Source organism: Sphingomonas sp. SphC10 (assembly GCF_057004845.1).
Genome location: NZ_CM168044.1, coordinates 2,596,242 through 2,711,255 on the forward strand (window position 1 = coordinate 2,596,242; position 115,014 = coordinate 2,711,255).

General features: G+C 67.4%; 99 protein-coding genes and 1 tRNA gene (2 of these 100 running past the window's edge). 60 read left to right on the plus strand and 40 right to left on the minus strand.

Annotated elements, in window-relative coordinates; genetic code table 11:
- Nucleotides 1–2,254 carry the 3' portion of a glycoside hydrolase family 95 protein gene (locus ACWKSV_RS11820; protein WP_076713969.1) on the plus strand. Its footprint begins 227 nt before the window's first position, so the window shows 2,254 of its 2,481 coding nt (coding positions 228–2,481); its start codon lies off the left edge, out of view; it ends in the stop codon at nt 2,252–2,254.
- A gap of 10 nt (nt 2,255–2,264) precedes the next feature.
- On the opposite strand, the gene ACWKSV_RS11825 is transcribed toward ACWKSV_RS11820, so the two are convergent.
- From ACWKSV_RS11825 to ACWKSV_RS11840, 4 genes are all read right to left on the minus strand, one after another.
- Nucleotides 2,265–3,650, minus strand: coding sequence for a glycoside hydrolase family 43 protein (locus ACWKSV_RS11825; protein WP_076713970.1), 1,386 nt, complete (start codon nt 3,648–3,650; stop codon nt 2,265–2,267).
- A 60-nt stretch (nt 3,651–3,710) separates the two neighbouring features.
- Nucleotides 3,711–6,308, minus strand: a complete 2,598-nt coding sequence (locus ACWKSV_RS11830) for a carbohydrate-binding protein (RefSeq protein WP_076713972.1) — start codon at nt 6,306–6,308, stop codon at nt 3,711–3,713.
- A 23-nt stretch (nt 6,309–6,331) separates the two neighbouring features.
- Nucleotides 6,332–7,738, minus strand: coding sequence for an MFS transporter (locus tag ACWKSV_RS11835; protein WP_483666801.1), 1,407 nt, complete (start codon nt 7,736–7,738; stop codon nt 6,332–6,334).
- Nucleotides 7,739–7,804: 66 nt separating this feature from the next.
- A complete protein-coding gene (locus tag ACWKSV_RS11840; RefSeq protein WP_076713973.1) occupies nt 7,805–9,859 on the minus strand; it encodes a glycoside hydrolase family 31 protein in 2,055 nt (684 codons plus the stop codon).
- 169 nt (nt 9,860–10,028) lie between these two features.
- On the opposite strand from ACWKSV_RS11840, the gene ACWKSV_RS11845 reads away from it, so the two are divergent.
- On the plus strand, nt 10,029–11,054 hold the full coding sequence (locus ACWKSV_RS11845) for a substrate-binding domain-containing protein (RefSeq protein WP_083706505.1): 1,026 nt from the start codon (nt 10,029–10,031) through the stop codon (nt 11,052–11,054).
- Between the two features lie 19 nt (nt 11,055–11,073).
- Here the strand turns inward: ACWKSV_RS11845 and ACWKSV_RS11850 are convergent.
- Nucleotides 11,074–11,164: transfer RNA gene (locus ACWKSV_RS11850), tRNA-Ser, on the minus strand.
- Between the two features lie 96 nt (nt 11,165–11,260).
- On the opposite strand from ACWKSV_RS11850, the gene ACWKSV_RS11855 reads away from it, so the two are divergent.
- A complete protein-coding gene (locus ACWKSV_RS11855) occupies nt 11,261–12,127 on the plus strand; it encodes a peptidylprolyl isomerase (RefSeq protein ID WP_076717714.1) in 867 nt (288 codons plus the stop codon).
- A 149-nt stretch (nt 12,128–12,276) separates the two neighbouring features.
- On the opposite strand, the gene acs is transcribed toward ACWKSV_RS11855, so the two are convergent.
- Nucleotides 12,277–14,229, minus strand: a complete 1,953-nt coding sequence (gene acs / locus ACWKSV_RS11860; RefSeq protein WP_076713975.1) for an acetate--CoA ligase — start codon at nt 14,227–14,229, stop codon at nt 12,277–12,279.
- Between the two features lie 286 nt (nt 14,230–14,515).
- Here acs and ACWKSV_RS11865 point away from each other — a divergent pair, with 286 nt between their 5' ends.
- The 16 genes from ACWKSV_RS11865 (at nt 14,516) to ACWKSV_RS11940 (ending at nt 31,508) form a co-directional block, all read left to right on the plus strand.
- Nucleotides 14,516–17,047, plus strand: a complete 2,532-nt coding sequence (locus ACWKSV_RS11865; RefSeq protein ID WP_076713977.1) for a PAS domain-containing protein — start codon at nt 14,516–14,518, stop codon at nt 17,045–17,047.
- A gap of 169 nt (nt 17,048–17,216) precedes the next feature.
- The gene (locus tag ACWKSV_RS11870) at nt 17,217–18,869 is read left to right on the plus strand and encodes an MFS transporter (protein ID WP_056435614.1); all 1,653 of its coding nucleotides are present in this window, start codon (nt 17,217–17,219) and stop codon (nt 18,867–18,869) included.
- Complete coding sequence (locus ACWKSV_RS11875) at nt 18,866–20,038, plus strand: HlyD family secretion protein (RefSeq protein WP_056435617.1); 1,173 nt, start codon at nt 18,866–18,868, stop codon at nt 20,036–20,038. Before ACWKSV_RS11870 ends, ACWKSV_RS11875 begins: the two co-directional genes overlap by 4 nt.
- A complete protein-coding gene (locus tag ACWKSV_RS11880; RefSeq protein ID WP_076713979.1) occupies nt 20,035–21,423 on the plus strand; it encodes an efflux transporter outer membrane subunit in 1,389 nt (462 codons plus the stop codon). Before ACWKSV_RS11875 ends, ACWKSV_RS11880 begins: the two co-directional genes overlap by 4 nt.
- Before the next feature lie 84 nt (nt 21,424–21,507).
- Nucleotides 21,508–21,933 carry an organic hydroperoxide resistance protein gene (locus tag ACWKSV_RS11885; protein ID WP_076713981.1) on the plus strand — a complete coding sequence of 142 codons (426 nt, stop codon included), beginning with the start codon at nt 21,508–21,510 and terminating at the stop codon, nt 21,931–21,933.
- A gap of 73 nt (nt 21,934–22,006) precedes the next feature.
- On the plus strand, nt 22,007–22,525 hold the full coding sequence (gene gloA, locus ACWKSV_RS11890; protein ID WP_076713983.1) for a lactoylglutathione lyase: 519 nt from the start codon (nt 22,007–22,009) through the stop codon (nt 22,523–22,525).
- Between the two features lie 161 nt (nt 22,526–22,686).
- On the plus strand, nt 22,687–24,144 hold the full coding sequence (locus ACWKSV_RS11895; RefSeq protein WP_191864642.1) for a methyl-accepting chemotaxis protein: 1,458 nt from the start codon (nt 22,687–22,689) through the stop codon (nt 24,142–24,144).
- An 89-nt stretch (nt 24,145–24,233) separates the two neighbouring features.
- Entirely contained in the window at nt 24,234–24,539 is a 306-nt protein-coding gene (locus ACWKSV_RS11900) for an STAS domain-containing protein (protein ID WP_056435631.1), read from the plus strand.
- Between the two features lie 12 nt (nt 24,540–24,551).
- The gene (locus ACWKSV_RS11905) at nt 24,552–26,798 is read left to right on the plus strand and encodes a chemotaxis protein CheA (protein ID WP_076713987.1); all 2,247 of its coding nucleotides are present in this window, start codon (nt 24,552–24,554) and stop codon (nt 26,796–26,798) included.
- Nucleotides 26,795–27,664, plus strand: a complete 870-nt coding sequence (locus ACWKSV_RS11910; protein ID WP_172839597.1) for a CheR family methyltransferase — start codon at nt 26,795–26,797, stop codon at nt 27,662–27,664. Before ACWKSV_RS11905 ends, ACWKSV_RS11910 begins: the two co-directional genes overlap by 4 nt.
- Nucleotides 27,664–28,680, plus strand: coding sequence for a protein-glutamate methylesterase/protein-glutamine glutaminase (locus ACWKSV_RS11915; protein ID WP_042485438.1), 1,017 nt, complete (start codon nt 27,664–27,666; stop codon nt 28,678–28,680). Before ACWKSV_RS11910 ends, ACWKSV_RS11915 begins: the two co-directional genes overlap by 1 nt.
- 8 nt (nt 28,681–28,688) lie before the next feature.
- Nucleotides 28,689–29,297: a chemotaxis protein CheD gene (locus ACWKSV_RS11920; protein ID WP_237243461.1), complete on the plus strand. Its 609-nt coding sequence runs from the start codon at nt 28,689–28,691 to the stop codon at nt 29,295–29,297.
- Nucleotides 29,298–29,329: 32 nt separating this feature from the next.
- On the plus strand, nt 29,330–29,707 hold the full coding sequence (locus ACWKSV_RS11925; RefSeq protein WP_076717716.1) for a response regulator: 378 nt from the start codon (nt 29,330–29,332) through the stop codon (nt 29,705–29,707).
- A gap of 25 nt (nt 29,708–29,732) precedes the next feature.
- Entirely contained in the window at nt 29,733–30,176 is a 444-nt protein-coding gene (locus tag ACWKSV_RS11930; RefSeq protein WP_042485432.1) for a chemotaxis protein CheW, read from the plus strand.
- A gap of 49 nt (nt 30,177–30,225) precedes the next feature.
- Nucleotides 30,226–31,230, plus strand: a complete 1,005-nt coding sequence (locus tag ACWKSV_RS11935) for a chemotaxis protein CheB (RefSeq protein ID WP_076713989.1) — start codon at nt 30,226–30,228, stop codon at nt 31,228–31,230.
- An 11-nt stretch (nt 31,231–31,241) separates the two neighbouring features.
- Nucleotides 31,242–31,508, plus strand: coding sequence for a hypothetical protein (locus ACWKSV_RS11940; RefSeq protein WP_236697066.1), 267 nt, complete (start codon nt 31,242–31,244; stop codon nt 31,506–31,508).
- Between the two features lie 30 nt (nt 31,509–31,538).
- Here the strand turns inward: ACWKSV_RS11940 and ACWKSV_RS11945 are convergent, their stop codons facing one another.
- From ACWKSV_RS11945 to ACWKSV_RS11960, 4 genes are all read right to left on the minus strand, one after another.
- On the minus strand, nt 31,539–32,042 hold the full coding sequence (locus ACWKSV_RS11945; protein ID WP_156884142.1) for a helix-turn-helix domain-containing protein: 504 nt from the start codon (nt 32,040–32,042) through the stop codon (nt 31,539–31,541).
- Between the two features lie 207 nt (nt 32,043–32,249).
- On the minus strand, nt 32,250–35,093 hold the full coding sequence (locus ACWKSV_RS11950; RefSeq protein ID WP_076713992.1) for a TonB-dependent receptor domain-containing protein: 2,844 nt from the start codon (nt 35,091–35,093) through the stop codon (nt 32,250–32,252).
- Between the two features lie 282 nt (nt 35,094–35,375).
- Complete coding sequence (locus tag ACWKSV_RS11955; RefSeq protein WP_056435650.1) at nt 35,376–36,188, minus strand: ferredoxin--NADP reductase; 813 nt, start codon at nt 36,186–36,188, stop codon at nt 35,376–35,378.
- A gap of 85 nt (nt 36,189–36,273) precedes the next feature.
- Entirely contained in the window at nt 36,274–38,529 is a 2,256-nt protein-coding gene (locus tag ACWKSV_RS11960) for a TonB-dependent siderophore receptor (RefSeq protein WP_083706507.1), read from the minus strand.
- 139 nt (nt 38,530–38,668) lie between these two features.
- Here ACWKSV_RS11960 and ACWKSV_RS11965 point away from each other — a divergent pair, with 139 nt between their 5' ends.
- Genes ACWKSV_RS11965 through ACWKSV_RS11975 form a run of 3 tightly spaced genes read left to right on the plus strand, consistent with a single transcriptional unit; the run spans nt 38,669 to nt 40,858 of the window.
- The gene (locus tag ACWKSV_RS11965) at nt 38,669–38,935 is read left to right on the plus strand and encodes a hypothetical protein (RefSeq protein WP_076713996.1); all 267 of its coding nucleotides are present in this window, start codon (nt 38,669–38,671) and stop codon (nt 38,933–38,935) included.
- A complete protein-coding gene (locus tag ACWKSV_RS11970) occupies nt 38,932–40,491 on the plus strand; it encodes a PepSY domain-containing protein (protein WP_191864643.1) in 1,560 nt (519 codons plus the stop codon). The genes ACWKSV_RS11965 and ACWKSV_RS11970 overlap by 4 nt, the downstream gene beginning before the upstream one ends.
- A complete protein-coding gene (locus tag ACWKSV_RS11975; protein WP_191864644.1) occupies nt 40,484–40,858 on the plus strand; it encodes a DUF3325 family protein in 375 nt (124 codons plus the stop codon). The genes ACWKSV_RS11970 and ACWKSV_RS11975 overlap by 8 nt, the downstream gene beginning before the upstream one ends.
- Here the strand turns inward: ACWKSV_RS11975 and ACWKSV_RS11980 are convergent.
- The gene (locus tag ACWKSV_RS11980) at nt 40,764–41,699 is read right to left on the minus strand and encodes a glutaminase (RefSeq protein ID WP_076714000.1); all 936 of its coding nucleotides are present in this window, start codon (nt 41,697–41,699) and stop codon (nt 40,764–40,766) included. The genes ACWKSV_RS11975 and ACWKSV_RS11980 overlap by 95 nt on opposite strands.
- A 115-nt stretch (nt 41,700–41,814) precedes the next feature.
- Between ACWKSV_RS11980 and ACWKSV_RS11985 the strand changes: the two genes are divergently transcribed.
- The gene (locus ACWKSV_RS11985; RefSeq protein WP_076714002.1) at nt 41,815–43,107 is read left to right on the plus strand and encodes an MFS transporter; all 1,293 of its coding nucleotides are present in this window, start codon (nt 41,815–41,817) and stop codon (nt 43,105–43,107) included.
- Here ACWKSV_RS11985 and ACWKSV_RS11990 read toward each other — a convergent pair.
- Together ACWKSV_RS11990 and ACWKSV_RS11995 are read right to left on the minus strand one after the other, a co-directional pair.
- On the minus strand, nt 43,065–43,820 hold the full coding sequence (locus tag ACWKSV_RS11990; RefSeq protein WP_076714004.1) for a DeoR/GlpR family DNA-binding transcription regulator: 756 nt from the start codon (nt 43,818–43,820) through the stop codon (nt 43,065–43,067). The two genes, ACWKSV_RS11985 and ACWKSV_RS11990, sit on opposite strands and share 43 nt — an antisense overlap.
- 152 nt (nt 43,821–43,972) lie before the next feature.
- The gene (locus tag ACWKSV_RS11995; protein WP_076714006.1) at nt 43,973–46,768 is read right to left on the minus strand and encodes a TonB-dependent receptor; all 2,796 of its coding nucleotides are present in this window, start codon (nt 46,766–46,768) and stop codon (nt 43,973–43,975) included.
- 201 nt (nt 46,769–46,969) lie between these two features.
- On the opposite strand from ACWKSV_RS11995, the gene ACWKSV_RS12000 reads away from it, so the two are divergent.
- The 3 genes from ACWKSV_RS12000 (at nt 46,970) to ACWKSV_RS12010 (ending at nt 50,325) form a co-directional block, all read left to right on the plus strand.
- Complete coding sequence (locus ACWKSV_RS12000; RefSeq protein ID WP_076714008.1) at nt 46,970–48,193, plus strand: histidine-type phosphatase; 1,224 nt, start codon at nt 46,970–46,972, stop codon at nt 48,191–48,193.
- An 87-nt stretch (nt 48,194–48,280) separates the two neighbouring features.
- A complete protein-coding gene (locus ACWKSV_RS12005; protein ID WP_172839598.1) occupies nt 48,281–48,961 on the plus strand; it encodes a response regulator transcription factor in 681 nt (226 codons plus the stop codon).
- Complete coding sequence (locus ACWKSV_RS12010; protein WP_191864646.1) at nt 48,958–50,325, plus strand: ATP-binding protein; 1,368 nt, start codon at nt 48,958–48,960, stop codon at nt 50,323–50,325. Before ACWKSV_RS12005 ends, ACWKSV_RS12010 begins: the two co-directional genes overlap by 4 nt.
- Before the next feature lie 128 nt (nt 50,326–50,453).
- Here the strand turns inward: ACWKSV_RS12010 and ACWKSV_RS12015 are convergent, their stop codons facing one another.
- Together ACWKSV_RS12015 and ACWKSV_RS12020 are read right to left on the minus strand one after the other, a co-directional pair.
- A complete protein-coding gene (locus ACWKSV_RS12015; RefSeq protein ID WP_082442251.1) occupies nt 50,454–52,862 on the minus strand; it encodes a TonB-dependent receptor in 2,409 nt (802 codons plus the stop codon).
- Between the two features lie 109 nt (nt 52,863–52,971).
- Nucleotides 52,972–55,440, minus strand: a complete 2,469-nt coding sequence (locus ACWKSV_RS12020) for a DUF3772 domain-containing protein (RefSeq protein WP_335695357.1) — start codon at nt 55,438–55,440, stop codon at nt 52,972–52,974.
- 196 nt (nt 55,441–55,636) lie between these two features.
- Between ACWKSV_RS12020 and ACWKSV_RS12025 the strand changes: the two genes are divergently transcribed.
- From ACWKSV_RS12025 to ACWKSV_RS12055, 7 genes are all read left to right on the plus strand, one after another.
- Complete coding sequence (locus ACWKSV_RS12025) at nt 55,637–57,196, plus strand: sensor histidine kinase (protein WP_168371529.1); 1,560 nt, start codon at nt 55,637–55,639, stop codon at nt 57,194–57,196.
- The gene (locus ACWKSV_RS12030) at nt 57,193–57,576 is read left to right on the plus strand and encodes a response regulator (RefSeq protein ID WP_056435683.1); all 384 of its coding nucleotides are present in this window, start codon (nt 57,193–57,195) and stop codon (nt 57,574–57,576) included. The genes ACWKSV_RS12025 and ACWKSV_RS12030 overlap by 4 nt, the downstream gene beginning before the upstream one ends.
- Nucleotides 57,573–58,349 (plus strand): Crp/Fnr family transcriptional regulator, encoded by a 777-nt coding sequence (locus ACWKSV_RS12035; RefSeq protein ID WP_083706720.1) that lies wholly within the window; start codon nt 57,573–57,575, stop codon nt 58,347–58,349. Before ACWKSV_RS12030 ends, ACWKSV_RS12035 begins: the two co-directional genes overlap by 4 nt.
- Nucleotides 58,350–58,544: 195 nt before the next feature.
- Nucleotides 58,545–61,232 (plus strand): TonB-dependent receptor, encoded by a 2,688-nt coding sequence (locus ACWKSV_RS12040; RefSeq protein ID WP_483666802.1) that lies wholly within the window; start codon nt 58,545–58,547, stop codon nt 61,230–61,232.
- Nucleotides 61,232–62,326 carry a phosphatidylinositol-specific phospholipase C1-like protein gene (locus ACWKSV_RS12045; protein ID WP_237243464.1) on the plus strand — a complete coding sequence of 365 codons (1,095 nt, stop codon included), beginning with the start codon at nt 61,232–61,234 and terminating at the stop codon, nt 62,324–62,326. Before ACWKSV_RS12040 ends, ACWKSV_RS12045 begins: the two co-directional genes overlap by 1 nt.
- Before the next feature lie 258 nt (nt 62,327–62,584).
- Nucleotides 62,585–64,093, plus strand: a complete 1,509-nt coding sequence (locus ACWKSV_RS12050; protein WP_237243465.1) for a DUF1800 domain-containing protein — start codon at nt 62,585–62,587, stop codon at nt 64,091–64,093.
- 9 nt (nt 64,094–64,102) lie between these two features.
- A complete protein-coding gene (locus ACWKSV_RS12055) occupies nt 64,103–65,314 on the plus strand; it encodes a DUF1501 domain-containing protein (RefSeq protein ID WP_237243467.1) in 1,212 nt (403 codons plus the stop codon).
- Here the strand turns inward: ACWKSV_RS12055 and ACWKSV_RS12060 are convergent.
- The 3 genes from ACWKSV_RS12060 to ACWKSV_RS12070 form a co-directional block, all read right to left on the minus strand.
- Nucleotides 65,252–65,752 carry an Rrf2 family transcriptional regulator gene (locus ACWKSV_RS12060; protein WP_083706509.1) on the minus strand — a complete coding sequence of 167 codons (501 nt, stop codon included), beginning with the start codon at nt 65,750–65,752 and terminating at the stop codon, nt 65,252–65,254. The genes ACWKSV_RS12055 and ACWKSV_RS12060 overlap by 63 nt on opposite strands.
- Nucleotides 65,753–66,073: 321 nt before the next feature.
- On the minus strand, nt 66,074–66,868 hold the full coding sequence (locus ACWKSV_RS12065) for a glutaminyl-peptide cyclotransferase (RefSeq protein ID WP_237243468.1): 795 nt from the start codon (nt 66,866–66,868) through the stop codon (nt 66,074–66,076).
- Entirely contained in the window at nt 66,865–67,428 is a 564-nt protein-coding gene (locus ACWKSV_RS12070; RefSeq protein ID WP_056435693.1) for a helix-turn-helix domain-containing protein, read from the minus strand. Before ACWKSV_RS12070 ends, ACWKSV_RS12065 begins: the two co-directional genes overlap by 4 nt.
- 121 nt (nt 67,429–67,549) lie before the next feature.
- On the opposite strand from ACWKSV_RS12070, the gene dapF reads away from it, so the two are divergent.
- Both dapF and ACWKSV_RS12080 read left to right on the plus strand, forming a co-directional pair.
- Entirely contained in the window at nt 67,550–68,485 is a 936-nt protein-coding gene (gene dapF / locus ACWKSV_RS12075) for a diaminopimelate epimerase (protein WP_076714017.1), read from the plus strand.
- Nucleotides 68,486–68,674: 189 nt separating this feature from the next.
- Nucleotides 68,675–69,499 carry an oxygenase MpaB family protein gene (locus tag ACWKSV_RS12080; protein WP_076714018.1) on the plus strand — a complete coding sequence of 275 codons (825 nt, stop codon included), beginning with the start codon at nt 68,675–68,677 and terminating at the stop codon, nt 69,497–69,499.
- Between the two features lie 2 nt (nt 69,500–69,501).
- Here the strand turns inward: ACWKSV_RS12080 and ACWKSV_RS12085 are convergent, their stop codons facing one another.
- From ACWKSV_RS12085 to ACWKSV_RS12110, 6 genes are all read right to left on the minus strand, one after another.
- Nucleotides 69,502–70,422: a winged helix DNA-binding protein gene (locus ACWKSV_RS12085; RefSeq protein ID WP_076714020.1), complete on the minus strand. Its 921-nt coding sequence runs from the start codon at nt 70,420–70,422 to the stop codon at nt 69,502–69,504.
- A gap of 146 nt (nt 70,423–70,568) precedes the next feature.
- Nucleotides 70,569–72,107: an NAD(P)(+) transhydrogenase (Re/Si-specific) subunit beta gene (locus ACWKSV_RS12090; protein ID WP_076717726.1), complete on the minus strand. Its 1,539-nt coding sequence runs from the start codon at nt 72,105–72,107 to the stop codon at nt 70,569–70,571.
- A 20-nt stretch (nt 72,108–72,127) separates the two neighbouring features.
- Nucleotides 72,128–72,427 carry a proton-translocating transhydrogenase family protein gene (locus tag ACWKSV_RS12095; RefSeq protein WP_076714022.1) on the minus strand — a complete coding sequence of 100 codons (300 nt, stop codon included), beginning with the start codon at nt 72,425–72,427 and terminating at the stop codon, nt 72,128–72,130.
- A gap of 1 nt (nt 72,428) precedes the next feature.
- Nucleotides 72,429–72,761 (minus strand): endonuclease domain-containing protein, encoded by a 333-nt coding sequence (locus ACWKSV_RS12100; protein ID WP_237243580.1) that lies wholly within the window; start codon nt 72,759–72,761, stop codon nt 72,429–72,431.
- Between the two features lie 119 nt (nt 72,762–72,880).
- On the minus strand, nt 72,881–74,002 hold the full coding sequence (locus ACWKSV_RS12105; protein ID WP_076717728.1) for an NAD(P) transhydrogenase subunit alpha: 1,122 nt from the start codon (nt 74,000–74,002) through the stop codon (nt 72,881–72,883).
- A 10-nt stretch (nt 74,003–74,012) separates the two neighbouring features.
- On the minus strand, nt 74,013–74,159 hold the full coding sequence (locus ACWKSV_RS12110) for an aa3-type cytochrome c oxidase subunit IV (protein WP_042485366.1): 147 nt from the start codon (nt 74,157–74,159) through the stop codon (nt 74,013–74,015).
- A gap of 248 nt (nt 74,160–74,407) precedes the next feature.
- Here ACWKSV_RS12110 and ACWKSV_RS12115 point away from each other — a divergent pair, with 248 nt between their 5' ends.
- The gene (locus ACWKSV_RS12115) at nt 74,408–75,829 is read left to right on the plus strand and encodes a sigma-54-dependent transcriptional regulator (RefSeq protein WP_076714024.1); all 1,422 of its coding nucleotides are present in this window, start codon (nt 74,408–74,410) and stop codon (nt 75,827–75,829) included.
- 135 nt (nt 75,830–75,964) lie between these two features.
- Here ACWKSV_RS12115 and ACWKSV_RS12120 read toward each other — a convergent pair whose 3' ends face one another.
- A complete protein-coding gene (locus ACWKSV_RS12120) occupies nt 75,965–76,849 on the minus strand; it encodes a bestrophin family protein (RefSeq protein WP_056435713.1) in 885 nt (294 codons plus the stop codon).
- A 268-nt stretch (nt 76,850–77,117) separates the two neighbouring features.
- Here ACWKSV_RS12120 and thiD point away from each other — a divergent pair, with 268 nt between their 5' ends.
- The 8 genes from thiD to ACWKSV_RS12160 all read left to right on the plus strand — a co-directional run bounded on the left by thiD (nt 77,118) and on the right by ACWKSV_RS12160 (nt 85,294).
- Entirely contained in the window at nt 77,118–77,945 is an 828-nt protein-coding gene (gene thiD / locus ACWKSV_RS12125) for a bifunctional hydroxymethylpyrimidine kinase/phosphomethylpyrimidine kinase (protein WP_056436400.1), read from the plus strand.
- Nucleotides 77,946–78,118: 173 nt separating this feature from the next.
- Nucleotides 78,119–78,715, plus strand: a complete 597-nt coding sequence (gene rnhB / locus ACWKSV_RS12130; RefSeq protein WP_191864647.1) for a ribonuclease HII — start codon at nt 78,119–78,121, stop codon at nt 78,713–78,715.
- 338 nt (nt 78,716–79,053) lie between these two features.
- Entirely contained in the window at nt 79,054–80,193 is a 1,140-nt protein-coding gene (locus ACWKSV_RS12135) for a site-specific DNA-methyltransferase (RefSeq protein WP_056435719.1), read from the plus strand.
- A 150-nt stretch (nt 80,194–80,343) separates the two neighbouring features.
- Complete coding sequence (gene folP, locus ACWKSV_RS12140) at nt 80,344–81,399, plus strand: dihydropteroate synthase (protein ID WP_191864648.1); 1,056 nt, start codon at nt 80,344–80,346, stop codon at nt 81,397–81,399.
- Between the two features lie 39 nt (nt 81,400–81,438).
- Entirely contained in the window at nt 81,439–82,200 is a 762-nt protein-coding gene (locus ACWKSV_RS12145; protein WP_076714026.1) for an exonuclease domain-containing protein, read from the plus strand.
- A 78-nt stretch (nt 82,201–82,278) separates the two neighbouring features.
- A complete protein-coding gene (locus tag ACWKSV_RS12150) occupies nt 82,279–83,793 on the plus strand; it encodes a sensor histidine kinase (protein ID WP_076714028.1) in 1,515 nt (504 codons plus the stop codon).
- On the plus strand, nt 83,794–84,237 hold the full coding sequence (locus ACWKSV_RS12155; protein ID WP_076714029.1) for a response regulator: 444 nt from the start codon (nt 83,794–83,796) through the stop codon (nt 84,235–84,237). It begins immediately after the preceding gene.
- A gap of 10 nt (nt 84,238–84,247) precedes the next feature.
- Nucleotides 84,248–85,294, plus strand: coding sequence for a sensor histidine kinase (locus tag ACWKSV_RS12160; RefSeq protein ID WP_076714031.1), 1,047 nt, complete (start codon nt 84,248–84,250; stop codon nt 85,292–85,294).
- A 250-nt stretch (nt 85,295–85,544) separates the two neighbouring features.
- On the opposite strand, the gene ACWKSV_RS12165 is transcribed toward ACWKSV_RS12160, so the two are convergent.
- On the minus strand, nt 85,545–86,294 hold the full coding sequence (locus ACWKSV_RS12165; protein WP_076714033.1) for a class I SAM-dependent methyltransferase: 750 nt from the start codon (nt 86,292–86,294) through the stop codon (nt 85,545–85,547).
- Nucleotides 86,295–86,419: 125 nt separating this feature from the next.
- Entirely contained in the window at nt 86,420–88,912 is a 2,493-nt protein-coding gene (gene gyrB, locus ACWKSV_RS12170; protein WP_056435735.1) for a DNA topoisomerase (ATP-hydrolyzing) subunit B, read from the minus strand.
- Nucleotides 88,913–89,107: 195 nt separating this feature from the next.
- Between gyrB and ACWKSV_RS12175 the strand changes: the two genes are divergently transcribed.
- On the plus strand, nt 89,108–89,491 hold the full coding sequence (locus ACWKSV_RS12175) for a hypothetical protein (RefSeq protein ID WP_076714035.1): 384 nt from the start codon (nt 89,108–89,110) through the stop codon (nt 89,489–89,491).
- A gap of 236 nt (nt 89,492–89,727) precedes the next feature.
- Here ACWKSV_RS12175 and recF read toward each other — a convergent pair whose 3' ends face one another.
- The 3 genes from recF to ACWKSV_RS12190 form a co-directional block, all read right to left on the minus strand.
- Nucleotides 89,728–90,771, minus strand: coding sequence for a DNA replication/repair protein RecF (gene recF / locus ACWKSV_RS12180; protein WP_483666923.1), 1,044 nt, complete (start codon nt 90,769–90,771; stop codon nt 89,728–89,730).
- A 153-nt stretch (nt 90,772–90,924) separates the two neighbouring features.
- Nucleotides 90,925–92,040 (minus strand): DNA polymerase III subunit beta, encoded by a 1,116-nt coding sequence (gene dnaN, locus ACWKSV_RS12185; RefSeq protein WP_056435738.1) that lies wholly within the window; start codon nt 92,038–92,040, stop codon nt 90,925–90,927.
- 151 nt (nt 92,041–92,191) lie between these two features.
- Nucleotides 92,192–92,800, minus strand: a complete 609-nt coding sequence (locus ACWKSV_RS12190) for an outer membrane protein (RefSeq protein ID WP_076714037.1) — start codon at nt 92,798–92,800, stop codon at nt 92,192–92,194.
- Nucleotides 92,801–92,945: 145 nt separating this feature from the next.
- Between ACWKSV_RS12190 and ACWKSV_RS12195 the strand changes: the two genes are divergently transcribed.
- The 3 genes from ACWKSV_RS12195 (at nt 92,946) to rlmN (ending at nt 95,418) form a co-directional block, all read left to right on the plus strand.
- Nucleotides 92,946–93,590, plus strand: coding sequence for a histidine phosphatase family protein (locus tag ACWKSV_RS12195; protein WP_076714039.1), 645 nt, complete (start codon nt 92,946–92,948; stop codon nt 93,588–93,590).
- Nucleotides 93,587–94,051 (plus strand): hypothetical protein, encoded by a 465-nt coding sequence (locus ACWKSV_RS12200; protein ID WP_076714041.1) that lies wholly within the window; start codon nt 93,587–93,589, stop codon nt 94,049–94,051. Before ACWKSV_RS12195 ends, ACWKSV_RS12200 begins: the two co-directional genes overlap by 4 nt.
- Nucleotides 94,052–94,209: 158 nt before the next feature.
- The gene (gene rlmN / locus ACWKSV_RS12205; RefSeq protein ID WP_042485348.1) at nt 94,210–95,418 is read left to right on the plus strand and encodes a dual-specificity RNA methyltransferase RlmN; all 1,209 of its coding nucleotides are present in this window, start codon (nt 94,210–94,212) and stop codon (nt 95,416–95,418) included.
- A gap of 135 nt (nt 95,419–95,553) precedes the next feature.
- On the opposite strand, the gene ACWKSV_RS12210 is transcribed toward rlmN, so the two are convergent.
- From ACWKSV_RS12210 to ACWKSV_RS12220, 3 genes are read right to left on the minus strand one after another with little or no spacing between them, the layout of a single operon-like run.
- Nucleotides 95,554–96,780 carry an SAM-dependent methyltransferase gene (locus ACWKSV_RS12210; protein WP_076714043.1) on the minus strand — a complete coding sequence of 409 codons (1,227 nt, stop codon included), beginning with the start codon at nt 96,778–96,780 and terminating at the stop codon, nt 95,554–95,556.
- Between the two features lie 18 nt (nt 96,781–96,798).
- Nucleotides 96,799–97,554 carry a molybdopterin-dependent oxidoreductase gene (locus tag ACWKSV_RS12215; RefSeq protein ID WP_076714045.1) on the minus strand — a complete coding sequence of 252 codons (756 nt, stop codon included), beginning with the start codon at nt 97,552–97,554 and terminating at the stop codon, nt 96,799–96,801.
- The gene (locus ACWKSV_RS12220; protein ID WP_076714047.1) at nt 97,551–98,297 is read right to left on the minus strand and encodes a cytochrome b/b6 domain-containing protein; all 747 of its coding nucleotides are present in this window, start codon (nt 98,295–98,297) and stop codon (nt 97,551–97,553) included. Before ACWKSV_RS12220 ends, ACWKSV_RS12215 begins: the two co-directional genes overlap by 4 nt.
- A gap of 25 nt (nt 98,298–98,322) precedes the next feature.
- On the opposite strand from ACWKSV_RS12220, the gene ACWKSV_RS12225 reads away from it, so the two are divergent.
- The 4 genes from ACWKSV_RS12225 (at nt 98,323) to ACWKSV_RS12240 (ending at nt 100,700) form a co-directional block, all read left to right on the plus strand.
- Complete coding sequence (locus ACWKSV_RS12225) at nt 98,323–98,946, plus strand: flavin reductase family protein (protein ID WP_076714049.1); 624 nt, start codon at nt 98,323–98,325, stop codon at nt 98,944–98,946.
- 100 nt (nt 98,947–99,046) lie between these two features.
- A complete protein-coding gene (locus ACWKSV_RS12230; RefSeq protein WP_076714051.1) occupies nt 99,047–99,514 on the plus strand; it encodes a hypothetical protein in 468 nt (155 codons plus the stop codon).
- A gap of 77 nt (nt 99,515–99,591) precedes the next feature.
- Nucleotides 99,592–99,954: a DUF3617 domain-containing protein gene (locus tag ACWKSV_RS12235; RefSeq protein ID WP_172839599.1), complete on the plus strand. Its 363-nt coding sequence runs from the start codon at nt 99,592–99,594 to the stop codon at nt 99,952–99,954.
- A gap of 293 nt (nt 99,955–100,247) precedes the next feature.
- A complete protein-coding gene (locus ACWKSV_RS12240) occupies nt 100,248–100,700 on the plus strand; it encodes a hypothetical protein (RefSeq protein WP_191864649.1) in 453 nt (150 codons plus the stop codon).
- Here the strand turns inward: ACWKSV_RS12240 and ACWKSV_RS12245 are convergent.
- The 3 genes from ACWKSV_RS12245 to ACWKSV_RS12255 form a co-directional block, all read right to left on the minus strand.
- Nucleotides 100,682–101,440 (minus strand): sulfite exporter TauE/SafE family protein, encoded by a 759-nt coding sequence (locus ACWKSV_RS12245; protein WP_056435770.1) that lies wholly within the window; start codon nt 101,438–101,440, stop codon nt 100,682–100,684. The genes ACWKSV_RS12240 and ACWKSV_RS12245 overlap by 19 nt on opposite strands.
- A 145-nt stretch (nt 101,441–101,585) precedes the next feature.
- A complete protein-coding gene (locus tag ACWKSV_RS12250) occupies nt 101,586–101,990 on the minus strand; it encodes a hypothetical protein (RefSeq protein WP_083706511.1) in 405 nt (134 codons plus the stop codon).
- Nucleotides 101,987–102,418 (minus strand): protein tyrosine phosphatase family protein, encoded by a 432-nt coding sequence (locus ACWKSV_RS12255; RefSeq protein WP_076714055.1) that lies wholly within the window; start codon nt 102,416–102,418, stop codon nt 101,987–101,989. Before ACWKSV_RS12255 ends, ACWKSV_RS12250 begins: the two co-directional genes overlap by 4 nt.
- 157 nt (nt 102,419–102,575) lie before the next feature.
- On the opposite strand from ACWKSV_RS12255, the gene ACWKSV_RS12260 reads away from it, so the two are divergent.
- The 5 genes from ACWKSV_RS12260 to ACWKSV_RS12280 all read left to right on the plus strand — a co-directional run bounded on the left by ACWKSV_RS12260 (nt 102,576) and on the right by ACWKSV_RS12280 (nt 108,386).
- The gene (locus ACWKSV_RS12260) at nt 102,576–103,601 is read left to right on the plus strand and encodes a YncE family protein (protein ID WP_076714057.1); all 1,026 of its coding nucleotides are present in this window, start codon (nt 102,576–102,578) and stop codon (nt 103,599–103,601) included.
- Between the two features lie 48 nt (nt 103,602–103,649).
- Nucleotides 103,650–104,822 carry a lycopene beta-cyclase CrtY gene (gene crtY / locus ACWKSV_RS12265; RefSeq protein WP_076714059.1) on the plus strand — a complete coding sequence of 391 codons (1,173 nt, stop codon included), beginning with the start codon at nt 103,650–103,652 and terminating at the stop codon, nt 104,820–104,822.
- Nucleotides 104,819–106,294, plus strand: coding sequence for a phytoene desaturase (locus ACWKSV_RS12270; protein WP_056435782.1), 1,476 nt, complete (start codon nt 104,819–104,821; stop codon nt 106,292–106,294). Before crtY ends, ACWKSV_RS12270 begins: the two co-directional genes overlap by 4 nt.
- Before the next feature lie 152 nt (nt 106,295–106,446).
- A complete protein-coding gene (locus ACWKSV_RS12275) occupies nt 106,447–107,403 on the plus strand; it encodes an alpha/beta hydrolase (RefSeq protein ID WP_076714061.1) in 957 nt (318 codons plus the stop codon).
- Between the two features lie 74 nt (nt 107,404–107,477).
- On the plus strand, nt 107,478–108,386 hold the full coding sequence (locus ACWKSV_RS12280; protein ID WP_191864650.1) for a hypothetical protein: 909 nt from the start codon (nt 107,478–107,480) through the stop codon (nt 108,384–108,386).
- Between the two features lie 148 nt (nt 108,387–108,534).
- Here the strand turns inward: ACWKSV_RS12280 and ACWKSV_RS12285 are convergent, their stop codons facing one another.
- Nucleotides 108,535–110,361 carry an ABCB family ABC transporter ATP-binding protein/permease gene (locus ACWKSV_RS12285; protein ID WP_076714065.1) on the minus strand — a complete coding sequence of 609 codons (1,827 nt, stop codon included), beginning with the start codon at nt 110,359–110,361 and terminating at the stop codon, nt 108,535–108,537.
- 161 nt (nt 110,362–110,522) lie between these two features.
- On the opposite strand from ACWKSV_RS12285, the gene ACWKSV_RS12290 reads away from it, so the two are divergent.
- A complete protein-coding gene (locus ACWKSV_RS12290; protein ID WP_056435793.1) occupies nt 110,523–110,753 on the plus strand; it encodes a hypothetical protein in 231 nt (76 codons plus the stop codon).
- A gap of 43 nt (nt 110,754–110,796) precedes the next feature.
- Here ACWKSV_RS12290 and ACWKSV_RS12295 read toward each other — a convergent pair whose 3' ends face one another.
- The 3 genes from ACWKSV_RS12295 to ACWKSV_RS12305 all read right to left on the minus strand — a co-directional run bounded on the left by ACWKSV_RS12295 (nt 110,797) and on the right by ACWKSV_RS12305 (nt 112,739).
- On the minus strand, nt 110,797–111,747 hold the full coding sequence (locus ACWKSV_RS12295) for a phytoene/squalene synthase family protein (protein ID WP_076714067.1): 951 nt from the start codon (nt 111,745–111,747) through the stop codon (nt 110,797–110,799).
- Entirely contained in the window at nt 111,744–112,325 is a 582-nt protein-coding gene (locus tag ACWKSV_RS12300; protein WP_483666803.1) for an LOG family protein, read from the minus strand. Before ACWKSV_RS12300 ends, ACWKSV_RS12295 begins: the two co-directional genes overlap by 4 nt.
- A gap of 129 nt (nt 112,326–112,454) precedes the next feature.
- The gene (locus ACWKSV_RS12305; protein ID WP_056435802.1) at nt 112,455–112,739 is read right to left on the minus strand and encodes a CsbD family protein; all 285 of its coding nucleotides are present in this window, start codon (nt 112,737–112,739) and stop codon (nt 112,455–112,457) included.
- A 178-nt stretch (nt 112,740–112,917) separates the two neighbouring features.
- On the opposite strand from ACWKSV_RS12305, the gene recQ reads away from it, so the two are divergent.
- Nucleotides 112,918–114,687 (plus strand): DNA helicase RecQ, encoded by a 1,770-nt coding sequence (recQ, locus tag ACWKSV_RS12310; protein ID WP_076714071.1) that lies wholly within the window; start codon nt 112,918–112,920, stop codon nt 114,685–114,687.
- A gap of 10 nt (nt 114,688–114,697) precedes the next feature.
- A protein-coding gene (locus ACWKSV_RS12315; RefSeq protein ID WP_076714073.1) for a GNAT family N-acetyltransferase crosses the window boundary here: on the plus strand, nt 114,698–115,014 show its 5' portion. Its footprint extends 208 nt past the window's final position; the window shows 317 of its 525 coding nt (coding positions 1–317); its start codon is at nt 114,698–114,700; its stop codon lies off the right edge, out of view.

A 115,014-nucleotide genomic window follows, 5' to 3' on the forward strand; every position in this document is an offset into this window, starting at 1 on the left:
CGAGGATAGCCTGTGGTCCGGCTATCCGGGCAGCGATGCCAAGCCGGATGCGCAAGGATCGCTGGCGGAGGTGCGGCAGGCTGCGCTGGCGGGCGATTACCACGCCGCCGACACCCGCGCGAAAAAGCTGCAAGGCGCCTATTCCAACAGCTATGCGCCGATCGGCGATCTGGTCATCGAACTGCCCCATGACGGCGCGACGCACGACGCCTATCGCCGGGCGCTCGACCTGGACCAGGCGGTGGTCGACATAGCCTATACCGCGGGGCGGACGCGTTACCGGCGCGAGGTGTTCGTGTCGCACCCGGCGCAGCTGGTCGTGGTGCGGATGACGGCGGAAGGCGGGGCGATCGACGCCGACGTCTCGCTGGCCACGCTGCTGAAGGGATCGGTGCGGGCGGAGGGCAACCGGCTGATCCTGCACGGCAAGGCCCCCTCCTATGCCGCGCCCAATTATCATTCGGTCGCCGATCCGGTCCGTTATGACGATGCCGCCGGACGCGGCATGATGTTCGCCGCCGTGGCCGACGTCATGAACGAGGGCGGGCGGGCCACGGTGTTGGGCGACCGGATCGTGGTTCGCGGCGCCCGAAGCATCGAGATCCGCCTCAACGCCGCCACCGGCTTTCGCGGTTTCGACCAGTCGCCCGACCTGCCGATCGAGGCGATCGAGGCCAAGGCGGTGGCGGCGCTGTCGGCGGCGCGGGGGACCGACCATGCGACGTTGCGGGCGGCGCATGTCGCCGACCACCGGACACTCTATCGCCGGGCCGGATTGCAGCTGACGGGCGGCACGACGGGCACGACGGCGGAGCGCCGCGCGGGCAATGCGCGGGCCAGCGATCCGGGTCTGGCCGCGCTGCTGTTCCACTTCGGCCGCTATCTGCTGATCGCCAGCTCACGCGCCGGGACCCAGCCCGCCAATCTCCAGGGCATCTGGAATGCCGAGGTGCGGCCACCCTGGAGCAGCAACCACACCACCAACATCAATACCGAGATGAACTACTGGCCCGCCGAGGTCGCCAATCTCGCCGATTGCCATACCCCGCTGTTCGACTGGCTGGAGCGGGTGGCGGTGCGCGGGAGACGGGTCGCGCAAAGCTATTACGGGATGCCCGGCTGGTGTCTGCATCACAATAGCGACATCTGGGCGATGGCCAATCCGGTCGGCGAAGGCAGCGCCGCGCCGATCTGGGCCAATTGGCCGATGGGCGGGCCCTGGCTGATGCAGCATCTGTGGCAGCATTACACCTTCGGCGGCGACCGGGCGTTCCTGCGCGATCGGGCCTGGCCGCTGATGCGCGGCGCGGCCGAGTTCTGCGCGGCATGGCTGGTGGCGGACGGCACGGACGAGCGGCTGACCACCGCGCCCTCCATCTCGCCCGAGAACGAGTTCCTCGCCCCCGACGGCAAGCCCGCCTCGATCAGCACGGGCTGCACCATGGACCTGGCGCTGATCCGCGAGCTGTTCGCCAACTGCGTCGCCGCCAGCGCCCTGTTGAACACCGATGCAGCCTTCGCGACCAAGCTGCGCGGACTGGTCGAGCGGCTGGAGCCGTATCGGATCGGCAGCCACGGCCAGTTGCAGGAATGGTCGCGCGACTTTGCCGAGGCGGAGCCGGGCCATCGCCATATCTCGCACCTCTACCCCCTTTATCCCGGCGACGAATTCACGCCCCGCCGCACGCCCGCATGGGCCAGGGCGGCGGCGACATCGATGCAGCGGCGCGAGGACAATGGCGGGGCGCAGACCGGATGGAGCCGCGCCTGGGCGACCTGCATCTGGGCGCGGATGGGCGATGCCGCCCGATCCGGCCGTTCGATCGACGCCTTCTTCCAGGGCAGCACGCTCGACAATCTGTTCGACACGCATCCGTCCAACAAGGGGCCGATCTTCCAGATCGACGGCAATTTCGGGATCACCGCCGCCATCGCCGAGATGCTGCTGCAAAGCCATGACGGTGCGATCGCCCTGCTGCCTGCCCTGCCCCCGGCGTGGCGCGACGGCCGCGTCCACGGCCTGCGCGCACGCGGCGGCGTGACCGTCGATCAGCGCTGGGCGGCGGGGCAGCTGGAACAGGCCGAGCTGCTGTCGGCGCTGGGCGGCGAGCTGGTCGTTCGCCTGCCCGCCGGTCGCCGGGTCCGCGCGGCCATGCGTGGCGGCCGGGCCGTGGCGATCCGTACGACCAAGGACGGCATGCGCATCGCCACCCGCGCGGGGGACCGGATTGCATTGACCATCGGCGCCGCCTGAGCGCGGCCCCTTACTGGCGGCGGAACTGCCAGCGGTCGAAGTCGAACAGTCCGCCGCCATCGCCATGGAAGACCAGGAACAGGTCGTGCACGCCGTTCGCCCCGGTCACCGCCGTGGTTTGCGTCCCCCAATCCGGGCCGTCGCCGCCGGTCAGGGCCAGCGTCCCGATCTGCGGCCCGTCGACCCGGTCGAGATGCAGCGTGATCGTCGGACGACCGCGCACCCGCGCCACGCTGGCGGCGAAGCTGGCCGCACCGCGTCCGAAGTCGACGCCGCCGATCTTGATATAGCTGCGATCGGCGATGCGGGTGACGTGAACCCGCCCGTCCGCCGCGCTTGCGGTCGTGACGCCCGGTGCCCAGCGATAGGGCCGGTCGCGGTCGCGCCCGATGCGTGAGGTCCAGGCGATCGTCTCCGCCTCCACCCAGCGATAGGGATCGAGGGTTGCGATCTGCGCCACGCCCTCGTCGGTCCACCAGGGCAGGCGCGGAATGGTGCCGTCCGGATTGTAGCGGAACTCGCGCAACGTCACCGATCGGCGCTCGTGATGGATCGGCGTCAGGGCGAAGTTCAGCTCGTAGTGAAAGCCGAACAGATAGGAATGCCCCTTATAGTCGATGATGCCGGGGTGATTGCCGGTCGAGGCGGCATTGGGGTCCATGATCGGCCCCTTGTGGACCCAGGGGCCGGTCGCCCGGTCGCTCATCGCATAGCCGATCCCCTCGGGACAGCAGCTGGAGGCATAGGCCATGTAGTAATGCGGCCCGCGCTTGTAGAACCAGGGGCCCTCCTGATAATCGATCGGCTTGGCGACCTTGGTGATCTCTCCGGCATAGCTGGTCATGTCGCGGTTCAGCCTGACATACCACAGGTCGGGATTGCCCCAGTAGAGATAGGCCTGCCCGTCATCGTCGATCGCCACGGTCGGATCGATCGCCCCGCGCCGCGCGGCGATCAGCGGCTTGCCCAGCACGTCGCGAAACGGTCCCTCGGGCCGGTCGGCCACCGCCACCGCGATCGCCGTCTTCGGATCGCCCGCGACGCTGATCGGGGCGTAGAGATAGAATTTGCCGTCGCGCGCGATCACCTGCGGCGCCCAGGCGTCATTGTCCTGCCGCGCCCAGGGAAAGGTCTTGAGCGAGGCGGGCGAGCCCCGGTCGGTCCAGTTGACCATGTCGGTCGAACTGTAGAGCCGCCAGTCGAGCATCCAGAACCCTTCGGCATCGTCCTCGTCATGGCCGGTATAGAGATAGACGACGCCGTCATGGACGAGCGGCGCCGGGTCGGCGGTGAAGCGCGTCTGGATGATCGGATTGTCCGCCTGCGCGCCATCGGGCACGATCCCCGTCGCCATCACGGCCAGTGCCGCCAGTCCCGCACGCCATCCCTTTTTCATGTCACTCCCCTTTTCCAAACCCCTCTCCTCCCACGACGGCCCGTCATGGCAGGTCCGCCCTCAGGGCATCGGCGTAACAGCGACCCGGTCGATATTGGGCGCATAGGCCGAGCGGAGCTGGACACCCGGCCAGCTCTGTGAGGCATAAGTGCGGCCGTCCCAATTGGGCTGTTCCTCGCCCGCGATGCGGATGGTGTTGGCCCCCGCCTTCAGCGCCACCGGCACGGTCATCTCCCACCAGTTGTTGGCGTTGAAGCTGTGCGGCGCGCTGACCAGCATCGGCTTGCCGCCGTTCACCGAAATGCGCGCGATGCGGGCGAGCGGATCGGGATTATAGTGCGTCGCCTTGGCCTGTTCCTCGTTCGAGAAGCGTAGCGTCAGCGCATAGGTCCCTGCACGCGGCGCCATCACCCTGGGGAAGGTCAGCGTGTTGCCGTTGCCCGGCGCGCCGCCGATGGCGAACACCGCCCGGCCGCCACTGGCCCGCGAAGCCGCAGCGATCCGTGCGGTCCCGGCGACCTGCGCATCCTCCGCCTCGTAGAGATAGGGCGCGGGGCCGTTCTCCGGCGTCACCGACAGGCCACGAACAGCCGCCGATCCCGTGGTGGTCAGCACCACCTTATTGATCCCGCCGAGCAGGAAGGCGCGGCCCTTCGTCGCACGGCCGTTGACCGCCATACGCACAGCGCCGCCGCTGACCTCGGGGCTCAGGCGCGCCAGTCCGTCCTTCGCGGCATAGACCCAGAAGGTCGCGCCGTCGCCCTTCACCACGGCATCCGCCACGTCATAGCGCGTGGCGGTCACGGCGGGATCGGCGGCGGTCAGGGTGATGCGATCGACCATCGCATTGCCCTGCGTCCTACGCGTGCCGTCCAGACTGCGGGTGGCGAGCGTCAGGACATGGCGACCGCGCGTCAGGTTGACGACCGTATCGGCATGGTCGAGCACAGCGGGCTTGTAGCCCAGCGGCAGGAACAGCTCGGTCTCGCCTCCCGGCTTGCCGTCGATGCGCAGGAAGACGTTGGTTGCCCCCTGCGGCTCGACCAGCGGATCCTTGTTGAAGCTATTGGCGAGGACGCGCAGGTCGTAGCGGCCGTCGCGCGGCACATCGACCGCGAAGTCGAGCGCGGCGTCGGCCCCGGTCTTGAACCCCTCGACCAGATAGCCGTTCGAGACATGGAAGCGGTCGACATGATCGGGCGAACCCTCCGGCCCGCGCACGGTCAGGCCCTGCCCCTGCCGGGTCGCCTTTTCCGCTTCGTAATCCTGCCGCCAGCGGGGGGCGACGGCGGCGGGGCGTACGCCCTGTCCGGGGGACAGGACCAGTTCATAGGCCGCTTCCTCGCGCAAAGCGGGCCAGCCATCGCGGCCGAAGGTCAGGTCGATCTGTCCGTCCTTCACCGGCACCACGCGGTCGCCGACCACCACCGGCGGCGAAGCGTCGCCCAGCTGCCCGGTCCAGTCGATCTCGCGCACGCGGACGCGCACCGTCCCGCCGAAGCTGGCGGGCACATGCATCAGCGCGATGGTGGCGTCACCCGACTTGCCGCCGAACAGCAGGCGCATCTGGCGGCGCGCGGGATCGAGCGTCGCGACACCTTGCAAGGTATAGCTCTGGTCGGGATGCGGCGGGGTGACGGCCAAGGTGTGGCCGCTCATCGTCGCATAGGCGTTCAGCAGCCACCATTGCCCATTGCCGCGATTGGCCTGGACGGCGGAGTCGCTGAGATTGCCGTCGATATTCCAATAGGCGATATCGGCATCGACCTTGGAATCCTCGATCGCGGCGACCCACTGCACCATCTGGCCGGGGACCGAGGTGTGGTAGTTATAGGCATATTCGTTGATGTTCACCGGCAGATGGCGGCCCTGCCACTTCGTGCCCGCGAAAAGCCGGTCCTCCCATTCGCGATATTTGCGTACGCTGGTCCGCACCGCCGCCGGGTTGCTGAGTTCGTGCCAGGTCACGATGTCGGGCATGGTGTCGGCCGCGATGGCGTGGCGCAGGAAACCCTCGACCTCCGGATAGAGGATGCTGGTATTCGGCCCGGCAATCCGCGCGCCGGGCAGTTCCTGGCGGATCATCCGCACCGCCCGGTCCCAGGCGTCGTTGAACGCGGTCGGGTCCTTCTGCCAGCGCACATTGTTGCAGCTCTTGGGCCCTTCGGCGAACATGTTGCCGTCGGGCTCGTTGAAGGGGACGAAGACGATCCGGTCGCGGTAGCGCGGCGCCATGCCCTTTACCTGACGCACCTGCGCGCGCAGCTTTTCGATATAGTTGGTCACCGACTGGGCGCAGTCGCCGGTCTTCCAATCATAGGGGAATTCGCGGTTGATGTCGGTCATGTAGATATAGGTGTCGCCGCCCGACGCATCGGTGAGCAGCGTCGACACCTCCAGCGCATCGGCACCGGGATGCTGCGGCCCGTCCTGCGCCTTGGTCGAAACGGTCCGCAGCCCGATGCCCTCGACCAGATTGGGATGCGGCAGCCGCGCATCGTAGAGGCCGTACAGCGTGCCCGACGCGCCGCCGTGAAAGGCGCCGGTGTCGCTGGCCAGATCGACCGTCATCCGCTCCTGCGCCAGCGCGGGCATGGCCACCGAGCCGAGCAGCGCAGCGATCAGGACGGAGGCGGAACGGCGAAGCGGCTGGGTCATGAGGCGGGGCTCCGGAATAGGGGTCATACGGTACGCGCGGCGGTCATGCGGGCGATCGTGTCGCGGTTCAGGATCAGGCGGGAAATCGCAAAGGCCAGCGCCAGGTGCATCAGGCCGGGGATGATCGTCGACAACAGGCGGATGCCGGTCAGCGACAACGCCGTCTGGTTGCCCGCGCCCGCCTTGTACGACACGGCGACCAGCACCCCGCTGATCAACGCGCCCGCCACCGCCCAGGCCAGCTTCACGAAGAACTGGTTGAAGGCAAAGCTCATCCCCGAGGAGCGCATCCCCAGCTTCCACTCGCCATATTGGTCGGCCAACTGGATCAGGGTGAAGTGCAGCGGCAGGGTACAGCCCAGCACGACGCAGCACAGCCCGACCAGCACCAGCCACAGGGTCGGATACTCGCCCGGCACGAAGAAGGCGGCGAAGTGTCCGGCGACCAGGATCAGATTCACCCAGATATAGATGCTGCGCACGTCGTATCGCCGGGTGAAGGCCTGCACCACGATCGAACCCAGGAACCCGCCCGCCGTCGCTGTGCCGAAGAACAGCGCCTGATAGGTCGCATCGCCCTTCAGCACATAGGTGATGAAGTACAGCGCCGCGCCGCCCTTGGTATTGAAGATCGCGATCAGCAGCAGCGTCATCAGGAAGGTCCAGCGCAGCTGGTCGTTCTTCAGCGTGTTGGCGATCGCGACCTTGAGCGGCACGTCCGCGGTATCGGCTCCGACCACCCGTTCGCGCACGAACAGGAAGCAGATCAGGAACATGACGACCGCGGCGGCGCTCAGGATCGCGACCCCGTCGCGGTAACCGCGCGCGATGTCCGCGCCCCCTAGATGGCGCACCAGGATCGGCAACCCGACGGAGACGCAGAAGGACGCGATCGCTACCATCGCGAAGCGCACCGACTGGCACGACACACCCTCGCGCTCGCTGTCGGTCATCCGGGTGATCAGTGCGCAGTACGGCACGTTGTTGAGCGAATAGGACAGCGCGAGCAGGAAATAGGTGATCGCGGCATAGGCGACCTTGCCGTCATAGCTGAAGTCGGGGGCCTGAAAGGTCAGGAAGCAGCTGAGCCCCACCGGAATCGCGGTCCAGAGCAGATAGGGCCGGAACCGCCCCCAGCGGGTGGTGGTGCGGTCGGCCATGATCCCGATCAGGGGATCGGATACCGCGTCGAAGATGCGCAGCGACAGGAACAGGACGCCGACGATGCCCGGCGCCAGCCCGAAGACATCGGTATAGTAGAAGGTGAGGAAATTGGCGATCAGCCCGGTGACGATGGTGCCGCCCGCATCGCCGAAGCCGTAACAGATCTTCTCGACGAACGGGATGGAAGCAAGGGGGATCGGCGCGGGGGTGCCGTGTCGCTGCCCGCTATCCGCCGCCATGGCGTGATCCGCCATCGATGCCGCCATGCCCTATACCCTCCCGTTCTGGTCCGTCTTTTGACGGCTCCGATGAAATGACCGATGCTTGGCCGATCACTGTTTCTTGTCGAACGCCGCCATCACCTCCGCGCTGTCGCGGATGAAGACCGGAATCCGGTGCAGCGGTGCCGCGCAACAGATATGGCCGCCGCCCTCGACCCGCTCCTTGGTCCAGGCGTCCCGCCATATCCCGTCGGGCAGATAGACGCACCGCTCGCCGACGCCCGCCGCCGTCACCGGCGCGACGAGCAGGTCGGGGCCGAACATATACTGGTCGTCCACCGCCCAGCAGCGCGGATCGTCGGGATAGTGATAGAACATCGGCCGCATCAGCGGATCGCCCTGTTCATGGGCCGCCCGCATCAGTCCGGCGATATAGGGCCGCAAACGCTCGCGAAGTCCCGCATAGCAGCGCAGCACCTCATACACCCGCTCTCCGAAGCTCCACAGCTCATTGCCCGCGCCCGTGTCGCATTGCGCCACGCCGTCGCGGAACGGCTCGGGCGGCGGGGTCACGGGATCGCGGTGGCCGTGCATCCGCAGGACGGGCGTGAACACCGCCCATTGGAACCAGCGGATCATCAGTTCGTGAAAAGCCGGGTCGTCGACATGGCCGCCATGAAAGCCGCCGATATCGGTCGTCCACCACGGGATACCCGCCATCCCCATGTTCAGCCCGGCGCTCAGCTGGTTGCGCATCGCCTCGAACGAGGAATGGATATCGCCCGACCAGACGAGCGCGCCGTAACGCTGGCTGCCCGCCCAGGCGCAACGGATCAGGCTGACGATCTCGCGCTCGCCCTCGGCCGCCAGGCCATCGTAAAAGGCCTGCGCGTAATGGAGCGGATAGGCGTTGCCGACCTCCAGCACGCTGCCGCTGTGATAGCGATAATTGTCGAAGTCATAGGCGCTATATTCGGGCTCGGCCTCGTCCAGCCAGAACAGCGCCACACCCTTGTCGCGGTAATTGCGTTTCGCCCGGTCCCACAAAAAGGCACGCGCGCCGGGATGGGTGACGTCGATGAAGCGGGTATTGCCCAGAAACTCCTGCTGCACGTCCAGCCCGCGCGCGGAGCGTACCAGATAGCCCTTCTCGACCATCTCGGGATAATTTTCCGACCGATGATCCACCGTCGGCCAGATCGAGACGAGCAACTCGGTGCCCATCGCCTTCAGCTCGGCGGTCATCGCGGCGGGATCGGGCCATTCGCGCGGATCGAACCGCCAGTCGCCCTGCACCGGCCAGTGGAAGAAGTCGGCGACGATCACCGCCAGCGGAATCCCGCGTGCATGATAGTCGCGCGCCACCGCCAGCAACTCGTCCTGGGTGCGGTAGCGCAGCTTGCTCTGCCACAGCCCCAGCGCATAGTCGGGCATCATCGGCACCGTGCCCGTCACCTGGGCATAGTTGCGCACGATGTCGGCGGGCGTGTCGCCGGCAGTGATCCAGTAATCGATCTCGCGCGCGGCCTCGGCGGTCCAGGTCGCGCCATTGGCGGCGAAATGCACCGCGCCGACCGCAGGCATGTTCCACAACAGGCCATAGCCATGGCTCGACACCACGAAGGGCACGCTGGCCTGCGAATTGCGCTGCGCCAGTTCCAGCGTGCATCCGGCGAGATCCAGATTGGGCTGCTGGTACTGGCCCATGCCGTACAGTCGCTCGCCGCTCTTGGCCTCGAACCGGACGGTGATGCGCGCGGTGTCGCCAATTAGCGGCTTGAACTCACGCCCGGCCAGCCCCAGCGCGCTGATCGTGCGCACCTCTTCGGTGCCGACCGTCCAGAATTTGCTGATCGTGTCGCGCTGCCGCCACTTTTCCTCCAGCAGCAACTCGCCTTCCGCATTCAAGAAACGGACACGCCCCTGCAGGTCGACTTCGGCTGTGATCCGGCCTTGGGTGATCCGCGCGGTCGCGCCGTCCCGCGTGACGATCGGATCGGCACCCGCAGCGGCACCGTCATCGAGCAGCGCCCCGGCGCGTGCCCCGGAATCGGGAAAGGGCGATGCGCGCAGGCGCAGGCCGTGCGGCCCATGCGCCTCGATCCGCAACCACCCCCCATTATAGCTCCACGCGATCGCGCGAGCTTCCAGAACAAGCGTGTCCAAAGCGACCCGATCCTCTTGCCGCCATTCTTCGATGGCCGTAAACGTTTACGGGTATCCACACATTCCGTTCTCCTGTCAATGATCTGTTTGCAGCCCGCTCGACCCCGCCCCGCACGAGGAGCATTTGGAGGGCTTGTGCGAAACGAGGCGCGCCGCGATCAAAGGGCGCATGGATATACGCGAACTTGCCCGTCACCTGGGGCTATCGATCGGCACGGTGTCGCGGGCGCTGAACGATCGCAAGGACGTCAGCCCTGCGACCCGCCAGCGGGTGGTCGAGGCGGCGTCCAAGCATGGCTATATCCCAAACCAGTCGGGGCGGACATTGCGCAGCGGGCGCACCGGCACGGTCGGCTTCATGCTGACGCTGGAGCATGACAGCGCGATCCATGGCGACCCCTTCTTCATGGCGCTGCTCGAGGGGTTGCAGAACGGCCTGAGCGAGCATGACCTCGATCTCGTCGTGCTGCTGGCGCGCAAGGGCGAGGATGCGCTGACCTTCCTGCGCCGCCACGTCTCACGCGGGACGGTGGATGGCTGGGTGCTGTCGGGGACGCAGCATGACGATCCGCGCATCCCCTTCCTGCTCGACCGCAACATTCCCTTCATCGCGCTGGGCCGCACCGCGATCGCGCGCGACTATGCCTGGATCGACTTGGATTTCGAGGGCGTCATGGCCGACGCGATGACGCTGCTGACCAAGGCCGGGCATCGCCGTATCGGCCTGGTCGCGCCGCCAGCGACGATCAACAACAGCCATATCGTGGTCGAACGCTATCGCGATGCGCTGGCCCGCGCGGACATTCCCTTCGACCCTGCGCTCGTCCATCATGGCGAAACCGACGAAAGCGACGGCGAGGCGACGGCCAGCGAATTGATGGCCATGCCCGACCACCCGACCGCGCTGCTGCTGATGGGTGAGACCGCGCCCGTCGGAGCCTATCGCGCGCTGCGCCGCCTGGGCCTGGAGCCGGGGCGCGACGTCGCGGTGATCGGCCTGCGCGACAACCCTGCCTGCCGCGCGCTGACCCCCGACCTCACCTGCTTCTCGCTGGACCTGGGCGATCTGGGACTGGCGTTGGCGCGCGGACTGGTCGCGATGCTGCCCGGCCAGATGGAGGATGGGGGGCCTGCGGTCCAGGCCCTGTGGGGCATGACGCTACGCCTGGGGCAAAGCCACAAGGTCGAGCGCTGAGACGAAACTTCGGGGATAATGGCGGAGCGGGAGGGATTCGAACCCTCGATACGGTTTTGCCGTATACTCACTTTCCAGGCGAGCGCCTTCGACCACTCGGCCACCGCTCCGCATGAGTCCATGCCTGGAAGACGCGGCCCTAATGCGCTTCCTCGCGGCGCGCAAGCGATTGCGTGTATCGGTCGGCTGGGGCAGTCTATTGCTTGATGACGATCGCGCTTCTGCTCGCCGCGCTTCTGGCGCAGGCTTCGCCCTCCCCCGCCCCTGCCGCGCAGGCGGGCGATCCGCTGCCCGGCGATTGGATCGCGGTGCCCGATGACGAGCTGCTGGTCTTCACCCTGGCCAATGGGCGGACGGTGACGCTGCGGCTGGCACCTGCCCAGGCGCCGGTCCATGTCGCCAATATCAGGGCGCTGGCGCGGGCGCGTTGGTGGGACGCGGGGACGAGCGTCTACCGCGTGCAGGAGAATTACGTCGCGCAATGGGGCGACGCGACCGAGAAGAAGCCGTTGCCGACCGGCATCGTCGCCAATCCTCCGGCCGAATATATACGCTCCGGCAACAGCGCGGTGGCGCGGCTGAGCAAGCCCGATCCCTATGCCGCCTGGGCGGGCTATAGCCGTGACGGCTGGCCACTGGCGGGGGATGCGGCCAGCGAGTGGGTGCCGCATTGCTATGGCATGGTCGGCGTCGCCCGCGATCTGGCGCCCAGCACGGGGTCGGGAGCCGAACTCTACGCGATCATCGGCCACTCGCCGCGTGGGCTGGACCGCAACATCGCGGTGGTCGGCCGGGTGGTCGACGGGATGGATGCGCTTTCCACCCTGCCGCGCGGGACGGGGGATCTGGGCTTCTACAAGGATGAGGGGCAGCGGCTGGGAATCGTCTCGGCACGGCTGGCGAGCGACATCCCCGCTGCCGAGCGGCCGCATTTCCAGTATCGCGAAACCGTGTCGCCACGCTTCGCCGCGTGGATCAAGGGGCGCGAGAATCGGAAGAACGACTTCTTCACCGTGCCTGCGGGGGGTGTGGATATCTGTGCGGCCTTGCCACCGGTGCGCAAGGCGCCCTGAGGTTGGCGTTGGGGCGTAACCTTCGATTTCGCTCAGGCTGAACGGAGGTCTGTATGAGAGGCCTTATTCCCTCGCTCCGTTCAGCCTGAACGAAATCGAAGGCCAGGGGAATTGCGGGGCTGCTGGATAACCGGCAGCCCCGTCCCACATCACGCCGCCTTCTTGCCCGGTTCGATCCGGTTGGCGACCAGATGATCCACCACCGCCGGATCGGCCAGCGTGGAGGTGTCCCCCAGTGCATCGACCTGGTTCTCGGCGATCTTGCGCAGGATGCGGCGCATGATCTTGCCCGAGCGGGTCTTGGGCAGGCCGGGGGCGAATTGCAGCGCGTCCGGCGTGGCGATCGGGCCGATCTCGCGGCGCACCCACTGGACCAGCTCGGCGCGCAGTGCCTCGTCTTCCTCGACGCCCGCGTTCAGCGTGACGAAGGCATAGATGCCCTGCCCCTTCACGTCATGCGGCATGCCCACCACCGCCGCCTCGGCGACCTTGGCATGGGCGACCAGCGCGGATTCGACCTCGGCGGTGCCCATGCGGTGGCCGGAGACATTGATGACGTCGTCGACCCGGCCGGTGATCCAGTAATAGCCGTCCTCGTCGCGGCGGCATCCGTCGCCGGTGAAATATTTCCCCGGATAGGTGGTGAAATAGGTCTGGAAGAAACGGTCATGATCGCCCCAAACGGTGCGCATCTGCCCCGGCCAGCTGTCGGCGATGACGAGGTTGCCCTCGACCGCGCCGTCCAGCACCTTGCCTTCGGCATCGACGATCTGCGGCAGCACGCCGGGCAGCGGCAGGGTGGCCGAGCCGGGCTTGAGTGCCACGGCGCCGGGGATCGGCGCGATCATGTGGCCGCCGGTCTCGGTCTGCCACCAGGTGTCGACGATCGGGCAGCGGCCTTCGCCCACCACCTTGTGATACCATTCCCAGGCTTCCGGGTTGATCGGCTCGCCGACCGAGCCCAGCACGCGAAGCGACGAGCGGTCGGTCTTCTTCACCCATTCGTCACCCTCGCGCATCAGTGCGCGCAGCGCGGTCGGCGCGGCATAGAAGGTCGCGACCTGGTACTTGTCGACGATCTGCCAGAAGCGGCTGAAATCGGGATAGTTGGGCACGCCTTCGTACATCAGCGTCGTCGCGCCGTTGGCGAGCGCGCCATAGACGACATAGCTATGCCCCGTGACCCAGCCCACATCGGCGGCGCACCAGAAGATTTCGCCCTCGCGATAATCGAATACATGCTGGTGGGTGTAGGACGCCCAGAGCAGATAGCCGCCGCTGCTGTGCAGCACGCCCTTGGGCTTGCCGGTCGATCCGCTAGTATAGAGGATGAACAGCGGGTCCTCCGCCCCCATCGGCTCAGGCGTGCAGTCGGTGGAGGCCGCGTCGACCAGATCGCCATACCATTGGTCGCGGCCATCCTTCATGGTCACGTCCACGCCGCTGTGGCGGACGACGACGACATGATCGACCACGACACCGTCATGGTCCAGTGCGGCGTCGACATTGGCCTTGAGCGGCACCGCCTTGCCCCCGCGACAGCCGCCGTCCGCCGTGATCACGATGCGCGAATCGCAATCGACGATACGGTTGGCGAGGCTTTCGGGCGAGAAACCTCCGAATACGATCGAATGGATCGCGCCGATCCGCGCACAGGCCAGCATCGCAAAGGCGGCCTCGGGGATCATCGGCAGATAGATGGTGACGCGGTCGCCCTTGGCAACGCCCAGCCCCTTCAGCGCATTGGCGAGGCGACAGACCTGCTCGTGCAACTCGCGATAGGTGATGCGGCGATCGGTGCCGGGGGCATCGCCTTCCCACAGGATGGCGACCTGATCGGCGCGCGTTTCGAGATGCCGGTCGATGCAGTTGGCCGCGACGTTCAGCTGTCCGTCGGCGAACCAGTTGATGCGGAAATCCGCCTCGGCGAAGCTGGTGTCCTTCACGCTGGTGAAGGACGTGATCCAGTCCAGCCGCCCGGCCTGTTGGCGCCAATAGCCGTCGGGATCGGTCTTCGCCGCCTCATAGGCCCGGGCGTAACGTTCCGCATCCATGGACGCGCTATCGGCCCATTCGGGAACGGGGTGAACATGGGCGCTCATGCCTGTCTCTCCTTTGTCTTTGTCCGACCTTTAGCAGTCCAACATCACAATTGCCTATCGGCTCCGTGACAAAGTGCGTCCTGCGATCGGGTTCGGATGCCCGGCCAAAATGTCGCTACCATGACGACCGTTCATCATAATGTCGGAGAGTTTGCGGCAAGACCAAGGGCGGGCCGGGAACATTTGCATCCATCCAGAGCAAGATACCGCCCACCCCCTCTATTCCTCCCGTCAAAGCAACGCTACAGCGGCAGACATGCCAGGTTTCGAGGGGGACGGACCGAGGATGATCGCGACTGCCCACGACCCTGCCGACATCCCCGCCGGTTTTGCCGCTGTTCTGGCGCGCAGCGGCGAGATGGGTCGGCTGATCGCGGGGCATGACTGGGCCGCGACGCCGCTGGGGCCGATCGCCACCTGGCCGCAGAGCCGGTTGACGGCGATCGCCATCGCGCTCGCCTCCTCGATACCGATCGCCACCATCTGGGGCCCCGAAGGCATCCTGATCTACAATGCCGGCTATGCCGAATTTTCGGGTGACCGGCATCCGGCGATGCTGGGTGTTCCTCTGGTCGGGGTGTGGCCCGAGGCGGCGGCGTTCAATGCCCAGGTCATCGCCGAGGGGCTGGCCGGCCGCACGCTGGCCTATCGCGACCAGGCGATGATGCTCGATCGCAAGGGCGTGCCCGAACAGCATTGGCTCGACCTCGACTATACCCCCATCGCCGACGAAAGCGGCCGCCCGGCGGGCATTCTGGCGACCGTGATCGACAGCAGCGCCCGGATGCGCGACCGACAGGATCGCGAGATCGCACTGTCCGCCGCGCGCGAGAGCGAGGCGCGGTTCCGCAACGTCGCCGACCATGCGCCGATCGTCATATGGGTGACCGACACCGACGGCCATTGCACCTATATCAACAGTGCCTGGCAGGTGCAGACCGGGCAGGACGTCGCACAGGGCCTGCATTTCGGCTGGGCCGAGATGCTCCATCCCGACGACCGCCCATCGGCGGAGCGGGCGTTCCGCGAGGCGATGGTCGGGCCGCGCGCCTTCCAGACCGAATATCGGCTGGCGCAGGCGCAGGGCGGCTATCACTGGGTGATGGCGTCCGCCGTGCCGCGCTTCGACGATGACGGCGCCTTTCTGGGCATGATCGGAACGGTCGTGGATATCGACGAGCGCCGCCGGGCCGAGGCGACGCTGCGCGACGTCAATGCGGTGCTGGAGCGCCGGGTGATGGAGGCGCTGGCCGAGCGCAAGCTGTTCGCCGACATCATCGATTCCACCGGCACGCTGGTCCAGGTGCTGGGCTTCGACCATCGTTATCTGGCGATCAACCGCGCCGCCGCCGAGGATTTCGAGCGTATCTTCGGCACCCGCCCGCAGATCGGCCAGCACAAGGCCGAGGCGATGGCCGATCGGCCCGAGATCCTGACGGTGATGCGCGATTACTGGACACGCGCGCTGGCGGGGGAGGAGTTTTCGGTCATCCAGGCGCTCGACGATCTGACGGGCACGCGGCACCATTACGAACTACGCTTCAGCCCGCTGGTCTCGGCCGAGGGGACGCCGATCGGTGCCTATCAGTTCGCGACCGATGTTTCGGAACGGCTGGCGCAACAGGAACGACTGCACGACATGGAGGCGCAGCTGCGCCAAAGCCAGAAGATGGAGGCGGTCGGCCAGCTGACCGGCGGCATCGCGCACGACTTCAACAACCTGCTCCAGGTCGTGGTCGGCAATCTGGAGATGCTCGACCGGTTCCTGCCGGAGGGCGAGCATCCGCGCGCCAGACGGTCCGCGACCAATGCGATGACGGGCGCGCGGCGGGCCGCCACGCTGACCCAGCGACTGCTCGCCTTTTCGCGGCGGCAACCGCTGGCCCCGCAATCGGTCGATGCACGGCGGCTGGTCGACGGCCTGTCCGACCTGCTGACCCGGACACTGGGCGAGCAGGTGCGCCTGTCGGTCAAATCCGCGCCCGATCTGTGGGTCACGGAGGCCGACCCCAACCAGCTGGAAAGCGCGATCCTGAACCTGGCGGTCAATGCGCGCGACGCGATGCCGCATGGCGGCACCCTGTCGATCACGATGCGCAACGCCACGCTGGATGGACAGGCGACGATGGCGGCGGGGCCGGTGCCCTATCCCACCGATCCGGGCGATTATGTCGCCATCGACGTCAGCGACACCGGCACCGGCATGGACCGCGCGACGCTCGGCCGCGTGTTCGAACCGTTCTTCACCACCAAGGAGGTTGGCAAGGGCACCGGCCTGGGCCTGTCGATGGTCTATGGCTTTGCCAAGCAATCGGGCGGGCAGGTGCAGATCGAGTCGCGCCCCGGCGAGGGCACCTGCGTCACCCTGTTCCTGCCGCGCTTCCAGGGCGAGGTGACCGCACCGCTGGACCTGCCCCAGGTCGCCGCGCATCCCGTTCGCGGGTCGGAGACGATCCTGGTGGTCGAGGACGACGCCGATGTCCGCCGCTATTCGACCGAGGCGCTGCGCGAACTGGGCTATGACGTGATCGAGGCGGAGGACGGGGCATCGGCGCTCGCCCTGCTCGATGCGCCCGACGCGTCGCGGATCGCGCTGCTGTTTTCCGACGTGGTGCTGCCCGGCGGGATGACGGGAGCCGACCTGGCCTCGGCCGCGCGGTCGCTGCATCCCGAGCTGAAGGTGCTGTTCACCACCGGCTATGCCCGCGACGTGATCGTCCATGGCGGGCGGCTGGACGCCGGGGTGGCGCTGATCACCAAGCCGTTCGACTTTGCCGATCTGGCGGCGCGGATCAGGGCGATGCTGGACGGCCAATAAGCCAGGCCGGGGCATGAAGGCGGATGGCCGCCCGCCAAACCATCGGCGTCAAACGACCCGGCAACACCTTAGAAATCCCCCATTCTTTGGGGCCGATGACGGTGCGCTTTCCCGGACGCACCCGAGTCGGCGGGTTGCGCGTTCAGCGCGACGGGACGAAAGGACGGGGATGGCATCGCGGTTTCGGCAATTCTGGAGCGAGGAGGAATGGTCCTTCGCTCCCCATGAGCGGCCGACCATTCCCGGCTCGCCCGGCAATTTCGATCATCCCAACCGGCGGCGCATCGCATATGGCGTGATCGCGGTCCTGATCGGCCTGACCGGCGGGCTGGGCAATGCGCTGGTCCAGGTGAATACCATCCAGCTCCAGGGCGCACTGGGGCTCGATCCGACCGAAATCGCGTGGCTGCCCATCGCCTATGTGATGACCAACGCGTCGATCAACCTGCTGCTGATCAAGTTCCGCCAGCAATTCGGCCTGCGCCCCTTCGCGCTGCTGTTCTCGGGTCTCTACACGATCCTCGCCTTCGCCCATCTGTTCGTGCGCGATTTCGCCACCGCCATCGCGGTGCGCGGGGCCAGCGGCATGGCGGCGGCGGCGCTGTCGTCGCTGGGCCTCTATTACATGATGCAGGCGCTGCCGGCGAAGTGGCGATTGAAGGCGATCGTGCTGGGCATCGGCGTGCCGCAATGCGCGACGCCGCTCGCCCGGCTCTTCTCGCCAGAGCTGCTCGCCATGTCGCAGTGGCGCACGCTGTACCTGTTCGAGTTCGGGCTGGCGGCGATCAGCCTGGCCTCGATCATCGCGCTGCGCCTGCCGCCGACGCAGAAACTCAAGGCGTTCGAACCGCTCGATTTCCTGACCTTCGTGCTTTACGCGCCCGCCATCGGGCTGTTCTGCGCCGTGCTGGGCCAGGGGCGGCTGGTCTGGTGGACGCAGGCCGCATGGATCGGCTGGGCGCTGGTCATCGCCATCCCGCTCCTGGCGCTCGCCCTGTGGATCGAGCATCACCGGGCCAATCCGCTGCTCAACACACGCTGGCTGGGGTCGATCGACATCGTGCGCTTCGCCATCGTCACGCTGATGGCGCGCATCGTGTTTTCCGAACAGAATTTCGGCGCGGTCGGCCTGTTGACCGCGCTGGGCCAAAATAACGACCAGTTCGGCACGCTGTTCACCATCGCCTTCATCGCCTCGGTCGCGGGTGTCGTCATGAGCGCGGTGACGCTGAACCCGACCAAGCTGACCCACCCGATCATGTATGCGATCGGGCTGGTCGCCATCGCCGCCTATGCCGACAGCTTCTCAACCAATCTCACCCGTGCGCCCGAGCTGTACGCGACCCAGGCGGTGATCGCCTTTTCGACCACCTTCTTCCTCGGCCCGTCGCTATTGTTCGGCATGACCCGCGCGCTGCAACAGGGGGCCGGACATGTCATCAGCTTCATCGCGCTGTTCGGGATGCTCAATTCGGTCGGCAGTCTGGGCGGCACTGCCCTGCTCGGCACCTATCAGGTGGTCCGCGAAAAGGCGCACAGCGCCGCCATCGTCCAGAATATCGATCCCACCGACCCACAGGTGACGCAGCGTATCGCGGCGGGCGGCGCACGGGTGTCGGGCGTGGTCGGCGATCCGACGCTGGCCCGGGCGGAGGGCGCGGCGCTCCTGTCGCAGGCCGCCACGCGCGAGGCGAATATCCGCGCCTATAACGACGTCTTCCGACTGGTCGCCGCACTGGCGGCGGCCGTTACCCTTTTCCTCGCGCTGCTGACCTGGCGGCGTGCGCGCCGCGCCCGTGCGGCGGCCAAGGTGCAGTCATGACCGACACACGATCGCCCGTCTCCCCCACCCCGATGACCGAGCAAGCCGCCGCCGAAGCGGGGGTGCCCCCGCCCCCTCCGACGCCGGTGCCGCCGCCTGCTCCATCGTCGGGCTGGCGTCCGCCATCGGGCGGGTGGCGGTCGCGCGCGCTGATCGCGCTGCTCGTCATCGGCGGGATCGCCGCGGTGCTGGCGGCGTGGCGGCTGCCGCCCTTTTCCAGCGATCGCCAGTCGACCGACAATGCCTATGTCCGCGGCCGGACGACGGTGATCGCACCGCAGGTCAGCGGTTACGTCACCGCGGTGCTGGTCAAGGATTTCGAGACGGTTCGCGCCGGTCAGCCGCTGGTGCGGATCGACGACCGCATCTATCGCCAGCGCGTCGATCAGGCGACCGCACAGGTGGAGGCGCAGGCCGCCACGCTCGCCAACAGCCGCCAGGCCCAGGCGTCGCGCACCGCCAGCCTCGCAGCCCAGGACGCCGCCGTCGCCAATGCCGAGGCGCAGCTGATGCGCGCCCAGGCTGATATGGCGCGGGTCAATGACCTGGTCACCGACGGCTCGGTATCCTTGCGCGAACGCGACCAGACGCTTGCCGCGCTCCGCCAGGCCCAAGCGCAACTGCGTCAGGCCAAGGCGGCGCGGGAGATTGCCCAGCAGGATGTGCGCACCGTCCAGGTCGGACGCGGCGGGCAGCAGGCGGGCGTGTCGGGCGCGGAGGCCGCACGGCGGCTGGCGCAGATCGACCTCGCCAACACCGTCGTCCGCGCGCCCGAGGATGGCCGCCTGTCCGAAGTCGGCGTGCGGCTGGGCCAATATGTGACGGCGGGCTCGCAGCTGATGTTCCTGGTGCCGCCCGAAACCTGGGTCATCGCCAATTTCAAGGAAGCACAGACCGCGCGCATGGCGGTGGGACAGCCCGCCAGCTTCACCGTCGACGGCCTGAGCAACGCCCGGCTGAAGGGCCATGTCGAGCGGATATCGCCCGCCGCCGGGTCCGAATTCGCGGTGCTGAAGTCCGACAACGCCACCGGCAACTTCACCAAGGTGCCGCAGCGTATCGCGGTGCGGATTCGCGTCGATCCGGGCCAGCCCCTGGCCGCGCGCCTGCGCCCCGGCATGTCAGTGCAGGCGAGCGTCGACACGGCGGGCGGGCCGCAGGTCCGATGAAGCACGCCGCTTTCCCCATCGCCGCCGCGCTGCTCCTCGCCGGGTGCATCGGGCCGCGTCCCGCCGCCCCGACGGCCAGCGCCGTGGTGCCGCCGCCCGCCTGGCGCACCACGCTGGGGCCGGGCAGCCCGATCGCGGCCGATTGGTGGCAGGCGTTCGGCGATCCGCAACTGACCGCGCTTGTCACCCGCGCGCTGGCCGACAGCCCCGATCTGGGCAGCGCGGCGGCACGGATCGAGGAGGCGCGCGCCCAGGAACGGCTGGCCCGCGCGCAGCTGTCGCCGAACGTCACGGCGGGTCTGCCGCTGACCGAGGGGCGCACCGTCACCGCCTTCGGCACCGGACTCGACCAGTTCGGGTCGCAGCCTCTGGTCCAGGCCAGCTATGATTTCGACCTGTTCGGACGGTTGCGCAACGCCCGTGCCGCCGCACGGGCGCAGCTGCTGGCGACCGAGGCGGCGCGGGACACCGTGCGCCTGGCGCTCGCCGCCGGGGTGGCGAGCGGGTACGTTACATTGCGCGCGCTCGACCACCGGCTGCACATCGCCGAGGAAACGCTGGCGGCCCGCACGGATGCGCTGCGCATCGCGCGGCGGCGGGCGACGACGGGCTATACCTCCAACCTGGAACTGCGACAGGCGGAGGGCGAGTATCGCGCGACCGAGCAGCTGGTCGCCGCCGCCCGGCTGGCCGTCACGCGGCAGGAGAATGCCCTGAGCGTCCTGATCGGCGGCGCGCCCGGCCCGATCCCGCGCGGGCTGCCGATCGATCGGCTGGTCCGCCCCGCCATCCCCGATGGATTGCCGTCCGACCTGCTGCGCCGCCGCCCCGACCTGTTCCAGGCCGAACAGGCGCTGGTCGCCGCCGACCGCTCGCTCGACAGTGCGCGCGCGGCGATGCTGCCCAGCCTAGGGCTGACCGGCTCGGCGGGCGTCGTGCTGTCCAGCGCGCTCAAGAACCCGATCACCATCTTCTCGATCGGTGGCAGCGTGCTGGCCCCGATCTTCGACGCCGGGCGGTTGCGGGCGCAGGCCGATGCCAGCGCGGCACGGCGGGACCAGGCCGCCTTTGCCTATCGCCGCACCGCGCTGACCGCGTTTCGCGAGGTGGACGACAGCCTCGCCTCGGTCCGCCGCTCGGGCGAACAGGCGGTAGCGCTCGCCGGGCAGCGCGCGGCGCAGGCGGATGCGCTTCGCATCGCCTCCAACCGCTACCGCGCGGGCTATTCCTCCTATCTCGAACAACTGGATGCGCAGCGCGGTTTGCTGAACGCCGAACTGGCACTGGCCGAGGCGCAGGCCAATCAGCTCACCGCCTATATCACCTTGTATCAGGCGATGGGCGGCGGCTGGTCGCCCGATGCCATTCAGGCGACGGCGCGGTAATAGGGTCGCGATGGAACGCACCGGGCCTTGACGCGCTGACGCCATCGAACCGATTCTGGACCCGATGACCCACAGGAGAGCAACATGGGCGTGAATGTGATCTACAAGACCAAGGCGACGGCGACCGGCGGTCGCGACGGCGCGGCGCGGTCGGAAGACGGCTCGGTCGACGTCAAGCTGGTCGTGCCGAAGGAAATGGGCGGCCCCGGCGGCGAAGGCGCCAACCCGGAAAAGTTGTTCGCGGCGGGCTATTCGGCCTGTTTCCTGGGCGCGATGAAGGCGGTGTCGGGCAAGGAAGGCGTGAAGGTCCCGCAGGATGCGACCGTCACCGCCGAGGTCGGCTTCGGCCCGCGTGAGGAAGGCGGCTATGGCATCACCGTCGACCTGCTCGTGAACCTCCCCGGCGTCGACCGTGCCGAGGGCGAGAAGCTGATGCGTGCCGCGCATGAGGTCTGCCCCTATTCCAACGCGACTCGTAACAACGTGGATGTCGGCCTGACGCTCGCCTGAGCCGTCCCGCTTCGCGCACTCCGAGGCCCTTCGTCCCCAGCGGCGGAGGGCCTTGCCGTTTCACAAGGACCCCATGATGACGACCCGCCCCGCCGGAACCGAAAGCTTCGCGCTCAACCAGACGATGCTGCGCATCCGCGATCCCAAGCCATCGCTCGCCTTCTACCAGGACGTGCTGGGCATGACCCTGCTCCAGAAGCTAGACTTCGAGGAGATGCAGTTCTCGCTCTATTTCCTCGCCTATCTGGGCGAAGGCGAGACGATCCCGGAGGACCCCGCCGAGCGCGCCCGGTTCATCTTCAACCGGGAGACGACGCTCGAGCTCACCCATAATTGGGGCACCGAGTCGGACCCCGACTTCAAGGGCTATCACGACGGCAACAGCGATCCGCGCGGCTTTGGTCATATCGGGATCAGCGTCGACGATGTCACCGCCGCCTGCGAACGGTTCGAGTCGCTGGGCGTGACGTTCAAGAAGCGGCCCCAGGACGGCAAGATGAAGGACATCGCATTCATCACCGATCCCGATGGCTATTGGATCGAGATATTGTCGGCATACGGCATGACCGAGAATCTTAATGTGAATCAATAATCCATCGAAGTTCTTCCGGCGTCGTGACGCAGCTGAAACGGGATGTTTACCGTTTCTGCCCATTATGGTCACACGCCGGAGGCCTTGGTGACCGTCTGACCCCTCCGCTGCGCCCGGCGAGTGCATCTGCTCGCTCAAAGGTTTTTGGAGGTTACGCCGCTATGTTGTCCTGGTTTGCCAAGACGGCACCGATTCGTCTCAAATTCGACGTGTTGACCGGTCTTTACGGAACGCTCGCCGCGGTCGGACTGATGGCGACGATCCTTGCCCAAGGCGGCTTTTCGCTGTCGCTGCCGGTCGCCTTCGCCACCATCGCGCTGGTCGTGTCCCTGATTGCGATGCGGGTCGCGCGCAAGCTGATCTGCGACCCCTATGTCAGCAGCGTCGTGACCATGGAGCAGCTGGCTGCGGGCGACGTCCATCGCGAAATCCTCTATGACGACTATGGGGACTGTGTCGGCCGGATGGCCCGTGCGATGCACGTCTTCCGTCGCAATGCCGCCGAGGTGAAGAAGGCGGGCGAGGCGCAGAAGATCGTCGTCAACGAGCTCGGCAAGGGCCTAGGCGAACTGGCGGACGGCAACCTGACCGAAACCATCCTCACCCCCTTCCCGTCCGAATATGACAAGCTGCGCGTCGACTTCAACCGCGCGATGGAATCGATGGGCCGCGCCATGAGCGCCGTCACGGCCGCCACGCACGGCATCAATTCGGGGGCCAGCGACATCCGCCAGGCCTCGGACGACCTGTCGCAGCGCACCGAGCAGCAGGCCGCCAGCCTGGAGGAAACCGCCGCCGCGATGGACGAGATCACCTCGACCGTCCGCCAGACCGCCGAGGGCGCCAATCGCGCCAATCGCGCCGTCGCCGATGCGCGGATTGAGGCGCAGCAATCGGGGGAGATCGTCCGCCGCGCGGTCGATGCCATGGCCGGGATCGAACGCACGTCGAGCGAAATTTCTGAGATCATCAGCGTCATCGACGGCATCGCCTTCCAGACCAATCTGCTTGCCCTCAACGCGGGCGTCGAGGCGGCGCGTGCCGGTGACGCGGGCAAGGGCTTCGCGGTCGTCGCCTCCGAGGTCCGGGCGCTCGCGCAGCGTTCGGCCGACGCCGCCAAGGACGTGAAATCGCGAATCCTCGCCAGCTCCGAACAGGTCGAATCGGGCGTCAGCCTGGTCAGCGAAACCGGCAAGGCGCTGGAGCGAATCATCGGCCAGATCGCCGAGATCAGCACGCTGGTCGAAAATATCGCCAGCTCGGCCGAGAAGCAGGCGATCGGGCTGCAGGAGGTCAACACCGCCGTATCCGCGATGGACGGCGTGACTCAGCAGAACGCCGCGATGGTCGAACAGGCCACCGCCGCCGCACGCTCGCTGGCGGTCGAGGCCGATGGCCTGGCACGCGAGATCTCGCGCTTCCGCATCGAGAACCAGCCCGGCCATTTCCCCGCACCCGTCCAGCCGGTCCATCAGCTGCAGCAGCGCGTGGCCGCCGCCAGCCGCCGGATCGCGCAAGGCGGGCGTCCGACCGCCGCTCCGGCGCCGATTCAGGCCCCGCCCGCATCGATGGGCAATGCCGCGCTTGCGGTCAGCGACGACGACTGGACCGAATTCTGATCGGCTCGCCCCCGGCATGCGCAGGCGGCCCGGCCGGGGGCAAAGCGTAAAATTCGGTTAACCCACGCTTTCTTAACGACCTTCGCGCCATGCTGCCCCCCGAAACCCGCGACTGGAGTCTCGCCGTGACCGCTCTGTCCCTTGCCCCCGTGCTCGACACCGCCGCCGCCGTTCCGCTGCGTCAGGCGCTGCTCGACCTGATCGCGTCGGGCGACCCGATCACGCTCGACGGGTCGCAGGTGGCGCAGGCGGGCCAGGCCTGCCTCCAGGTGCTGGCCAGCGCCCAGGCGATGGCGGCGTCGATCCCGACCGATTTCGAACTGAACAGCCCATCCGAGCCGCTGGCTTCGATGATCGCGCTGGCGGGGCTCGACAGCCTCGTCGCCGCCGCCTGAAAGGCCTGACCGATGAACCTCGACGAGATTCAGCAGATTTTCTTCCAGGAATGCGAAGAAGGTCTCGGCGCGCTCGAAACCGCCTTTGCCGACCTGAAGCGTGACCGCCACGATGACGAGACGATCAACACGGTCTTCCGGTCGGTCCACTCGATCAAGGGCGGGGCGGGCGCCTTCGGACATGAGCGGCTCCAGCATTTCTCCCACCATTACGAAACCCTGCTGGACCTGATTCGCAACGGCACGCTGCCGCTGAGCGAACCGCTGATCGACCTGATCGTCGCGGCGTTCGACACGCTGGCCGACCATGTCGCCGCCGCACGCGGCGAGGGCGGCATGCCCGCCGACCAGGCGATGCTCGACCGGCTGGCCGCCGCCGCCCAGGGCGAGATCGGTGGCGCAGCGGCTGCCGTCGCCGAGCCGGAACCGGTCGCCGATATCGCTTTCGCCGCCCCGACCTCCGATGTCGCCGCCGCCGCGCTGGACGATTTCGACGCGCTGTTCGCGATGCTCGAGGACCCGGCCCCCGCCGCCGAACCCGCCGGCCCGGCCGAGTGGATCGTCTCGGTGTATCCCGGCCCGCGTGCCTTCGACCATGGTGCCGAGCCGATGCTGGCGTTGCGCGAATTGTCGCGCATGGGCGGTCGCACGCTGGCGGCCGACCTGTCCGAGCTGCCGCAGCTCGACGGGCTGGATGCCGAGCGTGCCTATATCGGCGTGACCATGGCGCTGCCGGGTATGCTGGACGAGGACGATATCCGCGCGGTCTTCGATTTTGCCGATCCGCAATGCCGTCTGACCGTCACCCGCGCCGATTCCGCAATGGCCTTCGCCGAGCCCGAGATCGTGGTCGAACCGGCCATTGCCGAGCCGATGGCCGATGTGATCCCGTTGCCGGTCGCGGCCCCGGCGCCCGTGGCGCCGCCGGTCGCCGCACCGACGCCCGCGCCCGTCATCGCCGCGCCTGCTCCGGCCGCGGCCCCCGCCCCCGCACCGGCTGCTCCGCCCGCACCGGTCGTGTCGGTGGTCGAGGCGGCGAGCAGCCCGCGTGTCGCCGCCGCCGCCGCCCAGACGATCCGGGTCGACCTCGACAAGCTGGATCGGCTGGTCAACCTGGTCGGCGAGCTGGTCATCACCCAGGCGATGCTGGCACAACGCCTGTCGGAAAACGAGATGGGCTCGATCCCCGAGCTGTCCGACCTCGACCACCTGACGCGTGAGCTTCAGGATTCGACCATGGCGATCCGTGCGCAGCCGATGAAGACCGTCTTCAGCCGCGTGCCGCGCATCATCCGCGAACTGGAGGTCGAGACCGGCAAGCGTGTCCGCCTGGAAGTCGAGGGCGAGATGACCGAGGTCGACAAGACCGTGGTCGAGCGCATCGGCGAGCCGCTGACCCATCTGATCCGCAATGCCGTCGACCATGGCCTGGAAACCCCCGCCGATCGCAAGGCGGCGGGCAAGGACGGCGAGGGCGTCGTGACCCTGTCGGCCGCGCACCAGTCGGGCCGGATCGTCATCACCGTGGCCGATGACGGACGCGGTATCGACCGCGCGCGCGTCAAGGCCAAGGCGATCGAGCGCGGCATCATCGCCCCCGATGCGCAGCTGTCCGAGGAAGAGATCGACAATCTGATCTTCGCCCCCGGTTTCTCGACCGCCGCCGTCGTCTCCAACATTTCGGGCCGCGGCGTCGGCATGGACGTGGTTCGCAAGAACATCCAGGCGCTGGGCGGCCGCATCGGCATCCAGTCCGAACTGGGCAAGGGATCGAGCTTCTCGCTCAGCCTGCCGCTGACGCTTGCCGTGCTCGACGGCATGATCGTCACCGTCGGCGACCAGACCTTCGTCATCCCGCTGACCCATATCGTCGAGAGCCTGCGTCCGGGCATCGACGAGGTGCATGTCGTGGGCGGCCAGTCGCCGCTGCTCGACGTGCGCGGCACCTATGTCCCCGTCCACCGCGTCGGCGAGCAACTGGGCGTGACCGGCGCGATCGCCAAGCCCGAAAACGCGGTGCTGATCGTGGTCGAAAGCGACCAGGGTCAGGCGGTGCTGATGGTCGACTCGATCCAGGACCAGCGTCAGGTGGTCGTGAAGAGCCTGGAGGCGAACTACCGCGCCATTCACGGGCTGGCCGGTGCGACCATCCTGGGCGACGGCCGGGTCGCGCTCATTCTCGATGTCGATGCGCTGATCGGCCGCTGGCGCCGCGACGGGCGCGGGCCGAGCGCCTTCCTCGAGGACATGGCCGCGTGAACGCACTCGCCGCCCTGGCGTCGCGCGAACCGCAGCGGGAGATGGAGTTCGCCTTTTCGGCGTCCGACCACCGCGCGATCGCCGACATCATCTACGCCGAATCGGGCATCCTGCTGCCCGAGAGCAAGGCGAAGCTGATCTATGGGCGGCTGGCCCGGCGCCTGCGCGCCTGTGGGCTGAGCAACTTCCCCGATTATCTCGCGCTGATCGCCAGCGATCCGGCCGAGCGGGCGCGAGCGGTCGACTCGCTGACCACCAACCACACCTCCTTCTTCCGCGAAAATCATCATTTCGAACATTTCCGCGACCAGCTCTGGCCCGGTTTCTCGCAGCGTCTGGCGAGCGGCGGGCGGGTGCGGGTCTGGTCCGCCGCCTGTTCCAGCGGCGAGGAACCCTATTCGCTGATGATGACGATCGCGGGCCAGGATGTCCGCGCCGCTGAGAAGCTGGCGACCCAGGATTTCCGCGTGCTGGCGACCGACCTGTCGCCCAGCGTGATCGCGACCGCACGCGCGGGCCGCTATCCGCTGGACACCACCCGCGCCATGCCCGCCGCGATGCGATCGACCTGGTGTCGCCGCGTCGGCGATACGGACGAACTGCTCCCCGCGCTGCGCAACCCGATTGCGTTTCGTGAACTCAACCTGCTTCGCAACTGGCCAATGCGGCGGCCCTTCGATGTGATCTTCTGCCGCAACGTCATGATCTACTTCGACGACCCGACCAAAGCCCAATTGCTCGCCCGCTTCGCCGACCAGCTGGTCGACGGCGGCACCCTTTATATTGGTCATGCCGAGCGCATCCCGCCGGAAGTATCGGCGCGCTTTCACTGCATCGGTCGCACCGCTTTCCAGAAAGTATCCTGATGGCCGTACGTACCCTGATTGTCGACGATTCCCCCACCATGCGAGCGCTGATCGCGGGCATGCTGAGTCGCGACCCCGATATCGAAGTGGTCGGCGCCGCCAACGGCCCGCACCAGGCACGTGAGATGATCAAGGCGCTCGATCCCGATGTCATCACGCTGGACGTCGAGATGCCCGACATGAACGGCCTCGACTTCCTCGAGCGTGTGATGCGGCTGCGTCCGATGCCGGTCGTCATGCTCTCCACCCTGACCCAGGCGGGTGCGGACACCACGATCCGCGCGCTGGAGCTGGGCGCGGTCGAATGCTGCGCCAAGCCCGCGACCAACTGCATCGACCCGCGCATCGCCGAAAGCGTGAAGGCCGCCGCCAGCAGCCGCCGGATCCGCGTGCGCGACATGGCGCCCGCTGCGCCCACGCCGATGGCCGATTTCAAGCCGATCCCCGGCTCGCTGATCGCGATCGGCGCGTCGACCGGCGGCGTCGAGGCGCTGATCCAGGTGCTGAGCGGCTTTCCGGCCAACTGCCCGCCGACCGTCATCTGCCAGCATATGCCCGCCACCTTCACGACCAGCTTCGCCGCCCGGCTCGACCGGCTGTCCAAGCCGACCGTGACCGAGGCGCGTCATGGCCAGCCGCTGGTGGCGGGCCATGTCTATCTGGCACCCGGCGGCACGCATCACATGGAGGTGGGCGGCGTCGACGGCCAGTATCGCGCGCGCCTGATCCCCGACGATCCGGTCAGCGGCCATCGTCCCTCGGTCGACCGGCTGTTCCACAGCGTCGCCAAGACGGTCGGGGCCAAGGCGGTGGGCGCCATCCTGACCGGCATGGGCCGGGACGGAGCCGACGGCCTGCTCGCCATGCGCGGCAAGGGATGCATGACCATCGGCCAGGATCGCGACAGCTGCGTCGTCTATGGCATGCCCGGCGTCGCCCAGGATATCGGCGCGGTGACCAGGCAGCTGACGCTGACCCGGATCGCGCCCGCACTGATCGACCGGTGCCGGGCGTGATCCAGGCCATGCCCCATCAGCCGCCGCCCTTCGCCCCGCCGCCGCAGCCTTCCCCGCTGACCCGGCTGGCGAACCGCGACGGGCTTCGCCGAATCAACGTCATCCAGGGCGAGACGCGAGTCAGCCAGGACAAGGACGTGGTGCTGACGACCGTGCTCGGCAGCTGCATTTCGGCGTGCCTGTACGATCCGATTGCCGGAATCGGCGGATTGAATCACTTTTTGCTCGCCGAACCGGGCGTCGCGGAAACCGATCCTAAATCCATGCAGCGCTATGGTGTGTATGCGATGGAAGTTCTGATCAACGCGATGATGGCGCTCGGCGCACAGCGGCACAGCCTGAAGGCCAGGCTGTTCGGTGGCGCGATGATGCGTGACGGCTTTCGCGACATCGGCACCGCCAATGCGCAGTTCGCCCGCCGCTTCCTGGCGGACGAGCGGATCGCGCTGGTCGGTGAGGATGTCGGCGGCGTCAGCGCCCGCCGCGTCGAGTTCCGCCCCGCACTCGGCCTGGCCCGGTGCCGCCACGTGACCGACACGGCCATGCCGCCGCCGCGCGCCGCGCGACCCGTTCCGCCACCCCCACCCGCCGCGACCGGCGATGTGGAATTCTTCTAATGTCTCTCGATCCTCACCGGAAAGGCCAGTTCGTGTCCCAACTCATCATGACCGTGGACGATTCGCCCAGCATGAGAATGCTTCTGCGCGCCGCGCTCACCGATATGGGATATCGGGTGCTCGAGGCCGAGGACGGCGTCCATGCGCTCGACACGCTGGACGCGGTGACGGCCGACACCGCGCCCGACCTGGTCATCACCGACATCAACATGCCCCGCATGGATGGTTTCGGCCTGATCGAGGCGCTGCGCCGCCAGCCCGGCCACCGCAACCTGCCCATCCTGGTGCTGACCACCGAAAGCTCGGACGAGAAGAAAGCGCGTGCGCGCGAAGCGGGCGCCACCGGCTGGATCGTCAAGCCGTTCAATCCCGAAAAGCTCGCCGCGGCCATCCGCCGCGTGCTGCACTGATCCCCTTTTCCTGAGGAACCCGACCATGTCGCGTCAGCTCATCACGTTCCAGCTCGGCGACCAGATCCTGGGCGTCGACATCATGGCCATCCGCGAGATCCGCGCCTGGTCGCCCGCGACCCCGCTGCCCAACGTCCCTGCCCATGTGCGCGGCGTGGTGAATCTGCGCGGCGTGGTCCTGCCGGTGCTCGACCTGCGCCACCGGCTGGGCTGGGGCGTGACCGATCCCAGCGCGCGCCATGTCATCATCGTGGTGCGGATCGGCGAGCAGCTTCAGGGCCTGATCGTCGATGCGGTGAACGACATCGTGACCATCCCGCCCGAGGCGATGCAGCCGCTGCCCGACATGGGCGACGCGACGGCCGCGCATTATCTGGAAGGGCTGGCCACGATCGAACAGCGGCTGATCCTGATCCTGGCGCTTGATCGCCTGACCGACAGCGTGACATTGACGGCCGAAGCCGCGTAATCCCGGTTTTTCAAGACGTAACGGCGTTTCCGTTGGAAGGTATTGAGTAATGGCGGACGTTAAGGTTCTGGTCGTGGACGACTCGCTGACGATGCGGGTCCTCATCTCGGGCGCGCTCGAACGCATCAAGGGCGTGCAGGTGGTGGGGGCCGCCGACGGTGCGGCCGAAGCGCGCAAGATGGTCGACCAGTATCGCCCCGAGGTGATGACGCTGGACGTCGAGATGCCCGGCATGAGCGGCCTGGAATATCTCGCCGAGATCATGGAGGAGCGGCCGATGCCGGTCATCATGTTCTCGACCCGGACTGCCGCGGGCGCCACGGAATCGGTCGAGGCGCTGCGCCTCGGCGCGATCGACTGTTTCCCCAAACCCAAGGTCGCGGTGCAGGCCGAACTGGACGCGATCATCGGCAAGCTGGGCAAGCGCATCAAGTCGGCGCGCAATGCCGATCTGAAGCGCGGCAAGGCCGCCAAGAGCCGCAAGGGCCCCGTCGCCGACATCAACTGGAACGGCCGCCTGCTGGCGATCGGCGCGGATGCCGCCAATACCCAGGCGCTGTTCGACCTGTTCCAGAACTTCCCCGCCAACTGCCCGCCGACCCTGGTCGTGCAGCAGATGTCGCCGGGCCTGCTGACCCCGATGATCGAGCAGCTGCGTGAGCAGATCGCGCCCAAGGTCGTCGAGGCGACCGACGGGATGAAGGTGGAACAGGGCACCATCTATTTCGCGCCGCAGGGCGATACGCATATGGTCGTCGATACCTGGCCGAACGGCACATTGCGCCTGTTGGCCCGCGAGCCGGTGGCGGGCGAGCGTCCGTCCATCTCGCTGCTCTTCGCCTCGGTCGCCAAGGCGGCGGGCGGCAACGGCCTGGGCGTGCTGCTGGCGCTGGACGACGAGGACGGCTCGGCGGGTCTGCGCGCGATGCTGGCGGGGGGCGCCTATGCCATCGGCCGCAACGGCACCGACTTCACGCTGAACAAGGGCGCGGTGTCGCAGCCGGTGGCGGGCGATGCGATCTTCGCCAACATCGTGAAACTGTGCAGCAAATGACGGAGGGGGCCATGGAACCGGCCCTTGCCCGGGCGCTGGCGGACGAGCTGGTCGAACTGACCCGTTCGCTCGCCGACCTGGCCTATGAACTGGGCAGCGATCCCGACACGCTGCGCCGCCATATGGTCAGCATCCAGGCGGTCGACCGGATCACCCAGTCGCAACTGGCGATCGCCGATATCCTGCGGTCCGACGCGCCGGTCGCGGCGCGGATCGACGGGGTGACGCTGGAGACGCTGGCCGACCGGCTGCGCACGCGGATGGCCAAGGCGGCCTGACACCGCCGCCCCGGCCCTCGCTCTTATCCGTCAGGCGACCGGTTTGGCGGCCATCGCCGGGCGCATCGCGATCCGCTCGACCAGCGGGCGCAGACCCTCCAGCCATTGCCCGACCGAGGCGCGCGTCCCCTCGCTCAGGCTCAGCAGCGCCAGCCGACGATCGGTCGGATGCGGCGTGCTGTGGAACATCCCCATCGATACCAGCATGTTGATCCAGCGGACCGCCGTGGTGCGCGGCACCCCCGACGCGCGGTAACAGGCGCTGGTTTCCACGCTGCGTCCCGCTTCTTCCTCCAGGAAGACGAACAGCAGCATGTCGAAGGCCGGATCGGCGAACAGGTCCGGGTTAAAGAATCCCCCGATCCCTTCCCGCGCGGCGCGCAGGATCGAACCGATATCAGCCGAACTGATCCGCTTTTCATGATCCTGACGGACCATCGATTCCACGGCGGCGAGTTCGTCCCGAATCCGGCGAAGGCGATCGTCGATCGCATCCCCCAGATCGTCGACCTGCCCGTGATAGCGGTCACTCATGACCTCTCCGCCCCGATCCATGTACCCCCCGCTATCGACGCCGGCCGACATCACTTCATCGGATTTATTCCGTTTCCGTAGCAGCGCCGCAATTCCTAAGGGGGCGGGATGCCAGCGAAATTAGTCTAGGTTAACCAAAATCTTGCGCTAGCGATCCCAATTTGATCCCGTTTCGGATGTGCTTTTCCCGACAAAGGGCCTGATCTTTCAGAAGAAGAGCTTGCGGATCGACAATCGGACGGTTCGGCCCAGCGGATCGAGATAGCCCGGCTGATAGCCGATCGGCACGGTACCATTGGCATCGGTCACGCGCTGCCGCTGGTTGAACAGATTGTCGAAGGACAGGCTGACCCGCGTCCCGCGCAGCCAGGGATGCGCCTTCAACAGGTCCAGCCGCTGGCCCAGATCGGCGAACAGGCGCAGGTCGACCGTCGCCAGGCTGCCGAAATCGAGCGCCTGCGGATTGGCGGGGGTGCCGCCATTGACCCGCGTCGCGCTCTGCCAGTTGCCCGACAGGCGCACACCGATGCCGTTGTTGGAATAGCCCGCCTGCGCTTCCAGCTGATGCCGCGAGGTGCCGCCGCTCGACCCGATCGCATCGCCGCGCAGCAGATCGAGGACCGGGCCACCCTCTGCCACCGTCACCCGGTCGGCAAAGGTCCAGGTGTGATAGAGCGCGAACTGCACACGCCCGCCGCCACCGCCGCGTCCGCCACCAAAGCCGCCGCCCCGGAAACCGCCGCCGCCCGGCCCGCCACCGGGTCCGCCCGCGCCGGGACCACCCGGACCACTAGGCCCGCCCGCACCCGGACTATCGGGACCACCCTGCCCCTCGCGACGCGGACCTTCGCCGTCGCCACGACGGCCGGGAAAGTTCAGCCCGGCAAAGGGATTGGGGCCGGTGCCGGCGCGAAACGCCTCCAGCTCCTTCTGGATCTTCGACTTGATCGGCTTGGAGACGTTAAAGCCCCAGCGCAGCTGCGACCGCTCGGTGTTCGCAAAGTTGATCGGGCGCGAATCGACGCGCAGCAGGTTGCCCGCGGCATCGCGCGTGAAACGGTCGGGGAACGCCGCCTCGATCGCGGCGGTCGGCGTCGGGAAGGACGCGATCGGATCGTCGGTGTCGATCCGGTAATAATTGGCGGTCAGGTTGATGTCGCGGTCGCGCCACGGCTTCAGCGTCAGACCCAGCTTCATGACATGGCGATTGTCCGCGACCAGATTCGGATTGCCGCCCGTCACCGCCGTGATCGTCGCGGTCGTGCCGCGCACATAGTCGAACAGGCGGACATTGGGCGTGGTGATCGACGGGTTGCCGAGCTGCTGCGCGGTCGGGGCATCCTCCTGATCGGTCCAGGAGGCGATGACGCGAACGCCCTCCAGCGGCGACCAGTTGGCGCCATAGCCGACCGTGGTCAGCGTGCCGAAGTCCGACAGGTGATCCGCCCCGACATTCAGGTTCAGCGACAGGTCGCCGATCGCGCTCAGGATCTGGCGGTTACGATTGGCGATCGGCAGGTCCAGATTGGCCTGGCCGTTGACGATGTCGCGCGACACGTCACCCGATTGTGGCATGCCGAACCGGGTCGAGCTGCTGGAGAAATCGCTGGTCTGCCCGCCCACCTTCACGCTGGCCTGCACATCGCCCGCGGGCAGCGCGAAGACCCGGCCGTTGAGCAGCGCATCGACCTGCCCCGACGAAGACGTCGACCGCGCGAAATTGCGCGCCGCCAGACCCAGTCCGTCGAGCGGTCCATAAGGATTGGCGGTCGGATCGCCCGCGTTCAGCCTGGCCTGCAACCCCGCCACGTCCAGTCCGGTATCGGTGGCCACCCGGCTTTCGGCCCGGTCATAGGCGCCCGTCACCGACCAGCGCCACCGTCCCAGATCGCCGTTGAACACCGTGCCCAGATGGGCGGTCAGCCCGGTATTGTTCTGGACCAACGGACCATAGGCAGTGGTCAACCGGCTGACCGTCGCGGTCGTCCCGAACGGCGAATAGGGATTGCCCGCAGGCAGCACCAGATTGGCCGAGGGCAGGCCGTTCCAGCTGTTGCTCTGCGTCGTCTGCACCTCGGCATTGAATGAGGCGGACACCTTGTCGAAGATGTTGCGCGAATAGACGATGTTGGCGTCCCATTGCCGCTGCGCCGATTGCAGCGTGCGATAGGGGGTGACGTCGGTGCCGGTCGCCGGGCTGCCCGCGAGCTGCGCCAGCGACGGCGCGGCGGTCAGGCCGCCGGGCACGCCCACCACGCTGGGGCTGGTGCCGGTCAGCGCGGCGAGGCCAGGGTCGGCGGTGACGATGTTGCCGCCCAGCGACGCATTGGACGCGGGTGCGACGATGCCGCGCTCCGCCTCGGTCAGGCGCGAGGTTTCGGAATAATCGGTGTGGATGCTCAACCGCTTGTCGCGGCGGATCTGCAACCAGTCGAGCTTGCCCTGCCCCGTCGCCGAGCCGCCCTCGGTCGGCACCTTGCCCACCGCCTCGGCCGCCAGCGAGCGGAAGCGCGGGCGCAGGACGAAGTTCACCACCTTCTGGTCGGCGCGATAGCCGTATTTCAACGCGACTTCCTCGGGGAAGATATCGACGCGCTGGATGGCCTCGGTCGGCAGATCGCGGATTTCCTGGAAGCCCGCGATACGGCGACCGTTGAGCAGGATCACCGGCGATCCGCCGCGCCCGCTGGTCGTCTGCGGCGCGAGTTCGGTGAGCAGGTCGGAGACACTCGACACGCCATAGGAGCGGATATCGGCGGGGCTGAGTTGCTGGTCGGGCGGAATGTCGCCGATCACCTTGCCCGGTTCGCGTCGCGCGGTGACGACGACGTCGGGTTCGGCCTCCTCGCCTTCCTCCTCGGCCTCGGGCTGTGCCTGGGTATGGGGCAGGCTGGCCGTCTGCGCTTGCGGTGTCGCGGTCGCGGTTGCGGGGACGGCGGGGTTGGAAGCCGTCGAAGGGGCCGGGGCCTGCGGGGCAGGCTCGGTCGAGACCTGCGCCTGTGCGATCGCCGGCATCGCACTCGCCAGCATCAAACCCGCCCAAAGCCGCATGTCCGTCCCTTTTCCCTTGCCCAAGGCTTGGGCGTTAGGACGCAAATGTCGCACAAATGTGCCGCCCGCGATGACAAATGTCGCTGACTGAAAAACCAGATAAAACGATGTCGACCCCGGCGAAGGCCGGGGCCCAGCTTCGGCGCAGTCCGTGGCGCGCCAAACAACGCGGGGGAGGCATTGGCGATCGACTCGCCTTTGCCTCCCCTGACATGTTCCGCGCACTTTCAGCCTTTCGGAAACTGGGCCCCGGCCTTCGCCGGGGAACAGAAGCGGCGGGATTTACCCAGCGAACGCCTTTTCGATCACGTACGCGCCCGGCTGCGCGTTGGAGCCTTCGGGGAAGCCCATTTCCTCGAACTTGGCGCCCAGCGACTTGATCATCTCCATGCTGCCGCACATCATGATCCGGTCGGTTTCCGGGTTGAAGCCGTGCGCGCTGGGGAGTCCGGCGAACAACCGGCCATCCTCTATCAGGGCGTCGATGCGGCCGGTCGTGTGGAACGGTTCGCGCGTGACGGTCGGGATATAGTGGAACTTCTCCTGCGCGACGTCGCCGACCAGCGGATCCTCGGCCAGCTTGCCCGCCAGCTCGTCATGGAAGGCCAGGTCGCTGACCCGGCGCACCGAGTGGACGATGATGACCTCGTCGAACATGTCGTAGATATCCGGGTCGCGCGCCACCGACAGGAACGGCGCCAGGCCGGTGCCGGTCGACAGCATGAACAGCCGCTTGCCGGGCAGCAGCGCGTCGGCCACCAGGGTGCCGGTCGGCTTGCGGCCCAAATAGATGTTGTCGCCCGGCTGCACCTTTTGCAGCTTGCTGGTCAGCGGGCCGTCCTCGACCTTGATCGACAGGAAATCCAGCTTCTCGTCATAGGATGGGCTGGCGACAGAATAGGCACGGAGCAGCGGCTTGCCGTTGTCGCCCTGCAAGCCGATCATCACGAACTCGCCCGAACGGAAACGGAAGCTGTCGGGGCGCGACACCGAGAAGGAGAAGAGATGCTCGTTCCAGTGATGGACGCTCTGAACCGTCTCGACGCTCAGCGCCGTGGTCGGGGTCAGTTCGGGCAGGGCAGTATCGGTCGACAAACCTCAAAACTCCTTTGCGCCCCTTGCCCGCCGATCGGTCGGCGGGACGGGCGGATACGTCAAATGCGAATGAATCGGGTGCGCCTTACCAAGAATAGCGCAGGCTGCCTACAAAGGTCCGCGATGCCCCGTAATAGCAGCCATTGTTGAAGAAACAGCTGGTGATGTGGCGCTTGTCGAACAGGTTGGCGACATTGGCGGTCAGGCTCAGCCCCTCCATCGCAGGGCTGACCCGGCCGAGATCGTAACCCAGCATCAGGTCGGCGAGCCAGTAATCGGGCGACTGGAAACGGCGGACGACGGTGCGGCCTGCGGCGACGGTGGTCGCAGTGCCATCCGATTCGCCGACATAGCGCACCCCTGCCCCCAGGCTCAGGCCGCCCAGCGCGCTGCCGACACCCGCCTTGCCCAGATCATAGGACAGGAAGCTCGACGCGCTCCATTGCGGCACGCCCAGGGGCCGCGTGCCGGTGACGCCGCTCATCTGGTCGCCGGTGCCGACCACGGGCGTGCCCTGCCGGACATAGGGGTCGTTATAGGTGGCGGCGACGACCACGTCGAAGCCGGGGGCGACCGTGCCGCGCCCGTCCAGTTCGATCCCGCGCACCGAGACCTCGCCGATCTGCACCTGCGAATTGCTGGGGATATTGCCGGTGCCCGCACGCGGATCGGCGACCGGCACGTTGCGGCGGCGCAGGTCGAAGGCGGACAGGGTGAACAAGGCGGTCGTGCCGCGCGGCTGATATTTCAGCCCCGCCTCATATTGGCGGCCGGTGACGGGGATGAAGTTGCTGCCGTCCCAGGTGCTGCCCGCCTGAGGCTCGAAGCTTTCCGAATAGCTGACGAAGGGCGAGAGGCCGATCTTCGTTTCGTACAGCGCGCCCAGCCGGGTGGTGAACGCCGTCTGGTTCAGACGGGTGACGGCATTGGTGTTCAGATTCTGCGTCGTCTGGTTGTAGGTGTCCCAACGCCCGCTGGCGATCAGTTGCAGGCCCCCGATCGCGATCTGGTCCTGCAGATAGACGCCGACCTGATCGCGCTTGGTGTAATTGTGGGTCTGATTGATCGGGAAGCTGGGCAGCGGTACGCCATAGACTGGCGCGAACAGGCTGAGATTGGGGATGTTGAACACCGGGTTGGCGTTCTGCCCGGTGAAGAACGCCTGGTAATTCTCGCCGCGATTATGCTGCCAGTCGACGCCGCCCAATATGGTGTGCTTGACCGGGCCGGTGTCGAGCTTGCCGACCAGATGATTGTCGATCGTGAAGGTCTGGAACGCTTCATCAGATCCGCCGCCGCCGCGTTGCAGGGTCGAGAGATCGCTATTCCCGCCGCGCGTGACATAGCCCGAGCCATAGATTTGCCGGTAATGCAGCCCGATTGCGAGGTAACGCGCGTTGGTGGTCCAGCTCAGCCGATCGTTCAGGTCATGGCGGAACAGGATCGTCGCCGATTTCTGCGTCCGGTCGAACGCCTCGTAGGACGGCTCCGAGGTGTTGAAATCGACCGGCAGCACGCCGAACGGATTGGGCAGCGCCGAGCCATAGACGGGTACGCCGCTATACGACCCCGACTCGGGATCGCGCTGATAGTTGAGGATCAGCGTCACGCTGGTCGCCGGGTCGGGCGCGAAGGTCAGCATGGGGCGCGCATAATAGCGGCGATTGGCGGTGTTGCGGATGAAGCCGTCCGATTCCTCGGCACCTGCGATCATCCGGAACAGCCAGCGGTCATTCTCATCGAGCGGCTGGTTCACGTCGATGCTGGAGCGCAGCAGCGCATAATTGCCCGCCGCCAGCTCGATCCGCCCGCCGGCCCCCGCATAGGGCAGCTTGCTGGTCAGGTTGACGAGGCCGCCGGGCGTGCCCGAGCCATAGGTGACGCCCGCCGGGCCCTTCACCACATCGACCGACTCGACCAGATGGAAATCGATCTGCGGGCTGGCATAGACGCCGCCCATCAGCCGCATCCCGTCCATGAACACGCCGGGCGCGAAGCCGCGCAGGAACAACTGGTCGTAGCGGGTGGCGACATTGCCGCGCTGGTTGGGCGCGACACCCGCGACATAGCCAAGCGCCTGGTTGATCGACAGCGCGTTGCGCCGGGTCAGTTCCTCCTGGTCGATCACGGTGATGCTCTGCGCCGTCGCGATCAGCGGCACGTCGGTCTTGGTGCCCGAGGACGCGCTCTTCTTCTCGCGCTGCCCCTCGACCACGATGTCCTCGTTGCGCAGCCGCTGCTGATCGTCGTCGGGCAGCGTCATCGCATGAGCCGGGAGCGCGCTGCCCAGCATTCCCCCGGTGGCGCACGCTGCCAGCAACGCTCCGCGAAGTGCGCGCATAAATTTACTCCCTGCTATTGATAGTGACTCTCAAATGCTGCTAAAGCGATGCCATCGGGATGACAAGGGGAAAGCGCGGGTGGCATCGGGCCAAGCCATTGACGAACAAGGCGGAGGCCGTTGGCGGAGCGGTGTCGCCATGGCTTGGCGCTGGATCACGACGATTCTCGGTGGTTATGCCTTTGCCGTCGCCGCCGCGATGCTGACCGCGCGCCTGCTCCCCGCGCCCGATGCGACGGCGCGGGTCGAGGCGACCGGCTGGCCGATGATCCTGTCCTTCCTTGTCTATGCCGGGATCGGCCTCTGGGCGCTGCACGAGGTCCGGTTGGGCCGGGTCAGCGCGGTGATCTGGGGCGGGGCGATCGTGATGGCGGTGACGCTCAAGCTGCTGGGCGTGCGGCCGTGAGCGCTGCGGCGGCGCGGCGCGGGCTGCGACAGACCATGGCCTGGGCGCATGGCTGGCTGGGCCTGATCGCCGGGTGGATCCTGTTCACCATGTTCCTGACCGGCACCTCGGCCTATTTCCGGCCCGAGATCACCCGCTGGATGCAGCCCGAAATCCGTGCCGAGGCCGCCCCGCCGGCGCAGGCGGCGGACTCGGCGGTCCGTTACCTGTCGCGGGTCGGGCCGGACGATCGGCAATGGTATATCTACCTGCCCGACGCGCGCACGGTCGCGACGCGCATCTTCCGCATCCCCGCCAAGCCCGATCCCAAGATGCGCGGCGACGAACTGGACCTCGATCCGGTCAGCGGCGCCCCCCTGACCGCGCGCGAGACCAAGGGCGGCGAGCAATTCTATCGCTTCCATTTCCAGCTTCAGCTGCCGCACCCCTGGGGTCGCTGGCTGGCGGGGCTGTGCGCGATGGCGATGCTGGGCGCGATCATCTCGGGCGTCATCACGCATAAGCGCATCTTCGCCGACTTCTTCACGTTGCGCTGGAACAAGGGGCAGCGCAGCTGGCTCGACGCGCACAATGTCTCGGCGGTGCTCGGCCTGCCCTATCATGCGATGATCACCTATACCGGGCTGATCACGCTGGTGACGATGTACATGCCCTGGCCGGTGCTGATGAACTATGCCTCGCCCGCCCAGTTCATGCAGACCGCCTATGGCACCCCGGCCGACGTGCCCGCCAGCGGCGTACGGCGTCCGCTGGTCGCGATCGCACCGCTGGTGCGCGATGCCGAACAGCGGCTGGGCGGCCCCGCCACCCGCGTCATCGTCCAGAATCCCGGCGATGCGGCGGCGCGTATCACCATCGCCCAAGCCAAGCGCGGCGCGATCAATTCGCGTACCCCCATCGCCACCTATGACGGCGCGACCGGCCGGTTCCTCAGCCGCAGCGGCGATGCCGCCGTCGCGATCGATACGGCGGGCGTCATGCTGGGCCTGCACCTCGCCACCTTCGCCGGACCGGCACTGCGCTGGGCCTATTTCGTGATGGGGCTGACCGGCGCGGCGATGGTCGGCACCGGCCTGCTGCTGTGGACCGCCAAGCGACGCAAGCCGGGTACCGCGCCCTTCTTCGGCCTGAAGCTGGCCGAGCGGCTGAACATCACGGTGATCGCCGCCTTTCCGGCGGGCATGGCTGCCTATCTGCTCGCCAACCGGCTGATCCCGGCCACGCTGGAGGGTCGCGCGGACATGGAAGTGTCGGCGATGTTCTGGACCTGGGGCCTGCTGGCACTGGCGCAGCTCGGCCTGCCCGCACGCCGCGCCTGGACCGTGCTGTTCGCCATCGCCGCCGCTTTCTGGACCGCGATTCCCGTGGTCAACGCGCTGACCACCGCGCGCTGGCTGATCCCTTCGCTGCTCGACGGCGACCAGCTGTTCGTCGCCTTCGACCTGTCCTGTCTGGCCATCGGCATCGGCTTTGCCGCCGCCGCCCGGATCAGCGCCCGCCCCGCCCCCAAAACCCCCGGCCGGTCGCGCCGGACCATGGAGCCTGCCCATGCTTGATACGATCGCCCTTTGCTTCGTCGGCTTCTGGCTGCTCGCCGCCGGGTCCTATCGCCATGCCAAGGAGGCGGGGACGCTGCATGACGCACGGCTGCGCACCGGATTGAAGCTGCTCGGCGGCGCGGTGCTGCTGCTGGCGCTGTCGGGTTGCGGCACGGCGGTCACGGGCGAGCGGATCGTGCGCATCTTCGGCGCCGCCTCGATCGCCGGGATCGCGCTCAACCTGATCCTGTCGGTGCGCGCGCAGGCGGCCTTTGCGCCCCTGCGGGCGGTCAACCGGCTTGCGGGTCGAACACGGACCAGCCCGTCCGCTGCACCAGCCGTTCGAGCGCCAGCGTACCAAGCTGCGAATTCCCGCGCGCGTTGAGGCCGGGCGACCAGACGGCGATCGAGGCGCGGCCGGGCACGATCGCCAATATGCCGCCGCCCACCCCCGACTTGCCCGGCAGGCCGACGCGAAAGGCGAACTCGCCCGACCCGTCATAATGGCCGCAGCTCATCATCAGGGCATTGATGCGCCGCGCGCGCTGGGGTGACACGACCGAGCGCCCCGTCCCGGAATTGACGCCCCGCGCCATCAGGTAACGCCCCGCCAGCGCCAGCTGCCGACAGCTCATCGCCAGCGCGCAGAAGTGGAAATAGACGCCCAGCACGCGCTCGACGGGGTGATGCAGATTGCCGAAGGCGCGCATGTAATGGGCCAGCGCCTGGTTGCGGTGGCCGGTTTCCATCTCGGCTTGCGCCACGGCGGCATCGATGACGATGTCGTCCTCCCCCGCCAGCGCACGCACGAAGCGTAGCAACTCGCCGATCGCCTCGCGCGGTTCGTGGTTGCCCAGGATCACATCGGCGACGACGATCGCACCCGCATTGATGAACGGATTGCGCGGGATGCCGTGCTCGGTTTCCAGCTGCACGATCGAGTTGAACGCGGTCCCCGACGGTTCGCGCCCCACCCGCCGCCACAGCTGGTCGCCGACCGCGCCCAGCGCCAGGGTCAGCGCGAAGACCTTGGAGATGCTCTGGATCGAGAAGCTCTCCTCGGCATCGCCCGCCAGATGGCACTGGCCGTCCGCCTCGACGATGGCGATGCCGAAACGCTGCGGGTCGATGTCCGACAGCGCGGGGATATAATCGGCGGGCGTGCCCCGGTCGGGGGCTTCGGCCATTTCGGCGGCGATATCGGCGACGATCGCGGACAGGTCCATGGCCCCGTGGTGCCGTGCGCGGGCTGCTTTGTCGAGCGCCGCGAACCCGTCACATACCGACGCTAGGGAGCCGTCGCTTCCTCCCCAAGCCCCAAGACGGACCGACATCAGCATCATGCGCGAAAGGGACACCGCCCCGCCCGCCCCCGGTTTCTGGACGCTCGCCAGCGTCGAGGGATGGGAGCGTTGTGCGATTCAGGGGGCGAAGTCGCTACTGACCCTGTTCCTGGTCACCGACCTGCTGGTCCACGGCCAGGGGGTGATCGGACTGTCCGCCTTGCGCCACGGGATCGAGGGCGTGACCGGCGCGCATGGCGACATCGCCTTCGCCTCGCAGCTTTACGGCCTGTACGGCGCGCTTACCTATCTGGTCCTGCCGCTGGGCGGCTGGATCGCGGATCGCAGCGGGCAGCGGCGGTTCGCCATGTATGTCGGCGCGGCGCTGATGACGCTGGGACTGCTCGCGCTGGCCAGTCGCAGCTGGGCGCTGCCGGGACTGGCCCTGCTGATCGGCGGGATCGGACTGCTCAAGGGCAATCTGGCCGCCGAGGTTGGGGCGTTGCGAGGACGCGCGGCGGGCGAGCGGCTCTATGCGGCCTATCTCGCGTTCCTGAACGGCGGCGCGTTGTCGGGGCCGCTGATCGGCGGCTGGCTGGCACTGCGGTTCGGCTTTGCCGCCGCCTTTGTCGTGATGGCCGCCAGCATGGTCGCGGCGATGCTGACCCTGCGCACCGCCCCGCCGGTTCGCCTGATCGACGCGCGCGAGGCGGACCGCCACCGCACCGATTGGCCGCGCGTGATCCTCGCCATCATCGCCGTGACATTGTGCTTCTGCGCCTATGAGCAACTCAACAACATGATGCTGCTCTGGGCCGAACAGCGCGTCGACCTGACGCTCGGCACCTTGACGGTCCCGCCAAGCTGGCTGGCGGCGGCGGACGGGCTGTTCACCATCGCGCTGGCGCTGCTCGCCTATCGCCTCTGGCCGCGCCTGCCGCGTGAGCCGGGCCCGGCGATGAAGCTGGCCGCCGGAGGGATGGCGATGGCGATGGCCTATGTCCTGCTTGCCGGGCTGTCCGGGGGCGCAGCGCAGGTCGGGCTGATCGGGCCGGTCTGCGCCATCGCATTGCTGTCGGTCGGGGTGGTCCTGTCCTGGCCCTCGGCGCTGGCGATCGTCGCCGCCGCCGCGCCGCCGTCACGGCGCGGGCTGATGACCGGGCTGTTCTACCTCCACGGCTTCGTCGCGCATCTGGTGGTCGGGCAGTTGGGCACGCTCTATCCGCGCATGGACCTGCCGCATTTCTGGCTGATCCATGCCGGTTTCGGAATCGCGGGCGCTACGATCGCGCTGCTGATCCCGCGGGGTCAGGCGACGACCACCTCCACCCCGGCCAGCGCCTCGGCATAAGCGGGCGACAGGGGCGCGTCGGTCACCAGCATCGCCACCGCATCCAGCGCCGCCACCTGGATGGTGCCGGGCCGGTCGAACTTGCTCTGGTCGGCCGCGATCAGCGTGCGGCGCGAGCGGGCGATCATCATCCGGCACAAGGCCGCCTCGCCCGCATGATAATCGGCGAAACCATGATCGAGATTGACCGACTCGACGGACAAGATCGCCAGCGCGGGCGTGAACATGCTCAGGTACTCGCGCGCGGTGGCATCGAAACAGGCGCGATACTCGTAGTCCATCTCGCCGCCCGCCAGCATGATACGATTGTCGTTGCGCCCGCCCAGCTCGGCGGCGACTCCGACCGCATTGGTCACCACGGTCAGCCCCTGATGATCCCGAAGCGCCCGCGCGACATAATGGCCGGTGGTGCTGGCATCGATATAGATGGCCTGCCCGTCCGCGACGACCTCGGCGACGGCGGCGGCGATCCGCTGCTTGGCCTCGGCATGGCGTTGCAGGCGCGTGGCGAAGGAGCCCTCGGTTTCGACCTTGGCGATCCGCACCGCGCCATGCGCGCGTATGACCGCGCCCGATGCCTCGAGCACCCGCAGCTCGCGCCGCACCGTCTCCTCGGACACCGACAGCGCCTCGGCCAATTCGCCGATCCCGTGGAACCCGCCCTCGGCAAGATACGCCACGATCTCATGCTGGCGGCGTTGGCGTTTCATCATGTCTGGCAGGTCCTCTCTTCGGGATCATGCTAGCGTGTGACCATGTGGTCAGGAACCCCACACAAAATCGCCGACGGCACAAAGATGCGCCGTCGGCGTAGGTGCGCTCCGGCGCCCATGGGGGTGGGCACCGGATCGGGGAGAGGGTAGGATCAGAAGGCGTAGGTCAGGTTGAGCATGTAGATGCGCCCCGTCTCGACATAACCGCCCTTGCGGTCGTTCGAGAGGTACGCCTTGCGCTCGCTGGTCGTCGCCCAATAGCTGTGTTCGTCGAACAGGTTCTGCACCGACGCGCCGATCGTCAAGCCCGAGGGCAGGACATAGTTGACGATCAGGTTCGAGATGGTCGTCGGCTGGATATAGGTGTCCGGACGGCTGGAGCGCAGATCGTACAGGCGGTCGCCGGTATAATTGTAGTTCCACTCCGCCGACAGCGGGCCATGGGCATAGAACAGCGCGGCATTGTACATGATCTTCGGCGCCTGGGTCATGCGCTGGTCGCGCATCTGGCCGTTGACGAAGACCCGCGCCTGCGCGCGCTGCACCGTGACATTGGCCTGGAGACCCAGGCCGTCGAGCAGCCCCGGCAGACCCTTCAGCGAGTAACGGCCGAACAGTTCGACGCCGTAGATCTTGCCCGTGGCGTCGGTGGTCAGCTTCGACACCTCGACCCCGCCCTGCTGTTCCGACTGGGGGGCGCCCCAGATGTTGTAGTCGCCGCTGGCATTGGTGGTGCCGGTCGCGAACAGGACGTGGTTCAGATCCTTGTAGAAGGGGCTGATCGAGAAGAAGTCGGTGCCCTGGCCCTTATATTCGATCGAGGCGTCGTAGTTCCACGAGGTCTGCGCATCGAGGTTCGGATTGGGGATGAACACCCCCGTCACCTCGCCCAGGTCGTTGCGCGTCACCTGCGTCGGCCCGAGCAGCAGGTCGAAAGCGGGCCGCGAATAGCTCTTCCGGATCGAGGCACGGACGACCATCGCATCATTGGGGCGATAATTGGCGATGACGCTCGGCAGCCACTGATCGTAATGGCGGTCGGAGGTCACGAACGCGCCGCTATTGCCCTGCTCCTGGAAATAGGTGCCCTTGAAGCGGTTATATTCGTAGCGGACGCCCGGGACGACCTCCAGGTCGCCGAACCGCAGCGTCGTCATGACATAGCCCGACAGCCGGTTCTCGCGCCCGTCGAGGCGGTTTTCCTTCAGCTTCACCGGGTCCAGTCCGGCGATCTTCGGGCTGGAGAGCTGGCGGACCTGATTCTCGATATAGTCGGTGTCGATAAGGAAGATCGGCACCTGCGCGGCGTTGTTCATGAACCCGCCGAGCAGACGGCCGGGCAGCGAGGTCAGGACCGGGCCGGTCGCGGCATAGCGCGGCGAGTTGCTGCCGTCCGCATTGGGGAAGGTATATTGCAGCGCGCCGTCGTCACCCAGCGCATTGGCATAGCGCTTGGCGTCCTCGACCTTGGCGCCCGCCGAGATCGAGACGAGGCCCTGGTCGGCATGGTGCCAGGTCGTGTCGAACTGACCCTCCAGGCGGCGTTCCCAGGTATTCTCGAACTGCTGGGTGACGTACCACTGCCGCAGCTTGCTGAGGTCGGTCAGATACGCGCGCGCCGCGTCGGTCAGGACGACCTGCGGGAAGGTGCGCTGGCCGATCGAGGTGACCATGCGATAGGCCGCCGTGCCCGTGTTATCGGCGGTGCCGATATAGGGACGGCCCGCAAAGCCCGACTGGATACGCAGCGGATAGTCCTGCGACCCGCGCGAATAGGCGCCGTGATAGTCGAAGGTGAAGTCGCCCGAGCGGGTCTGGCCGCCCAGCTTCGACGTCACCAGCTCCTGGTTGCTGTGCTCGGTGCGGAAATAATGCGTCGCGGTCAGGCCGTAATCGGCGCGATAACCGGCGGCGTCGTACGAACCCTTGTTGGGGTTCGGGTTGATCTGGTCGGGCGCCAGGCTGGTCTGGCGCAGCGCGGTCTGGTCCATCCAGCTCTTGAGATTGTACCGGCCATAGGTGGAGTGCAGGTACAGGTCGGTGCCCTCGCCCTTCCAGTCGAGGTTCAGCGTGCCGCCCATCCGCTCGATACGGTTGCGGAACGACTGCCACTGGGCACCGCGCGCGAACAGATTGTCGAGATTGTCGCGGATCATGCCGGAGATGTTGTTGTTATACTTCTCCCAGTCATGCTGCACGGCCGTCGACTCGCCCAGCACATGCTTCAGGCCGTAATAGGCCGAGGCATAGACGCCGAAATCGCCGAAGCGCTGCGCGGTTTCGACCTGCGCGGTGCCGCCCCAGGGGTCCTGGCGACGCGCATCGGCACGGCCCGCCAGCTGGCCCTGGAGGCGGATCTGGGTGCGGTGGTTGGGCAGGTCGAAGGCGGTGATCGGCACCATGTCGATGATGCCCGCGATCGCGTCGCCGTCGTACTTGGCGGTCGGCGCCTTGTCGACGCGCACCGTCTGCAGCGAGAAGGGCGACAAAAGGTTCATCGAGATGGCGCGGGTGCGCGCATCGGTCTGCGCCAGGCGCACGCCGTCCAGCGAATAGGCGTTGTACGAGGTATCGAGACCGCGGATCGAGACATATTGCGCCTCGCCCGTCGCCGCCGCGTTGCGCGACTGGTCGACCGAGGAGCTGATGCCCGGCAGGCGGGTCAGCAGGTCGGCCAGGTTCTGCTGCGGCTGAAGGCGCAGTTCCTCGCCCGAGACGACGGTGGCCAGCGACTGGCTGCGCAGCTGTTCGTCCTGCGCATCGACCACCGCCTGGCGATGCCCCTTGACCACAACGTCCTCACCGACCTGCGGATCGGCGGCCGCGACCGCCGGCTCGTCCGGCGTTACGATCGGATCGGCGGCGAAAGCCGGTGCGGCAATCAGGAAGGTCGCGGCGGTGCCGCACAACAGGCGCACGACATGCGCCCGCTTGGCCGAAGCGGTCATGGAATTTCCCCTGGATCAATTTGATGGCGACGCCCCCCAGGACGCCTTCGACGGCCCCGCTAGGGATGGCATGTGACAGCGCGATGACTTATTGACCGACTTTTGATGACTTCTAAAAAATCTTGCCATGACGCTGGCCCAGCCTCGCGAAGTCGTGGTCAATGTCACAGTCCTGACCCGAAATCGGTCCAAAGCCGCGCGATGACCGTCCTTTCCCGCCGCCTGATCGCGCCGCTCGCCCTCTATGCCCTGTCCATGCTGGCCGCGCCGGTCGCAGCGCAGGATGTCCCTGCCTCGAAGGGGCTGACGCTCGACCGGGTGGTGGTGCTGATGCGGCATGGCGTCCGCGCGCCGCTGGACGGCGAGGTGCCGCACGGCACGCGCACCGCCAAGCCCTGGCCGGTCTGGACGACGCCCGAAAGCGAGCTGACCCCGCGCGGGGCCGAGGCGCTGGCCGCCGAGGCGCTGGCCGATCGCGCCGCCTGGGTCGCGCACGGCCTGTTGCCGCAGGGCTGCCCCGCGCCGGGCAGCATCCGCATCCGCACCAACAGCTCGTCCCGCACGATCGCCAGCGGGGAGGCCTATGCCAAGGCGCTGACCCCGGGTTGCGCGGTGCCCGTCGCGCATAGCCCGATGGGCCAGGTCGATCCCCTGTTCGAGCCGCTGCGCGCCCGTGCCACCCGTTTCGATGCCAACGCGGCGGTGGCGGATATCAACCGCTTCACCGGCGGCATGGACGCGTTGGCCGCGCGCCACCGTCCGGCACTTCGGCTGCTGGACCAGGTGCTGGGCTGCGGCGATGCCAAGGGCTGCGATCCGGCAGGCCCCGCACGGCTGACGCCTTCGGCCGACGGCCATGGCATCGACCTCACCGGGCCGATCCGCACCGCCTCGGGCACCGCGCAGGTGCTGCTGCTGCAATATGCCGAAGGGCTGTCGCCCTCGGTCGGCGGCGCGCCGGTCGACGGTAAGATGCTGGCACGGCTGGGCACGGTCCATGCCGCGCTGTTCGACGTCTATTCGCGCTCGCCCTATATGGCCGCGCACCAGTCGGCGGCGTTCGGGCGGCACATGATCGACGCGCTGACCGCGAAGGACGACGCAAAGCTGGACATGCTGATCGGGCACGACACCAATGTCACCGCGCTGGCCGCCCTGCTCGGCTTCGATCTGGTCGCGCCGGGCTATGCCGTGAACGATGCCGCGCCGGGCGGAGCGATCCTGATCGAGCGCTGGCATGATGCGAAGGACCGTGCCTTCGTCACCGTCCATTATCGCACCCAGTCGCCCGAAGCGATCCGCGCCCATGCCGCCGCCGTCTCGACACGGTCCGTGACGGTGCGCGGCTGCCCCACCCATGCGCCCTGCCCGCTCGACCGTTTCGTGCGGCTGTTCGGCGAGCGGCTGGCTCCGCTGGCCCAGTGAAATTGGTGGGCTAGGATCGGCAGGGCAGGACTTGCCACCGCGCTTTTGCCCGGTAGGGCGAAGGCGAAGACGGTTTGGAAAGTGACGATGAGCCTGCATTTGCTTCTGGTCGAGGACGACGCCACCTATGCCCATGGCCTCGCCGCCGACCTGATGGGGCTGGGGCACCGGGTCGAACATGTCATCGATGGCCGCTTCGCACTCGCCGTGATCGACCGCGAGCAATATGACGCGGTGATCCTAGACCGGATGATGCCGCGCCTCGACGGGCTGTCGGTGGTCGAGACGCTGCGCGCGCGCGGGATCACCCTGCCCGTCGTCATGCTGACCGCGCTGTCCATGGCGACGGACAAGGTCGACGGGCTGGAAGCGGGTGCGGACGATTATGTCGTCAAGCCGGTCGAGCCGCAGGAACTGGTCGCGCGCATCCAGGCGGTGATCCGAGGCCGCCGCTGGACGGTCAGCGAAACCGACACCATCCGCGCAGGGAACATCGTGGTCAGCCCGACCAGCTTTCGCGCCTGGCGCGGTGGGCAGCCGATCACGCTGGCCAATTTGGAGCTGAAGCTGCTGGCCGAACTGGCACGCCATGCGGGCGAGGTGCTGACCCGCGCCATGCTGATCGAGCGGGTCTGGGGTTATGATTTCGAGCCGGAGACGAATATCGTCGACGTCTATATCCGGCGCCTGCGCATCAAGCTGACCGAGAATGGCGGCGAGGATCCCATCGAAACGGTGCGCGGGATCGGCTATTCGCTGAAACCATGATCAAGCGCGCGATCCGTCGTCTGTCGCTGCGCGGGCTGACCATCGCCGTCCTGGCCCTGTTCCTGATCGCCACGGTCGCCACCGGCATCTCGATCCTGGCCGCCAACCGGGTGACGGTCGCACGCGCGGTCGATCGCCGGATCGAGGCGATCGCCGATCTGGTGCTGGAGCGGGACGCGGGCGAGACGCGGCTCCCCACCCCGCTGCTGCTCGCGCGGATCGCCACCTTGTCGGGGCAGCGCGATACCGGCGATATCGGCCTGTTGCTGCTGGGGGCGGACGGACGGCGGCTGGGCGGCAACATCGCCCCGCGCTCCACCCTGCCGATGGGCCGGTCGGACCTGCGCCAGCGCGACGGGATCATCGGCCTGTCGCATGGCCGGGCACTGGTTCGCGATGCGGGCGAAGGGCGGCGGCTGGCGGTGGTGGCGGAAACCGAACCGTTCGACAGCCACCGCGCGATGCGGACACGTATCTATCTGACCGGGTTCGGCTCGATCATCCTGATCGTGGTCGGCGGCGTCATCGCCTTTTCGATGCTGGTCGGCCGCCGCATCGCCGACCAGCGCGCCACGGTAGAGGCGATCATCGCAGGCAATATCCGTCACCGCGTGCCGGTGACCGGATCGGGCGACGAGTTCGACCGCCAGGCCGCCGCCTTCAACCGGATGCTCGATCGCATCGCCGAACTGATGGACGCGATGCGCAGCCAGTCGAACGACATCGCCCATGACCTGCGCACGCCCCTGTCCAGGCTGCGCGGCCAGTTGGCACGTATGGTCGAGGACGCCCGCGACCCCGCCCAGGCTGAGCGCGCCGGCGCCGCACTGGCCCAGTGCGACGCGCTGCTCGCCATGTTCGCCGCCCTGCTCCGCATCGCCGAGATCGAGGCGGGGCACCGTCAGGCGGGCTTCGCCCCCTTCGACCTGTCCGCGCTGGTCCGCGACACGGGTGCGATGATGATTCCCGTCGCCGAGGATGCGGGCCATTCCCTTAGCATCGCAGTCCATGCCGCGCTTCCGGATTTCGTCGGGGACCGGCAGTTGCTGACCCAGGCGCTGGTCAACCTGATCGGCAATGCGATCAAATATGGCGCGGCGGGCGGCACGATCCGGGTGTCGCTGGACGCGGGCGAGGAGGGCGTGACCCTGAGCATCGCCGATAACGGCCCCGGCATCGCGCCCGAGGATCGTGCCCATGCGCTGAGCCGCTTCGGACGGCTCGACACCGCGCGGGGGGCGGCGGGGGGCCATGGCCTGGGTCTTCCGCTGGTCGAAGCGATCGCACGACTGCATCGCGGGCGGCTGGAACTGGGCGATGCCGCGCCGGGGCTGGTGGTGTCGCTGATCCTGCCCGGTCGATAATATGAAACGAATAAGATCAATTCACCCCTCCCCGGAAGGGGAGGGGCTCGCAGTGAGCCCATGCAGGGGCAACAACAAAAAAGGGCCACCCCGAAGGGCGGCCCTGAAGTCGGGTATCCGGGTCGGGATCAGAAGCGAACCGTGCCCTCCAGGCCGATGGTGCGCGGCGGGTTGAAGTTGCCATAGTCGCCCAGCGTCGCGGCATTGGCGGCCGAGCGGCGATAGACGAAGCTGTTGTTGAGCAGATTGCGGCTCCACAGCGACAGGGTCATCTTCGTGCCGCCCTCGGTCAGCGGCAGGTCGGCCAGTGCGATGCGGCCGTTCATCACGAAGGTCTTGTCGGTGCGCGTCGTCTCGTTCTGGAAGCTATAGGCCGGGTCGGCATAGTTGGCGTCCAGGTGGAAACGGACCTTGGCCTCCGAACCCGCAAGCGGCACCTCGTAATCGGCATAGGCCGAGGCGGCGTTGCGCGGCGTATAGACCACGAACACCTGGGTCAGCGCGTTGCCCAGGAACGGGTTCGGCGTCAGCGGCACGTTGGTGTAGGTGTAGGCGTAGGATGCGCCGACCGTCATCCCCTCGATCGGGCTGGTCGTGATGTCGGCCTCGACCCCGCGAATCTTGGACGTGCCCGGCGCGTTGCGGGTTTCCTCGGTGTGCAGGTTGTAGGTCGGGCTGGCCGGGTTGGTGTCGACATTGTCGAAGTCGATCTGGGTGCCGGTGCGGTCCATGATATAGCCCGCCAGGTTCAGGCGGACGCGCTTGTCGAACAGGTCCATCTTCGACCCGATCTCATAGGACTTGACCGCTTCGGCACCGAACGACGCGAAGGTCTGCGACCGGTCATTGGCACCGCCCGCGCGGTAGCCGGTCGAATATTTCGCATAGAGATGGACCGTGTCGGTCGCGTCGAACGCCGCCGTCACCATCGGATCGAACCGGCTGTTGTCGAAGGTGAAGGGGAAGTTGGTCGACTTGCCCTGCACCAGGTACAGCGTGCCGTTGCGCTTGTCGTGGGTGTAGCGGCCGCCCAGCGTCAGGTGGAAGGCATCGAAGCCCGCCGGGGTATAGGTCGCCTGCGCGAAGGCCGCATAGCTATAGGCGCGGGCGAAGCTGCCGCGCTGGAAGAAGAACGAACCCGGCGCCCAGCCCTGGTTGCCCGAACCGATGGTGCCCAGCGCGGTCTGCGACAGGATGGTGTAGCCGGTGCCGTCCGCATTCCACTGGTTGGTCGACGGGGTCGCCGCCTGCTCGCGGGCGTTTTCGGTGAAGTAGAACAGGCCTGCCACGTAATCGAGCTGCGGCAGGCTGCCGACCGCCTGGAATTCCTGGCTGAACTGGTGCTGCTGCATGAAGGACAGGCTGTAGCGGCTGAACTTGCCGTTGGGCAGGAACACGGTGCGGTGCGCGCCGCCCGAATTGTCCCACTGGTCGGTCGACACGCCGCGCCATGCGGTGATCGAGCGCAGCTCCAGGCCCGGCGCCACGTCATAGTTCAGCTTGGCCGAGAAGCCGTGGGTACGGTCGACGCTGTACTGCTGCGGCACGCCGATATCGGCGGTCTTCATGCGATCGTCGCCCGACACGACGACCAGAGGCGACAGCGGCGCGATGGTGCCGGAGGGCAGCTTGCCGCCATTGGCGTTGATCTGCGCGATGGTCGCGACCGGCAGGCCGCGCGGGTTGTAGTTCAGCAACTGGCTGTAGAAGGGCGAGTTCTCGTCCTTGGCCTGATCATAGGACAGCTCGGCCGAGAAACCGTCGACCGGCTTCCACACGGCGGCGACATGGCCGCCCACGCGGTTGTACGCGCCCCAGCCCACGCTGCCCGGCAGCGGGTTCTTCACGAACGGGTTCTGGTGCTGGATCACGCCGTCCAGCTTGATCGAGATATTGTTGAACTCGGGCAGATTGACGTGCGCGGCGGTATTGTACGCACCATAATTGCCGAAGCCCGCGGTCAGCGAGCCGCCGAACTTGCCGGTCGGCCTGGCGGTGACGATCGACAGCGCGCCGCCCTCGGTGTTGCGGCCGAACAGCGTGCCCTGCGGCCCGCGCAGCACTTCGACGCGCTCGATGTCGAACAGCGCGGCGTTCAGGCCCTGCGAACGGCCCAGATACACGCCGTCGAAATAGACGCCGACGCCGGTGTCGCGCGCGGTCTGGTTCTGGTCGAACGGCACGATGCCGCGGATACCGACGGTCAGCGCCGACTGGCGCGCCTCGAAGGTGGCGACGCGGAGCGACGGCACGGTGCCGTCGGCCAGGTCGAGCAGGCTCTGGACGTGACGGTCCTTCAACACGGTCGGGTCGATGACCGAGATGGCGATCGGCGTCTTCTGAAGGCTGGTCTCGCGCTTGGTCGCGGTGACGACGATGTCCTTCAGCTCACCCGAATCGGTGGCGGGATCGGTCGCCGCGGCGGCGGGGGCCGGATCGGCGGCAGGCTTGGTGTCGGCGGCGAAAGCAGGCGTGGCGGCGAGTGCCAGAAGCGCGGAACCGCCCAGCAGCGCGGCGCGAACGAAATTGGTGTTCATGGTGGTTATTATCCCTATCCCCCGATCGACCTTCCGGTCGTCGCTGGCCGCGCGGATAGGGATGCTGCAAGAAGCTGGTGTTACCTTTCTATGACCAATGCCAACTTGTTCATTTCATCTTGGTTTCATCTTGGCCTGGCGGCGCAGGCGCAGCCGGGCTGGCCGTCCCGCCATGGCGCACCAGTTCCATCTTCTGCGGCAGGGTGCCGATCTCGATATCCTTGTCCCGGAGCGCCGCGAGCAACGCGAACAGCACCGCGCTGCGCGTGCCATAGGCCGCGCGCGGGCTTTCGACATGGGCGAAGCAGTTGAAATGAATGCGCCCGTCGACGATCGAGTCGATGAACGCCTTGGGCGCCGGATCGGCCAGCACCGCCTCCTCGGCGGTGAAACAGTCGAGCACGATGCCCCGGACCATATCCGCATCCGTCTCGATCGGGACCGAGAACTGGATCTGGACGCGCCCCAGCGGCCCGGCGAGCGTCTTGTTGAGCACCGATTTGGTGATTAGCTCGGAATTGGGGACGATCAGCGTCGAATGGTCGGCCAGTTCGATCTCGGTCGAGCGCACGCTGATCCGCTTGACGTCGCCCTCGTCGGTGCCGACCCGGATCAGGTCGCCGATCTTGATCGGCCGTTCGGCCAGCAGGATCAGGCCGGAGACGAAATTCTGGGTGATCGCCTGAAGGCCGAAGCCGATGCCGACCGACAAGGCGGACAGCAGAAGCGCGATCCGCTCCACCCCGATGCCCAGCGATGCCAGCGCCCAGATCACCGCCAGCGCGATGCCGATATAGCGCGCGACGAGGCTGACCGAGTTGCGCCCCGACCCGTCCAGATCGGTCGCGGGCAGATAGCGTTGCTCCAGCCAGCGCATGAACAGGCGCACCAGCCCCAGCCCGACAAACAGCACCACCAGCCCGCGCAGGATCGCACCGGGCGAGATCCAGACATTGCCGATCTTGACCCCGTCGGCGACGCTGGTGATCTGGTCGAACACCGCCCCCGGATCGCCGCTCGCCCCGAACGGCTGGAGCAGCACACCCAGGGTCAGCAGCACCAGCACCAGCCGGATCATGCCCGACAGGACCAGCCCGAACTGGTCGATCATGCTGCCGCGCACGCCCAGCGCGCGGGTCAGGGTCACGCCGACCTTGCTGTCGCGTACGAAGACCGAGGTCGCGATATCGTCGGCGGCCACCAGCATTAGATAGAGCGCCGAGCCGAGCAGCACCGTCCACCCGATCATCAGCGCGACGAACCAGCTGAACCAGATATAGCCGACCAGCAGCGCCAGCCCGGCCACGCCGACCGCGATCCAGGCGATGAGCGTCGCGACGCTCAGTCCCGCACTGACCCCGGCATGGGTCGCGGCATCCTCCTGCGCGACGCGGCGGGCACGCAACTGGCCCAGCACCACCAGGGTCGCGACGATCAGCAACAGGTGAAGCAGCGCCTCGACCGCCTGGCTGGCGATCACCGCGCTGCGGCTGCTGCCGATCGCGCCCTCGAACGACATCACCATCGTGGTAATGAAGGTCAGCAGGGTCAGGCCCCAGGACAAAGGCCGCAGCCGCTGCGCCGTTTCATTGTCGAGCGGCGCGATCCGCCACGAGGGCTGGCTGCGCATCAGGACCGCGCCGGTCACCGCCGCGGTGAATCCCGCCACGCCCGAGGCGAAGACGAAACCGTCGAGGAAACTCGTCCAGCGTTGCGGCAACAACCCCGCCCAGCGCAGCCCCTGGACGAAGACGAAGGCGGCGGCGAGCGGGCAGAGCGTGCCCACCGCCACCCGCCAGAAGGTATAGGCCGAGCGCCGCACCCGGCTGGGCGGCGCCTCGGCGATCAGGCGGCGCTGCGCCAGCCGGTGTCCGCCCAGCCGTACCGGGCCGATCAGGATGACCGCCAAGGCAAAGCCCAGCAGCGCCTGCCACGGGATGCCGCCGCGCCATTGCTGCGCGATCTGTTCGCCGCCTTGTTTCAGGAACAGCCCGACCCGCCGCCAGTCGCGCGGGGCCTGTTCCAGCACGATGGTCCAGAAGGCGGGGCTCAGCGGCGACGGCGCCTTGGACGACAATTTCTCGTTGAACTGCGCGGCCTTGCTCTGGTCGATCTCGTCGACCAGCTGCCCCGCCTCGACCCCCGCCAGCCGCCCGCGCTTGATCGCCGCGTCGATGGTCGAGCGCAGCAGCGACAGGGCCTTGCGCTGCGCGACCAGCTCGGGGGCCTCCGCCTCACCGGGCGTCGGCGTGCCCAGCCCGGTGATCCGCGCATTCACCAGCGCCAGCTGCTCGGTGAGGTCGGACACCGCCTGGTCGGTCGAGTCCTTGGCGCCCTGCGCCCGGTCGCGCAGTTCGCGCCGGTCGTCATCATCGACCTTGGAGTCGAGCGCCCGGTCGACCGCGCGCACCTCGGCCTCGGCCTCGGCGATACGGGTGGCGGAGGCCGCCGCCGGATTGCCCTGCGCCGACACCGGCATGCCCGTTCCGACCAGCCCGACCATGATGCAGGCCAGGACTAGGAAGCGCAGGACAGCGGAGGGCGCGGGACAGGACAGCGTAAAAGAGGACCGGGACATGGGGCATGCTCATAACCCCCCGCCGCCGGTCAGGCGAGAGGCTGACGGTTCCTCCATCCCATTCGGCCCATCCCGGACATTTGCCAGTTGATCCGAAATCGTGTGTATCGGGGAGCCCGCACCGGCCGGGATCGTTGACGCCGATCGGACCATTTCGCGCATGACTGAACTCGCCTCCCTTCATGGGCAAACGCCCTTGTCCGCTCCCCCCAGGGGGCCGCTGCCGCATGACTCGCATGTGCTGGCGGGGATCAACCGCATCCTGCAGGAAGCGCTGCGCGCCTCGACCGAAGAGGAGTTGGGCCAGCTGTGCCTGGCGGTGGCCGAGGACCTGACCGGCGCGGCGTTCAGCTTTTTCGGCGAGCGGCGGGACTCGCATGATCGGCTGGATCATATCGCGATCAGCGAGCGCGGCTGGGCCGCCTATGCGGGCGACGATCCCGACTTCAGCCAGCGCCAGTTGCCCAACGGCATGAAGATCCACGGCATTTTCGGCCAGGTGATCCTTCAGGATCGCAGCATGATCGTGAACGACCCCGCCAACCACCCCGACCGGGTGGGCACGCCGGAGGGTCATCCCATGTTGCGCAACTTCCTGGGCGTGCCACTGCGCCGCGATGGCGAGACCTTCGCGATGTTCGCCCTGGGCAACCATCCCACCGGCTTTACCGAGCGCGAACGCGCCATCGCCGAGGAACTGGCCCCCGCCATCGTCCAGGCCCTGTTGCGCAAGCGGGCCGAGGTGGCCTCGCGCGCCAGCCAGCGGCGGCTGCTGAGCCTGATCGAGGGTATCCCGCAACTGGTCTGGACGGCGACGCGCGACGGGCAATGGACCTGGGTCAGCCCGCAATGGGTCGCCATGACGGGGCTCAGCGTCGAGGAAAGCCTAGGCCATGGCTGGCTGGCCGCCGTCCACCCCGACGACCGCGATGCCGCGCGGCGTTTCTGGAACGGCGCGGGCGAGCATGGCGAGCTGGCGATGGAGGGGCGGCTGCGCCATGGCCAGACCGGCCGCTATCGCTGGTTCAAGACGCGCGCGACGCCGGTGCGCGACGATCACGGCACCATCGTCGAATGGTTCGGCACCTCGACCGATATCGACACGCTGCGCCGTCTTCGCGAGCGGCAGGAGACGCTGGTCGCCGAGTTGCAGCACCGGGTCCGCAACATCCTGACCATCGTCCGTTCGATCTTCACCCGCACCGTCGAGAGCGGCGGGCCGATCGACGAGATTTCGGATCATTTCCGCGGACGGCTCGACTCGCTGGCGCGTACCCAGGTGGTCGCAACGCAGACACGGTCGGGCCGGGTGGACCTGGAAAACCTGATCCGCGACGAGCTATTGGGTGTGGGCGCTATCGAGGACGACCGGCTGTCGATCGAAGGGCCGGACATCTCGCTGCCCGCGGATACGGCGGAAACCATGGGTCTGGCGATCCACGAACTGACCACCAATGCCCTGAAATATGGGGCGCTGCGCCATCCCGCCGGACGGTTGTCGATCGCGTGGGCGATCGAACTTAAATCAAATAGCGAATGCGAACTGATTGTAAAATGGGATGAAACGGGTGTACCAGCAATGCCGGTACCGCCTGTACGTCAGGGATTCGGGACCGAGTTGATCCGCGAGGCCTTGCCTTATGGGCTGGGCGCACGGACCAGACTGGAATTTCGCGGTGGCGGCGTCCTATGTGTGATAACGCTACCATGGGCTGCAGATGACGCCGACGCGTTGAACCGGAGCACCGAGGGATGAACCGCCGATCGCCGCTGGCCGACAAGCGTATCCTCGTGGTCGAGGACGAGTATTTCATTGCGCGCGACCTGGAGCGGGCGTTGCGCGCCGCCGACGCCATCGTGGTCGGCCCCGTCGCCACGCTGGAACAGGGGCTCGACCTTGCCGAGAACCAGCCGCTCGACGCGGCGGTGCTCGACGTCAATCTGGCGGGCGAACGTGCTTTCGAAATCGCGGACTGCCTGTCGGCGCGCGACGTGCCCTGGACCTTCCTGACCGGCTATGACGAATGGGCACTGCCCGCCCCCTATCGATCGGCCTCGATCGTCGCCAAGCCGTTCCAGCCCGACCGCATCATCCGCGCGATCGGCGCCCTGATACCCGACAAAGGATGCGCATGACCTCTTCCTCCGCCGCCCTGTCGTCCTCCCCGTCCTCGGCCGCCGCGTCCGAGGGGATTGCCGCCGCCGCGATCCGTCGGTTGACCGCGCTGACGCCGCTGGCCGACGCGGACCTCACGCTGCTCGACACCGCCGCCGACCGGGCGCTGACCTATCCGGTGCGCCACACCTTCCAGACGATCGGCCGCCCGGTGGCCGACCCGCTGCTGCTGTTGCAGGGCTGGGCCGCGCGGGTGCGGATCCTGCCCGACGGGCGGCGGCAGTTCATGAGCTTCTACCTGCCGGGCGACGTCATCGGTTCGACGCATCATGCGCACCCCATCGCCTCCGCGACGGTGGTGGCCATCACCGAATGCGTCGCCTGCCCCGCCCCCGCCGCCCCCGCCGGATCGGGACTGGCCCAGGCCTATGCCGTCGGCGAGGCGCTGGATGAGGCCTATCTGCTGGGCCATGTCGTCCAGCTCGGCCGACTGAACGCGCAGGAGCGGATCAGCGATTTCCTGCTCGAAATCTATGAGCGGCTGTCGTTCGCCGGGCTGACCGTGGGCGGCAGTTTCGAGATGCCGCTGACCCAGGAAATGCTGGCCGATGCGCTGGGCCTGACCCCGGTGCACGTCAACCGGATGATCCAGCAGGCGCGGCGCGACGGCGACCTGATGTGGAAATCGGGCCGCGTCCTGCTCCGCGATCCCGAACGCACCGCGCGCACCATCGGCCGGTTGAGCCCGCAGGTGACCGGCACCCAGACCATGCCGCAGGCGAGAGTGGACTGATGCGGAAAATTCCTCCCCTTGCCGGGGAGGAATCAAGCCGTTCGGATCATCACCCACCATTCCCGCATCATTCTGATGACTTTCTGACCCGTTCAGCCTGTTTCACACAGTCGTCATCAATTTTACGCCAAGCTGACACCGACCGATCCTAACGCCCCCGCCGAACCGGCAAGACAGCCGATGGGGGATCAAGACATGCTGACGTTTCGCGGCCTGCTGAAGGCATCGGTTTCGCTTATTCTGGTGACGGGCCCGCTCGCCGCCCATGCGCAGGACAGTGCAGGTGCAGGGGCAGGCGCCACCGCCGCCGCGCCGCAGGCCGCGCAGGCGACCGATGCCGACGCCATGGGCGAGGATATCGTCGTCAACGGCACCTATGCGCGCAGCCTGGCGGCAGGCATCGAGACCAAGCGCCGTGCCGCTTATGGTGTCGACTCGATCAGCTCGACCGATATCGGCAAGTTCCCGACCCAGAACGTCGCCGAAGCATTGCAGCTTGTCCCCGGCGTGGCGATCACCCGCCCGCGCGGCGAGGGCCTGTATGTCAGCGTCCGTGGCCTGGGGCCGCAGTTCCAGAACACGCTGATGAACGGCCGCACCGTCGCGCTGAACGACCTGATCGAGAATGGTGGTGCCGCCGGGCGTCAGTTCCGCTTCGAGATGCTGCCCGCCGAATTCACCTCGAGCATCGACGTGGTGAAGACGCCGACCGCCGACATGAGCGAAGGCGCGCTGGGCGGCAATATCGACGTCAAGACCTTCCGCCCGCTGGAGGTCGGCAACAAGACGACCGTCAACATTCGCGGCACCTATACGACCCAGACCAAGGATGTCCGCCCCAACGTCACCGTGCTGACCAGCGCGAAGAACGGCGACGGCACCTTCGGCATCCTGGCGGGCGCGCAGTACTGGGGCAAGACGGTCCGCAACGACCGCTTCATGAATTTCGGCTGGTTGACCGACCGCTACACGGCGGCCAACAAGGGCGGCATTCCCGCCGGTCTCTACTCGCCGACCCGCACCCGTCCGACCGTCGAGACCGAGGATCGCAAGCGCATCTCCGGCATCGTGTCGGCGCAGTGGCAGCCGACGCCCGACCTCCAGACGACGCTCGACGTGGTCGCGACGCGCCTCGACGTCGCCTATGACGAGTTCGGCCTCGACATCTATCCCTATGACGGCGGCACGGCGGGCGGCCCCCCGGCGCAGATCCAGCCGGGCTATACGGTCGTCGGCGATACGATCACCAAGGCGACGATCAACAATGTCCGCTTCATGGGCACGCGCGAATACAGCCTCAACCGCCACGACCTGCTGACCGTCGGGCTGAAGCAGACGTGGAACCCCGATCGCTGGCATGTCACCGCCAACGTCAACTGGTCGGCGGCGCACAGCTATCACCCCGATTACCGCACCGGCACGGTGCGCAGCCGCGCCTATTTCGTCGCGCCGCTGACCTATGACGCGAGCGCCGGTTACCAGTCGGTGCCGACCTTCACCACGCCGGTCGATGTCACCAACCCGGCCAATTACAAGCTGTTCCAGTTCAACATCGCACCGAAGGACAGCAAGGACTGGGACTTCTATTCGCGCCTCGATATCGGTCATGATTTCGACGGTTTCCTGTCGAAGCTGCAGGCGGGTGGCGAATATCACTGGCGCAAGCGCGACTATTTCCGCCGCGATTACCTGATCGACACCGCGACCAACCAGCCGCTGACCAACCTGGGCGCGGGCGCGTATCAGCAGCTTCCCTATGACGACTTCCTGTCCGGCGTGTCGGGCAACGGCTTCCGCAACTGGCTGGTGCCCGTCAGCCAGGCCTATGTCGGCAATTTCTTCACCCCCGCCATCCAGGCGCAGCCGATCACCAATGGCGACCGCCGTTCATCCTTCGTCGTGTCGGAAAAGATTGCGGCGGCCTATGTCCGCGCCGATTACCAGTTCGATGCGGGCGCGGTGCCCGTCACCGGCAATCTGGGCGTCCGCTATGTCCATACCGATCAGGTGGCGAGCGGCACCCTGACCAGCGGCAATCTCGCCACTCCGGTCAGCTACCCCAAGACGTTCAACAACGTCCTGCCCAGCTTCAACCTGCGCGCCGACCTGTCGCAGAAACTGGTCGGTCGCCTCGCCGCCAGCCGGGTGCTGACCCGTCCCAACGTCACCGACACCGCGCCGCGCATCACCGTGTCGACCGACGCGCCGACCGCCAGCGGCGGCAACCCGCAGCTGGTGCCGTTCCTCGCCACCCAGTTCGACGGGTCGCTGGAATGGTATTTCGCGCCCTCGGGCATGCTGTCGGGTGCGGTCTTCTACAAGGCGATGGACAATTACATCACCCAGTCGAATACCGAGATCAATATTCCGGGTCGCGGCACCGTCCGGCTGTCCAGCTCGGTCAATGGCGGCAATGCCAAGGTCTATGGCGCGGAAGCAGCCTATAGCCAGGTCTTCACCTTCCTGCCCGAACCGTTCGACGGCTTCGGCGTGCAGGGGTCCTACACCCACACGGAAGTGAAGGCCGATTACACGGCGGGGTCGCGCACCATCAAGGATCAGCTGATCGGCCTGTCGAAGAACAGCTTCAACCTGGTCGGCTTCTACGACAAGGGGCCGCTGTCGGCGCGCCTCTCCTATGTCTGGCGCGACAAATATCTGTCGAGCACGGGCAGCACGGTGCAGGCGCCCACTTACGTCGCCGCCTTCGGTTCGCTCGACGGCCAGCTGTCGGTGCGCGCCGCCGACAATCTGACGCTCAGCCTGGAGGCGATCAACATCGCGGGCGCGCATCAGGATACCTATAACGACAATGCTCTGCGCTTCGGCGAGATCAACTATTACGGCCGGACGATCCTGTTCGGCATCCGGGCGGAGTTCTGATGAAGGCTTTCCTCACCCTGGCGGCGGTCCTCGCGACCGCCGCCGCTCCGGCACCGCAAGCAGGCTTGCGGATGAACGACATCCAGGTCGTCGGATCGCACAACAGCTATAAGAAGCGGATCGCGTCTGCGGTCTTCGCCGAACTGGAGCGGCGTGACCCGAAGCTTGCCGCCGCGCTGGATTACGATCACCTGACGCTCGCACAGCAGCTCGACCGGGGCGTGCGCCAGCTGGAGATCGACATCTTCGCCGATCCCGAGGGCGGGCGCTTCGCCCATCCCAAGGGCGAGACGTTGGCCAAGGCGGCGGGCCAGCAGACCGGCTTCGACGAGGCCGCCATGCTGAAGCCCGGCTTTAAGGTCTTTCACATTCCCGAAGTCGACTACCGCTCCTGCGGCACGTTCAAGCAGTGCATCGGCCAGATCGACGCCTGGTCGCGCGCGCATCCGCGCCACGTGCCGATCATGGTGACGATCAACGCCGCCGACCGGCCGATCAACAAGCCCGGCGTCACCGATCCGCTGCCGCTGACCGCGCCGCTGCTCGACGCGCTGGATTCGGAAATCCGCGACGTGCTGAAGCCCGACCGGATCATCACGCCCGATGACGTGCGCGGCAATGCGAAGACCTTGCGTGAAGCCGTCACGACCAAGGGCTGGCCGACGCTGGAGCAGGCGCGCGGGAAAATCTACTTCGTCCTCGATACCCCCAGCGATGTGTCAGACCGTTACCGCGCCGGGCATCCTTCGCTCAAAGGCCGCCCGATCTTCGGCTGGTACGACACCGACCAGCCCGAGGCGTCGGTCGAGATCGCCGGTGACCCGCGCACCGACGGGGCCAAGATCAGGGAGTGGGTGAAACAGGGCTTTATCGTCCGCACCCGCAGCGACGCCGACACGGTCGAAGCCCGCGCCAACGATCATGCCCGCCAACAGGCCGCGATCGACAGCGGCGCGCAGGCGGTGTCGACCGACTATTATCCCGGCGCACCGACGCGGGCGTGGCAGCGGGGCTTCACGGTAACGCTGACGGGCGGGGTGATGGAGCGGTGCAACCCGGTGACGCAGCCGGTGGGTTGCAAGCTGCCGAAGTAAAATCCTCCCCGGCACGGGGAGGTGGCAGCGCGCAAGCGCTGACGGAGGGGGATTTCCTCATAGGACATCTCCTACGGCACTCCCCCCTCCACCAGCTTCGCTGGTCCCCCTCCCCGCCGAGCGGGGAGGATTGATGGAGGGCCGCTGACGTCCTTTTCATCTCCGGGCAAGCCGGGGTTCAGCCTCCCGACGACATAGTGATCTCCGAAGAAGCCTGCGCCCAACCCGTTGGCGGCAGGCGGAAATGGAGAGCGAGGCGTGGCGCGGATCGCTTCCTGGATCGGCATGATGGCGCTGATGGCCCCGGTTCCGGCCTATGCCGCCGACCCCGCGCGTGACGCGGCCTGGGCGGAACGGCTCGGCTGGGGGCCGTCGGCCGCGCCCGAAACCGGGCCTGCCCCGGGCAGCGATGCCTGGTTGCGGCGTCAGTTTGACGACCAGCCCGCCCCCCTGCCCCCCGCCGTCCAGGCGCAGATCGACGCGATGCGCATTTCCCGGGAGCGCGTCGCCGCGCTCGTCGTCGAGACCGACGCGATGCAACGCGATTTCAAGGCGATCGCCGACCCCGACCAGAAAAAAGCCGCCCGCGAAGCCTATCAGAAGGCGATGAACGGCCTGGCCGACGAAGCCCGGCAACGCTTCGTCCTGCGCGCGCTCTATGCGCCCGACCAGCTGCGCGAGCGGATGACCTGGTTCTGGTTCAACCATTTCAACGTGCAGGCGGCCAAGCGCGACATCCGCGCGATGGTCGGCGATTATGAGGAAACGATCCGCGCCCACGCGCTGGGCCGGTATCGCGACCTGCTGGAGGCGACGCTGCGCCACCCGGCGATGCTGCGCTATCTGGACAACGACCAGAACGCCAAAGGCAAGATCAACGAGAATTATGCGCGCGAGATCATGGAGCTGCACTCCATGGGCGTCGGGTCGGGATACAGCCAGCAGGATGTGCAGGAACTGGCGCGCATCCTGACCGGGGTCGGCATCGACCAGAAACCCGATGCGCCGAAACTGAAGCCCGAGCTTCAGCCGCTCTACATCCGCGCGGGCCTGTTCGAGTTCAATCCGGCCCGCCATGATTTCGGCACCAAGCATTTCCTGGGCCACACCATCACCGGGTCGGGCTTCGCCGAGGTCGAGCAAGCGCTGGACCTGATCGCCGAGAGTCCGGCGACCGCACATCATGTCAGCCTGAAACTGGCGACCTATTTCATGGGCGACAATCCACCGCCCGCTTTGGTCGACCGGATGGCGGCGAAATTCCGCCAGAGCCATGGCGACATCGCCGAGGTGCTGAAGACCATGATCCGGTCGCGCGAATTTTCGGGCTCGCTGGGCAAGGGCTTCAAGGACCCGGTCGGCTATACGCTGTCGGCGGTGCGGCTGGCTTATGGTGACCGGGCGATCACCAATGCGCAGCCGGTGGTCGGCTGGATCCGCCAGATGGGGGAAGGTCTGTACGATCACGAGACGCCCGATGGTTACGACCTGTCGAGCGCGGCTTGGGCAGCGCCGGGGCAGATGGCGACGCGGTTCGACATCGCGCGGCAACTGGGCAGTGGTGCGGCGCGGCTATTCCAGCCCGCCGATGCCGCGCCGGGCACCCCGCCCCCGCCTTCCCCGCCGCCGATGCTGAAGGATTCTCCCATCCTCGCCGCGCGGATGCCGATGCTGGGCAAGCCGACACTCGCGGCACTCGGCCAGGCGCGGTCCCCGGCGGAGTGGAACGCGCTCTATTTCTCCTCACCCGAATTCATGCACCGATAGGAGGATCGCATGATGTTCCCCCATCTTCATCGCCGTGACCTCTTGCGCGGAGCCGCCGCGCTCGCCCCCATGGTGATGGCGGGCCGTGCCTTTGCCGCGCCGCAGGCGGGCAGCCGGTTGCTGGTCGTGTTCCTGCGCGGCGCCTATGACGCGGTGAACATCGTCGTGCCCAGCACCAGCGACTTCTACCGCCAGTCGCGCCCGACCATCGCACTGCCCAAACCCGATCCGGCCAACCCGAACGCGCCGTTGCCGCTCGATGCCGACTGGGCGCTGCACCCGGCGCTCAAGGACTCGATCCTGCCGCTATGGCAGGCCAAGCAGATCGCTTTCATACCCTTTGCGGGCACCGACGATATGAGCCGCAGCCATTTCGAGACCCAGGACACGATCGAGCTGGGCCAGCCGGTCGGCGGCCACCGCGATTACGGCTCGGGCTTCATGGCGCGGCTGGCGGATATCCTGGGCACGGGCGAGCGGCCGATCGCCTTTACCGACCAGCTGCCGTTATGCTTTCGGGGCAGCGAGGACCCGATCCCCAATCTGGCACTCGCCAATGTCGGCAAGCCGATCGACCAGCGCCAGGCCGCTCTGATCCAGAGCATGTATGCCGGACACCCCGACCTCGCCCGCTCGGTCAGCGAAGGCTTCACCGTGCGCGACACCGTCTACAAGACGCTGGATCAGGAGATGAAGGCCGCCAGTCGCGGCGCGGTCTCCGCCAAGGGTTTTGCGCTGTCGGCGCAGCGGATCGGCACGCTGATGCGCGACCGGTTCAACCTGGCGTTCGTCGATGTCGGCGGCTGGGACACGCATGTGAACCAGGGCGGCGCGACCGGCTATCTCGCCGACCGGATGGGCGATCTGGGACGGGGCCTTGCCAGCTTCGCCCAGGCGATCGGGCCCGACGCATGGCGCACCACCACGGTCGTCGTCGTGTCGGAGTTCGGCCGCACCTTCCGCGAAAATGGCGATCGGGGCACCGATCACGGCCATGGCAGCATCTATTGGGTGCTGGGCGGCGGCGTGTCGGGCGGGCGCATGGCGGGCGAACAGGTCGCCCTGTCCGCCGCCACGCTCAACCAGGATCGCGATCTGCCGGTGCTGACCGATTACCGCGCGATGATCGGCGGGCTGGTCCAGCGGCAGTTCGGCCTGTCAGGCGACCGCCTCGCGACGTTGTTCCCCAACACTCGCCCGGCCGATTTGAATCTCGTCTGACCCTGCCCCATCGCTACCGGCCCTTGCACGGATATCGTCCAGCACGTCGTCGAGCGTCAGCCCGGCCAGCTTGTTCTCCAGGGCCTCTCGCACCGGGGTCAGGATCGATTCCAGGCTGGACGTGATATGCCGGTCGATCATCCCCTCGCCTTCGGGCGGCTGGCGATGAAAGGCGAAGAAGTTCCGGTCCTCCACCGCCTGATACACATCGACCAGCCTGATGTCGGACGACGGCTTGGCGAGCATCGCCCCGCCGCGATTGCCCAGTTGCGACCGGGTCAGCCCCGCCGCCGCCAGCCGCAGCAGCAGCGCGCGGACCACCGCCGCGTTGGAATTGACGCTGACCGCGATATCCTCGGAGCGCAGCGGCGTATCGCCATGCTCCGCCATCAGCGCGAGCATATGCAGCGAGACGACAAAACGAGTACTGGTCGGCAAGAAACTGCGCTCCCTTATCCACCTGCCCCGCGCATCACCCCGTGAACGAGGGGCATGGCGGGATTGCATGACGATCGGATCATGGCGGCCTTAAACGCTATAATCCATGTTATATTTATACCAATATACTACGGTAACGCTCCAGTCATCCGCCGTATCCAACACTTTATCCGTCGGATTGGGGGACACGCACATGTCATGGAGCCCGACGGGCTTCGTCGGACTTGCCACGATATCGCCCTTGGGCGTGACGACCCCGGGCTGCACGATCGTGCGGCCGATGGGCGGCTGGCCGGGCGGGGCGATACCGACTGACCGGGATCAGCGCGCCGCCTTGGGCAGGCGAATCTCGAACAGCTCGGGCCAGTTCTTGCCGGTCACGAAGATGCGATGCCTGGCCCGGTCATAGGCGATGCCGTTGGCCACCGAATCCCGATCGGTCAGCCCGACGCGCGCGACCAGATCGCTAAGGTCGACGACGCCCGCGACCACGCCCGTCGCCGGATCGATCCGCACGATATAGGGCGTCATCCAGACATTGGCCCAGACCTGCCCGTCGATATATTCCAGCTCGTTCAGATTGCGCAGCGGCCGTCCGTTCACCGTCACGTCCAGCGTGCGGACGACCTTCATCGTGGCGGGGTCCAGGAAGCGCAGGCGCGGCGTACCGTCCGACAGGATGATGTGATGCCCGTCATCGGTCATCGCCCAGCCTTCGCCGTCATAGCGCCACTCGCCCAGCTTCTTGAGCGCCGGGCGGCTCCAGCGGAAACCGCGTCCGCCATGCCAGGTGACGCTGCGCAGTTCCGCCCCCCAGGCGACGATGCCCTCGCCGAACAGGCCATCGGGCACGGTCGCGCGGCGCAGCGTCTTGCCGGTGGCCAGATCGACCTGGCGGATAAAGCTCTCCCCCTCACGCCCGGTGCTTTCGTACAGCGTGCCGTCGGCGATCAGCAGCCCTTCGGTGAAGGCTGTCGGATCGTGGGGGAAGGCATGGACCAGCACGGGCTTTTCGATCGGCGGCGGGGTCGGCGCGGCGGGGGCGGGCGTCGCCTGTTGCGGCACGGCGGCGGGCCCTGCCAGCGCAAGGACCAATGGCAGGATGGCGCGGATCACAGCGTGCGCACCAGCCGCGCCACGCGCGCGATCCAGGCGGGCGCGGACACCGTCACCCCCGCCGCCCCGGGCTCCAGCGGCAACAGGCGCAGCGCGTCAGGCATCACGCCCGCCAGCCGGGCAAAGACATAGCCACCGGCGGCGCGGGGCACGAGGATATCGCGATTCATGGCATCGGCGAACCTATCGGGGGCCAGCGGTTCGCACCAGAGCTCATCGCCCGCGCGGTAATCGCCGACCGCGCCGCTGACCGTCACCGCCAGCATCCCCGGCGTCGCACAGGGCGGCGAGACCGAGCGGGCGCTGCGCGGCGCCACGGCGCCACGCGGTCCCAGCAACGCCGCGACCGGCAGCGTCTCGCGGATCGGCAACGTCACCAGATCGGCGGGCGTGCAGCCCAGGGCGGCGGCGATCCGGTTCAGCCAAGGCAGCGAGACGGTGCGCGTGCCCATCTCCAGCCGCCCGATCGTCTGCGGCGTGGTGGGGGGCGAGCAGGCGCGGGCGACATCGTCCAGGGTCATGCCCTTGGCCCGGCGCACCTCGCGGATCGCGGTAATCATCCCCCTCTTCCCCTTCCGTTTTTCGACCCGACGGCCCGGCCCCATCCATATGGCCCGCCCATCTGGCGAACCCGGTCCGGCTGGGCTAAGCGCCACATCCTGTCCTGTCGGAGTTATCGCCATGCGGTTCGCGATCGTCAAATGCCATGGATCGGGCAATGATTTCCCGATGATCGACGCCCGCGACCTGTCGCTTTCCGAGGCCGAATGGGCGGGCGTCGCGCGTGCGCTGGCCGACCGGGCGGGGCCGGTGGGCGGCGACGGGCTGCTGCTGCTGGTCCCGGGTGACGAACGCGCGGCGTTCGGCATGGTGATGCGCAACAGCGATGGCAGCGAGGCGGAGACCTGCCTCAACGGCGTGCGTTGCGTCGCGCGCGCGGGGTTCGAGGCGCTGGGGATCGCGGCGGCCACCGTACGACTGAAGACATCGCACGCCGATGCGGTCCACGATGCCGACCTCGCACCCGGCGTCTATACGGTGCGCGAGACGGCGGGCCCTGCCGGACTGTCGACCGCCGCCTGGCCGATCCATGGTGCCCCCGAGCGACTGGTCGAGGCGGTGCTGCCCATGCTCGATGCGGACAAGTGCTTCACCGCCGTCACCATGCCCAACCCGCATCTCGTCCATTTCGTCGAGACGGTGGACGAAGCCGAACTCGTCCGCCTGGGCGAAATCTGCGAGGCGGCGCCCGACTGGCTGCCCAACCGCGCCAATGTGTCCTTCGTCGAGGTGCGCGGGGACTCGCTGTTCGTCCGTACCTTCGAGCGCGGTGTGGGCCTGACCGACAGCTGCGGCAGCGCGATGGCGGCGTCGACCTATGCCGCATGCCTGACCGGGCGGATCGCCTGGGACGCGCCGACCGTGGTGTTCAATCGCGGCGGCCTGGTCCGCGCCTTTGCGGGCGAGGACGGGATGGTCACGCTGTCGGGCAATGCGACCTATGAATGGGCGGGGTCGGTGACGGTCGACCTGGCCAGCGAAACGGCGCGTGACATGGTGGTGGAGCGACGCTTCCCCGAGGAGATCGCCGCCTGGGAGGCCGCCAAGCGGGGGTAAGCGGCGGATGGACGGCGAGCCACCCACTCGCCCCCCGCCCCGTTCAGCCTGAGCGAAGTCGAAGGCCACGGAATCGGCCTCGCCGCAAGCGCGGGGCGTGCACTTCGACTTCGCTCAGTGCGAACGGGCGTGGGGGCTAAGAACGTCCGCCCCCACGCAACGCCCCGCTACCCGGCGCGTTCTCCCCCCATGCTTCCTGTCCGCCGCCAGATCGCCGACCAGATACGCGACGTGGTCGGGAGCCGTCAGCTCGACCTGACCCGGCCGCCAGGAGATGACGGGCTGTTCGGCCCCGGCTCCGCGACCTGGGTCGTGCATGGCGACTTCACCGCGATGATGGCGGGCGGGATCGCCTCGCTGCTGGTCCAGATGCTGCACCCCGCCGCCCTTGCAGGCGTGTGGGACCATAGCGATTTCCGCCGCGACATGGCCGGGCGGCTGCGGCGGACGGCGGGGTTCATCTCGGTCACCACCTATGGCGCGACCGAGGCCGCCGAGCGGATGATCGCGCGCGTGCGGGCGGTGCATGACCGGGTTGGCGGCACCCTGCCCGACGGCACGCCCTATGCGGCGAACGATCCGCATCTGCTGACCTTCGTCCACGCCGCCGAAGTCGACAGCTTCCTACGTGCGCATCGCACCTATCGTGATCCCGATTTCTCCGATGCCGAGGCGGATCGCTATCTGGCGGAAATGGCGACGATCGCCCAGCGGCTGGGGGCCGAGCAGGTGCCCGAGACCCGGCAGCAGCTGGCGCGCTTCCTGGATTCGATCCGCCCCGAACTGCGCGTCGATGCGCGGACGCGGGCGGTGGCGCGCACCCTGCTCAACCAGCCAGCACCCACCCCCGCCCTCGCGCCGGTCAGCAATTGGCTGACCCAGGCGGGTATCGCGCTGCTCCCCGACTGGGCGGCGCGGTTGCATGGGCTGGACGGTTACGGCGCGGTCAGACCGGCGATCCGGGCGGGCACGCGCGGACTGGGCGGCGCGATCCGCTGGGCACTGGCGGGATAGACCTAGACACCGCCGATCCGGTTCAGCGCGTTCAGATAGCCCCGCATCCCCTCCTGCGCGCGATCGGTCAGCACCATGAAGGCGCGGCGGCGATCGGCGGGATCGGGCTGGCGCGCGAACAGCCCCGCCTCGGTCATCTTGCCGATCCAGCGCAGCGCGGTGGTCGGCGCGACGGCGGCGGCGATGCACAGGCTGGACACAGACACCCGCGTTCCCTCCAGATGCGCGGCATAGAGGTCGAGCAGCATGTCCCAGGCCGGTTCCTCGAACAGCCTGCCCTCGAAAAACCCGTCGCGCAGCCGCCGGGCGCGGATCATCCGGCGGACCCGTTCGGCATCGCCCGGCTGGGCGCGCGGCGGGGCGGCGTGGAAGCTCTGATGCCGGTCGCCGACGCCACCGCGCCGGTCCTCGTCCTCCTGCACCGACAGCCTGGTTAGTGCCTCGGCGATGCGTGCGACCTCGGCGTTCAACTTGCGCAGCCGTTCGGACTCGCCCTCGCGGACATAGGCGTGGAGCAGCGCCGCGCCGCCATGGCTGGCCCCCGCCACCGCCAGCGCGGCGACCAGTTCCAGCGGGCTGGCGTCGCACAGCATCGCCACGCGCGGGCCGATCAGCATCGCGGCGACCAGATCGATATCGCCCGTCGCCATGCTGACCACGATGGGCAGGTCCAGCGCGGTGGCGACCGCGTCGATGCGGGCGAGCGCGATCTCCATCGTCGCCACCTCCGCGCCGTGCGTGTCGACCAGCAGCAGCGGCCGCCCCGCCTGTTGCCCGATCTCCTCCGCCACCGCCGGCCAGGCGATATGGCGCAGCATCCGGCCGCCCGCCTGCCCGACCAGATCGCCCGCCGCCTGCGCCAGCGCGGGCACGCCGATCACCACGACCGCAAAGCCGGTGCCGTAAAGATCCTGTTCGTCCACGCTCGTCCCCCGCCGCCAGCCTTGCGGGCTGGTCCATCGTCATGGCCGCGATCAGCGCAACGGGCGCGGGGCCCCCGCCCCTTCGCCCATGCGCCGATGCAACCCCGACCGACGTCCGGGAGTCGACGTCAGTCCGAATCGGACACTCAGCCGAGTGCCTTGACGATCTCTTCGACCATCTTCTTGGCGTCCGCCAGAAGCATCATGGTGTTGTCGCGATAAAATAGCTCGTTATCGACGCCCGCATAACCGACGCCGCCCATCGAACGCTTGATGAACAGCACCGTCTTGGCCTTTTCCACGTCGAGCACCGGCATGCCGTAAATGGGCGACGACTTGTCGGTCTTGGCCGCCGGGTTGGTCACATCGTTCGCGCCGATGACGAAGGCGACATCGGTCTGCGCGAATTCGGCGTTGATGTCCTCCAGCTCGAACACCTCGTCATAGGGCACGTTCGCCTCGGCCAGCAGCACGTTCATATGGCCGGGCATCCGCCCCGCGACCGGGTGGATGGCGTATTTGACCCGTACGCCTTCCTTCTTGAGCAGGTCGCCCATCTCGCGCAGGACATGCTGCGCCTGAGCCACCGCCATGCCGTAACCAGGGACGATGACGACCTGTTCGGCCTGGCTCATCAGGAAGGCCGCGTCCTCGGCGCTGCCGCGCTTCCACGGGCGGTCGACCGCCGCCCCGCCGCCGGCGCTTCCCGCATCGGTGGCGCCGAAGCCGCCCGCGATCACGCTGATGAAGCTGCGGTTCATCGCCCGGCACATGATATAGGACAGGATCGCGCCCGAGCTGCCGACCAGCGCGCCGGTGATGATCATCGCGCTGTTGTGGAGCGTGAAGCCCATCGCGGCGGCGGCCCAGCCCGAATAGCTGTTCAGCATCGACACCACGACCGGCATGTCCGCGCCGCCGATGGGAATGATCAGCAGGAAGCCGATCACGAAGGACAGGATGGTGATCGTCCAGAAGATCCATGGCGACTGATCCCGCGTGAACATCGCCACCAGGATGACGATCGCGCCCAACAGCCCCGCGTTCAGCGCATGGCGGCCGGGCAGCAGGATCGGTTTGCCCCCCATATTGCCGTTGAGCTTCAGGAAGGCGATGACCGAGCCGGAAAAGGTGATCGCACCGATCGCCACGCCCAGCGCCATTTCGACCCGGCTGACGACATGGATGCTGGCAAAGGGCTGGCCGATCATCGGCACCACCATGTCGGCGATGTCGAAGGCGACCGGGTTCAGGAAGGCGGCACAGGCGACCGCGACGGCGGCGAGGCCGACCAGCGAGTGGAAGGCGGCGACCAGCTGCGGCATCGCGGTCATTGCGATGCGGCGGGCGGTGGTGATGCCGATTGCTGCGCCGAGGCCGATGGCGGCGAGAATTTCGAGAACGGCGACCCAATCAATCTGAGAACCAAAGGGGCAAATGGCCCCTCCAATTTCACATGCCGTCGTCCAACCGGAGCCTATCGATGGCACGTGCGTCACCAACGTCGTGACGACCGCGATCGCCATCCCGATCATGCCGAAGCGATTGCCCCGCTGGCTGGTCGTCGGGCTGGACAGCCCGCGCAGCGCCAGGATGAAGCATACCCCCGCTACCAGATAGGCGAGCGAAACGAAGGGGTTCGTGGCAACGGCCTCTACCGCAGGGGCAAGCGGCGCGGGTGGCAGCGCAGGTGACACTGGGGCGATCACGAGCGCTTCTCCTTCTTGCGGTACATGGCGAGCATGCGCTGCGTCACCGCAAAGCCACCGAAGATGTTGATGCTGGCCAGCACCACCGCCGCCAGCCCCAGCCATTTGGCCACGCCCGATCCCGTCGCGCCCAAAGAGGCGGCGGCGGCGATCAGCGCCCCGACGATGATGACCGAGGAGATGGCGTTGGTGACCGCCATCAACGGCGTATGCAACGCGGGCGTCACCGACCAGACGACATAATAGCCGACGAAACACGCCAGCACAAAGATCGACAGGATCGCTATGAAGTCCATGCTATTCCTCCCCGGCACGGGGAGGGGGACCGCTCGCCGCAGGCGAGTGGTGGAGGGGGGCCGCCGCCAGCGAGACGATCGAGGCGGCAACCGCCTCGGCATCGCGCAGGATATCGGCGGCTCCGATCCGCATGACCCTGTACCCGTTTTCGTTCAAATATCGGTCACGCGCCGTGTCGCGAATAGGCCGTGCCTCGACGCCATGTATGGCGCCGTCGACTTCGACGATCAGGCGCGCCTTGGCGCAAAAGAAGTCGGCTACATAGCAGCCTATGGGATGCTGTCGCCGGAACCGCATACCATCCGGCGAACCGCGCAAGTGTTGCCAGAGCATGACTTCGGGCAATGTCATCGTCCGTCGCAGCTTGCGTGCCAGCGCTACTTCGGGCCGAGGCATTTGCCGAATGCCCCCTCCACCGGCTTCGCCGGTCCCCCTCCCCGTGCCGGGGAGGATCATTGCGACAACCTCGGGTTCACCACCTGGCCGCCGCGGGTCAGCCGGATCGCGTCGCCGATCTCGGCGTCCAGCACGGGACGCCCGGCCTCCTTGTCCCAGAAGGCCGCCAGGAAATTGTGCAGGTTGCGCGCGAACAGCGCCGAGGCATCGGCCGCCAGGCGGCTGGGCATGTTGCGGTGGCCGATGATCCTGACGCCGTGTCGCTCGGCAACCTCGCCCGGCACCGCGCCCTCGACATTGCCGCCCGCCTCGACCGCCAGGTCGACGATGACGCTGCCGGGCCGCATCGTCGCGATCTGGGCGTCCGTCACCAGCTTGGGCGCGGGGCGGCCGGGGATCAGCGCGGTGGTGATGACGATATCCTGCTTTGCGATATGCCCGGCGACCAGTTCGGCTTGCGCACGGCGATAGTCCTCGCTCGTCTCGCCCGCATAGCCGCCGGTGCCCTCGCCCTCGATGCCCGCCACGCCCTCGACAAAGATCGGCTTGGCGCCGAGCGACTGGATCTGCTCCTTCGTGGCCGAGCGGACATCGGTGGCCGACACCTGCGCGCCCAATCGCCGGGCGGTCGCGATCGCCTGGAGCCCCGCCACGCCGACACCCATCACGAAGACGCGGGCTGCCGGGATCGTCCCCGCCGCCGTCATCATCATCGGAAAGGCGCGGCCATAGGCGCTCGCCGCCTCCAGCACCGCCTTGTAACCCGCCAGATTCGACTGGGACGACAGGATGTCCATCGACTGCGCACGGGTGATGCGCGGCATCCAGTCCATCGCCATCGCCTCCAGCCCCGCCGCCGCATAGGCCGCAACCATGTCACCGCGACGGAAGGGATCGAACGCCGCGATCACCCAGGCACCCGGCGCGGTCCCGTCCAGCGTCGCGGGTTCGGGCGCCTGCACCGCCAGGACGATCGCCGCCCCCGCCAGCACCCCGGCGCGTTCGCCGAGCTGCGCGCCCGCCTGCTCGTAATCGCTATCGGCGATGCCCGCCCCGAGCCCGGCGCCCCGCTCCACCGCCAGCGTCGCGCCCAGCGCGGTCAGCTTCTTGACGGTTTCCGGCGTGGCGGCGACGCGGGCCTCGTCGGCTGCGGTTTCGCGCAGCACCGCGATGCGCAGGGCCACCGGATCAGGCGATCAGCCAGAGGACGATCGCCACTAGGATGGCGGCGACCACCGCGCCCCATTTCAGCATGCCGATCATCAGGTCATAGGTGGCGACATGCGCCTTCATGCCGCCGGGGCCGTTGTTGATGCCGGTATCGTTGCCCGCCATGATCCTCACCTCCGCTATCGTCCTGCCGCCGTGACCCGCGCCGCATGAACCTGTCGGAGCTTATTCGACGGACCGCCGGGATCAACCCCGAAACGACCGGCGCGGATCCGTGCCGCTTTCGGCGTGATCCGCCAACCATCTCAAAAATGATCCGGGGCCAGCCTATGGCAAAAGGGATTGTCCCGAATTAACGCGGATTTTAACAAAGTTGCGCTATACAGTGGCGAATAGGGGTTACAGGACAAGCTATGACGCGCAACGGCCAACGTTTGCTGCTGCTGATCGATGACGAGCCGGCACAGCAACGCCTGATCGCGGCGCTGGCGCAGCGCGGCGGATGGCGCACGCTGTTCGCGACGGATGCGGACATGGCGGCCTCGGTCCTGGGTTCGGCACAGGGGCGCGAGCTGGACGCCGTGCTGATCGACCATTGGGCGCCGGGCACCGACGCCACCGCGCTGATCGCCGACTGCCACGCCCTTCGCCCCGAACTGCCCATCCTGATGCTGACCGCCAATGATTCGGTGGCGCAGGCGGTGGCGGCGATCCGCGCCGGTGCGACCGACTTCCTGGTCAAGCCGCTCGCCCCCGAACGGCTGCTCGCCGCGCTGGAGGCCTGTGTCGCGGGCCAGACCAGCGGTGAGCTTCGCCCGCTGACCGAGAAGATTCCCGCCCTTCTCGCCTTTGACGAGATCGTCGGCGACGCCCCCGACTTCCGCGCCGCGCTGGCCGTCGCCGCCAAGGCCGCGCGCACCCGTGCCCCCGTCCTGATCGAGGGCGAAGGCGGCGTCGGCAAGGAATCGCTCGCCATGGCGATCCACGCCGCCTCGCCCCGTGCCGAGCGGGCGATGATCGGCGTCAACTGCTCGACGATCGCGGCCAACCTACTCGACAGCGTGATTTTCGGCCATGAGGAAGGCGCCTTTGCGGGTGCGTTCGAACGGCGCATCGGCCAGATGGTCGAGGCGCATGGATCGACGCTGTTCCTCGACGAAGTGTCGGGAATGCCGCCCGAAACCCAGGCACGGCTGCTCGACACGCTCCAGACCGGCGCGATCCTGCCGCTGGGCGCCCGCCATGCGCGCGAGGTCGATGTGCGGATCATCGCGGCCAGCGACGTACGGCTGGTCGAGGCGGTCGAGGCCGGGCGTTTCCGCGAGGACCTGTATTACAAGCTGAACGTCACCCATGTCGCCGTGCCGCCGCTGCGCGAGCGCGCCGACGACATCGCCGCGCTGACCCGCCATCTGCTCGACCGCATCGCGCAGCAGCCGGGCCTACGCCAGCTCGACATCACCGAGGACGCGCTCGACCTGCTCCGCCGTTACGACTGGCCGGGCAATGTCCGTCAGTTGCAGAACGCGCTCTTCCGCGCCGCCGTGCTGTGCGAGGGCGATGCGCTGACCACCGCCGATTTCCCGCAGATCGCCTCGCTGGGGGATCGCCCCTCCGCCACGACAGGCGCGACGGCGGGAAGCCTCAATGGCGGGGTCAGCCTGTTCCGCCCCGACGGGCATCTCCGCCCGCTGGAAGATATCGAGGCCGACGTCATCCGCCTCGCCATCGGCCATTATCGCGGCCGCATGACCGAGGTCGCCCGGCGACTGGGGATCGGCCGCTCGACGCTTTATCGCAAGCTCGGCGAACTGGGCATCGACAACGCGGCTTGAGAGATAATTCCTCCCCTGCAAGGGGAGGGGGACCAGCGAAGCTGGTGGAGGGGTGTCGCCATCTCGATAGCGGGACACCCCTCCGTCAGCACTTCGCGCTGCCACCTCCCCTTGCAGGGGAGGAATAAGACAAGCTTACCACAACACCCCGTCGACCGGCTTCATCGGCTCGGGCGCGGGGTCGCCGATCGCCTGGAGCAGGTCGATCTCGATCGTCCGGCACATGGCGCTGAGCGGCAGGTCGTGGACCGTGTCGCTGAACGGATCGACCAGATCGTCACCGATCTGCAGCGCGGCCAGGAACATCAGCCCCGCGATCGACGAGCCGACCGGCGTCGCGAAACCCAGCGTCTCGACCAGGCCGATGGGCAGCAGCACGCAGAACAGCCGGGTGAAAAAGGCCGGGATGAAGCGATACTGGTTGGGCAGCGGCGTGTTCTTCAACCGCTCCATGCCGCCCTGCGAGTTGGCGATGTCGACCAGCACCGATTCCATCTGCGCCTGCTGGATGGTGTCGATCCAGCCCCGGCGCTGCGCATCGGCGATGCGGCGGCCGGTACCGTCGAGCAGGCCGTTGGCGGTGTTGGTCCGTGCCAGCGCGGGTTCGGCCTCGCCGTGCGACAGGAAACGCAGCACCTCGCCATCGACCGGCTGCTTACGCAACTGGCAGCGTAGCGCGTTCACATAAGCGATCTGGCGCAGCACGATCGACCGCTTCAGGTCATGCCCTTCAGGTTCGGGCAGGAAGTTGCGCGCACTGCGCGCGATGTTGCGCGAGGCGTTGATCATCAGGCCCCAGAGCTGCCGCCCCTCCCACCAGCGCTGATAGGCCGAATTGGTGCGGAACCCCAGGAACAGCGCCAGTGCGGTACCGAACAGCGTCAGCGGCAGCGAGGGCGCCTTGAAGGGCAGGACATAATAGGCGACCGTGACGATCACGTCCCAGATGAACAGCGCCAGCAGCGGACGCCAAACCTCGGCGATGATGATTCGAGTGCGGGGTACGGCATCGACGATCAACTCTGGTCTCCCTCATCATCCACGATGCGCAGCAACGCGAAAGCACGCCGATGGATGCGCGACCGAAATAATGACGCGGTGCAGCAGGAGAAGGGGCCGGAGGGGTCCGGAAATCAAACGTCACGAACAGGCCATATAGCCGCCGTCCATTCTCTGGCGACCAAGTGCTTCTTTCCGCGACCCTTTCTGCGCCATGTCGCTGATGGACACCGCCCCTGTCCGCGTGGTCGCGCTTGCCCGGCACCGGCCCGCCGGGCATGACAAAAATATGAGCGCCACGCCCCCGCCCCGCATCCTGATCGTCGCCGGTTCCGATTCAGGCGGAGGTGCGGGGATACAGGCGGATATCAAGACGGTCGCGATGCTGGGCGGCTATCCGATGACCGCGATCACCGCGATCACCGCGCAGAACACGCTGGGCGTACAGGCGGTCCACCCCGTCCCGACCGACATGGTGATGGCGCAGATCGACAGCGTGCTGGCGGATATCGGCGCGGATGCCGTCAAGATCGGCATGATCGGATCGGCCGAGACCGCCCACGCGCTGGCCGACCGGCTGGAGGCGCTGGACCTGCCCGTCGTGTTCGATCCGGTGATGATCGCAACCAGCGGGTCGGTGCTGGCCGATGCGGACGTGATTGCCGCCTTTCGGCGTTTCCTCGGGCTGGCCGCGCTGACCACGCCCAACCTTCCCGAACTGGCGGCGCTGGGCGGCGAGGCGGTGGTGCGGCACCAGACGCGCGCCCTGCTGGTCAAGGGCGGCCATGGCGAAGGTCCGGTGATCGAGGACCGGCTGGTCGAGTCCGGGGCCGAGCAACGCTGGCAGCATCCCCGTCGCGAGACGAGCTCGACCCATGGCACCGGCTGTACGCTGGCCAGCGCCATCGCGACCGGGCTGGGCCAGGGATTGCCGCTGGCCGACGCGGTCGACCGCGCCATCGCCTTCGTCCAGGCCGCGCTCGCCGCCGCCCCGGGACTCGGCCGGGGGCATGGGCCGATGGGGCATGGCCTGGGCATGGTGCCTTTTTACCATCTGCTCGCCGCGATCAGCCGCGAAGGCTGGGACGCCGCCGCCTTTGCCGCGCGCTGGGGGTGAGCCTTATCCTCCCCGGCACGGGGAGGTGGCAGGCCGCCAGGCCTGACGGAGGGGGGCTCCCACACAGGATGACCTTTGCGGCACACCCCCTCCACCAGCCTGCGGCTGGTCCCCCTCCCCGTGCCGGGGAGGATCATCTTCCCTTCCCCGCCACCCCGCGATAGAGCGCGCTCATGGTCGATCACAATTTTCCCGCCCCCCTGTGCGGCGTGGACGAGGCGGGTCGTGGACCGCTGGCGGGGCCGGTGGTCGCCGCCGCCGTCATCCTGCCCGAACGGGACTGCCCCCCCGGCATCAACGATTCCAAGAAGCTGACCGAAAAGACGCGCGCGCGCCTATGTGCCGAGATTCGTGGCTGCGCGGTCGTCGGGGTCGGGATCGTCCACCCCGAGGAGATCGACCGGCTCAACATCTATTGGGCGACGATGAAGGCGATGACGCTGGCGGTCGACGCGGTGGTCGAGGCACTGGGATGCCATCCCGCCCATGTGCTGGTCGACGGCAACAAGCTGCCCAAATGGGATTACAGCGCCACCGCGATCGTCGGGGGCGATGCCAAGTCGCTGGCGATCGGCGCCGCCTCGATCGTCGCCAAGCATGTCCGCGATGAGATGATGATCGCGGCGGCGGCGGAGTGGCCCGCTTATGGCTGGCACAGCAACAAGGGCTATGGCTCGGCCGTCCATCTGGCGGCGCTGCGCGAACATGGCCCGACGCCGCTCCACCGCCGCAGCTTCGCGCCCGTGGCGCAATGCTATCTGGATTTGTGACGCCCTAATTCCTCCCCATCGTCAGATGGGGAGGGGGACCGCGCCCGAAGGGCGTGGTGGAGGGGCGTGGCCGCTCCGTCAGCCCCTCCACCACCGCTGACGCGATGGTCCCCCTCCCCAAGCCGAGCTTGGGGAGGATTTTAGGTTAACCGCGAGTCGCAACGGCCACACCCCACTCCCTTGGGGGCGAAGTTATCCACAGCCCCAACATCTGCCACGAAATCGCAACACGTCACCGAATCTGGCGGAATCGCGCGAGTCGCGGACATGAATCGCCTCTTGACGTGCGACTCGTTCCGGGTGGATGCGAGGGTTCGAGGGTAGAAGGAACGGGTAGCATGGGGGTGATCCAGACGGTGGGAAAGCCGATCGGGACGCGGCCGGTATCGGCGCACCGCGAAAGCGACCTGCCGCTCGACCAGATCCTGATGGGCGATTGTATCGCGGCGCTCCGCTCGCTGCCCGATAAGTCGGTCGACATGGTCTTTGCCGATCCGCCCTATAACCTCCAGCTCGGCGGCGAGCTGTTCCGCCCCGATGGCAGCCATGTCGATGCCGTCACCGACGCCTGGGACAAGTTCGACACCTTCGCCGCCTATGACGCCTTCACCCGCACCTGGCTGGCGGAATGCTACCGCGTCCTGAAGGACAATGGCTCGCTCTGGGTCATCGGCAGCTATCACAACATCTTCCGCGTCGGGACCGCGGTGCAGGATCTGGGCTTCTGGATCCTCAACGACATCATCTGGCGCAAGTCGAACCCCATGCCCAATTTCAAGGGCACCCGCTTCACCAACGCGCATGAAACACTGATCTGGGCATCCAAGGGCGAGAAGGCGAAATACACCTTCAACTATCGCTCGATGAAGACGCTGAACGACGAGATCCAGATGCGCTCGGACTGGGAGTTCCCGATCTGCGGCGGTCAGGAGCGGCTGAAGAAGGATGGGCACAAGGTCCATCCGACCCAAAAGCCCGAGGCGCTGCTCTATCGCATCCTGCTCGCCTGCACCCGGCCCGGCGACGTGATCGCCGATCCGTTCTTCGGCACCGGCACGACCGGCGCGGTCGCCAAGCGGCTGGGTCGCCGCTGGATCGGGATCGAACGCGAGCCGACCTATTGCGCCGCCGCGATCGAGCGGATCGAGGCCGCCCTGCCGCTCGACGAAAGCGCGCTGGCGACGATGCAGAGCCCCAAGGCGCAGCCCAAGGTCGCGTTCGGGACGCTGGTCGAGAATGGCTATCTGCTGCCCGGCATGCCGTTGATGGATGCCAAGCGCAAATGGCGCGCGACGGTGCGCGCGGACGGATCGCTGCTGTCCGAATGCGGGCAGGCGGGGTCGATCCACCGGCTGGGTTCGGTATTGCAGAACCGGCCGACCTGCAATGGCTGGACCTTCTGGCATTATGAGCTGGAAGGCGCGCTGAAGCCGATCGACGCGATGCGCCAGACCTGGCTGTTGGCGACGCAGCCGTAAAATGCTCCTCCCCGGCACGGGGAGGGGGACCGCCGCGAAGCGGTGGTGGAGGGGGATCGCCGCAGGGGACGCCCCTTGTGGAAGCCCCCCTCCGTCAGGGCTTCGCCCTGCCACCTCCCCGCGCCGGGGAGGATTTTAGGAACCATCCCCATGCACCTGCGCCCCGTCCAATTCGTCGACACCCCCGTGGGACTGGAAGACGGCAGCGTCGCTCGGCTGGCGGGCGGGATGCAGTGGTTCGCCGCCTATGAGGTCCGCGAAGGCGCGCGCCGCCGCATCGTCCCCATCGCGCGCTTCGCGGAGGAACTCGGCGGCTCCCCCCGCGCCCGGGCGCTGCATGCCGCCTTCACGTCGCCCCGTGCGCCCTGGGTCATGGGTCCGCGCTCCCTGCGCTTCGACCAGCCGCAGGTCGCGGCCATCCTGAACGTCACCCCCGACAGCTTCTCGGACGGCGGCAAGCATATCGGCGACCCGGCTGCCGCCGCCGACAGCGGCATGGCGATGGCGGCGATGGGCGCGGCCGTCATCGACCTGGGCGGCGAGTCCACCCGCCCCGGTGCCGCGACCGTCTGGGAAGGCGACGAGGTCGCGCGCACCGCCCCCGTCGTCGAACGGCTGGCCAAGGGCGGCGCGCTGGTCTCGATCGACACGCGCAAGGCCGCCGTGATGGAGGCCGCGCTGGCGGCGGGCGCAGGGATCGTCAACGATGTCGCCGCGCTTCTCTGGGACGACCGCGCGCTGGAGGTGGTGGCCAAGGCGGGCTGCCCCGTCATCCTGATGCACTCCCCCGACCCCGACAAGGGCGGCCATGGCCGTGTCGGTTATGCCGATGTCCTGACCGAGGTGTTCGACTGGCTGGAGGCGCGGGTCGCGGCGGTCGAGGCGGCGGGGGTTCCCCGGTCGCGGATCATGGTCGATCCCGGCATCGGCTTCGGCAAGTCGCTGGCCGACAATCTGGCGCTCATCAACGGCTTGGCCATCTTCCACGGCCTGGGCTGCCCGATCATGCTGGGGGCCAGCCGCAAGCGGATGATCGGCGCCCTGTCGAACGAGGCCCCGGTCGATGCGCGGCTCGGCGGATCGCTGGCGCTGGCGATCAAGGGCGCGGAAGCGGGGGTCCAGCTGATCCGCGTGCATGACGTGGCGGAAACCGTACAGGCGCTGCATGTCTGGCGCGGCCTGCGCGACCGCGCGCTGATCGGATAAGCCCTCGCTTTTCGGGGCTCGAACGCCCACATAGGGGCGATGCAGCGTCCCCAGCCTCAGATCATCCGCGTCATCGACCTGGAGACCACCGGACAGGCCCCGCCCACGCACGGCGTGTGCGAGATCGGCTGGCAGGATGTCGCGCTGGGCAAGGACGGCCGCTGGGAGCTGGAGGGCGAAGGCGGCAGCATCCTGGTCAATCCCGGCCGCCCCATTCCGCCGATCACCCAGGCCATCCATCATATCCTGGACGAACAGGTCGCCGACGCTCCCTGGTGGCATGACGTCGCGCGCCGCGTGCTCGACCCCTGGCCGCGCCGCCTGGCGCTCGCGGCGCATCGCGCCGATTTCGAGCAGCAATATTGCACCCCGGCCATGACCCAGTCGGCCGACTGGATCTGCACCTGGAAATGCGCGCTGCGCCTGTGGCCCGACAGCCCCAGCTTCTCCAACCAGGTGTTGCGTTACTGGCGCAAGCCGCACGGACTGATCCATGAGCGCGGCCTGCCCATCCACCGCGCCTTCCCGGACGCCTATGTCACCGCGCATCACCTGCGCGACCAGCTGAACGAGGCGAGCCTGGCGCAGCTGCTGGAATGGTCGCGCAGTCCGGGGCTGTTGCCGCGTGTCCGCTACGGCCCCGATCGCGGCAAGGACTGGCGCGAGATCGACGAGGACTCGCTGATCGGCTTCCTCAGCGACCGCGATCCGGATGTCCGATTCACCGCCGAGACCGAGATGGCGCGGCGGCGTGGCGGCGGCCATGTCGGGCGGCCCAGCCCCCAGGAACTGCTGCTGTAATGCCATGTTTAATTGATACCGTAATGCTGACGTAACGGCTCTGGCGTCGCTGCTTTTCCTTCGATAAGGCATGGCGCCATGCAGGGGTCTCCCACGCTCGCACCGGCCGAAAATCCCATCGGCCGCATTCTGGTCGCCGCCATGGCGATCGGCTTTCTGGCGCTGCTCGTCGCGGCGGGCGCGGCCGGTTATGTCGTGCGCCAGACGAACCGGCACAGCGACTGGGTCATCCACACCTACCGCGTCGAAGGCGTCCTAATCGAAGTGCGCCGTCTGGCCGAGCAGCAGGAGACCGCCCGGCGCGGTTACATGCTGGCGGGCACCCCGGCCTTTCTGAACAGTTTCGAGCGCGCCCATGCCGAGCTGGCCCCGCAGGTCGACGAACTCCGCCGCCTGACCGCCGACAATCCGCGCCAGCGCGCGCCGATGGCGATGGTGGAGCAGCGCCTCGCCGATCTCGACGCCGCGCAGCGCCAGACCAACGCCCTGGTCCAGCAGGGGCGCGGCGCCGATGCCCTGCGCCAGTTCCGTGCCGACAGCGGTTTGCTGCGGATGCAGAAGCTGCGCCACGTGTTCGATGCGATGGCGCGCGAGGAACGCCGCCTGCTGGCCCTTCGCGATGCCGAGCAGGTCGCCAGCCGCCAGACCTTCTCCACCGTCATGGCGATCGCCGCGTTGCTGTTCCTGGCGGTCGTCGCCGTCTCCTTCCTGACGATCCGCCGCTACACCCGCGACCTCCACCGTTCGCGCAGCGCGCTGGCGGTGCTCAACGCCACGCTGGAGGATCAGGTCAAGGAGCGGACCGCCGACCTCGCCCTGGCGAACGAGGAGATTCAACGCTTCGCCTATATCGTCAGCCACGATCTGCGCTCGCCGCTGGTCAACGTCATGGGCTTCACCGCCGAGCTGTCGGCCGCGACCCAACCACTGGCGGAGCTGATCGACCGCGCCGAGTCGGAGGCACCGCAGATCGTGACCGAGGAAGCCCGACTGGCGGCGCGCGAAGACCTGCCCGAGGCGATCGGCTTCATCCGCACCTCGACCGCCAAGATGGACCGGCTGATCAACGCCATCCTGAAACTCAGTCGCGAAGGCCGCCGCGTGCTCGCGCCCGAGATGATCGCGCTGGACCAATTGGTCGAACAGATCACCGATGCGATCCGCCACGTCATCGACGATCGCGGCGTCACCGTGACGATCGAACGACCGATGCCGGTCGTCGTCAGCGACCGCATCGCGCTGGAACAGATTCTGTCCAACCTGATCGAGAATGCGACCAAATACCGCCACCCGTCGCGCCCCGCCGAGGTGCATGTCTCCGCGCAGGAGACGCCGGGTCGGGTGATCGTGGCGGTGCGCGACAATGGCCGGGGCATCGACCCGCGCGACCATCAGCGCATCTTCGATCTGTTCCGCCGTTCGGGCCAGCAGGACCAGCCGGGCGAGGGTATCGGCCTGGCCCATGTCCGCGCGCTCGCCTATCGCCTGGGCGGTACGATTTCCGTCGAATCTCAACTGGGTCAAGGCGCGACCTTCTTCCTGTCGCTACCCCCCGCCCTTTCCATCGCCCCTCCCCTCCAGGAAAGTGCCTGAATGAACGACCATCGCTCCGTGGGCATCGTCATGATCGAGGACGATGAGGGCCATGCCCGCCTGATCGAGAAGAATATCCGGCGCGCCGGTATCCTGAACGACATTCGTCACTTCACCGACGGCACCACCGCGCTGGAATATCTGTTCCATGCGCCCGACGGCCCGGCCAAGAGCGGCCCGGCGCTCGTCCTGCTCGACCTGAACCTGCCCGACATGAGCGGCACCGACATTCTCGCCAGGATCAAGGACGAGAACAGCCCGCTGCGCCGCGCGCCGGTCGTCGTGCTGACCACCACCGACGACAAGGTCGAGATCCAGCGCTGCTACGATCTGGGCTGCAACGTCTATATCACCAAGCCGGTGAACTATGAGAATTTTGCCCAGGCCATTCGCCAGCTGGGCCTGTTCCTGTCGGTGATCCAGGTGCCCGAGGTCGAGGGCTGAACGCCCCGTCATGACGACCGGCGCGGCCCCCCGCATCCTCTATATCGACGATGACGACGCGCTGCGGCGGCTGGTGTCGCGCGCGCTGGGGCGGCATGGCTATGACGTGGCGTCCGCCGCATCGGGGGCGGAGGGCGTCGCGATGGCTGGTGCGGGGACGGCGGAGGGCGGCTTCGATCTGGTCGCGGTCGATCATTATATGCCGGGGATGGACGGCCTGGAGACGCTCGCCGCGATCACCGCGCTGCCCGACCCTCCCCCCGTGGTCTATGTCACCGGATCGGACGAGGGGCGCATCGCCGTCGCCGCGCTGAAGGCCGGGGCGGCGGATTATGTGGTGAAGACGGTCGGTGAGGACTTCTTCGACCTGCTCTCCGCCAGCTTTGCACAGGTGCTCGACCGCGCCCGGCTGGAGCGGGCCAAGGCGGCGGCCGAAGCCGAGTTGCGCGCCACCAATGCCCGGCTGGAGGCGATGCTGAGCGAGGTGAACCACCGCGTCGCCAACTCGCTGCAACTCGTCTCGGCGATGATCGGGTTGCAGAAGGGCGTGCTGACCGACCCCCGCGCCCGCGACATGCTGGAGGACACCCAGCGTCGCATCCGCGCGATCGCGCAGGTGCACCGGCGGCTCTATACCGCCAATGACGTGGAACAGGTCGACCTGCGCGACTATTTGGGGTCGCTGATCGAGGAATTGGGGGAAAGCTGGTCGAGCGATGCCCTGCCCCGCACCCTGACCCTCTCGGCCGAGCCGATCCGGGTGAAGACCGACCGCGCGGTGTCGATCGGGGTGATCATCACCGAACTCGTCACCAATGCCTGCAAATATGCCTATCCCGATGGCGGAGGCGAGGTGCGGATTTTCGTGAATGAGGCCGATGGCCATTGCGTGCTGACCGTCGAGGATGACGGCTGCGGCATGGCGGCGGACCAGAAGCCGCAAGGCACGGGACTGGGCGCGAAGCTGATCCGGGTGATGGCGCAAAGCCTGCAGACGGCAGTGGAATATGACCCGGCGCATAGAGGGGTCCGGGCGGTGTTGCGGGTGCCGGTCTAGGTCTTGCGGTTTCGTCCGGTCCGTGGCCTTCGACTTCGCTCAGGCTGAACGGTTATCGTGGAAGAGCTGCTCCCTCGCTCCGTTCAGCCTGAGCGAAGTCGAAGGCCAAGTCCTGCCCTCTCCGCGCATCACGCCCCCCCCCGTTTACGAGAGGGGATGGGGGGAGGGAACGCCACAAGCAACCGACTTTACGAGGCACCCGCTCTCCCCAAACCCCTCCCGCCTGCGGGAGGGGCTTAAGTCTTCGACCTCAAGGCTTGCGGAACTTGTAGACGAACTGGTCCGTCCGCCCGCGAATGGCGGGATCGAACACATTCTTCGAATGATCGTCCGCCGGATTGCGCAGCACCTTGCTCTCGCCGGCGAAGCGGAAGCCGACCGACTGGACCTGCCGCTTCACCGCCTCGGGATCGATCCGGTGCGTCGTGTTGGTGTTGGCCAGCCCCTTGCCCACCGTATCGGCATGGTCGATGATGACATAGGTGCCGCCGGACTTCAGCAGCTTGAACACCGCCTGATCGAAGGCGCGCAGCGCCGGTTCGGCCGCATCCTTGTTGGCGACGTCATGGTAATTCTGGACGGTCCAGAACAGGTCGACCGGCTTGTCGGCGGCGGGCAGGTTGACCGCCTGCACCTGCGCGGTCGCATTGGGCAGGTTCCAGCCCTGGATCATGCCCAGCGACTTCTCCGCATATTTCTGCCCGGCGGCGGGCCAATAGGCATAGACATGGCCCTTCGGCCCGACGACGCCCGAGAAGATACGCGTCCAATAGCCCTTGCCCGGCAGGTAATCGATCACCGTGTCGCCGGGCTTCAAACCCGAAAAGGCGAGGACGGCAGCGGCCTGGCGCCGTTCGTCGTCCCCCGCCTGATCGGCGCGCGCGGGGTCGACCAGCGCAGCGGTGATATAAGCCGGGACCTTGGCCGGAGCGGCAGGCTTTTGCTGCGCCACCGCGACGGTGCCCGCCGCCAGCATCAGTCCCAGTGCGATCGCCTTCATGCCTGCTCTCTCCTGATTGACGGGTCATTCCCCCCGCTCCGTTCAGCCTGAGCGCAGTCGAAGGCCACCCGATTCCCTTAGGCTTCGACTTCGCTCAGCCCGAACGGAGGGCGGAATAATTTGGCTTACACGTCCAGATTCGCCACGTTCAGCGCATTGTCCTGAATGAACTCGCGACGCGGCTCGACCACTTCGCCCATCAACCGGCTGAACACCTCGTCCGCCGCCGCGACATCGTCGGAGGTCACGCGCAGCATCGAGCGGACCGCCGGGTCGAGCGTGGTTTCCCACAGCTGTTCGGCATTCATCTCGCCCAGACCCTTATAGCGCTGGATCGCCAGCCCCTTGCGGCCCGAGGTCAGGATCGCCTCCAGCAGCTGGCTCGGCCGTGCGACGCGGGTTTCGCCGCGTGCCAGCGTCGTGGCGTTGCCGTCCTCATCGGTCGGCACGACATCGGCCGACGGCTCGGTCGCGGCATGGCGCAGCGGCACCAGCTTGGCGGCATGGGCGAAGCTCTCCGCCTGTTCGGCGGCCAGCGTATGCAGCTTGCGCGCTTCGGCCGAGGCGATGAAGCTGGCCTCAACGATATGGTGGTCGGTCACGCCGCGCCACAGCCGCTCGAAATGCACACCGCCATCTTCCGTAAGACGCGCCGACCAGCGCGCCTCGTGATCGCCCGACTCCAGCCGCCGCGTGGTTTCGACCACCGTCGCCATGCGCTGCTCGCGGGTCAGCACGGGGTCGAGCGCGCCGGCTAGCGCCAGCACCTCGATGATCGAGGCATCGTAGCGGCGCGGCACGTACCGCATCAGGGTCCGCATCCGCCGCGCATGATCGACCAGCGTCTTCAGGTCGTTGCCCGACCGCGCGCCGCCCGCACCCTCCAGCACCATCGTGGAGACACCCGCCTCGACCAAATATTCGTCGAGCGCGGTGTCGTCCTTGAGGTAAACCTCCGACCGCCCCTTGGTCGCTTTGTAGAGCGGCGGCTGGGCGATGTAGAGGTGCCCGCGCTCGATCAGTTCGGGCATCTGGCGATAGAAGAAGGTCAGCAGCAGCGTGCGGATATGCGCGCCGTCGACGTCTGCGTCGGTCATGATGACGATCTTGTGGTAGCGCAGCTTGTCGGCGTTGAAATCGTCGCGGCCGATGCCGGTGCCCATCGCCTGGATCAGCGTGCCGATTTCCTTGGACGAGATCATGCGGTCGAACCGCGCGCGCTCGGTGTTCAGGATCTTGCCGCGCAAGGGGAGGATCGCCTGGAAATGGCGGTTGCGCCCCTGCTTGGCCGAACCACCGGCCGAGTCACCCTCGACCAGGAAGAGTTCGGACTTGGCGGGATCGCGCTCCTGGCAATCGGCCAGCTTGCCGGGCAGCGAGGCGATGTCCATCACGCCCTTGCGCCGGGTCAGCTCGCGGGCGCGCTTGGCCGCCTCACGCGCCGCCGCCGCGTCGATCACCTTGGCAATGATCGCACGGGCGTTCTGCGGGTTTTCCTCCAGCCAGTCGGCCAGCTTGTCGGCGATCAGCGATTCCAGCGGCTGGCGCACTTCGGAGGAAACCAGCTTGTCCTTGGTCTGGCTGCTGAACTTCGGATCGGGCAGCTTGACCGAGACGATCGCGGTCAGGCCTTCGCGCATGTCGTCGCCGGTCAGCGTGACCTTCTCCTTCTTCAGGAGGCCCGACTTGTCGGCATAATTGTTGAGCGTACGGGTCAACGCCGCGCGGAACGCCGCGATATGGGTGCCGCCGTCACGCTGCGGGATGTTGTTGGTGAACGCCAGGACGTTCTCATAGTAAGAATCATTCCACTCCAGCGCCACGTCCATGCCGATCGCATCGCGCTGGCCATGGATGGCGATGGGCTCGGGGAAGAGCGGCGACTTGGAGCGGTCCAGCCACTTCACGAACGCGGCGATCCCGCCCTCATAATATAATTCCACCGTCTTGGGCTCTTCGTGCCGCGCATCGGTCAGGAACAGGCGCACGCCCGAGTTGAGGAAGGCCAGCTCGCGATAGCGATGTTCGAGCTTGGCGAAGTCGAACTCGGTGATCTTGAACGTCGCGGGCGACGGCAGGAAAGTGACGCGGGTGCCCTTCTGCCCCGGCTCGGCCTTGCCGACGACCTTGAGCGGCGCGACCGCATCGCCATGGGCGAAGCGCATGTAATGCTCCTCGCCGTCGCGCCAGATGGTCAGGTCCAGGAACTCGGACAGCGCGTTCACCACCGACACGCCGACGCCGTGCAGACCGCCCGACACCTTGTAGGCGTTGTCGTCCGACGTGTTCTCGAACTTGCCGCCCGCGTGCAACTGGGTCATGATGACCTCGGCCGCCGACACGCCCTCTTCGGGGTGGATGCCGGTCGGGATGCCACGGCCGTTATCGGTCACGCTGACCGAGCCGTCGGCGTTCAGCTGGATGTCGATGCGGTCGCAATGCCCCGCCAGCGCTTCGTCGATCGCGTTGTCCGAAACCTCGAACACCATGTGGTGGAGGCCCGAGCCATCGTCGGTGTCGCCGATATACATGCCCGGCCGCTTGCGCACCGCGTCGAGGCCCTTCAGCACCTTGATCGAGGAGGCGCCATATTCGTTCGTCTGGGGGGTATCTGCCATAGCGAGTATATAGGAATTACAGGCCCTCAGGGAAAGCGAAATGGGAGGGGCGGCGGCCCTTTCGCCCACCCTTGCGCCGGGCGGCAAAACCCGGCGGTAACACGTCGTTCGTGACGCCGATTTCATGCCCCGATCGGGAGCCCGACGCCGCCTTTGCGCGTATCCCGATCCCGCTTCTTGGCATCGGAGACGGCGATGACCGGCAAGGCCTTACTCCTCCCCATCCTGCTGGCGACGCTCGCCGCCGCCCCGCTTTCGGCGCAGTCGTTGCGGCAGGACTATCCCAGTTGCGACCTGACGCAGCAGCGCGCTCTCAAGGGGCCGGTCGGCGGCACGATCCGCGATCCGCGCCAGGCGCATATCGCGATGCGCGCCAATATCCTTCAGGCGGATATCGGCACCGCACGAAAGGCCCGTCGCCTGTCGCAGAATGAGGCCCAATCCTTGTGGAATGCGGTTGCGCGGGTGCGGCACGATGCGACCCGTTTCGTGGCGAAACAGGGATTTTTGAGCGCGGGCGAGACGGCGAGCTATGACCGGGCACTGGACGGGGTGGCGATGCGGGTCTGTCGCGGGTGATGGTCTCTATGAGACCCCGAGCCCTCCCCCATCCCCTCCCGCCTGCGGGAGGGGTGCGTTACCGGGCGACGTTCAGCATACTGAGAAACGGCGTCCTACCATATCGCCGAGGCACGCCCCTCCCGCAGGCGACTTTCAGGTCAGTCATGCCCCCGGCATGACTTAAACGATGCTGGGCATCGTTTACCTGAAACTGGGATGGGGGAGGGTCCGGTGTCTCACCGAGCCCCGCCCCCTCAAAACTCCACCCGCGTCGCCTCCCCGGGCACATCGGTGAACAGCCCGGGCTCGGTCCCGGTCATCCACACCTGCCCCCGCCCGGCCAGCCGCTCGAACAGCGCGGCACGGCGCGAGGGATCGAGATGCGCTGCCACCTCGTCCAGCAGCAACACCGGGGGCAGCCCGCGTTGCTCGGTCACCAGATCGGCATGGGCGAAGACGATGCCCAGCAGCAGCGCCTTCTGCTCGCCCGTGGAGCACAGCGCCGCCGCCTGCCCCTTGGCCACATGCGTCACGGAAAGGTCGGCCCGGTGAGGCCCGACCAGCGTCCGCCCCGCCGCCGCATCGCGCCGGCGCCCCATGGCCAGCGCATGGGCGAATGCCGCCGGGTCGACCGCCTCCCCCTCCAGCGCCAACGCGGCCCGAGCGAACACGCTGTCGGGCGCCTCCTCCAGTCTTTGGTCGAGCGCCGCCACCGCCGCCACCCGCGCGGCATCGAGCGCCGCGCCATGCTCGACCATCCGTGCCTCCAGCGCGCTCAGCCAGTCGGGATCGACCGGACCGTCGCTTGCCAGCAGCCGGTTGCGCTCACGCATCGCGGCGTCATAGCGCGTCGCGTGCATCCCGTGCGCCGGGGCCAGCGCCAGCACCAGCCGGTCGAGGAACCGCCGCCGCTCGGACGCGGGCTCGACGAACAGCCGGTCCATCGTAGGGGTCAGCCACAGGACGGACAGCCAGTCGGCCAGCGCATTGGCGCTTGTGGCCGCCCCCTGCACCCTGACGACCCGCCTTTCGGGCGCGGAGGCCAGCGCGCCGGTTGCGATCTCGACATCGCCATCGAGCGTCGCCGCGACGCCGAATCCGCCCTTGCCCCCCTGCCGCGCCATCGCCGACAACGCGGCGCGGCGCAGCCCCCGGCCGGGCGCGAGCAGCGACACCGCCTCCAGCACGTTGGTTTTCCCCGCGCCGTTTTCGCCGGTCAGCACGACGAACCCCGCCGCCGGTGACAGCGCAAGGTCGGCATGATTGCGGAAATCGGTGAGGACCAGGCGGGTGAGCATCATGTCCGCCTTAAACGATCCTCCCCAGCATGGGGAGGTGGCAGGCCGAAGGCCTGACGGAGGGGGGCATCCACAAAGGACGCGCCGTGCGGCGATCCCCCTCCACCACCCTGCGGGTGGTCCCCCTCCCCGCAAGCAGGGAGGATTTGAGTTTTACACCCGCATCGGCATCAGCACGTACAGCGCCGGTGCCTTGTCATTCTCGCGGATCAGGGTCGGTGCGGCGGCATCGGCCAGGTGGACCTCGACCAGGTCGCTGTCGATCTGCGCCAGGATGTCGAGCAGATAGCGGCTGTTGAAGCCGATCTCGAAGCCCAGCGAGGTGTACTCGCCCGGCACCTCTTCCGAAGCGGTGCCGTTCTCGGGACTGGTCACCGACAGGGTGATCCGGTCGCGGTCCAGCGCCATCTTCACCGCGCGGGTCTTTTCGGTCGCGATGGTCGACACGCGGTCGACGCCCTGCATGAACGCCTTGGGGTCCAGCTTCAGGATCTTGTCGTTCGCGGTCGGGATGACGCGGCTGTAATCGGGGAAGGTGCCGTCGATCAGCTTCGAGGTCAGGATCGCCTGGCCCAGGTCGAAGCGGATCTTGGTGCCCGACAGCGACACGCCGACCGAGCCGTCCACTTCGTCGAGCAGCTTGCGCAGCTCGCCCACGCACTTACGCGGCACGATCACGTCGGGCATGCCCTCGGCGCCGTTCGGGCGCTCGATGGTGACGCGCGCCAGACGGTGCCCGTCGGTGGCGGCGGCCTTCAGCACGGGGGCACCGTTGTCCTCGGCGACGTGCAGGAAGATGCCGTTCAGATAATAGCGCGTCTCTTCGGTCGAGATGGCGAAGCGCGTCTTGTCGATGATCTGCTTGAGCAGTTCGACCGGCAGCTCGAACTGGGTCGGCAGCTCACCCTCGGCGATGACGGGGAAGTCGTCGCGCGGCAGCGTGCCGAGCGAGAAGCGGGCGCGGCCCGCCACGATGGTCATGCGGCCTTCGGCGGCGGTCAGCTGGACCTGCGCGCCCTCGGGCAGCTTGCGGGCGATGTCGAACAGCGTGTGAGCCGACACGGTGGTCGAACCCGGCTGGTCGACGGCGGCGGCGACGCTGTCGTTGATCTGCAGGTCCAGGTCGGTCGCCATCATGCGCAGCTGGCCCTCGGCCGTCGCCTCCAGCAGCACGTTGGAGAGAATCGGAATCGTGTTCCGCCGCTCCACCACCGACTGGACATGGCTCAACCCCTTGAGCAGCGTTGCGCGTTCGATCGTCGCCTTCATTTCCTGATCCCCCGCCGGAACGACCGCATGGTCCCCGAGTCCGAATGATAAATGGCCTTGGTTCCTACCCGCCAAGAAGGGGCCGAAGCAAGGCTCCGACCCCTCTTACACTGGGAGTAAAACCACCGTTAATGTGGAAAAGAATCCCAGCTTAGAAGCGCAGGCCCAGACCTGCCATCAGCTGGTGGCGGTTCGGATTGATGCCGACGCCGTCCAGTTCGTCATAATGCGAATAGCGATATTCGCCCTTTACGAAGGTGTTGGGGCTGATCGCATATTCCAGACCGGCGCCCAGGCGATAGCCGCCGACTTCCTGCGAATTGACGGTGGTGACGCCCGCCGTGGTGTAGCGCGCATCGAACTTGGCGTTGGTGTAACCGGCCTTCAGATAGCCCATCGCGACCGGCGAGATGACATAGCCGACGCGTGCACCGGCATAGAGGTCACGGCCCGCGCCCAGGCGGAACTCGTCACCGGGCACGCGGATGCCGCTGCTGCGCGTGTCCGAGCTGCTGCCCGAAATCTCGCCCTCGGCACCCAGGATCACGGGGCCTGCCGGAAGGTCGTAACCGATCGCGGCGCCATAGAGCAGGCCGTCGCTCGAACTCTTGTCCTGACCCTGACGATCGTTGAGGCTGTCATAGCCGATCAGGCCCTCGACGCGGAAACCCGTGAAGGGCTGTGCGGTCTGGGCGGCGGCGGGGGCCGCGGCGGCGATGGCTGCCGAGGTCGCCAGGGCGGCGAGCATGAGCTTACGCATACACTATACTCCATTACTGTACCGGCCGCCGTTACATTCGGCGGTTGCGGCACTAATGACGCGAAAGCCCAGGCGTTGCATGAACCTCAGCTAAACAGGAAAAAGCGTTGCATGGAGGCAACAGCCGGGACAGGGATGGCGGGTCATGACGCCCCTGCACGCACCGCCCGCCCGGAAAGGCCGCGACTATATAGCCCGACATGGCGAGACGGTGTTCAACCGGATCGGACGTATCCAGGGCGACCGGGTCGATCTGCACACCCCGCTGACCCGCAAGGGATTCGCGCAGGCCGAGGCGATCGGCGAAGCGTTACGCGAACGGCTGGGCGAATCCCCTGCCCTGACCCTCTGGTCCTCGCCCACGGGCCGCGCGCTGCAGACGCTGGCGGTGATCGCCGAGCATCTGGCGCTCGACTGGCATGAAACACGGCATGATGGGCGGCTCATCGAACTCGGTTTCGGCAGCTGGGGCGGGCAGGATTTCGCGGCGCTGAGTGCGATCCACGGCTCAATCGTCCATCCGCACGGCATGGCGGTCGGCGCGCCGGATGGCGAACGTTATGCGGCGATGGCGGCACGGCTGTCGGCGTGGCTGGCGGATACGGCCGAGCATGACGGCGACCGGCTGATCCTGATGCACGGCCTGTCGAGCCGGGTGCTGCGCGGGCTGATGCTAGGCTTGCCCGACGATTCGCATTGCGGCGTGCCGGTGGCGGAACGCCTGCCGCAGGGGTCGATCGTGATGATCGAGGGCGCCGCCGAAACGGTGATCCACCGGGCTTGCCCATGAAGCGGCTGGCGCTGTGCCTGGCACTGGTCGCCGCGCCGGTTGTCGCGCGCGAGACGATCGGCATCTACAAGGGCTGGGGCGCGTTTCGCGATCCCGACCGGTGCTACGCCATCGCCAGACCGGTGCTGGCGAACGGGCGGGTCGGCGGCTTTGCCAGCGTCGGCACCTGGCCCGCCAAGCGCCTGCGCGAATCCTTCCACGCGCATCTCAGCAGCCCCCGCGACCGCGCCGCCGCCGTCACGCTGGCGATCGGCGAGCGCCGCTTTCCGCTGGTCGGCACGACCCAGGACGTCTGGGCACCCGACGCGGCCACCGACCATGCGCTGGTCATGGCGATACGCTCCGGCCGCAGCATGAGCGTCTCCGCCGTCGACCCGCGCCACCGGCCCTTCGCCGATACCTATGCGCTGGCGGGCGCGGCAGCGGCGATCGATGCCGCGACCTTGGCGTGTGTGGGGTAAAAGTTTTCCTCCCCTGCAAGGAGAGGTGGCGCGCGTAGCGCGTCGGAGGGGTATCCCCCCTCTCGATAGCGGGACACCCCTCCGTCAGGCCTGCGGCCTGCCACCTCCCCTTGCAGGGGAGGATAGAAATCTCCGCAATTTTGCGCTATGGGCAGCGCATGCAGACAGTTTCGGCCGCCCTCATGCCCATTCCGGGGCACATCGATCCCGTGCCCGTGCCGCGCGGCGTGCAACCGCGTCCGGATGGTCGCGTCGACCTGATCGGCCTGACCAAGGACCAGCTGCGCGAGGCTTTGCTGTCGGGCGGCATGGAGCTGAAGCAGGCCAAGCTGCGCTCCAAGCAGATCTGGCACTGGCTCTACAATCGTGGCGCGACCCGTTTCGCCGACATGACCGACATCGCCAAGGCGCAGCATCCCTGGCTGGAGGAACGCTTCGTCATCGGCCGTCCCGAGGTGGTCGAGGCGCAGGTGTCGAACGACGGCACACGCAAATGGCTGCTCCGCTCGGCCGACGGGCAGGATTACGAGATGGTGTTCATCCCCGACGCCGATCGGGGGACTTTGTGCGTCTCGAGCCAGGTCGGCTGCACGTTGAACTGCCGTTTCTGCCACACCGGCACGATGCGCCTCGTCCGCAACCTGACGGCGGGCGAGATCGTCGGGCAGGTCATGCTCGCGCGCGACTCACTCGGCGAATGGCCCAGCCAGCCCGAGGGGCGGATGCTGACCAACATCGTCATGATGGGCATGGGCGAGCCGCTCTATAATTTCGATGCGGTGCGCGATGCGCTGAAGCTGGTGATGGACGGTGACGGCCTCGCGCTGTCGAAGCGTCGCATCACCCTGTCGACCAGCGGCGTGGTACCGATGATGGCCCGCGCGGGGGCGGAGATCGGCGTGAACCTGGCCGTGTCGCTCCACGCCGTGACCAAGGACGTGCGCGACGAACTGGTGCCGCTGAACAAGAAATACGGCATCGAAGAGCTGTTGCAGGCCTGCGCCGACTATCCGGGTGCCAACAATGCCCGACGCATCACCTTCGAATATGTGATGCTGAAGGACAAGAACGACTCGGACGCCGATGCGCACGAGCTGGTCCGGCTGCTGCGCCATTACGACCTGCCCGCCAAGGTGAACCTGATCCCGTTCAACCCCTGGCCCGGCGCCGATTACGAATGCTCGACGCCGGAGCGGATTCGGCGCTTCTCCGACATCGTGTTCGAGGGTGGCATCTCGGCGCCGGTGCGCACCCCGCGCGGGCGCGACATCGACGCGGCCTGCGGCCAGTTGAAGACCGCCGCCGAGAAGAAGAGCCGCGCGCAGCTCGACCGCGAGGCGGAGGAGAAGTTCGCAGCTTTGGGTTGAATCGCTCCTCCCCGGCACGGGGAGGTGGCAGGCCGCAGGCCTGACGGAGGGGGGCTTCCTCATAGGACATCCCTTGCAGAACGCCCCCTCCACCACCGCTTCGCGGCGGTCCCCCTCCCCGTGCCGGGGAGGATTTTAATCCCGCAGCGCGCGTTCGCCCTCGAACATGTAATCCCGCGTGACCGGCACCGAGAGCCGCCCACGCGTCAACTGCACCTGAAAGTTGCACAGGCCGCCATTGCGGAACGCCGCGCCCGCACCCGCCAGATAGAAGAGCCACATCCGATAGAAGCGCTCGTCATACAGCTCGACGATGCGGTCCTTCGCCGCCACGGTCCGGTCGTACCAGATGTCGAGCGTCCAGCCATAATGGCAGCGCAGCACCTCGACATCGGTCAGGAACATGCGCAGCCCCTCCTGCGCGCGGACGATCTCCGACAGGGCGGGATTGTAGCCGCCGGGGAAGATGTACTTGGTCGTCCAGTCGTCGGTGACGCCCGGCCCGTTCAGCCGCCCGATCGTGTGGAGCAGCATCACGCCGTCCTCGGTCAGCAGGTCGCGGCACTTGCGGAAGAAGGTCCGGTATTGCGGCGGGCCGACATGCTCGAACATGCCGACCGAGACGATGCGGTCGAACTGCCCTTCCACCCGGCGATAGTCGATCAGCTCGAACTTCACCTTGTCCGATACGCCCAGCGCCTCGGCACGCGCGCGCGCGACCTTCAACTGTTCCTCGGACAGGGTGACGCCCAGCACTTCGGCGCCGCATTTCTGGTGCAGGTAGAGCGCCATGCCACCCCAGCCGCAACCGATGTCGAGGACCTTCATCCCCGGCTCGATCGCCAGCTTGGCGGCGATATGCGCCTTCTTGTCGCGTTGCGCCCGCTCCAGATCGTTCTTCGGATCGGTGAAGTACGCGCAGCTATATTGCTTGTCGGTGTCGAGGAAGAGTTCGTACAGCGTGCCCGACAGGTCGTAGTGATGGGCGACGTTCTTCTTCGACCGGCGCTCCATGTTGATCCGGTCGATGCGGTGCTTGATCGCGCCGGCCGCCCGGACCAGCCGCGACGGGTTCAGGTTCGCGCGGCCCGCTTCCCATTTGTCATTGGCCGTCAGCAGTTCGACCAAGTCGCGGACATCGCCCTTCTCGACGACCAGGCGGCCGTCCATGAAGGACTCTCCCGCCGCCAGTGCAGGGTTGCGGACGATCTGCCCCGCGACCGACGAGTCGGTGAAGCGGATCGCGACATCGGGATAACCGGGTTCGGGCGAGCCGAACTCGCGGACCTTTCCATCATGATGGGTGAGGGTCAGGCGGCCCTTGCGGACCGCGCGCGACAGAAAGAGATCGATCAGCGCCATATGGCACCGCCTAGTGCCTTAAATTCCCGCATACCAGTCATAATCGACGTGATCTTCCCAGTATCCGCCCTTGCCCAAACCTATGTTATCCAAGCTTTCTACTGCATCGATCCGCATCAGATACTTGGCGTGCTTATATCCCAGCTGCCGCTCGACGCGCAGCCGCAAGGGCGCGCCATGGCCGATGTCGAGCATCCGCCCGTTCATGCCCCAGGCCAGGATCGTCTGGGGATGGAAGGCGTCGATCAGGTCGAGCGATTCGTAATAGGGCTGTCCGCCGTACAGGTCGGCACAGGTGAAGACGACATAGCGCGCCCGCGTGCTGATATCGGCGGCCTTCAGGATCGTGCCCAGCATCGGCCCCATCCACTCGCCGATCGCGCTCCATCCCTCGACACAGTCGTGGCGGGTGATCTGACGCCGCGCGGGGAACTCGCCGATCTGGCGCAGCGACAGCGACAGCGGCTTGGCCACCAGCCCGCCGACGGTCAGCCGCCAGTTCTCGAACCGGTTGGCGGCGAGTGCGGCATATTCGGGCGTGCCCGGGTTGCGCGTGCCGTTGGTGCGGAAGACGGGCGACATCTGGTCGCGGCGATATTCGGGGGCCAGCGCGCCCCGGTCCATCAGCGCGCGTTGCAGCCCCTTCTGCATATCCTCGCCCGCGAACAGGATTTTCCGCGCGGTCGGCTGCTGGATCACCTGGTCGCAGCCCGCCAGAAGCAGTCCGGCGCCGCCGGTCAGGATGGTACGACGCCCAATCAATCCGGCGGTCATTCGGGAACCCTCCAGCGGCCGGTGATCATAGACCGCATCTCGTTGAACGGCCCGGCCAGGATGACCAGCGCCAGATGTACGATGGTGAACAGCGCCAGCAGCGTCGCCGTGATGAAGTGGATCGACCGCGCCGATTGCCGCCCACCCAGCAGATCCAGCACCCAGGGCCAGGCCGCATTCATGCCCGGCGACAGCGCGATGCCGGTCAGGATGGCGAGCGGCAGGGCGACGAACAGCACCCCCGCATAACTCAGCTTCTGGAACAGGTTATAGGCCCGCGGATCACGCTCGTCGTGAAAGCGAAGGGCCAGATGCCGCCGAAAATCCGCCCAGATTGCACGCGGCCGAAGCTCCCAACCCCGGATACGCAGGTCGCGCTGGAAATGCCGCGTGACCAGGCCGCCGATCATATAGGCGAGCAGCCCGAACCCCAGCACCAGCGCGAAGAACAGATGCCAGCGCCGCGAGATTGCCAGGTTGTAGGGTGCCGGAATGGTCAGCCAGGCCGGAAAGTGCGGCAGGCTGGCCCAGGCGTGATCGAAATTCGCGCCGTAACGCCCCCAATAGAGCCGGGGATGCGCGTTGGAGATGCCCAGCCCAGATCCCAGCAGGATCAGCACCGCGACCGCATTGACCCAGTGCCAGATGCGCGTCACCCAACCGTGGCGACGGATGACGGCGCCCGGTGGCTCCAGGAGCGACTCCGGGGCTCTTTCCGGCTCGGTCGGCGTTCCGGCTTTCATCCACACTCCCTTTCGGTGACCATCCATGATCGACAACTGGCATTTCTACGAACCCGTCAACGGTCATGGACTGGCGCATGATCCCTTGAACGCGATCGTCGCGCCCCGCCCGATCGGCTGGATCGGCAGCCGATCGGTGCAGGGCGTCAACAATCTGGCACCCTACAGCTTTTTCAACGTCTTCAACTACCGTCCGCCGCTGATCGGCTTTTCGTCGCAGGGGTGGAAGGACTCGGTCGCCAACATCGCCGAGACCAAGGTCTTCACCTGGAACCTCGCCACCATGACGCTGGCGCAGGCGATGAACGCCAGTGCGGCGACCGTGCCTGCGGAGGTGGACGAGTTCGCGCTGTCGGGCGTGACGGCGCAGGACGGACAGTTGGTCGACGCCCCGCGCGTGGCGGAGAGCCCGGTATCGTTCGAATGCCGCCTGACCCAGCTGATCCGGCTGGAGACCCAGGAGGGCCGCGAGCTGGACCAGTGGCTGGTCATCGGCGAGGCGGTGGGCATCCATATCGCCGCCGACCTGATCGAGAACGGTATCTACCAGACCGCCCGCGCCCGCCCCATCCTGCGCGGCGGGGGACCGGTCGATTATTTCGAGGTGACGGAGGCGGCCCGCTTCGAAATGCGGCGCCCCGACGCCTGATCCAACCGTCCGAACGGGGCTGCAAAGGATTTCCGTAATCGTATACGGCTTTGTAACCCTCGGGCACGATAGGGGGGTCGATGTTTTCAGAAGGCCCACCATGCTGACCGAGCTTCGGGAGCATCACGCCGCGCTGGCCCGCTGGCTGGATGCCCATCGCAACCTGTGCGCCGCCGCGCCGATCGATTACCAGGCCCTCCGCCATGTCCGGTGGCAGATCGCGCTCGTCAGCCGGAAAAGGCTCGCCTTTCTGACGGACACGGTCTTTCCCTTGGCCGAAGCCCATGCCGCGCTGAAAGCGGCCGCCGGGCTACTGACCCTGCGCAACGAGACTCCGGCCTATGGCCGGGCCCTGTCGGCCTTCATTGCCCGCTGGCCGATGGAGGCGGTGATGGAAGCGCCGGCCGCCTATGCCCACGCGGCCGACGCCTGTCGCCGCGATGCCGACAAGCGGCTCTTCGCGGAGGAACGCCATCTGCGGCTGTTGCTGACCGAAGTCGAATGGCAGCCGGGAGGCGTGTTTCCCCCATCGGCGGATCAGATGGCGGCGGCCGCGACCGCCTTCTGACCGCAACCCGAAACCCATCCATGTGTTGGTGTGGCACAGGCGGAACGGCCATCGATATCCGCCGGGCAACATGGGAGGTGAAGACCCAGGTCAGCGACCTGAAGATGGCGAACATGCCCAAGGGCGTCAGCCCGACGCCGCCCGCCCAGACCAACAGCATCTGCCTGACCGCCGAACAGGCCGCCAAGGGCCCCGCCGAATTGCTGAAGCAGGCGCAATCGGACTGCGCCGTCAAAAGCGCGACCTTCGAGAGCGGCAAGGTCGAAAGCGAACTGACCTGCAGGATGCCCGGCGACATGACCATGCACAGCAAGGCGAAGGGCAGCTTCACCGCGACCCGCTTCACCACCGATCAGATGGAGATGACCGGCGCCCATCCGATGTCGCAAAAGGTCGATAGCGAGGGCCGCCATATCGGCGCCTGCGACGGCGCGGAGTGATCCTCAGCCAGGCCGGAATGGCGGTATTCGGCCCGGCGACCCGCTATCCCCCCATTAAACTTTGATTTAGATCAATATGCCACAATGCCGTCATTAGGAGGCATTGATGATCCGATAATATGACAATTTCCATCGTCACCGCGGAGGGCAACGATTCCGGGTTACGATGACCATCAAGAAAGGCCGGGGGGCCTATCCTGTTCATAATTTATGGGATCGCACGGACATCGCCGGGGTGGGCTGATGGAGGGCAACCGTCGCATGCGATCGCAACTATATCGAAGGCACGCCCCATGCTGACCGAATGGCTCGAATTGCGCGACGAACTGGTTCGCGTGATGACCGAACACCGCGCCCTGTGCAACGCGCCCAAGCCCGATGCCGTCGCGCTCAGCCGCAGCCGCTGGCTGCTTTCCAACGCCAGCCGTCAGCGGGCGAGTTGGCTGATGCGCAACGCGAACCCGACCGCACAACGATTGGCACACACGACCGGCGGTGCCGCCTGGCTCGCGGTACAGGCGACCATGCCTGCCTATCGCCAGCGTATATCCGGCTTTCTTTCGAGTTGGCCGCTCGAAGAGATCATCGCCGACTGGGACGGATATCGCCGTGGCTGCGCCGAGTTGCGCACCGATATCGCAGCATGGCTGCGCGACGAGGAATTCGGGATCCGGGCGCTGGCGGCGGAACTGGAAGCGGAGTCCCTGCCCCCGATCGCCATCGCGCGTCAGGCATATCCCCGATAGAAGAACACCGCCGTCGTCACCGTCGTCAGAAGGAGCGTCCAGCCCCGGATGAGCCCGGCGGGCAGCCTGCGCCCGATCAGCGCGCCGCTCCATCCGCCGACGATGCCACCCGCCAGCATGGGCAGGCACTGCGCCCAGGCGACCATGCCCGTCGCCACGAAGACCAGCGTCGCCGCCGCATTGGCGGTGGCCAGCATCAGCGTGCGCGGTGCGGCGAGCTGCGCCGGGTTGCGCCCCGAGAGCAGCCCCCAGGCGGCGGTCACCATCATGCCGATGCCGCCACCGAAATAACCACCATACACACCCAGCACCGCCTGCGCCCCCATCAGCGCGCGCGGCCCCGGCCGGGCGATCCGCGCCAGCCATTCCGAGGCATGCCGTCCCCCCGCGATCGCGATCGTCGCGGTCAGCAGCAGCCAGGGCACGATCAGGTCGAAGGCGCGTGGTGGCGTCAGGAACAACAGGATGCTGCCCAACAGCGCAAAGACGAAGGTCAGCGCCGCCATCCGCCGCATCGACACCCCCATCACGGGTTCCAGCCCATGACGATAGGCCCAGACGCTCGCCATGGCGGCAGGCTGGAGCGCGACATTGGAGGTGGCGTTGGCGATGGTCGATGGCAGACCCAGCGCGATCAGCGTCGGCATGGTCGAGAAACTGCCGCCCCCCGCCAGCGCATTCATCGCGCCCCCGACAAAGCCCCCGGCAGCGGCGAGCGCGAGAAAGGTCCAGTCGATCATGTCGGGGAATGCCCCTCCACCATCCTTCGGATGGTCCCCCTCCCCATCAAAGATGGGGAGGACTTATCTTCAATCCTCCCCAAGCTGTGCTTGGGGCGGGGAACCGCCCGGCGCAGCCGGGTGGTGGAGGGGCCAGCCCCCACCCTCAACGCGGGGCCAGACGCCGGATGTCGAGCACGTCCACCCCGGCCAGCATCACCGGCCCGAAACGCCCCTCAACCTCCGCGACGATGCCTTCGGCGCTCGAACGCACCCGCGTCCATGGAATCTCGCGCACCGCGATCCGGCGGCCATGCAGCTTGAGCGCCGCGACCCGGCCATCGGTCGCCACCACCAGCGCGCCCTGGCCATCGGCACCGACCACGGCTCCCGCGACGGTAAAGCCCGTCAGCGCCGCCTCGGCCGCCGCCGCGACATCCTCGGGCGAGCCGATCCGGCGATCGCGACGGCGCGAGCAGAGCCACGCGATTCCCGCCCCGCCCAGCGTCACGCCGACGCCCAGCCCGGCCAGCGCCCCGGTCGTCACCGTGCCGACGAGCGGCAGGATCATCCGGCGTTGCCTGCCAGCGCGTCCAGCGTCGGGCGCAGGCCGGACAGGTCATAGCCCGCCCCTTCGGCCTGCATCACGATCAGGGTCGGGTTGCGCCCGGCCTTGGCCGCCGCCAGCGCCCACAGATTGCAGCTGCGCGTGCCCGACCGGCAATAGGCCAGCACCGGGCCCTTGGCCTCAACCAGCGCCTGGGTCATCTGGTCGACCATCTCATGGCTGAACCCGCCGGGCGTCACGGGGATGGCGGTATAGGCCAGTCCGTGATCCTCGGCCGCGGCGCGAATCGAATCGCCGGTCGGCTGGCCGGGCTCTTCGCCGTCGGGACGGTTGTTGACGATGGCGGCATAGCCCGCCGCCTTGATCGCGGCGACGTCCTCGGGCCGGATCTGGGGAGCGACGGCGACGCTTTCGTTGATGGGGCGGATCATGCGGTTCACCTATTCAATGGGCCGTTTCACCGCAACCGGTGGCGGGCCTGCTTTGTCGGAAAAGACGCATCAGTTTCGCATCGGGTCCGACGTACGGCGGAACATACGGCCCCGCGCCACGTCTGGCTGTCATCCCCCTTTGTTCAGGAGCCGCCCCATGCCGCCGATCGATCGCCGTCAGGGCCTGTGGAGCCTGGCCGCGCTGGGCGTCGCCTCCGCCCTTCCCCTCGCCTGGGCACGGCGGGCGCAGGCGGCGGCTCCGCAGCGCGGCGTGCTGGCGGTCGTCGAAAAGGGCACGGGCGGCGTCGTCTCCTACCGCGTGCCCGATGGCGAGCGGCTGGGCCAGGTGCCGCTGGGCACGCAGCCGCACGAGATGGTCGCCGATGCGGGCGGCCGCTTCGCCTATGTCGGCGGGTACGGCGTGAAGGGCTGGCAGTTCGGCGGCGAGGGCGGGCATCAACTCTGGGTGATCGACCTGGAGGGACGCAAGCTGGCGCGCACCATCGACCTGTCGCCGCACCGCCGCTGGCACGGGATGCGGATGGACGCGAAGGGGCGCCTTTATGCCCTGTCCGAGACCGACAGCCTGCTCGCCCGCTTCGACACGCCCGCCAGTGCCGACAGCCCCGACCGAATGATCCCGGTCGGCGGCGCGCGCAGCCATTATTTCGTGGTGAAGGCCGACGGCAGCCGCGCCTATGTCGCCGACACGATGAGCGGCACCGTCATCATGGTCGACCCCGACGATGCCAGCTTCGCGCCCGTCAAACAGCATATCGGCAAGGCACCCGAGGGTCTGGCGCTCAGTCCGGACGAGCGGACGCTCTATGTCATCGACCGCCCGGCGGGCATGCTCCACGCGCTCGATGCAGTGACGCTGCGCCCGCGTGCCCGCACCACCCTGCGCGGCGAGGCGGTGCGGGTGGTCGTGCAGGCAGACGGCCGGTTGATCGTGTCGAACACCGCCGACAAGAGCCTGACCCGCCATTCCCCCGCCACCCTGGCCGAGGAAGCGCGGCTGCCGCTGCCCGCCGCCGCGCCGGGGCTGAACCTGCCCGCCGGGGGCTCGATCCTGTATGCCGCGCTGGAGAATAACCGGATCGCCATCATCGATCTGGCGGCGTGGAAGGTCACCGGCGGCTTTGCGACCGGCGACGCGCCCGACACCGCCGTCCTTCTGTAATGGCACCGACCCTTTGCCTTGGCCCCGCTTTCCGGTAGCGGTAGCGCGATGGCTGCCAAAATCTCCTGTGATGTTGCGATCATTGGCGCAGGCCTGGCCGGCGGGCTGATCGCGCTTGCACTCAAAGCCCGCCACCCCTCGCTCGACGTCCGGCTGATCGACGCGGGCGAGACGATCGGCGGCAACCACCTCTGGTCCTTTTTCGGTAGCGACGTGGCCAAGCGCGACCGCTGGATCGTCGAGCGCCTCGTCGCGCATGGCTGGCGCAGTTACGACGTCGCCTTTCCGGCGCATTCGCGCACCATCGACCAGACCTATTATTCGATCGAGAGCCACCGCCTCGACGCCGAGGTGCGCCGGGCGCTGCCGCCGCACGCGCTGATCCTGGGGCGCAAGGTGCTGGCGGTGTCGGCCACCGCCGCCGTCTTCGCCGATGGTGACCGGGTGGAGGCGACGGGCGTGATCGATGCGCGCGGCGCGGGCGACCTGTCTTCGCTGTCCTGCGGATGGCAGAAATTCGTCGGGCAGGAGCTGAAGCTGAGCCGCCCGCACGGGGTCGAACGGCCGGTCGTGATGGACGCCACCGTCAAGCAGCTGGACGGCTATCGCTTCGTCTACACCCTGCCCTTTGCCGAGGACCGCATCTTCGTCGAGGACACCTATTACTCCACCTCCGCCGAGTTGAACCGCCGCGCCATCGTCCAGCGGATCGAGCGCTATGCCGACAGCCGCGACTGGGTGGGGGCCGAGGTGGTACGCGAGGAGGCGGGCGTGCTGCCGGTCGCGATGGGCGGCGATTTCGACGGCTATTGGCGCAGTGGCGGGGCCAGGACGCCCAAGGCCGGGATGCGCGCCGGGCTGTTCCACCCGACCACCGGCTATTCGCTGCCCGATGCGATCCGCATGGCGGCGATGCTGGCCGAGCGGCGCGATTTCGCAGGGACCGACCTGCACGACGCGACCTATCGCATGGCGCGCGATGCCTGGGACGCGCGCGGCTTTTACCGTATGCTCGACACGATGTTGTTCAAGGCCGCGGAGCCGGATGAGCGATACCGCGTTCTCGAGCGTTTCTATCGACTTTCGCCCGACCTGATCGGGCGTTTCTATGCGGGGCAATCGACCATGGCCGACAAGGCACGAATTTTGACCGGACGGCCGCCGGTGCCGATCCTGCGCGCCATTGCCGCCCTGAGAGACAAGTCGGGGGGCCGGGCATGAAGAGCGCGGTCGTCATCGGATCGGGTTTCGGCGGGCTGGCGCTGGCCATCCGCCTGCAATCGGCGGGCGTGCAGACGACGATCGTCGAGGCACGCGACAAGCCGGGCGGTCGCGCCTATTATTGGGAGCGCGACGGCTTCACCTTCGACGCCGGGCCTACGGTCATCACCGATCCGGCCTGTCTGGAGGAATTGTGGGCGCTGACCGGTCGGTCGATGTCCGAGGACGTGACGCTCGATCCGGTCAGTCCCTTCTATAGGCTCAACTGGGTCGACGGCACCAATTTCGACTATAGCAACGACGACACGCAGCTCCGCTCGGAAATCGCGAAGCTGAACCCCGACGATATCGAAGGCTATGGCAAGTTCCTCGACTATGCCGAGGGCGTATACCGCGAAGGCTATGAGAAGCTCGGCCATGTCGCGTTTCTCGACTTCGCCTCGATGATCAAGGCCGCGCCCGCGCTGGCCAAGTACCAGGCATGGAACTCGGTCTATGCCATGGTGTCGAAATTCGTGAAGTCGGAGAAGCTGCGCGAGGCGCTGTCCTTCCACACGCTGCTCGTCGGCGGCAATCCGATGACGACCAGCGCCATCTATGCGCTGATCCACAAGCTGGAGCGCGACGGCGGCGTCTGGTTCGCGCGCGGCGGCACCAACCGGCTGGTGGCGGGCATGGTCGCGCAGTTCGAGCGGATCGGCGGCGTGATCCGCCTGGGCGATCCCGTAACGCGGATCGAGACGCTGGGCGACCGCGCGACCGGCGTCGTGACCAAGAGCGGCCTGACCATCCCGGCCGATGCGGTCGCGACCAATGCCGACATCATGCACAGCTACCGCGACCTGCTGTCCGACAATCGCTCGGCCCGGCGGACGGTCAACCGGCTGGAGCGCAAGCGCTACTCGCCGTCGCTGTTCGTCGTGCATTTCGGCATCAAGGGCGCATGGCCGGGCATCCCGCACCACATGATCCTGTTCGGCCCGCGCTATAAGGGCCTGCTGACCGACATTTACGACACCGGCGTGCTGTCGGAGGATTTCTCGCTTTATCTCCACCACCCGACCGTCACCGACCCGAGCCTCGCGCCAGAGGGTCATTCGACCTTTTATGCGCTGGCCCCGGTGCCGCACATGGGCAAGTTCCCGATGAACTGGGACGAGGTCGGGCCGATCCTGGAAAAGCGTATCCTGGACGAGGTTGGCCGCCGCCTGATCCCCGATATCCATGAGCGGATCGTGACCAAGTTCCACTATGCCCCGGCCGACTTCGCGACCGACCTGAACGCGCATATGGGGTCGGCCTTCTCGCTGGAGCCGATCCTGACCCAGAGCGCCTATTTCCGGGTTCACAACCGCGACGATTCGATCCCGAACCTGTATTTCGTCGGCGCGGGCACGCATCCGGGCGCGGGCATTCCGGGCGTGGTCGGCAGCGCCAAGGCGACCGCGGCCCTGATGTTGGAGCGTCAGTAAGGGCCCCCTCGCTGCTCCGTTCAGCCTGAGCGAAGTCGAAGGCCAAGGGAAAACCTGGCCTCACATCCCTGTGGTGAGGGTATCGCGTGGCCTTCGACTTCGCTCAGGCTGAACGGAGCGTGGCAATAAAGGTCATTGAAGAGGGGTAGGTCATGTCGCTCGTCACGCTGTTCGCCGCCATCATCGCCACCACCGCACCGATGGCCGACCGCGACATCGCCGCGCCGGGTCCGCAGGGCCCTTTGAAAGGCAGTTGGACCGGGCCGGAGGGCGCCAAGGTACCGGTCGTCCTGATGATCCCCGGATCGGGACCGACCGACCGTGACGGCAACAGCCCGGGCGGGCTAAAGGCTGCCCCGTTGCGCCTGCTCGCCGAAGGGTTGGCGGCGAAGGGCATCGCCAGCGTGCGGATCGACAAGCGCGGCATGTTCGCCAGCGCAGGCGCGATCCCCGACGCCAACAAGGTGACGATCGACGACTACGCCGCCGACACCCGGTCCTGGATCGCCGCTATCCGCGCGAAGACCGGTGTCCCGTGCGTCTGGGTCTTGGGACATAGCGAAGGCGGACTGGTCGCACTGGATACCGCCGCCGCCGGACCGACGGGGGTGTGCGGCGTCATTGCCGTCTCCACACCCGGACGGCGGCTGGGCACGGTGATGCGGGCACAGTTTCATGCCAACCCCGCCAACGCGCCGATCCTGGCCGATGCCGACCGCATGATCGACGCGCTGGAAGCGGGCCGCACCATCCCCGCCGCCAGCCTGACGCCGCCCCTGCCGATGATCTTCGCCGACGCGGTCCAGCCTTTTCTCATCAACAGCTTCGCCAAGGATCCCGCGAAGCTGGCGGCGGCGACCGTCAAGCCGCTGCTGATCGTGCAGGGCGAGGCCGATCTGCAGGTCACGGTCGAGGACGCACGAGACCTGAAGGCCGGGCAGCCCAAGGCGACCCTGGTCCTCCTCCCCAGGGTGAATCATGTGCTCAAGACGGTAGAGGGCGACAGTCGCGGCGCGAACGTCGCGACCTATGCCGACCCAAATCTCCCGATCGCGCCGCGTGTCGTGACTGCGGTGGCGGACTTCATCACAACCCATATGGCGCGATAAAAGCCCGTTTCGGCCACAAAGCCGACATGTTTGGATCGGATCGTTACCCGGTCGTCACGACTCCGGGAGACTCCATGATGCGCCGTTTCGCTCTGCCAGTGCTGGCTGTCCTGACGGCTGCGGCAACGCCGTCACCGCCTGAGCGGGTGATTGCGCCGGATGGGCGGGAGAGGGTCACGATCAACGGTGTCGCACGGAGCGTCCGGATTGATCCCGGCGCGCCCGCCATGCCCCTCATCACGAAGGAATTTGCTGAGGCTGCTGGCATCAAGCCGGGCATGTTCGGCTTCATGATGGTCTTCGGGCCCAAGGTGACGGTCACGGGCCGAACCGCCGTGGCGCATGTCGCGTTCGGTGGCGACACGCCCGCCAAACAGCGGATCGGCTTTAGCGAAAAGCCCTTTGCGGCCGGTGTAGCAGGCGTATTCGGACCCGGCAGCCTGCCCGATCCGGTCGTCCGGTTCCGCCTGCGCGATGCCGTCGCGGGTGAACGGACCACCTCATTTCCGATGGTCGATCAGGGCAATCTCTTCGGCAGGTGGGCCGAGCGTTTCGCGATCATCATGGTCGAGGGGCAACCGATGCGGGTCCGCTTCGACCCCCATCACCCGCGCACGCTGGCCAATGCGGGGGCGGCGGTACGACTTGCGCGCGCCTATGGCGGTAGTTTGTCGGGATCGACCAGCCCGGCCGAAATCGCTTTTGGCGTCGAACGACCGATTCGCACGATGACTCTGGCCACACCCCTCGCGGTCGGCCCGCTGACCATCGCGACGCTCGGCGTGCGCACGATCGATCATGGCAATACCGATACGATCGCGGACGCCGACCAGCATGTCGATCCCGATGAAGTGGTGGTGACCGGCAAGGGCAAGCACGACATCAAGCGCGACCGCCTGGCGATCGGCGCGGACCTGCTGAAGCGCTGTTCGTCGATCGTGTTCGACAAGCCTGCCAGGCAAATCCGGCTGAGCTGTCGCTGACCTTCCGGAAAGAAACTCTAGCCGCATAAGGTGGATTCTCTCCCCCCCCTTCAGGGGGGCCGGGGGTGGGGCGTATCCGCAAGCGCGGCGTTCGTGGAGAGGCCCCACCCCAACCCCTCCCCTGAAGGGGAGGGGCTCGCGTTACGTCTCACGCCAGCAGCGCATCCTCCTCGGCCTGCTCGACCTCGGCGGCCTGGCGCGCCCACATTTCGGCGTATAGCCCGCCCTTCGCCAGCAATTCGCCGTGCGTGCCGCGCTCGGCCACCTGGCCGCCGTCGAGCACGACGATCTGGTCGGCATGGACCACGGTCGACAGTCGGTGCGCGATGACGAGCGTGGTGCGCCCGCGCTCGATCGCCTGGAGCGTCGCGAGGATGTCCGCCTCGGTCCGGCTGTCGAGCGCGCTGGTCGCCTCGTCCAGGATCAGGATCGGCGGGTTCTTCAGCAGGGTGCGCGCGATCGCCACGCGCTGCTTCTCGCCGCCCGAAAGCTTCAGACCACGCTCGCCGACGCGGGTCGCATAGCCCTGGGGCTGGCGCTCGATGAAGTCGGCGATGGCCGCGCCCTTCGCGGCGCGCTCGACATCATCCTGGTCGGCGCCCTCGCGGCCATAGGCGATATTGTAGCCGATGGTTTCGTTGAACAGCACCGTATCCTGCGGCACAATCCCGATCGCAGCGCGCACGCTGTCCTGCGCCACTGCCGACACCGGCTGGCCGTCGATGGTGATCGTGCCGGAGTTCACGTCGTAGAAGCGGTAGAGCAACCGCGCGAGCGTCGACTTGCCCGCGCCCGACGGCCCCACCACCGCGCAGGTCGTGCCCGCAGGTATGTCGAGCGTCAGCCCCTTCAATATGGTCCGCTCGGGATCATAGCCGAACACGACATGGTCGAACCGGACATGGCCGCCGGTCACCTTCAGCGGCGGCGCGCCGGGCGTGTCGACCACTTCGGCGGGCGTGTCGATCAGGTCGAACATCGCGCCCATGTCGATCACCCCCTGGCGGATGGTGCGATAGACCATGCCGAGCAGGTCGAGCGGCCGGAACAGCTGCGACAACAAAGTCGACACCAGCACCACGTCACCCGCCGACGCCGCGCCCCGGCTCCATTCGCGCACGACCCAGGCCATGGCGAAGCCCAGCATCAGGCTGGTGATCGCGGCCTGCCCGACGTTCAGCCAGGCCAGCGAGTTTTCCGACTTGGTGGCCGCGCGCGCATAGGCCGCGACGCCGTTTTCGTACCGCCGCGCCTCGCGCTCCTCGGCGTTGAAATATTTCACCGTCTCGAAATTCAGCAGCGAGTCGACCGCATGCGCGACTGCGCCGGTGTCGAGGTCGTTCATCTGCGTGCGCAGCGCATTGCGCCAGTCGGTCACCTTGCGGGTGAAGACGATATAGAGGACGACCATCGCCATGGTGGTGACGACCAGGACGGGGCCGAAGCTGCGCCCGAAGATCGCCAGCACCAGCCCCAGTTCCAGCACGGTCGGCGCGATGTTGAAGAGCAGGAAGTACAGCATCGTGTCGATGCTCTTGGTGCCCCGCTCGACGACCTTGGTGACGGCGCCGGTCCGCCGCTCCAGATGGAAACGCAGCGACAGGCGGTGGAGATGGCGGAACACATCGGCGGACAGTCGCCGGGTCGCGTCCTGCCCGACCATTTCGAACACCGCATTGCGCAGATTGTCGAACAGCGTCGTCGCGAACCGCGCCCAGGCATAACCGACGACCAGCAGGATCACGAGCGTCACCGCGCTCCGATCGTTCGCCGCCATCCGGTCGACCGCATATTTGAACGTATAGGCCGCGCCCAGCACCTGGACGAGCTTGGACAGGATGACCAGCGCCATCGCCGCCACGATCCGCACGCGCAGGCCGGGCTCTCCGGCGGGCCAGAGATAGGGAAGGAAGCGGCGAAGCGTCGGGATCAGCGGCCGGTCGGCCGTCCCGGCGGTGGGATCGATGGGGGGCATGTCCACACCATGTCGGACGATCGGGCCTGGAGTTCAATGCCGACGGCATGGCCGACGCGGCGACACCCGGCGAAAAAGGCAATCTGTCCCACTGCCGGACAGCCGCAAATTCGGAACCTCCGGCCGCGCTGGCGTGTTTTTCTTCCCGAGTGGAGACGGTCATGCAGCCAGTTTTCTTCGTGATGGCAATCCTGGGTTGTGGCGACGGCAGCGTGGACTGCACGGAGGCGCGGATCATCCCCGCCCGCTACGAAACCATGGCGCAGTGCCGGGCCGATCTGGCCAACCGCATCGCCGCCAACACCGACGTCCCCTATCCGGTGATCGGTGCCGATTGCCGCCGCATGGGCGCGCAGATGGTCAAGACCGAGCGCAAGCCGACCAAGGGCTGAAGCCTTCCCTCCGTTCAGGCTGAACGGGGGTATGGGCGCAGGCTTAACGCGGTCGTGTCCACAGTTCCGGATCGCGTGGGGTAATCCGCATCTTGTCCCGTCGCGCCGCCTGGATGCTGGCGCGCGTCATGAAGCCCAGCTTCTCCAGCTTGCCGGTCCCGACCCGCACATCCCACGCCCGGCGCCCGCGCTTGGCCACCTTGCGCCCGATCGCGCCATAGATCGCCGCCGCCGACAACACCGCCCAGGCCGAGCGATAGGAGAGCGCAGGCGTCCCCATCCGCGCGCTCGCCTCGAACAAGGCGGCCCGGTCGGTCAGCCGCCGCGCCAAAGCGCTCAGGCCCGGCCGGTGCGAGGGGGCCATGATGGCGTCCGGCGCGATGCTCTTATAGGCCAGCCACTGGCGCGGCAGATAATGCCGCCCCGCGCCCGCATCCTCGGCGATGTCGCGCGCGATATTGGCCAGCTGGAACGCCATGCCCAGATCGCAAGCGCGGTCGAGCACGGCTTCATCGTCCGGCGCCACGCCCATCGTCACCGCCATCATGCAGCCGACGACGCCCGCGACATGATAGCAATAGCGGTAGAGATCATCCTCGGTCTCGGGCCGCCAGTCCTCGGCATCCAGCGCGAACCCGGCGATCAGGTCGCGGGGCCAGCGATGCGGCATTCCCGTCTCGGCGGCAACCACACGGAGCGCGTCGAAGGCCGGGTCGCCGACCACCCGGCCCGCCAGCGCCGCCTCGGTCTTCTCGGTCAGCTCGGCCAGCCGCGCGGGCGCATCGGCGACGCGGGTCATGCCATGGCCATGATCCTGCCCGTCGGCGATATCGTCGCAGCGGCGACACCAGGCATAGAGCAGCCAGGCCCGCGCGCGCGTCTCGGGATCGAACAACAGACTCGCCGCCGCAAAGCTCTTCGAGCCCTTGGCGATCGAGTCCCGCGCCGCCGCCACCAGCGCGTCGCGCTCGGTCGGGGCGGCGGCGTCGCTCACAGGTCGTCCGCGTTCCTGCGCACGATCGGCTGGGTCGGCACATGCGCGCCCATCCGGTCGAGCAGGCCGTCGAGCGTGGTATCGACGATCAGCAGCTCGCGATGCTGCGGCCGCAGGAACCCGACCTCGCCCATCTTCTCCCAGAAGGCGACGAGATGGTCATAATAGCCGCCGGTATTGAGCAGCCCGACCGGATCCGCGTGATAGCCCAGCTGCGCCCAGCTCAGCGCCTCCCACAACTCGTCCATGGTGCCGGTGCCGCCCGCGATAGTGATGAAGCCATCGGACAGGTCGGTGAATGCCTTCTTCCGCTCATGCATGCCGGGCACGACGTGCAGTTCGGTCAGGCCGCGATGCGCCACCTCGGCATCGACCAGCGCCTGCGGGATGATGCCGATCACCTCTCCGCCCGCCGCCAGCGCCGCATCCGCCACCGCGCCCATCAGGCCCAGCCGCCCGCCGCCATAGACGACGCCGATCCCCCGCTCCGCCAGCCCGCGCCCGACGTCCCGGGCGGTCTCGATATATTGGGGGTCGGAGGGGGTCGCCGACCCGCAGTAAATGGCCAATCGCTTCATGGGCCAAGCGCTAAGCCATGGGGCCGGGTGGGGCAAGCGGGGTTGCGGCCTGCCGAGCCAGATGGGCGCGAATAGCAAAAGGGGCGGCGCGGACCCGCCGCACCGCCCCCCGCCCGATTCTGATCGCGCTTACTTGCCGCGCAGCGTGTTCAGCAGCGCGAGGCCCACGACGCCGCCCAGTGCTGCAGAGGCAAAGGGGCGATCCTTCACGAATTGGCGTGCCTGGTCGAGCAGCGGGCGGACCGTCTGGTCGACGCTGGTCTTGGCATCGCCGAACGCCTTCTGCGTCTTGCCGCCGAGCTGTTCGCCCTTGCCCTCGGCTTCCATCGACTTGTCGCCCAGCATGGCGCCCATGCCCTGCTTGACCTTGCCGCCGAAGTCGGTGGCCGCACCATTCATCGTGTCGGTGTTCATGGGACATCTCCTCTTTGGCTTTGGGATTACGGAGGGTCAAAACCCCTGAACGCGAGGATGTTTCCTGATATCTTTGCACTATCGCGATGCCGAAATCATGCCCAAGCCCGCGCGACGACACGCCGGAAGGGGTTCCCCGCCCTTCCCCCGCCCCCATGGCGTCGCTACATGCACGGCGATGGTCGCCGACCCCCTTGCCAAGCTCCACGAAGTTTTCGGGTACAACCAGTTCCGGGGTGTGCAGGAACAGGTGGTCGACCGCGTGCTTGCGCGGCAGCGGACGCTGGCGGTCATGCCGACGGGCGCGGGCAAGTCGCTCTGCTACCAGTTGCCCGCCGTGATGATGGACGGGTGCTGCGTCGTGGTCAGCCCGCTGATTGCTTTGATGCACGACCAGCTGCGCGCCGCCGAGGCGGTCGGCATCCGCGCCGCCACGCTGACCAGCGTCGACCAGAACCGCGCCGAGACGGTCGCCCGTTTCCGCGACGGGCAGCTCGACCTGCTCTATGTCGCGCCCGAGCGTGCCTCATCGGGGCATTTTCGCGAGTTGCTCGGCTCCGCGCCGCTCAGCCTGTTCGCGATCGACGAGGCGCACTGCGTCAGCGAATGGGGGCATGACTTCCGCCCCGACTATCGCCTGCTCGAACCGCTGATGGACGCCTTTCCGGAGGTGCCCCGGCTCGCGCTGACCGCGACCGCCGATGCGCATACCCGCGCCGACATCGCCAAGCAGCTGGGCATCCCCACCGAGGGGATGATCGTCTCGGGCTTCGACCGGCCCAATATCCGCTATGCGATCAGCCCCAAGGCGAATGTGAACCTGCAGATCGCGCGGGTGGTCGCCGACACGCCCGGCCCCGGCATCGTCTATGCCCAGACGCGCGCGGCGACCGAGAAGCTGGCCGAGGCGCTGGCCCGGACCGGTCGCCCGGTGCGCGCCTATCATGCCGGGCTGGACCCCGCCGTGCGCGCGAAGAACCAGGCCGATTTCGTGGCCTCCGAAGACATGGTGATCTGCGCCACCGTCGCCTTCGGCATGGGGATCGACAAGCCGGACGTCCGCTTCGTCGCGCATGCAGGCCTGCCCAAGTCGATCGAGGCCTATTATCAGGAAACCGGCCGTGCGGGCCGCGACGGCGACCCCTCGGTCGCGCATCTCTTCTGGGGTGCCGACGATTTCGCCCGTGCGCGGCAACGCATGGCCGAGGTCGAGCCGGAGCGACAGGCGGGCGAGCGCGCACGGCTGTCGGCGCTGGGTGCGCTGGTCGAGACGGGGGGATGCCGCCGCCGCATCCTGCTGCGCCATTTCGGCGAGGAACTGGCCGAGGACTGCGGCAATTGCGACAATTGCCTGGGGTCGCCCGATGCGGTCGATGCGACGACCGTAGCCCAGAAATTCCTCTCGGCGGTGTTCCGCACCGGCCAGATGTTCGGCGCGGGCTATATCGAGCAGGTGCTGACCGGCCAGTCGACCGAGCGCAGCCTGATGAACGGGCATGAGGCGCTGTCGGTCTGGAACATCGTCTCGGGCGACGAGGTGGCGCTGCTGAAGCCCGTCCACCGGGCACTGCTGCTGCGCGATGCCTTGCGCACCAATCATCATGGCGGACTCGAGTTCGGCCCCGCCGCGCGCGCGCTGATCAAGGGCGAGGCGCGGCTGTCGCTGGTCGTGCCGCCCAAGCGCGAACGCAAGGGCCGTCGCGCCGCGCCGGTCGCCGCCAATCCGGCGGACAATCCGCTGTTCGAGGCGCTGCGCGCCAAGCGTCGCGAGCTGGCGCAGGAGGCGGGGGTGCCGCCTTACGTGATCTTCCACGACTCGGTGCTGCGCGACATGGCGGCGCAACGTCCGACCAGCCGGGCGGCGCTGTCGTTGCTGTCGGGGATCGGCGCGCGCAAGCTGGATGCTTATGGCGAAGCGTTTCTGGCGGTGATCCGCGAGGCGGACTAAGCTGTGGGGCATGAGCGCCCCGACCCTGACCCCAATCCTGACCACCGACCGACTGACGCTGCGCGGTCACCAGCCCGACGATCTCGATGCACTGGCGGCGATGTGGGCCGATCCGGCGGTCTATGGGATGATCGGCGGCCAGCCGCGCCCGCGCGAAGATGTCTGGATCCGGCTGTTGCGCTCGGTCGGGTGCTGGACGGTGTTCGGCTATGGCGCCTGGGTGGTGTGCGACCGGGCGACCGGGCAGGTGCTGGGCGATATGGGCCTTCTGGAATCGCGGCGCGCGATCGTGCCCGAACTGACCGTTCCAGAGGCGGGATGGACGCT

Coding starts and splice junctions, on each gene's coding strand:
- ACWKSV_RS11825 (WP_076713970.1), bottom strand. CDS start 3,650: ATGAAAAAGGGATGGCGTGCGGGACTGGCGGCACTGGCCGTGATGGCG.
- ACWKSV_RS12160 (WP_076714031.1), top strand. CDS start 84,248: ATGACGACCGGCGCGGCCCCCCGCATCCTCTATATCGACGATGACGAC.
- ACWKSV_RS11920 (WP_237243461.1), top strand. CDS start 28,689: ATGCCCCATCAGCCGCCGCCCTTCGCCCCGCCGCCGCAGCCTTCCCCG.
- rlmN (WP_042485348.1), top strand. CDS start 94,210: ATGCAGACAGTTTCGGCCGCCCTCATGCCCATTCCGGGGCACATCGAT.
- ACWKSV_RS12165 (WP_076714033.1), bottom strand. CDS start 86,294: ATGAAGGCGATCGCACTGGGACTGATGCTGGCGGCGGGCACCGTCGCG.
- ACWKSV_RS12210 (WP_076714043.1), bottom strand. CDS start 96,780: ATGGCGCTGATCGATCTCTTTCTGTCGCGCGCGGTCCGCAAGGGCCGC.
- ACWKSV_RS12095 (WP_076714022.1), bottom strand. CDS start 72,427: ATGGACTTCATAGCGATCCTGTCGATCTTTGTGCTGGCGTGTTTCGTC.
- ACWKSV_RS12070 (WP_056435693.1), bottom strand. CDS start 67,428: ATGATTACCGCGATCCGCGAGGTGCGCCGGGCCAAGGGCATGACCCTG.
- ACWKSV_RS12040 (WP_483666802.1), top strand. CDS start 58,545: ATGCTGACGTTTCGCGGCCTGCTGAAGGCATCGGTTTCGCTTATTCTG.
- ACWKSV_RS12280 (WP_191864650.1), top strand. CDS start 107,478: ATGATGCGCCGTTTCGCTCTGCCAGTGCTGGCTGTCCTGACGGCTGCG.
- ACWKSV_RS11855 (WP_076717714.1), top strand. CDS start 11,261: ATGACGATCGCGCTTCTGCTCGCCGCGCTTCTGGCGCAGGCTTCGCCC.
- ACWKSV_RS12285 (WP_076714065.1), bottom strand. CDS start 110,361: ATGCCCCCCATCGATCCCACCGCCGGGACGGCCGACCGGCCGCTGATC.
- ACWKSV_RS12270 (WP_056435782.1), top strand. CDS start 104,819: ATGAAGAGCGCGGTCGTCATCGGATCGGGTTTCGGCGGGCTGGCGCTG.
- ACWKSV_RS12115 (WP_076714024.1), top strand. CDS start 74,408: ATGACGCGCAACGGCCAACGTTTGCTGCTGCTGATCGATGACGAGCCG.
- ACWKSV_RS11980 (WP_076714000.1), bottom strand. CDS start 41,699: ATGGACCTGTCCGCGATCGTCGCCGATATCGCCGCCGAAATGGCCGAA.
- ACWKSV_RS12030 (WP_056435683.1), top strand. CDS start 57,193: ATGAACCGCCGATCGCCGCTGGCCGACAAGCGTATCCTCGTGGTCGAG.
- ACWKSV_RS12260 (WP_076714057.1), top strand. CDS start 102,576: ATGCCGCCGATCGATCGCCGTCAGGGCCTGTGGAGCCTGGCCGCGCTG.
- ACWKSV_RS11875 (WP_056435617.1), top strand. CDS start 18,866: ATGACCGACACACGATCGCCCGTCTCCCCCACCCCGATGACCGAGCAA.
- ACWKSV_RS12035 (WP_083706720.1), top strand. CDS start 57,573: ATGACCTCTTCCTCCGCCGCCCTGTCGTCCTCCCCGTCCTCGGCCGCC.
- ACWKSV_RS12290 (WP_056435793.1), top strand. CDS start 110,523: ATGCAGCCAGTTTTCTTCGTGATGGCAATCCTGGGTTGTGGCGACGGC.
- crtY (WP_076714059.1), top strand. CDS start 103,650: ATGGCTGCCAAAATCTCCTGTGATGTTGCGATCATTGGCGCAGGCCTG.
- ACWKSV_RS12045 (WP_237243464.1), top strand. CDS start 61,232: ATGAAGGCTTTCCTCACCCTGGCGGCGGTCCTCGCGACCGCCGCCGCT.
- ACWKSV_RS11935 (WP_076713989.1), top strand. CDS start 30,226: ATGGCGGACGTTAAGGTTCTGGTCGTGGACGACTCGCTGACGATGCGG.
- ACWKSV_RS11985 (WP_076714002.1), top strand. CDS start 41,815: ATGCGCGAAAGGGACACCGCCCCGCCCGCCCCCGGTTTCTGGACGCTC.
- ACWKSV_RS12190 (WP_076714037.1), bottom strand. CDS start 92,800: ATGCGTAAGCTCATGCTCGCCGCCCTGGCGACCTCGGCAGCCATCGCC.
- ACWKSV_RS11965 (WP_076713996.1), top strand. CDS start 38,669: ATGGCTTGGCGCTGGATCACGACGATTCTCGGTGGTTATGCCTTTGCC.
- ACWKSV_RS11995 (WP_076714006.1), bottom strand. CDS start 46,768: ATGACCGCTTCGGCCAAGCGGGCGCATGTCGTGCGCCTGTTGTGCGGC.
- ACWKSV_RS12010 (WP_191864646.1), top strand. CDS start 48,958: ATGATCAAGCGCGCGATCCGTCGTCTGTCGCTGCGCGGGCTGACCATC.
- ACWKSV_RS11880 (WP_076713979.1), top strand. CDS start 20,035: ATGAAGCACGCCGCTTTCCCCATCGCCGCCGCGCTGCTCCTCGCCGGG.
- dnaN (WP_056435738.1), bottom strand. CDS start 92,040: ATGAAGGCGACGATCGAACGCGCAACGCTGCTCAAGGGGTTGAGCCAT.
- ACWKSV_RS12135 (WP_056435719.1), top strand. CDS start 79,054: ATGGGGGTGATCCAGACGGTGGGAAAGCCGATCGGGACGCGGCCGGTA.
- gyrB (WP_056435735.1), bottom strand. CDS start 88,912: ATGGCAGATACCCCCCAGACGAACGAATATGGCGCCTCCTCGATCAAG.
- ACWKSV_RS12015 (WP_082442251.1), bottom strand. CDS start 52,862: ATGAACACCAATTTCGTTCGCGCCGCGCTGCTGGGCGGTTCCGCGCTT.
- ACWKSV_RS12005 (WP_172839598.1), top strand. CDS start 48,281: ATGAGCCTGCATTTGCTTCTGGTCGAGGACGACGCCACCTATGCCCAT.
- ACWKSV_RS11900 (WP_056435631.1), top strand. CDS start 24,234: ATGCTGCCCCCCGAAACCCGCGACTGGAGTCTCGCCGTGACCGCTCTG.
- ACWKSV_RS12230 (WP_076714051.1), top strand. CDS start 99,047: ATGCTGACCGAGCTTCGGGAGCATCACGCCGCGCTGGCCCGCTGGCTG.
- ACWKSV_RS11865 (WP_076713977.1), top strand. CDS start 14,516: ATGATCGCGACTGCCCACGACCCTGCCGACATCCCCGCCGGTTTTGCC.
- ACWKSV_RS11940 (WP_236697066.1), top strand. CDS start 31,242: ATGGAACCGGCCCTTGCCCGGGCGCTGGCGGACGAGCTGGTCGAACTG.
- ACWKSV_RS12220 (WP_076714047.1), bottom strand. CDS start 98,297: ATGAAAGCCGGAACGCCGACCGAGCCGGAAAGAGCCCCGGAGTCGCTC.
- ACWKSV_RS11835 (WP_483666801.1), bottom strand. CDS start 7,738: ATGGCGGCATCGATGGCGGATCACGCCATGGCGGCGGATAGCGGGCAG.
- ACWKSV_RS12225 (WP_076714049.1), top strand. CDS start 98,323: ATGATCGACAACTGGCATTTCTACGAACCCGTCAACGGTCATGGACTG.
- recQ (WP_076714071.1), top strand. CDS start 112,918: ATGGTCGCCGACCCCCTTGCCAAGCTCCACGAAGTTTTCGGGTACAAC.
- thiD (WP_056436400.1), top strand. CDS start 77,118: ATGAGCGCCACGCCCCCGCCCCGCATCCTGATCGTCGCCGGTTCCGAT.
- ACWKSV_RS11905 (WP_076713987.1), top strand. CDS start 24,552: ATGAACCTCGACGAGATTCAGCAGATTTTCTTCCAGGAATGCGAAGAA.
- ACWKSV_RS12300 (WP_483666803.1), bottom strand. CDS start 112,325: ATGAAGCGATTGGCCATTTACTGCGGGTCGGCGACCCCCTCCGACCCC.
- ACWKSV_RS11885 (WP_076713981.1), top strand. CDS start 21,508: ATGGGCGTGAATGTGATCTACAAGACCAAGGCGACGGCGACCGGCGGT.
- ACWKSV_RS12020 (WP_335695357.1), bottom strand. CDS start 55,440: ATGTCCCGGTCCTCTTTTACGCTGTCCTGTCCCGCGCCCTCCGCTGTC.
- ACWKSV_RS12155 (WP_076714029.1), top strand. CDS start 83,794: ATGAACGACCATCGCTCCGTGGGCATCGTCATGATCGAGGACGATGAG.
- ACWKSV_RS12150 (WP_076714028.1), top strand. CDS start 82,279: ATGCAGGGGTCTCCCACGCTCGCACCGGCCGAAAATCCCATCGGCCGC.
- rnhB (WP_191864647.1), top strand. CDS start 78,119: ATGGTCGATCACAATTTTCCCGCCCCCCTGTGCGGCGTGGACGAGGCG.
- ACWKSV_RS11945 (WP_156884142.1), bottom strand. CDS start 32,042: ATGAGTGACCGCTATCACGGGCAGGTCGACGATCTGGGGGATGCGATC.
- ACWKSV_RS12245 (WP_056435770.1), bottom strand. CDS start 101,440: ATGATCGACTGGACCTTTCTCGCGCTCGCCGCTGCCGGGGGCTTTGTC.
- gloA (WP_076713983.1), top strand. CDS start 22,007: ATGATGACGACCCGCCCCGCCGGAACCGAAAGCTTCGCGCTCAACCAG.
- acs (WP_076713975.1), bottom strand. CDS start 14,229: ATGAGCGCCCATGTTCACCCCGTTCCCGAATGGGCCGATAGCGCGTCC.
- ACWKSV_RS11830 (WP_076713972.1), bottom strand. CDS start 6,308: ATGACCCAGCCGCTTCGCCGTTCCGCCTCCGTCCTGATCGCTGCGCTG.
- ACWKSV_RS11975 (WP_191864644.1), top strand. CDS start 40,484: ATGCTTGATACGATCGCCCTTTGCTTCGTCGGCTTCTGGCTGCTCGCC.
- ACWKSV_RS11895 (WP_191864642.1), top strand. CDS start 22,687: ATGTTGTCCTGGTTTGCCAAGACGGCACCGATTCGTCTCAAATTCGAC.
- ACWKSV_RS11950 (WP_076713992.1), bottom strand. CDS start 35,093: ATGCGGCTTTGGGCGGGTTTGATGCTGGCGAGTGCGATGCCGGCGATC.
- ACWKSV_RS11930 (WP_042485432.1), top strand. CDS start 29,733: ATGTCGCGTCAGCTCATCACGTTCCAGCTCGGCGACCAGATCCTGGGC.
- ACWKSV_RS12240 (WP_191864649.1), top strand. CDS start 100,248: ATGCTGACCGAATGGCTCGAATTGCGCGACGAACTGGTTCGCGTGATG.
- ACWKSV_RS12215 (WP_076714045.1), bottom strand. CDS start 97,554: ATGACCGCCGGATTGATTGGGCGTCGTACCATCCTGACCGGCGGCGCC.
- ACWKSV_RS11915 (WP_042485438.1), top strand. CDS start 27,664: ATGGCCGTACGTACCCTGATTGTCGACGATTCCCCCACCATGCGAGCG.
- folP (WP_191864648.1), top strand. CDS start 80,344: ATGCACCTGCGCCCCGTCCAATTCGTCGACACCCCCGTGGGACTGGAA.
- ACWKSV_RS12305 (WP_056435802.1), bottom strand. CDS start 112,739: ATGAACACCGACACGATGAATGGTGCGGCCACCGACTTCGGCGGCAAG.
- ACWKSV_RS12000 (WP_076714008.1), top strand. CDS start 46,970: ATGACCGTCCTTTCCCGCCGCCTGATCGCGCCGCTCGCCCTCTATGCC.
- ACWKSV_RS12145 (WP_076714026.1), top strand. CDS start 81,439: ATGCAGCGTCCCCAGCCTCAGATCATCCGCGTCATCGACCTGGAGACC.
- ACWKSV_RS12255 (WP_076714055.1), bottom strand. CDS start 102,418: ATGATCCGCCCCATCAACGAAAGCGTCGCCGTCGCTCCCCAGATCCGG.
- ACWKSV_RS11870 (WP_056435614.1), top strand. CDS start 17,217: ATGGCATCGCGGTTTCGGCAATTCTGGAGCGAGGAGGAATGGTCCTTC.
- ACWKSV_RS11845 (WP_083706505.1), top strand. CDS start 10,029: ATGGATATACGCGAACTTGCCCGTCACCTGGGGCTATCGATCGGCACG.
- recF (WP_483666923.1), bottom strand. CDS start 90,771: ATGCTCACCCGCCTGGTCCTCACCGATTTCCGCAATCATGCCGACCTT.
- ACWKSV_RS12200 (WP_076714041.1), top strand. CDS start 93,587: ATGAAGCGGCTGGCGCTGTGCCTGGCACTGGTCGCCGCGCCGGTTGTC.
- dapF (WP_076714017.1), top strand. CDS start 67,550: ATGCGGTTCGCGATCGTCAAATGCCATGGATCGGGCAATGATTTCCCG.
- ACWKSV_RS12250 (WP_083706511.1), bottom strand. CDS start 101,990: ATGATCCTGCCGCTCGTCGGCACGGTGACGACCGGGGCGCTGGCCGGG.
- ACWKSV_RS12110 (WP_042485366.1), bottom strand. CDS start 74,159: ATGGCGGGCAACGATACCGGCATCAACAACGGCCCCGGCGGCATGAAG.
- ACWKSV_RS12080 (WP_076714018.1), top strand. CDS start 68,675: ATGCTTCCTGTCCGCCGCCAGATCGCCGACCAGATACGCGACGTGGTC.
- ACWKSV_RS11960 (WP_083706507.1), bottom strand. CDS start 38,529: ATGCGCGCACTTCGCGGAGCGTTGCTGGCAGCGTGCGCCACCGGGGGA.
- ACWKSV_RS12275 (WP_076714061.1), top strand. CDS start 106,447: ATGTCGCTCGTCACGCTGTTCGCCGCCATCATCGCCACCACCGCACCG.
- ACWKSV_RS12175 (WP_076714035.1), top strand. CDS start 89,108: ATGACCGGCAAGGCCTTACTCCTCCCCATCCTGCTGGCGACGCTCGCC.
- ACWKSV_RS12195 (WP_076714039.1), top strand. CDS start 92,946: ATGACGCCCCTGCACGCACCGCCCGCCCGGAAAGGCCGCGACTATATA.
- ACWKSV_RS12055 (WP_237243467.1), top strand. CDS start 64,103: ATGATGTTCCCCCATCTTCATCGCCGTGACCTCTTGCGCGGAGCCGCC.
- ACWKSV_RS12100 (WP_237243580.1), bottom strand. CDS start 72,761: ATGCTCTGGCAACACTTGCGCGGTTCGCCGGATGGTATGCGGTTCCGG.
- ACWKSV_RS11990 (WP_076714004.1), bottom strand. CDS start 43,820: ATGATGAAACGCCAACGCCGCCAGCATGAGATCGTGGCGTATCTTGCC.